General features: G+C 66.5%; 98 protein-coding genes and 1 pseudogene (1 of these 99 only partly in view). 52 read left to right on the forward strand and 47 right to left on the reverse strand.

All coding sequences use genetic code 11. The features are described from left to right. The 6 genes from BM345_RS21145 to BM345_RS21170 form a co-directional block, all read right to left on the reverse strand. A protein-coding gene (locus BM345_RS21145) for an acetyl-CoA C-acyltransferase (protein WP_093383236.1) crosses the window boundary here: on the reverse strand, positions 1–39 show its 5' end (the start). The gene continues 1,161 nt to the left of window position 1, outside the view; 39 of the gene's 1,200 nt are visible here — the first part of the coding sequence; its start codon is at positions 37–39; its stop codon lies off the left edge, out of view. A 27-nt stretch (positions 40–66) separates the two neighbouring features. Continuing rightward, the gene (locus tag BM345_RS21150; protein ID WP_093383239.1) at positions 67–2,466 is read right to left on the reverse strand and encodes a 3-hydroxyacyl-CoA dehydrogenase/enoyl-CoA hydratase family protein; all 2,400 of its coding nucleotides are present in this window, start codon (positions 2,464–2,466) and stop codon (positions 67–69) included. 21 nt (positions 2,467–2,487) lie between these two features. After that, positions 2,488–2,922, reverse strand: a complete 435-nt coding sequence (locus BM345_RS21155) for a DUF2147 domain-containing protein (RefSeq protein WP_093383242.1) — start codon at positions 2,920–2,922, stop codon at positions 2,488–2,490. 49 nt (positions 2,923–2,971) lie between these two features. After that, a complete protein-coding gene (locus BM345_RS21160) occupies positions 2,972–4,768 on the reverse strand; it encodes an acyl-CoA dehydrogenase C-terminal domain-containing protein (protein WP_093383244.1) in 1,797 nt (598 codons plus the stop codon). Positions 4,769–4,843: 75 nt separating this feature from the next. Next, positions 4,844–5,545: a TetR/AcrR family transcriptional regulator gene (locus BM345_RS21165; RefSeq protein ID WP_093383247.1), complete on the reverse strand. Its 702-nt coding sequence runs from the start codon at positions 5,543–5,545 to the stop codon at positions 4,844–4,846. 216 nt (positions 5,546–5,761) lie between these two features. After that, positions 5,762–6,520: an SDR family oxidoreductase gene (locus BM345_RS21170; protein WP_093383249.1), complete on the reverse strand. Its 759-nt coding sequence runs from the start codon at positions 6,518–6,520 to the stop codon at positions 5,762–5,764. Positions 6,521–6,630: 110 nt separating this feature from the next. On the opposite strand from BM345_RS21170, the gene BM345_RS21175 reads away from it, so the two are divergent. Then, positions 6,631–7,518, forward strand: coding sequence for a LysR family transcriptional regulator (locus tag BM345_RS21175; RefSeq protein WP_093383252.1), 888 nt, complete (start codon positions 6,631–6,633; stop codon positions 7,516–7,518). A gap of 34 nt (positions 7,519–7,552) precedes the next feature. On the opposite strand, the gene BM345_RS21180 is transcribed toward BM345_RS21175, so the two are convergent. The 3 genes from BM345_RS21180 to BM345_RS21190 are packed head-to-tail and all read right to left on the reverse strand — an operon-like array spanning position 7,553 to position 9,920. Then, on the reverse strand, positions 7,553–8,401 hold the full coding sequence (locus BM345_RS21180; protein WP_093383255.1) for a fumarylacetoacetate hydrolase family protein: 849 nt from the start codon (positions 8,399–8,401) through the stop codon (positions 7,553–7,555). A gap of 41 nt (positions 8,402–8,442) precedes the next feature. Beyond that, positions 8,443–9,189: an SDR family NAD(P)-dependent oxidoreductase gene (locus BM345_RS21185; protein ID WP_093383258.1), complete on the reverse strand. Its 747-nt coding sequence runs from the start codon at positions 9,187–9,189 to the stop codon at positions 8,443–8,445. Then, positions 9,186–9,920, reverse strand: a complete 735-nt coding sequence (locus tag BM345_RS21190; protein ID WP_093383261.1) for an SDR family oxidoreductase — start codon at positions 9,918–9,920, stop codon at positions 9,186–9,188. Before BM345_RS21190 ends, BM345_RS21185 begins: the two co-directional genes overlap by 4 nt. Before the next feature lie 128 nt (positions 9,921–10,048). On the opposite strand from BM345_RS21190, the gene BM345_RS21195 reads away from it, so the two are divergent. From BM345_RS21195 to BM345_RS21220, 6 genes are all read left to right on the forward strand, one after another. Continuing rightward, on the forward strand, positions 10,049–10,768 hold the full coding sequence (locus BM345_RS21195; RefSeq protein ID WP_093383264.1) for a FadR/GntR family transcriptional regulator: 720 nt from the start codon (positions 10,049–10,051) through the stop codon (positions 10,766–10,768). Positions 10,769–10,828: 60 nt separating this feature from the next. Next, positions 10,829–11,821 carry a sialic acid TRAP transporter substrate-binding protein SiaP gene (locus BM345_RS21200; RefSeq protein WP_093383267.1) on the forward strand — a complete coding sequence of 331 codons (993 nt, stop codon included), beginning with the start codon at positions 10,829–10,831 and terminating at the stop codon, positions 11,819–11,821. 118 nt (positions 11,822–11,939) lie between these two features. Next, positions 11,940–12,497, forward strand: coding sequence for a TRAP transporter small permease (locus BM345_RS21205; RefSeq protein ID WP_093383270.1), 558 nt, complete (start codon positions 11,940–11,942; stop codon positions 12,495–12,497). Positions 12,498–12,528: 31 nt separating this feature from the next. Beyond that, the gene (locus BM345_RS21210; RefSeq protein ID WP_093383273.1) at positions 12,529–13,923 is read left to right on the forward strand and encodes a TRAP transporter large permease; all 1,395 of its coding nucleotides are present in this window, start codon (positions 12,529–12,531) and stop codon (positions 13,921–13,923) included. A 23-nt stretch (positions 13,924–13,946) separates the two neighbouring features. Next, on the forward strand, positions 13,947–15,473 hold the full coding sequence (locus BM345_RS21215) for a UxaA family hydrolase (RefSeq protein ID WP_093383276.1): 1,527 nt from the start codon (positions 13,947–13,949) through the stop codon (positions 15,471–15,473). Between the two features lie 41 nt (positions 15,474–15,514). After that, positions 15,515–16,582 carry a malate/lactate/ureidoglycolate dehydrogenase gene (locus BM345_RS21220; protein WP_093383280.1) on the forward strand — a complete coding sequence of 356 codons (1,068 nt, stop codon included), beginning with the start codon at positions 15,515–15,517 and terminating at the stop codon, positions 16,580–16,582. 17 nt (positions 16,583–16,599) lie between these two features. Here the strand turns inward: BM345_RS21220 and BM345_RS21225 are convergent, their stop codons facing one another. Next, entirely contained in the window at positions 16,600–17,589 is a 990-nt protein-coding gene (locus BM345_RS21225; protein ID WP_093383283.1) for a 4-hydroxythreonine-4-phosphate dehydrogenase PdxA, read from the reverse strand. Between the two features lie 37 nt (positions 17,590–17,626). Next, complete coding sequence (locus BM345_RS21230; protein ID WP_254789875.1) at positions 17,627–18,637, reverse strand: Bug family tripartite tricarboxylate transporter substrate binding protein; 1,011 nt, start codon at positions 18,635–18,637, stop codon at positions 17,627–17,629. An 87-nt stretch (positions 18,638–18,724) separates the two neighbouring features. On the opposite strand from BM345_RS21230, the gene BM345_RS21235 reads away from it, so the two are divergent. Both BM345_RS21235 and BM345_RS21240 read left to right on the forward strand, forming a co-directional pair. Next, entirely contained in the window at positions 18,725–19,666 is a 942-nt protein-coding gene (locus BM345_RS21235) for a LysR family transcriptional regulator (RefSeq protein ID WP_175545100.1), read from the forward strand. 119 nt (positions 19,667–19,785) lie between these two features. Further along, positions 19,786–20,253, forward strand: coding sequence for a DUF2501 domain-containing protein (locus BM345_RS21240; RefSeq protein ID WP_093383289.1), 468 nt, complete (start codon positions 19,786–19,788; stop codon positions 20,251–20,253). 88 nt (positions 20,254–20,341) lie between these two features. Here BM345_RS21240 and katG read toward each other — a convergent pair whose 3' ends face one another. Together katG and slmA are read right to left on the reverse strand one after the other, a co-directional pair. Further along, positions 20,342–22,585, reverse strand: a complete 2,244-nt coding sequence (katG, locus tag BM345_RS21245) for a catalase/peroxidase HPI (RefSeq protein ID WP_093383292.1) — start codon at positions 22,583–22,585, stop codon at positions 20,342–20,344. Positions 22,586–22,729: 144 nt separating this feature from the next. Further along, positions 22,730–23,386: a nucleoid occlusion factor SlmA gene (gene slmA, locus BM345_RS21250; protein WP_093383295.1), complete on the reverse strand. Its 657-nt coding sequence runs from the start codon at positions 23,384–23,386 to the stop codon at positions 22,730–22,732. 123 nt (positions 23,387–23,509) lie between these two features. Between slmA and galE the strand changes: the two genes are divergently transcribed. Beyond that, a complete protein-coding gene (gene galE / locus BM345_RS21255; protein WP_093383298.1) occupies positions 23,510–24,526 on the forward strand; it encodes a UDP-glucose 4-epimerase GalE in 1,017 nt (338 codons plus the stop codon). Between the two features lie 33 nt (positions 24,527–24,559). On the opposite strand, the gene argB is transcribed toward galE, so the two are convergent. Then, positions 24,560–25,453, reverse strand: coding sequence for an acetylglutamate kinase (gene argB / locus BM345_RS21260; RefSeq protein WP_093383301.1), 894 nt, complete (start codon positions 25,451–25,453; stop codon positions 24,560–24,562). Between the two features lie 49 nt (positions 25,454–25,502). Then, positions 25,503–26,603 (reverse strand): MraY family glycosyltransferase, encoded by a 1,101-nt coding sequence (locus tag BM345_RS21265; protein ID WP_093383304.1) that lies wholly within the window; start codon positions 26,601–26,603, stop codon positions 25,503–25,505. A gap of 49 nt (positions 26,604–26,652) precedes the next feature. On the opposite strand from BM345_RS21265, the gene BM345_RS21270 reads away from it, so the two are divergent. Next, entirely contained in the window at positions 26,653–27,426 is a 774-nt protein-coding gene (locus tag BM345_RS21270; protein WP_093383307.1) for a glycosyltransferase, read from the forward strand. A gap of 12 nt (positions 27,427–27,438) precedes the next feature. Here the strand turns inward: BM345_RS21270 and BM345_RS21275 are convergent, their stop codons facing one another. Then, complete coding sequence (locus tag BM345_RS21275) at positions 27,439–28,461, reverse strand: glycosyltransferase family 2 protein (RefSeq protein WP_175545101.1); 1,023 nt, start codon at positions 28,459–28,461, stop codon at positions 27,439–27,441. Then, entirely contained in the window at positions 28,458–30,590 is a 2,133-nt protein-coding gene (locus BM345_RS21280; protein ID WP_254789877.1) for a glycosyltransferase family 4 protein, read from the reverse strand. The genes BM345_RS21275 and BM345_RS21280 overlap by 4 nt, the downstream gene beginning before the upstream one ends. A gap of 112 nt (positions 30,591–30,702) precedes the next feature. On the opposite strand from BM345_RS21280, the gene BM345_RS21285 reads away from it, so the two are divergent. From BM345_RS21285 to BM345_RS21315, 7 genes are all read left to right on the forward strand, one after another. Next, the gene (locus BM345_RS21285; protein WP_093383310.1) at positions 30,703–31,047 is read left to right on the forward strand and encodes a hypothetical protein; all 345 of its coding nucleotides are present in this window, start codon (positions 30,703–30,705) and stop codon (positions 31,045–31,047) included. Position 31,048: 1 nt separating this feature from the next. Further along, a complete protein-coding gene (locus BM345_RS21290) occupies positions 31,049–34,750 on the forward strand; it encodes a glycosyltransferase (protein WP_093383312.1) in 3,702 nt (1,233 codons plus the stop codon). Positions 34,751–34,835: 85 nt separating this feature from the next. After that, a complete protein-coding gene (locus tag BM345_RS21295) occupies positions 34,836–36,254 on the forward strand; it encodes a mannose-1-phosphate guanylyltransferase/mannose-6-phosphate isomerase (protein ID WP_093383314.1) in 1,419 nt (472 codons plus the stop codon). Then, complete coding sequence (locus tag BM345_RS21300) at positions 36,251–37,057, forward strand: ABC transporter permease (RefSeq protein ID WP_093383316.1); 807 nt, start codon at positions 36,251–36,253, stop codon at positions 37,055–37,057. Before BM345_RS21295 ends, BM345_RS21300 begins: the two co-directional genes overlap by 4 nt. Positions 37,058–37,064: 7 nt before the next feature. Next, positions 37,065–37,769 carry an ABC transporter ATP-binding protein gene (locus BM345_RS21305; protein WP_093383319.1) on the forward strand — a complete coding sequence of 235 codons (705 nt, stop codon included), beginning with the start codon at positions 37,065–37,067 and terminating at the stop codon, positions 37,767–37,769. A gap of 147 nt (positions 37,770–37,916) precedes the next feature. Continuing rightward, positions 37,917–38,957, forward strand: coding sequence for a GDP-mannose 4,6-dehydratase (gene gmd, locus BM345_RS21310; RefSeq protein WP_093383322.1), 1,041 nt, complete (start codon positions 37,917–37,919; stop codon positions 38,955–38,957). Then, on the forward strand, positions 38,954–39,835 hold the full coding sequence (locus BM345_RS21315; protein ID WP_093383325.1) for an NAD-dependent epimerase/dehydratase family protein: 882 nt from the start codon (positions 38,954–38,956) through the stop codon (positions 39,833–39,835). The genes gmd and BM345_RS21315 overlap by 4 nt, the downstream gene beginning before the upstream one ends. A gap of 2 nt (positions 39,836–39,837) precedes the next feature. Here the strand turns inward: BM345_RS21315 and BM345_RS21320 are convergent. Beyond that, positions 39,838–40,332, reverse strand: a pseudogene (locus BM345_RS21320) (methyltransferase domain-containing protein); the annotation flags it as partial. A gap of 350 nt (positions 40,333–40,682) precedes the next feature. Between BM345_RS21320 and BM345_RS21325 the strand changes: the two are divergent. Continuing rightward, a complete protein-coding gene (locus BM345_RS21325) occupies positions 40,683–41,417 on the forward strand; it encodes a glycosyltransferase family 2 protein (protein WP_175545102.1) in 735 nt (244 codons plus the stop codon). Here BM345_RS21325 and BM345_RS21330 read toward each other — a convergent pair. The 11 genes from BM345_RS21330 to rfbB all read right to left on the reverse strand — a co-directional run bounded on the left by BM345_RS21330 (position 41,406) and on the right by rfbB (position 52,296). Then, complete coding sequence (locus BM345_RS21330; protein WP_093383334.1) at positions 41,406–42,461, reverse strand: class I SAM-dependent methyltransferase; 1,056 nt, start codon at positions 42,459–42,461, stop codon at positions 41,406–41,408. The two genes, BM345_RS21325 and BM345_RS21330, sit on opposite strands and share 12 nt — an antisense overlap. A gap of 155 nt (positions 42,462–42,616) precedes the next feature. Then, positions 42,617–43,219 (reverse strand): class I SAM-dependent methyltransferase, encoded by a 603-nt coding sequence (locus BM345_RS21335; RefSeq protein ID WP_175545103.1) that lies wholly within the window; start codon positions 43,217–43,219, stop codon positions 42,617–42,619. Positions 43,220–43,287: 68 nt separating this feature from the next. Beyond that, a complete protein-coding gene (locus BM345_RS29785) occupies positions 43,288–43,626 on the reverse strand; it encodes a hypothetical protein (RefSeq protein ID WP_139237575.1) in 339 nt (112 codons plus the stop codon). A 142-nt stretch (positions 43,627–43,768) separates the two neighbouring features. After that, positions 43,769–44,386 (reverse strand): hypothetical protein, encoded by a 618-nt coding sequence (locus tag BM345_RS21340; protein WP_139237576.1) that lies wholly within the window; start codon positions 44,384–44,386, stop codon positions 43,769–43,771. Positions 44,387–44,424: 38 nt separating this feature from the next. Next, positions 44,425–45,465, reverse strand: coding sequence for a class I SAM-dependent methyltransferase (locus BM345_RS21345; protein WP_093383340.1), 1,041 nt, complete (start codon positions 45,463–45,465; stop codon positions 44,425–44,427). 55 nt (positions 45,466–45,520) lie between these two features. Beyond that, a complete protein-coding gene (locus BM345_RS21350) occupies positions 45,521–47,740 on the reverse strand; it encodes a glycosyltransferase (protein WP_093383343.1) in 2,220 nt (739 codons plus the stop codon). Positions 47,741–47,762: 22 nt separating this feature from the next. Then, positions 47,763–48,809, reverse strand: coding sequence for a class I SAM-dependent methyltransferase (locus BM345_RS29790; RefSeq protein WP_139237577.1), 1,047 nt, complete (start codon positions 48,807–48,809; stop codon positions 47,763–47,765). 53 nt (positions 48,810–48,862) lie between these two features. Further along, positions 48,863–49,411, reverse strand: a complete 549-nt coding sequence (rfbC, locus tag BM345_RS21360) for a dTDP-4-dehydrorhamnose 3,5-epimerase (protein ID WP_093383348.1) — start codon at positions 49,409–49,411, stop codon at positions 48,863–48,865. After that, complete coding sequence (gene rfbA / locus BM345_RS21365; protein ID WP_093383351.1) at positions 49,408–50,301, reverse strand: glucose-1-phosphate thymidylyltransferase RfbA; 894 nt, start codon at positions 50,299–50,301, stop codon at positions 49,408–49,410. The genes rfbC and rfbA overlap by 4 nt, the downstream gene beginning before the upstream one ends. A 31-nt stretch (positions 50,302–50,332) precedes the next feature. Beyond that, positions 50,333–51,220, reverse strand: a complete 888-nt coding sequence (gene rfbD / locus BM345_RS21370) for a dTDP-4-dehydrorhamnose reductase (RefSeq protein ID WP_093383354.1) — start codon at positions 51,218–51,220, stop codon at positions 50,333–50,335. Further along, positions 51,217–52,296, reverse strand: a complete 1,080-nt coding sequence (rfbB, locus tag BM345_RS21375; protein ID WP_093383357.1) for a dTDP-glucose 4,6-dehydratase — start codon at positions 52,294–52,296, stop codon at positions 51,217–51,219. The genes rfbD and rfbB overlap by 4 nt, the downstream gene beginning before the upstream one ends. A 145-nt stretch (positions 52,297–52,441) precedes the next feature. Here rfbB and BM345_RS21380 point away from each other — a divergent pair, with 145 nt between their 5' ends. From BM345_RS21380 to BM345_RS21395, 4 genes are all read left to right on the forward strand, one after another. Then, positions 52,442–52,993, forward strand: coding sequence for a phasin family protein (locus BM345_RS21380; RefSeq protein ID WP_093383360.1), 552 nt, complete (start codon positions 52,442–52,444; stop codon positions 52,991–52,993). Positions 52,994–53,129: 136 nt separating this feature from the next. Further along, entirely contained in the window at positions 53,130–53,867 is a 738-nt protein-coding gene (locus tag BM345_RS21385) for a TetR/AcrR family transcriptional regulator (protein WP_093383363.1), read from the forward strand. Positions 53,868–54,005: 138 nt separating this feature from the next. Beyond that, positions 54,006–54,767, forward strand: a complete 762-nt coding sequence (locus BM345_RS21390; RefSeq protein WP_093383365.1) for a tetratricopeptide repeat protein — start codon at positions 54,006–54,008, stop codon at positions 54,765–54,767. Positions 54,768–54,827: 60 nt separating this feature from the next. After that, positions 54,828–55,085: an acyl-CoA-binding protein gene (locus tag BM345_RS21395; protein ID WP_093383369.1), complete on the forward strand. Its 258-nt coding sequence runs from the start codon at positions 54,828–54,830 to the stop codon at positions 55,083–55,085. A 4-nt stretch (positions 55,086–55,089) separates the two neighbouring features. On the opposite strand, the gene BM345_RS21400 is transcribed toward BM345_RS21395, so the two are convergent. Genes BM345_RS21400 through BM345_RS21410 form a run of 3 tightly spaced genes read right to left on the reverse strand, consistent with a single transcriptional unit; the run spans position 55,090 to position 59,597 of the window. After that, positions 55,090–56,319, reverse strand: coding sequence for a CaiB/BaiF CoA transferase family protein (locus BM345_RS21400; protein ID WP_093383371.1), 1,230 nt, complete (start codon positions 56,317–56,319; stop codon positions 55,090–55,092). A gap of 27 nt (positions 56,320–56,346) precedes the next feature. Beyond that, entirely contained in the window at positions 56,347–57,510 is a 1,164-nt protein-coding gene (locus tag BM345_RS21405; RefSeq protein ID WP_093383374.1) for an aminopeptidase, read from the reverse strand. Continuing rightward, positions 57,507–59,597: a molybdopterin-containing oxidoreductase family protein gene (locus BM345_RS21410; protein WP_093383376.1), complete on the reverse strand. Its 2,091-nt coding sequence runs from the start codon at positions 59,595–59,597 to the stop codon at positions 57,507–57,509. Before BM345_RS21410 ends, BM345_RS21405 begins: the two co-directional genes overlap by 4 nt. 54 nt (positions 59,598–59,651) lie before the next feature. Between BM345_RS21410 and BM345_RS21415 the strand changes: the two genes are divergently transcribed. Then, on the forward strand, positions 59,652–60,779 hold the full coding sequence (locus BM345_RS21415) for an ABC transporter substrate-binding protein (protein WP_093383379.1): 1,128 nt from the start codon (positions 59,652–59,654) through the stop codon (positions 60,777–60,779). Positions 60,780–62,693: 1,914 nt separating this feature from the next. Further along, entirely contained in the window at positions 62,694–64,121 is a 1,428-nt protein-coding gene (locus BM345_RS30630; protein WP_254789879.1) for a hypothetical protein, read from the forward strand. Positions 64,122–64,317: 196 nt separating this feature from the next. On the opposite strand, the gene BM345_RS30230 is transcribed toward BM345_RS30630, so the two are convergent. The 3 genes from BM345_RS30230 to argE all read right to left on the reverse strand — a co-directional run bounded on the left by BM345_RS30230 (position 64,318) and on the right by argE (position 67,097). After that, on the reverse strand, positions 64,318–64,494 hold the full coding sequence (locus BM345_RS30230; protein WP_175545104.1) for a hypothetical protein: 177 nt from the start codon (positions 64,492–64,494) through the stop codon (positions 64,318–64,320). 102 nt (positions 64,495–64,596) lie between these two features. After that, positions 64,597–65,868 (reverse strand): DUF445 domain-containing protein, encoded by a 1,272-nt coding sequence (locus tag BM345_RS21420; protein ID WP_254789881.1) that lies wholly within the window; start codon positions 65,866–65,868, stop codon positions 64,597–64,599. 17 nt (positions 65,869–65,885) lie between these two features. Continuing rightward, entirely contained in the window at positions 65,886–67,097 is a 1,212-nt protein-coding gene (gene argE / locus BM345_RS21425) for an acetylornithine deacetylase (RefSeq protein WP_093383381.1), read from the reverse strand. 106 nt (positions 67,098–67,203) lie between these two features. Here argE and BM345_RS21430 point away from each other — a divergent pair, with 106 nt between their 5' ends. Continuing rightward, complete coding sequence (locus BM345_RS21430) at positions 67,204–68,397, forward strand: M20 aminoacylase family protein (RefSeq protein ID WP_093383384.1); 1,194 nt, start codon at positions 67,204–67,206, stop codon at positions 68,395–68,397. Between the two features lie 7 nt (positions 68,398–68,404). Beyond that, complete coding sequence (locus tag BM345_RS21435) at positions 68,405–69,502, forward strand: M14 family metallopeptidase (protein ID WP_093383387.1); 1,098 nt, start codon at positions 68,405–68,407, stop codon at positions 69,500–69,502. A 6-nt stretch (positions 69,503–69,508) separates the two neighbouring features. Here the strand turns inward: BM345_RS21435 and BM345_RS21440 are convergent, their stop codons facing one another. Further along, positions 69,509–70,282, reverse strand: a complete 774-nt coding sequence (locus BM345_RS21440) for a type III pantothenate kinase (RefSeq protein ID WP_093383497.1) — start codon at positions 70,280–70,282, stop codon at positions 69,509–69,511. A 159-nt stretch (positions 70,283–70,441) separates the two neighbouring features. On the opposite strand from BM345_RS21440, the gene lysM reads away from it, so the two are divergent. Next, on the forward strand, positions 70,442–70,921 hold the full coding sequence (lysM, locus tag BM345_RS21445; RefSeq protein ID WP_093383389.1) for a peptidoglycan-binding protein LysM: 480 nt from the start codon (positions 70,442–70,444) through the stop codon (positions 70,919–70,921). A gap of 179 nt (positions 70,922–71,100) precedes the next feature. On the opposite strand, the gene BM345_RS21450 is transcribed toward lysM, so the two are convergent. Beyond that, positions 71,101–71,544 (reverse strand): rhodanese-like domain-containing protein, encoded by a 444-nt coding sequence (locus BM345_RS21450; RefSeq protein WP_093383392.1) that lies wholly within the window; start codon positions 71,542–71,544, stop codon positions 71,101–71,103. 200 nt (positions 71,545–71,744) lie between these two features. On the opposite strand from BM345_RS21450, the gene BM345_RS21455 reads away from it, so the two are divergent. From BM345_RS21455 to BM345_RS21485, 6 genes are all read left to right on the forward strand, one after another. Next, positions 71,745–72,854: a TRAP transporter substrate-binding protein gene (locus tag BM345_RS21455; protein ID WP_093383395.1), complete on the forward strand. Its 1,110-nt coding sequence runs from the start codon at positions 71,745–71,747 to the stop codon at positions 72,852–72,854. 100 nt (positions 72,855–72,954) lie between these two features. After that, positions 72,955–73,611, forward strand: coding sequence for a TRAP transporter small permease subunit (locus BM345_RS21460; RefSeq protein ID WP_093383398.1), 657 nt, complete (start codon positions 72,955–72,957; stop codon positions 73,609–73,611). Beyond that, the gene (locus tag BM345_RS21465; RefSeq protein ID WP_093383401.1) at positions 73,608–75,512 is read left to right on the forward strand and encodes a TRAP transporter large permease subunit; all 1,905 of its coding nucleotides are present in this window, start codon (positions 73,608–73,610) and stop codon (positions 75,510–75,512) included. The genes BM345_RS21460 and BM345_RS21465 overlap by 4 nt, the downstream gene beginning before the upstream one ends. Before the next feature lie 70 nt (positions 75,513–75,582). After that, a complete protein-coding gene (locus BM345_RS30235; RefSeq protein ID WP_175545105.1) occupies positions 75,583–78,138 on the forward strand; it encodes a DUF6600 domain-containing protein in 2,556 nt (851 codons plus the stop codon). Between the two features lie 78 nt (positions 78,139–78,216). Beyond that, positions 78,217–79,626 carry a glutathione-disulfide reductase gene (gorA, locus tag BM345_RS21480; protein WP_093383403.1) on the forward strand — a complete coding sequence of 470 codons (1,410 nt, stop codon included), beginning with the start codon at positions 78,217–78,219 and terminating at the stop codon, positions 79,624–79,626. Between the two features lie 65 nt (positions 79,627–79,691). Continuing rightward, positions 79,692–81,206, forward strand: a complete 1,515-nt coding sequence (locus BM345_RS21485; RefSeq protein WP_093383406.1) for an AMP nucleosidase — start codon at positions 79,692–79,694, stop codon at positions 81,204–81,206. Positions 81,207–81,209: 3 nt separating this feature from the next. Here BM345_RS21485 and BM345_RS21490 read toward each other — a convergent pair whose 3' ends face one another. Further along, the gene (locus BM345_RS21490) at positions 81,210–81,521 is read right to left on the reverse strand and encodes a hypothetical protein (RefSeq protein ID WP_093383408.1); all 312 of its coding nucleotides are present in this window, start codon (positions 81,519–81,521) and stop codon (positions 81,210–81,212) included. A 61-nt stretch (positions 81,522–81,582) separates the two neighbouring features. Further along, on the reverse strand, positions 81,583–82,320 hold the full coding sequence (locus BM345_RS21495) for an ArsR/SmtB family transcription factor (protein WP_093383411.1): 738 nt from the start codon (positions 82,318–82,320) through the stop codon (positions 81,583–81,585). A gap of 51 nt (positions 82,321–82,371) precedes the next feature. On the opposite strand from BM345_RS21495, the gene BM345_RS21500 reads away from it, so the two are divergent. The 6 genes from BM345_RS21500 to BM345_RS21525 all read left to right on the forward strand — a co-directional run bounded on the left by BM345_RS21500 (position 82,372) and on the right by BM345_RS21525 (position 87,401). Next, complete coding sequence (locus BM345_RS21500; RefSeq protein ID WP_093383413.1) at positions 82,372–83,526, forward strand: cytochrome P450; 1,155 nt, start codon at positions 82,372–82,374, stop codon at positions 83,524–83,526. A 32-nt stretch (positions 83,527–83,558) separates the two neighbouring features. After that, positions 83,559–83,903 carry an antibiotic biosynthesis monooxygenase family protein gene (locus tag BM345_RS21505; protein ID WP_093383416.1) on the forward strand — a complete coding sequence of 115 codons (345 nt, stop codon included), beginning with the start codon at positions 83,559–83,561 and terminating at the stop codon, positions 83,901–83,903. A 122-nt stretch (positions 83,904–84,025) separates the two neighbouring features. Continuing rightward, entirely contained in the window at positions 84,026–84,949 is a 924-nt protein-coding gene (locus tag BM345_RS21510; RefSeq protein ID WP_093383418.1) for an ATP-binding cassette domain-containing protein, read from the forward strand. Positions 84,950–84,956: 7 nt separating this feature from the next. Next, complete coding sequence (locus tag BM345_RS21515) at positions 84,957–85,796, forward strand: ABC transporter permease (RefSeq protein WP_093383421.1); 840 nt, start codon at positions 84,957–84,959, stop codon at positions 85,794–85,796. A gap of 27 nt (positions 85,797–85,823) precedes the next feature. Continuing rightward, positions 85,824–86,225, forward strand: coding sequence for a phage holin family protein (locus tag BM345_RS21520; RefSeq protein ID WP_093383423.1), 402 nt, complete (start codon positions 85,824–85,826; stop codon positions 86,223–86,225). A gap of 30 nt (positions 86,226–86,255) precedes the next feature. Beyond that, entirely contained in the window at positions 86,256–87,401 is a 1,146-nt protein-coding gene (locus tag BM345_RS21525) for a zinc-binding dehydrogenase (protein ID WP_093383426.1), read from the forward strand. 33 nt (positions 87,402–87,434) lie between these two features. Here BM345_RS21525 and BM345_RS21530 read toward each other — a convergent pair whose 3' ends face one another. From BM345_RS21530 to BM345_RS21555, 6 genes are all read right to left on the reverse strand, one after another. Then, on the reverse strand, positions 87,435–88,793 hold the full coding sequence (locus BM345_RS21530) for a glycosyltransferase family 87 protein (protein WP_093383428.1): 1,359 nt from the start codon (positions 88,791–88,793) through the stop codon (positions 87,435–87,437). After that, positions 88,790–89,890, reverse strand: coding sequence for a glycosyltransferase family 2 protein (locus tag BM345_RS21535; RefSeq protein WP_093383430.1), 1,101 nt, complete (start codon positions 89,888–89,890; stop codon positions 88,790–88,792). Before BM345_RS21535 ends, BM345_RS21530 begins: the two co-directional genes overlap by 4 nt. Next, positions 89,887–90,294 carry a GtrA family protein gene (locus tag BM345_RS21540; protein WP_093383432.1) on the reverse strand — a complete coding sequence of 136 codons (408 nt, stop codon included), beginning with the start codon at positions 90,292–90,294 and terminating at the stop codon, positions 89,887–89,889. The genes BM345_RS21535 and BM345_RS21540 overlap by 4 nt, the downstream gene beginning before the upstream one ends. Positions 90,295–90,343: 49 nt before the next feature. Beyond that, positions 90,344–91,468 (reverse strand): acyltransferase family protein, encoded by a 1,125-nt coding sequence (locus BM345_RS21545; protein WP_175545106.1) that lies wholly within the window; start codon positions 91,466–91,468, stop codon positions 90,344–90,346. Between the two features lie 19 nt (positions 91,469–91,487). Then, on the reverse strand, positions 91,488–93,053 hold the full coding sequence (locus BM345_RS21550) for a YncE family protein (protein WP_139237580.1): 1,566 nt from the start codon (positions 93,051–93,053) through the stop codon (positions 91,488–91,490). Positions 93,054–93,391: 338 nt separating this feature from the next. Then, positions 93,392–94,345: an alpha/beta hydrolase gene (locus tag BM345_RS21555; protein ID WP_093383440.1), complete on the reverse strand. Its 954-nt coding sequence runs from the start codon at positions 94,343–94,345 to the stop codon at positions 93,392–93,394. A 145-nt stretch (positions 94,346–94,490) separates the two neighbouring features. On the opposite strand from BM345_RS21555, the gene BM345_RS21560 reads away from it, so the two are divergent. The 8 genes from BM345_RS21560 (at position 94,491) to BM345_RS21595 (ending at position 104,276) form a co-directional block, all read left to right on the forward strand. Then, complete coding sequence (locus BM345_RS21560) at positions 94,491–94,964, forward strand: DUF4149 domain-containing protein (protein WP_093383442.1); 474 nt, start codon at positions 94,491–94,493, stop codon at positions 94,962–94,964. Next, positions 94,961–96,262, forward strand: coding sequence for an RNA polymerase sigma factor (locus tag BM345_RS21565; RefSeq protein WP_254789883.1), 1,302 nt, complete (start codon positions 94,961–94,963; stop codon positions 96,260–96,262). Before BM345_RS21560 ends, BM345_RS21565 begins: the two co-directional genes overlap by 4 nt. A 66-nt stretch (positions 96,263–96,328) precedes the next feature. After that, complete coding sequence (locus BM345_RS21570) at positions 96,329–97,276, forward strand: DedA family protein/thiosulfate sulfurtransferase GlpE (protein WP_093383445.1); 948 nt, start codon at positions 96,329–96,331, stop codon at positions 97,274–97,276. A 144-nt stretch (positions 97,277–97,420) separates the two neighbouring features. Continuing rightward, positions 97,421–99,046: an acyl-CoA carboxylase subunit beta gene (locus tag BM345_RS21575; RefSeq protein WP_093383447.1), complete on the forward strand. Its 1,626-nt coding sequence runs from the start codon at positions 97,421–97,423 to the stop codon at positions 99,044–99,046. Beyond that, entirely contained in the window at positions 99,043–101,007 is a 1,965-nt protein-coding gene (locus BM345_RS21580; RefSeq protein WP_093383450.1) for an acetyl/propionyl/methylcrotonyl-CoA carboxylase subunit alpha, read from the forward strand. Before BM345_RS21575 ends, BM345_RS21580 begins: the two co-directional genes overlap by 4 nt. Before the next feature lie 28 nt (positions 101,008–101,035). Continuing rightward, positions 101,036–101,932, forward strand: coding sequence for an SDR family oxidoreductase (locus tag BM345_RS21585; RefSeq protein ID WP_093383452.1), 897 nt, complete (start codon positions 101,036–101,038; stop codon positions 101,930–101,932). 13 nt (positions 101,933–101,945) lie between these two features. Next, positions 101,946–103,103: an acyl-CoA dehydrogenase family protein gene (locus tag BM345_RS21590; protein WP_093383455.1), complete on the forward strand. Its 1,158-nt coding sequence runs from the start codon at positions 101,946–101,948 to the stop codon at positions 103,101–103,103. Positions 103,104–103,109: 6 nt separating this feature from the next. After that, positions 103,110–104,276 (forward strand): acyl-CoA dehydrogenase family protein, encoded by a 1,167-nt coding sequence (locus BM345_RS21595; protein WP_093383458.1) that lies wholly within the window; start codon positions 103,110–103,112, stop codon positions 104,274–104,276. Between the two features lie 18 nt (positions 104,277–104,294). Here BM345_RS21595 and BM345_RS21600 read toward each other — a convergent pair whose 3' ends face one another. Further along, entirely contained in the window at positions 104,295–104,894 is a 600-nt protein-coding gene (locus tag BM345_RS21600) for a DUF4124 domain-containing protein (RefSeq protein ID WP_093383460.1), read from the reverse strand. 83 nt (positions 104,895–104,977) lie between these two features. On the opposite strand from BM345_RS21600, the gene BM345_RS21605 reads away from it, so the two are divergent. Further along, positions 104,978–106,189 carry an MFS transporter gene (locus BM345_RS21605; protein ID WP_093383463.1) on the forward strand — a complete coding sequence of 404 codons (1,212 nt, stop codon included), beginning with the start codon at positions 104,978–104,980 and terminating at the stop codon, positions 106,187–106,189. Here BM345_RS21605 and BM345_RS21610 read toward each other — a convergent pair. Then, complete coding sequence (locus BM345_RS21610; RefSeq protein WP_093383465.1) at positions 106,179–106,610, reverse strand: SRPBCC family protein; 432 nt, start codon at positions 106,608–106,610, stop codon at positions 106,179–106,181. The two genes, BM345_RS21605 and BM345_RS21610, sit on opposite strands and share 11 nt — an antisense overlap. Positions 106,611–106,795: 185 nt before the next feature. On the opposite strand from BM345_RS21610, the gene BM345_RS21615 reads away from it, so the two are divergent. The 3 genes from BM345_RS21615 to BM345_RS21625 all read left to right on the forward strand — a co-directional run bounded on the left by BM345_RS21615 (position 106,796) and on the right by BM345_RS21625 (position 108,167). After that, positions 106,796–107,374, forward strand: coding sequence for a DJ-1/PfpI family protein (locus BM345_RS21615; protein ID WP_093383468.1), 579 nt, complete (start codon positions 106,796–106,798; stop codon positions 107,372–107,374). Positions 107,375–107,435: 61 nt separating this feature from the next. Beyond that, entirely contained in the window at positions 107,436–107,819 is a 384-nt protein-coding gene (locus BM345_RS21620; RefSeq protein ID WP_093383470.1) for a ribbon-helix-helix domain-containing protein, read from the forward strand. Positions 107,820–107,930: 111 nt separating this feature from the next. Then, entirely contained in the window at positions 107,931–108,167 is a 237-nt protein-coding gene (locus tag BM345_RS21625; protein WP_093383473.1) for a DUF3820 family protein, read from the forward strand. Positions 108,168–108,363 lie beyond the last annotated feature (196 nt).

A 108,363-nucleotide genomic window follows, 5' to 3' on the forward strand; every position in this document is an offset into this window, starting at 1 on the left:
GGCGGCGACGATGTAGGCGTCTTGAACTTGCTTGCTCATTTGATGTTCCTTGGCGTGCGGCGCGCTTCAGTTGCGAACCGGCTTGCCGGTGCTCAACATGCCCATGATCCGTTCCTGCGTCTTGGGATGCAGGATCAGCGAGCAGAAGGCCTTGCGTTCCAGCGTCATCAGGTATTCCTCGGTGACGAGCGTGCCGGCATCGACGTCGCCGCCGGTCAGCACGCCGGCGATCAGGCCGGCGATATGGAAGTCGTGCGCGCTGATGAAGCCGCCGTCGCGCATGTTGACCAGCTGGCCCTTGATGGTGGCGGCGCCGGAGCGGCCGGCCACCTTGAACTTGCGCTTCATGGGCGCGCGCCAGCCGGCCTCGCTCATGGCCTTGACCTGTTGCAGGGCCACGTAGAGCAGCTCGTCCTTGTTAGGCACGACCACGTCGCTGTCCAGCAGGTAGCCCAGCTGGCGCGATTCCAGCGCGCTGGTGCCCACCTTGGCCATGGCGGCCGCGGTGAAGCCTTCGGTGAGGAAGGGCAGCAGGTCGGTACCGGTCGAGGCTTCGGCGCGCTCGGCTGCGCGGCGGGCGATGTAGGTCAGGCCGCCGGCGCCGGGCACCAGGCCCACGCCCACTTCCACCAGGCCGATGTAGCTTTCCATCGCGACGACACGCGCCGACGAGTGGATGGCCAGTTCGCAGCCGCCGCCCAGGGCCAGGCCGCGCACGGCCGAGACCACCGGAACGCCGGCATAGCGGATGCGCAGCATCACTTCCTGCAGTGCCTGCTCGGCGCCTTCGACCGCGCCGATGCCGGCCACCACGAAGGCGGGCAGCATGGCCTGCAGGTCGGCGCCGACGGAGAACTTGTCGTCCGGCGACCAGATCACCAGGCCCTTGAATTCCTTCTCGGCCAGTTCCACTGCACCGGCCAGCGCCTCGGCCACGTCGGGGCTGATGGCGTTCATCTTGGAGTGGATACTGGCGATCAGCACTTCCTCGTCCAGCGTCCAGACGCGCACGTCGCCTTCGTCGCTGATGGTGCGGCCCGAGTCCTCGGCCTTGGGCGCATTGGCGCCGCGCACGCTCTCGGGAAAGAGCTGGCGCGCATGCACCGGCAGGCGGCGCTGTGGCACGAAGCGGCTTTCAGCGGCGCTCCACGAACCTTCGGGCGTGTGCACGCCACCGGCGCTGGCCACGGGGCCTTCGAACACCCAGGCGGGCAGTGGTGCGCTCGACAGCGCCTTGCCTGCGTCGATGTCTTCCTTGATCCACTGCGCCACCTGCGTCCAGCCGGCTTCCTGCCACAGCTCGAAGGGGCCCTGCTGCATGCCGAAGCCCCAGCGCATGGCGAAGTCCACGTCGCGCGCGCTCTCGGCAATGGTCGCCAGGTGCACCGCGGCGTAGTGGAAGCTGTCGCGCAGGATGGCCCACAGGAACTGGCCCTGCGCGCCTTCGCTTTCGCGCAGCAGCTGCAGGCGCTGCGCGGCCGGCTTCTTGAGCATGCGGCCGTAGACCTCGTCGGCCTTGGCGCCGCCGGGCACGTAGTCGCCCTCGGCCAGGTCGAAGCGCAGGATGTCGCGGCCCACCTTCTTGTAGAAGCCCGCCTTGGTCTTCTGGCCCAGGTTGCCCTTCTCGATCAGCGCGGCCAGCACTGGCGGCGTGGCGAAGTTGGGATAGAAGGGGTCGCTCTTCTCGTCGAGGTTGTCCTGCAGCGTCTTGACGACGTGGGCCATGGTGTCCAGGCCCACCACGTCGGCGGTGCGGAAGGTGCCCGAGCTGGCGCGACTCAGCTTCTTGCCCGTCAGGTCGTCGACCACGTCGGAGGTCAGGCCGAACTTCTCCACTTCCTTCAGCGTGGCCAGCATGCCGGCGATGCCGACGCGGTTGGCGATGAAGTTGGGCGTGTCCTTGGCGCGCACCACGCCCTTGCCCAGCACGCTGGTGACGAAGGCCTCGAGGTCGTCGAGCACCTGCGGCTGCGTGGTCGGCGTGTTGATCAGCTCGACCAGGAACATGTAGCGCGGCGGGTTGAAGAAGTGGATGCCGCAAAAGCGCGGCTTCAGCTGCTCCGGCAGCGCCTCGCTCAGCTTGGTGATCGACAGGCCCGAGGTGTTGGAGGCCAGGATCGCGTGCCTGGCCACGTGGGGCGCGATCTTCTTGTAGAGGTCGAGCTTCCAGTCCATGCGCTCGGCGATGGCCTCGATGACCAGGTCGCACTCACCCAGCTTGGCGATGTCGTCCTCGTAGTTGGCCTGCTCGATCAGCTCGGCGTCCTGGGCCACACCCAGGGGCGAGGGCTTGAGCTTCTTCAGGTTCTCGACGGCGCGGGTGACGATGCCGTTCTTCGGGCCCTCCTTAGCCGGCAGGTCGAACAGCACGACCGGCACGCGGACGTTGACCAGGTGGGCCGCGATCTGCGCACCCATCACGCCGGCGCCGAGCACGGCGACTTTCTTCACTTGGAATCTGGACATGGTGTGAATTTCTTGAATGGGTTACTGGACACGGTTCCAGGTCTGGGTCCGCCAGAAGGGGCCGAGGTAGCCGCGCACTTCCAGCTTCTTGCCGCCCTCGATGGGCGTGAAGCTGGCGCGGTATTCCTTGCCGTTCTCGGGGTCGAGGATCTTTCCGCCTTCCCAGACGTCCCTGCCTTCAGCCTTGGCGCCGCCGCGGATGATCTCCAGGCCCGCGATGGGCTTGGCCTTGCGGTCGTCGGTGCACTCGTCGCACACGGCGTCGGGCTTGGCGTCCTTGCGCAGGGTCTTCTCGATGCGGCCGTTGAGCGCGCCGGCCTTGTCGACGATGCGGATCTCGGCCTTCGATTCACCGGTCTTGTCGTCGACGCTGCGCCAGACGCCCACCGGGCTCATCTGGGCGAGGGCCGCGCTGGTGCCGGCCAGGAAGAGAACTGCTGCGAGACAACGCTTCATGTATCGGCCTCCGGGCTCGGCGTTCAGGGTTGGAACCGCGTGCAAGCGATCAGGCGAGGGCCGCCTCGGTATCCATCAGCGGCTTGGCGCCGGCGCGGGCCGTCAGCATCAGCGTCGCGGTCTCGGGGAAGAGCTTGGCGAAGTAGAAGCGCGCGGTCTGCAGCTTGGCGACGTAGAAGGGGTCCTGGTTGCCGGCGGCGATCTCGCGCAGGGCCACCTGGGCCATGCGGGCGAAGAGGTAGCCGAACACGAAGTGGCCGGCCACGCGCAGGTAGTCCACCGCGGCGGCGCCCACCTCGTCGGGGTCTTGGAAGCCCTTGAAGCCGATCTCGGTCGTGAACTTGGTGAGCTTGTCGCCCAGCACCGCGATGGGGGTGATGAATTCGGACATCTTCTCGTTGACGCCCTCTTCTTCCACCAGGCGGCCCACCAGCTTGCCGAACTTCTTCAGCGAGGCGCCGTTGTTGCCCAGGATCTTGCGGCCCAGCAGGTCCAGCGACTGGATGGTGTTGGTGCCTTCATAGATCATGTTGATGCGGTTGTCGCGCACGAACTGCTCCATGCCCCATTCCTTGATGAAGCCGTGGCCGCCGAAGACCTGCATGCAATGGTTGGTCGCGATGTGGCCGTTGTCGGTGATGAAGGCCTTGACGATGGGGGTCAGCAGCGCGACCAGTTCGTCGTTGTCCTTGCGCACCTTCTCATCGGGGTGGTTGTGGGCCTTGTCCAGCAGCAGCGTGCAGAAGATCTGCAGCGCGCGGCCGCCTTCGGCATAGGCCTTGGCCGTCATCAGCATCTTGCGCACGTCGGGGTGCACGATGATGGGGTCGGCTTCCTTGTCCTTGGCCTTCACGCCCGACAGGGAGCGCATCTGCACGCGGTCCTTGGCATAGGCCAGCGCGTTCTGGAAGGCCACCTCGGTCAGGCCCAGCGACTGGTTGCCCACGCCCAGGCGGGCGGCGTTCATCATCACGAACATCGCGGCCAGGCCCTTGTTGGGCTCGCCGACCAACGTGCCGGTGGCGCCTTCGATCACGATCTGCGCGGTGGCGTTGCCGTGGATGCCCATCTTGTGCTCCAGGCCGGCGCAGAAGATCGGGTTGCGATCGCCCAGCGAGCCGTCGGCCTTCACGTGGTACTTGGGCACGGCGAACAGGCTGATGCCCTTGCTGCCCTTGGGCGCGTCGGGCAGGCGGGCCAGCACCAGGTGGATGATGTTCTCGGCCATGTCGTGCTCGCCGGCCGAGATGAAGATCTTGTTGCCGGTGATGCGGTAGCTGCCGTCGGCCTGCGGTTCGGCCTTGGTGCGCAGCAGGCCCAGGTCGGTGCCGCAGTGGGGCTCGGTCAGGCACATGGTGCCGGTCCATTCACCGCTGGTGAGCTTGGGCAGGTAGGTCTTCTTCTGCTCGGCCGTGCCGTGCGCGTGCAGGGCCTCGTAGGCGCCGTGCGAGAGGCCGGGGTACATGGTCCAGGCCTGGTTGGCGCTGTTGAGCATCTCGTACAGGCACTGGTTCACCACGAAGGGCAGGCCCTGGCCGCCGTACTCGGGGTCGCAGGACAGCGCCGCCCAGCCGCCTTCGACGAACTTGCCATAGGCTTCCTTGAAGCCCTTGGGCGTTGTGACTTCGTGCGTGAGCTTGTCCAGCTTGCAGCCTTCCTCGTCACCCGAGATGTTCAGCGGGAAGGTCACCTCGGCGGCGAACTTGCCGGCTTCCTCGATCACCGCGTTGATGGTGTCGACGTCGACGTCGGCATGCGCCGGCAGCGCCTTCAGCTCCTCGGTCACGTTGAGCACCTCGTGCATGACGAACTGCATGTCGCGGAGGGGCGGGGTGTAGGCTGGCATGCGAATCTCCTGGAAAGATCAGAGGAAAGATAAAGGGACGGAAAGAAAGAAAGCGATGGATCCGGCGCGGGCGGCTCAGGCCACCTTGGCGCGCGCGGCGCGCGGCGCGGATTCGGTCCGGGCTGGCTCGGCATCGGCGGCCGGCGCACCGGGCGCGCTGCTGCGCGCGATGATGTTGGCGAAGCCCGCGTTGGCGCGCCTCATCGATTGGGGGTTGCGCAGGAAGCGCGCCTCGTAGTGCAGCGCCAGGATCAGCGCGTGGATCTCGAAGGCGATCTGCTGTGCGTCGGCATCGGCGCGCAGGTGGCCTTCTTCGGCCGCCTGCTCCACCGAGCGCAGCATGGCGGCCAGCCAGATGTTCACCGACTCGGCCAGCGCGTCGCGCACCGGGCCCGGACGGTCGTCGAACTCCACCGCGCCGCTGATGTAGATGCAGCCCGAGTCGATCTCGGTGGAGGTGCGCTTCATCCAGTTGGCGAACAGGGCGCGCAGGCGCGGCAGGCCGCGCGGGGCGGTCAGGGCCGGGTAGAACACTTCCTGCTCGAAGCGTGCGTGGTACTCGCGCACCACGGAGATCTGCAGTTCCTCGCGCGAGCCGAAATGGGCGAAGACGCCCGACTTGCTCATCTGCGTGACCTCGGCGATGGCGCCGATGGACAGGCCCTCCAGGCCGATCTGTGCCGCCAGGTTCAGGGCCGCGTCGATGATGACGGCCTTGGTCTGCTGGCCCTTTTGCGGGGCGCGGACGGCCTTGGCGGGAGCAGCGGTGGCGGGCATGGTCACGGTTCCGGAATAAAACGAACGGTCGTTCTATTTTGCAAAACTTTGTGGCCAAAAGGAAGTGCAAAGACCCGCACTCATGGCGGGTCTTTGGTGGTGACGCGAGGGGTGGCGCCTGCCGCAGGCACGTGTTCAGAGGTGCCAGTCCCCTGGGCGAACGGCGGGTGCGTCGGCCGCTCGCCGGCCCTGGGCCAAGGCAGGGCCGGGCGCCGGTCAGAAGTCCTGCGACACCGGCCGCAGCACGACCTCGTTGATGTCCACCTCGGCCGGCTGCTCCACCGCGTAGACGACGGCACGCGCCACCGAGTCGGCCGGGATCTGGCTGGCCTCGTAGAAGGCCTTCACACCGGCCGCCGTCTCCGCGTCGCTGGTGCCGAACTTGAGCTCGGACTCCACCGCGCCGGGCGAGACGATGGTCACGCGCACCCCGCTGTTGCCCACCTCCACCCGCAGGCCCTCGGAGATGGCGCGCACGGCGTACTTGGTGGCGCTGTAGACGGTGCCGATGGGCGTGAACACCTTCAGCCCGGCGATGGAGGCGATGTTGACGATGTGCCCGCTGCCCTGCGCCTTCATGCGCGGCAGCACCGCGGCGATGCCGTAAAGCACGCCCTTGATGTTGACGTCGATGGTGCGGTCCCACTCGTCGACCTTGAGCTTCTCGATGGGCGACAGGGGCATCACGCCGGCGTTGTTCACCAGCACGTCGATACGACCGAAGGCCTCGACCGTGGCGGCGGCGAGCTTCTCCAGGTCGGCGCGCTTCGCCACGTCGGTGGCGACGGCGATCGCCTCGCCGCCGGCCTCGCGGATCTCGGCGACCACCTTCTCCAGGCGGTCGGTGCGGCGCGCTGCCAGCACCACCTTGGCGCCGCGAGCGGCCAGGTGGCGGGCCGTCGATTCGCCCAGGCCGCTGCTGGCACCGGTGACGATGGCGACCTTGCCGCGGATGTTGTCTTGAACGGTTGTCATGGTGATTTCCTTTGCTGCTGCGTTGAAGGGATGGCTGCAGTGTGGAAAATGCGCGCATTCCCGTAAATGAAACTCTCGCGAGTTCAGAATTCCCCTTCAAGGAACACCGCATGTCCAACCGCCTCGATGCCCTGCGCGTCTTCTGCTCCGCCGCAGACGCCGCCAACTTCCGCGATGCCGCCGTGCGGCTGTCGGTGTCGCCCCAGGTCGTGACCCGTGCAGTACGCGAACTCGAGGAGGAGCTGGGCGAGCCGCTGTTCCACCGAAGCACGCGCGGCGTGCAGCTCACCGACTTCGGCCGCCAGCTCGTCGGGCGCGCGCGCGAGGCGGTGGGCGGCGTGGATTCGCTCTTTCATCGCACCGACCGACGCGCCCTGTCGCAGCACGCCGGCACGGTGCGCGTGACGGCACCCAACGTGTTCGGCCGGCGCCTCATCCCCCAGGCGCTGGCGAAGATGCTGGCCGAGCACCCGGGCCTGGTGCTGGACCTGCGGCTGTCGGAAGAGCATGCCGACGTGGTCGACCAGCAGATCGACATTGGCGTGCGCGCCGGCCCGGTGCGGGATGCCCGCTTCGTGGCGCGCACGGTGGGGAAGATGGCGCTGCACGTGGTCGGTGCGCCGTCGCTGATCGCGCGCGTCGGAGCGCCCACGTCGCTGGCGGAACTGGCGACCCTGCCGCAGACGGCCCTGATGGACCGGGGCTCGGGCCGGCCCTGGCCATGGTTCTTCGGCAAGGGGCGTCAGGTGGCACCGAGCGCGCCGGCCTTCGTCACCGACGACGTCGATGCGGAATGCGCGGCGGTCGTGGCCGGCCTGGGGTTCGGGCAGCTGGTGGGCCCGCTGGCCGAGCCGCTGCTGCGCTCGGGCGAGCTGGTGGCGGTGTTGGAGGCCGAGGCGCCGGAGCCCTGGCCCATCACCGTCTACCGCTCGCAGCGCTCGCCGGTGCCGGCGCGCGTGCGGCTGGTGTACGACGAGCTGGTGCGCGCGCTTCGCTGAATCAACAGGCGAAGCGCGCTGCCCTGCTTGTTCTTCAGAGCTTGAAGGGCACCACTTCCTGGCGCTGCTCGCCCAGGCCCTCGATGCCCAGGGTCATGACGTCGCCCTTCTTGAGGTACAGCGGCGGCTTCATGCCCAGGCCCACGCCGGGCGGGGTGCCGGTGGTGACCACGTCGCCGGGCTCCAGCGTCATGAACTGGCTGAGGTAGCTCACCAGCTTGGCCACGTTGAAGATCATGGTCTTGGTGGAGCCGGTCTGCATGCGCTTGCCGTTCACGTCCAGCCACATCGCGAGCTTCTGCGGATTGGCGATTTCATCGCGCGTGACCAGCCAGGGGCCGATGGGGCCGAAGGTGTCGCAGCCCTTGCCCTTGTCCCAGGTGCCGCCGCGCTCGATCTGGTACTCGCGCTCGCTCACGTCGTTGATGGTGCAGTAGCCGGCCACGTAGTTCAGCGCGTCCTTCTGCGAGACGTAGCGCGCCTGCTTGCCGATGACGAAGCCCAGCTCGACTTCCCAGTCGGTCTTCTTCGAGCCCTTGGGCAGCATCACCGGGTCGTTGGGGCCCTGGATGCAGGAGATGGCCTTCATGAACACCACCGGCTCGGCGGGAATCGGCAGGCCCGATTCGGCGGCGTGGTCGGCATAGTTCAGGCCGATGGCGATGAACTTGCCGACCTTGGCGACGGGGCAGCCGTAGCGGGGCTTGCCCCTGACCAGCGGCAGCTTGTCCGTCTTGACCTTGGCCAGCTTGGCCAGGGTGGCGTCGCCGAGCTGCTCGGGGCCGATGTCCTTGACCACGCTGCTCAAATCGCGCAGTTGGCCGTTGGCGTCGATGAGGCCGGGCTTTTCCTTGCCGGGGTTGCCGTAGCGGACCAGTTTCATGTCTTGTTCTTCCTTGGGTTGTGGTTTGTTCGTGCCGGATGCTAGTACGTGCTGCGGCCGCCGGAGAGGTCGAAGGTGGCGCCGGTGGAGAAGGAGCAGTCTTCGGTGCAGAGCCACGCAACCATCGCCGCGATCTCCTCCACCTGGCCGAAGCGGCCCATGGGGATCTTGGAGAGCATGAAGGCGATGTGCTGTTCTGTCATCTGGTCGAAGATGGCCGTCTTGACCGCGGCCGGTGTCACGCAGTTCACGCGGATGTCGGTGCCGGCCAGCTCCTTGCCCAGCGACTTGGTGAGCGCGATGACGCCCGCCTTGCTCGCGCTGTAGGCGCTGGCGTTGGGGTTGCCTTCCTTGCCGGCCACCGAGGCGATGTTGACGATGCGCCCCCAACCCTGGCTGCGCATCTGCGGCACCACCTCGCGGCAGCAGATGAACAGGCCGGTGAGGTTCACGTCCATCACCTGGCGCCAGGCGTCGACCGGGTAGTCCCACACCGTGGTGTTGGGGCCGGTGATGCCGGCGCTGTTGACCAGCGCGTCGATGCGCCCGGCCTGTGCCAGCGTGCCCGCCACCGCCTTGGCCACCGAGGGCTGCTGCGACACGTCCACCGCCAGTGCGGAGGCCTTGTCGCCCAGCGATGCAGCGGCCTTCGCGGCGGCGTCGCCATCGCGGTCCCAGAGGGTGACGCTGCCGCCCGAATCGATCAGGCGCTTGGCAATGCCGAAGCCCAGCCCGGTCGCACCGCCGGTGACCACCGCATGGCGGCCGGCGAAATCGAGCTGGTTCATATGGTCATGCCCCCGTCGGCCGCGTAGGCCTGGCCGGTGACGAACTGCGATTCGTCGCTGGCCAGGAAGACGATGACCGGCGCGATTTCCTCGGGCAGCGCCAGCCGGCCCATGGGCTGGCGGGCGACGAAGGCCTTGCGCGCTTCCACCGGGTCGTCGTTGGCGTTGATGCGGTCGGCCAGCGAGGGCGTGTCCACCGTGCCGGGGCACACCGCATTGCAGCGCACGCCGCGCGTCACGTAGTCGGCGGCCACGCTCTTGGTCAGGCCGATGACGGCCGCCTTGGTGGTGCCGTAGACGCAGCGGTTGGGCAGGCCGCGGATGCTGGAGCACACGCTGGCCATGTTGATGATGCTGCCGCCGCCCTGCGCCAGCATGCCGGGCAGCACCGCCTGGATGGCCCAGAACTGAGCGCGCACGTTCAGGTAGAAGGCGAACTCCAGCTGGTCGTCGGTGGCCTGGTCGATGGCGCCGTTGTGCACCACGCCCGCGCAGTTGAAGAGCACGTCCACCTTGGGCATGCGCGACACCAACGACTGGATGGCGGACTTGTCGAGCACGTCCAGGCGCGCGGCCGTGATGTTGGCCACGCCGGCGAAGCGCTCGAGCAGCTTCTCGTTCACGTCGGTGGCCCAGACCTGGGCGCCCTCTGCGGCCAGCGCCAGCGCGCTCGCATGGCCGATGCCCTGGCCGGCCGCGGTGACCAGCGCCGTCTTTCCCTTGAGTCTCATGTGATGGCTTCTCCTGATGGGGCCCTCCGGGTTAGGCCCGATGGGTGGGTGGCAAGACGCAGCGTATTCTGAATTGGCCTGACCACTTGTCCAATTCAGGACAACCCCTAACCCATCCAGATCCACGCGTGCCCCTGCAACTCGTCGAGCCCCAGCGCCTGTACCGCCAGATTGCCGAGCAGCTTCGCGCGCTGATCGCCAAGGGCGAGTTCAGCGTGGGCGCCCGGCTGCCGGCCGAGCGCGACCTGGCACGCCAGCTGGGCGTGAGCCGCCCCTCGGTGCGCGAGGCGCTGATCGCGCTGGAGGTGGAAGGCTGGGTGGAGGTGCGCACCGGCTCGGGCGTGTACGTGCTCGAGCGCTCGCAGCCCGCCGCGGCAGGCAAGCTGCCCGATGTGCGGCAGGCCGAGTGGGGGCCGCTGGAACTCATCCGCGCCCGCCGCGTGGTCGAGGGCGAGACGGCCGCCATCGCTGCCCTGCAGCGCAAGGCCCGCCACGTCGACGCAATGACGCAGGCCATCGAGGTCATGCGCGCCAAGGCCGACGGCGGCGTGATGCCGCTGGACGGCGACCGGGCCTTCCACCTGGCCATTGTCGACGCCTGCGACAACGCGGTGCTCACCGAGACGGTGCTGGGCTTCTGGGACTCGCGCAAGGGCCCCATCTTCACGCGACTGGGCGGCTACTTCGAGACGGTGAAGTCCTGGCGCAGCGCCATCGCCGAGCACGAGGCGATCCGCGACGCCATCGCCGCGCGCGACGCCGATGCGGCGCGCAGCGCCATGCACACCCACATGGACAAGTCCCACACGCGCTTCTCGGCCAGCTGGCGCCGGGCCAGGCCGGGCTGATCTCTTTCCGTTTCCCGCTCGCACACTTCATTCGACAAATCAACCACGGAGACAAGAAGCATGAAGAAACGCCTTGCCATCAAGACCCTGGCCGCCTGCGCGCTGGCCGCCGGTGCCCTGGGCACGCTGGGCAGCGCCCAGGCGCAGACCAAGCTCAAGTGGGCCCACGTGTACGAGACCTCCGAGCCCTTCCACAAGTACTCCGTGTGGGCTGCCGAGGAGATCAAGAAGCGCACCAACGGCCGCTACGACATCCAGGTCTTTCCGGCCTCCAGCCTGGGCAAGGAGGCCGACATCAACCAGGGCCTGACGCTGGGCACGGTGGACATCGTTCTCACAGGCGCCAGCTTCGCAGGCCGCAGCTACGCGCCGCTGGCGGTGTCCTACTTCCCCTTCATCTTCCGCGACGCCGAGCACCAGCTGAAGTACGCCAAGAGCGACGTGTTCAAGGAACTGGCGAAGGGCTACGACGACAAGACCGGCAACCACATCACCGCGCTGAACTACTACGGCGCGCGCCATGTCACCAGCAGCGCCGCCAAGCCGGTGGCCAAGCCCGAGGACATGAAGGGCCTGAAGATCCGCGTGCCCGACGCGCCGGCCTACCTGGCCTTCCCCAAGTCGCTGGGCGCCAACGCCACGCCCATCGCCTTTGCCGAGGTCTACCTCGCGCTGCAGAACGGCACGGTGGACGCGCAGGAGAACCCGCTGCCCACCATCGAGGCCAAGAAGTTCTTCGAAGTGCAGAAGAACATCTCGCTGACGGGCCACATCGTCGATTCGCTGCTGACAATCGTCTCGGGCCAGCTGTGGGGCAAGCTCTCGGCGGAGGACAAGAAGATCTTCAGCGACGTGATGCAGGAAGCCGCCGAGAAGACCGGCCGCGAGATCATCGCCTCCGAAGCCCGCCTGGTGGAAGAGTTCAAGAAGAAGGGCAACAACGTCATCACGGTGGACAAGAACGCCTTCCGCGAGGCGGTGCTCAAGAACACCAAGCCGACCGACCACGGCTACCGCCAGCAGGACTACGACCGGATCATCGCGATCCAGTGACTGCCCCGACTCTCGTTCGCTTCGCGTAGCCAGGGGGCAGCACCCGCGGACCGGCATCGCCGGTTCCGCGGTGTTTCCCGGACTGGCATCGCTTCGCTCGCTCTTCAAGTACTCAAGAATGACCGATCAGAAAATCATCGACGACGAAGGCCACTTCCATGCCGAGGACGAGGTGGTCGACCTCTCGGACACCATCTTCGAAGGCTGGCTGGCCCTGGCCCTGTTCTGGCTGCTCGGCCTCACGGTCTTCTACCAGTTCGTCACGCGCTACGTGCTCAACGACTCGGCCGCCTGGACCGAGGAGGTCGCCCGCTACATGCTGATCGGCGTGGTGTTCATCGGCGCGGCCATCGGCGTGTCCAAGAACACGCAGATCCAGGTCGACTTCTTCTACCGCTACATGCCTGGCGGCGTGGGCCGCTGGATGTCGCGCCTGGTCGACCTGATGCGCATCGCCTTCTTCGTGGCCGCGGTGGTCATGACGGTGCAGATGATGCTGAAGATCGGCAACCAGACCCGCATGACCATCGTCGACCTGCCGATGAACATCGTCTACGGCATGTGCCTGCTGGGCTTCGCGGCGATGGCCTGGCGCTCGCTGCAGGTGGCGCGGCTGCACTGGCGGCGGGGCTACAGCGTGCTGGAGCGGCCCGAGTCCGCGCTGGCCGACAGCTGACCCGACCCAAACCGACGAGAAAAAGAAAAGCATGCTCAAGATCTTCTTCCTGATCTTCATGGCCGGCGGCCTCCCGGTGGCCATCGCCATGGCCGGCGCCTCGCTGGTCTACATCCTGCTGTCGGACAACCTGCCGCCCTTCGTGGTGATCCACCGCATGGTCAGCGGCATCGACAGTTTTCCGCTGCTGGCGGTGCCCTTCTTCATCCTGGCCGGCAACCTGATGAACAACGCCGGCATCACCACCCGCATCTACAACTTCGCGCTGGCGCTGGTGGGCTGGCTCAAGGGCGGCCTGGGCCATGTGAACGTGCTGGGCTCGGTGATCTTCGCGGGCATGAGCGGCACGGCCATTGCCGACGCCGCCGGCCTGGGCACCATCGAGATCAAGGCCATGAAGGAGCACGGCTATGACACCGAGTTCGCCGTGGGCGTGACCGCGGCCTCGGCCACGCTGGGGCCGATCATTCCGCCCAGCCTGCCTTTCGTGATCTACGGAATGATGGCCAACGTATCGGTGGGCGCCCTCTTCCTGGCGGGCATCCTGCCGGGCGCGCTGATGGCCATCCTGATGATGCTGACGGTGGCCTACTACGCGCACCGCAACAAGTGGGGCGGCGACGTCAAGTTCTCCAGCACCCGCCTGTTCAAGGCGCTGAGCGAGCTGGCCGTGGTCATCGGCTGGCCGCTGATTCTGTGGGTGGTGGTGGACAAGCTGGGCGCGCCGGCGCAGATCACCGTGTTCATCGGCCTGGCGCTGCTTTTCGTGCTGGACAAGATCTTCAAGTTCGAGGCGCTGCTGCCCATCATGACGCCGGTGCTGCTCATCGGCGGCATGAGCACCGGCCTCTTCACGCCCACCGAGGGCGCGATCGCGGCCTGCGTGTGGGCCATGATCCTGGGCTTTGCCTGGTACGGCACGCTGAGCTGGAAGATGTTCGTGAAGGTGTGCCTGGACACCATCGAGACCACCTCCACGGTGCTCTTCATCGTGGCGGCCGCGTCCATCTTCGGCTGGATGCTCACCGCCACGGGCGTGACCACCGCCATTGCCAGCTGGGTGCTGGGCTTCACCAAGGAGGCCTGGGTGTTCCTGCTGCTGGCCAACCTGCTGATGCTTTTTGTCGGCTGCTTCCTGGAGCCCACCGCTGCCATCACGATCCTGGTGCCCATCCTGCTGCCCATCGCCACGCAGCTGGGCGTGGACCCGATCCACTTCGGCCTGGTGATGGTGCTCAACCTGATGATCGGCCTGCTGCACCCACCCATGGGCATGGTGCTCTTCGTGCTGGCGCGGGTGGCCAACCTGAGCTTCGAGCGGACCACCATCGCGATCCTGCCGTGGCTGGTGCCGCTGCTGCTGAGCCTGGCGGTGATCACCTACATCCCGTCGCTGGTTCTCTGGTTGCCGAAAATGTTCTTCTGACCCTTCCCAAGACGAATTCCACGATGAACCCCTTCATTCGCCTCCATCCCGCCGATGACGTGCTCATCGCGCGCAGCCAGCTGGTGGGCGGCACCCAGGTCGAGGGCGTCGCCGTCCGCGGCCTGATCCCGCCCGGGCACAAGGTCGCCGTGCACGCCATCGCGCAGGGCGCGCCGGTGCGCCGCTACAACCAGATCATCGGCTTCGCCAGCCGCCCCATCGAGCCCGGCGAGCACGTGCACACGCACAACCTCGACATGGGCCCGGACAAGGGCGACTTCGCACGCGACTACGCCTTCGGCGCCGACGTGAAGCCGGTGCCGGCGCGCCGCGAAGCCACCTTCATGGGCATCAAGCGCGCCGACGGGCGCGTGGCAACGCGCAATTACATCGGCGTGCTGACCAGCGTGAACTGCTCGGCCACCGCGGCGCGCGCCATCGCCGACCACTTCTCGCGCAAGACCAACCCGGGCGCCCTGGCGAACTACCCCAACGTCGACGGCGTGGTCGCCCTCACCCACGGCACCGGCTGCGGCATGGACACGCAGGGCATGGGCATGCAGATCCTGGAGCGCACGCTCACCGGCTACGCGACGCATGCCAACTTCGCCGGCGTGCTGGTGGTGGGGCTGGGCTGCGAGGCCAACCAGATCAACGCCTGGCTGGCCACCGGCCAGCTGGCGGAGGGAGAGAACTTCCGCACCTTCAACATCCAGGACACGGGCGGCACCGCCAAGACGGTCGACAAGGGCATCGCCCTCATCAACGAGATGCTGCCGCGTGCCAATGCGGTGAAGCGCGAGCCCTGCAGCGCCAGCCACATCACCATCGGCCTGCAGTGCGGCGGCTCGGACGGCTACTCGGGCATCAGCGCCAATCCGGCGCTGGGCGCGGCGGTGGACCTGCTGGTGGCGCACGGCGGCACGGCCATCCTGTCGGAGACGCCGGAGATCTACGGCGCAGAGCACCTGCTGACCCGCCGCGCGGTGCGGCGCGAGGTGGGCGAGAAGCTGGTGCAGCGCATCAAGTGGTGGGAGCACTACACCGAGATCAACGAGGGCGAGATGAACAACAACCCCTCGCCGGGCAACAAGGCCGGCGGGCTCACCACCATCCTGGAGAAGTCGCTGGGTGCGGTGGCCAAGGGCGGCACCAGCAACCTGGAGGCGGTGTACGAATACGCCGAGCCGGTGGACGCGCACGGCTTCGTCTACATGGACACGCCCGGCTACGACCCGGTCAGCGCCACCGGCCAGGTGGCGGGCGGTGCCAACATGATCTGCTTCACCACAGGCCGCGGCTCGGCCTACGGCTGCGCGCCCTCGCCTTCGCTCAAGCTGGCGACCAACTCCACGCTGTGGAAGCGGCAGGAGGAGGACATGGACATCAACTGCGGCGAGATCGTGGACGGCAGTGCGTCGATCCAGGAGATGGGGCAGCGCATCTTCGAGCTGGTGCTGGCGACCGCCTCGGGCGCGCACAGCAAGAGCGAACGGCATGGCTACGGCCAAAATGAATTTGTGCCGTGGCAAGTTGGCGCGGTCATGTAGCCCCGGACCCGCAACCACGATTCCCTTGATTCACTGAAGACATGTCACTCACCCTTCCCGCATCCCGACTCCGCACCCAGGTCGCGTCCATCATCGAAGGCACCGGCAGCTCGCCCGCCGAAGCCCGGCAGGTGGCCGACAACCTGGTGCTGGCCAACCTGAGCGGCCACGACTCGCACGGCATCGGCATGGTGCCGCGCTACGTGGACGCGGCGGCCGAGGGCGGCCTGAAGCCCAACTCGGGCGTCAAGGTCGTGCTGGACACCGGCGCGCTGCTCACGCTCGACGGCCAGCGCGGCTACGGCCAGATCGTGGGCGTGCAGGCCATGGAACTGGGCATCGCGCGCGCCAAGGCGCATGGCAGCTGCATCATGACGCTGGGCCAGGCGCATCACCTGGGCCGCATCGGCCACTTCGCCGAGATGGCGACGGCGCAGGGCCTGGTGTCCATGCACTTCGTCAACGTGCTCTCGCGGCCCGTCGTGGCGGCCTGGGGCGGCGGCGATGGGCGCTTCGGCACCAACCCCTGCTGCATCGGCATTCCGCTGCCCGGCGCCGAGCCCTTCCTGCTGGACTTCGCCACCAGCCGCGTGGCGCAGGGCAAGATGCGCGTGGCCTACAACAAGGGCGAGAAGGTGGCGCCCGGCCACCTGATCGACGAGAACGGTGCGCCCACAGACGACCCCGGCGTGGTGGTGGTGCCGCAGTCCAACGGCCTGTTCGGCGCGCTGATGACCTTCGGCGAGCACAAGGGCTACGGCATGGCGGTGGCCTGCGAGCTGCTGGGCGGCGCGCTCACCGGTGGTGGCACCTGGCACCGGCCGGCGGACACGGCGCGCACGGTGCTCAACGGCATGCTCACGGTGCTGATCGACCCAGCCAAGCTGGGCACGCAGGCGGCGTTCGAGACCGAGGCCCGCGCCTTCGTCGACTGGTTGCGCCAGAGCCCGCCCGGCGCCGGCTTCGACGAAGTGCAGATCGCCGGCGAGCCCGAGCGCAAGGCCCGCGCGGCGCGCGAGCGTGACGGCATCTGGGTGGACGACGCGACCTGGAGCGAGATCATGGCGGCCGGCGCCAAGGTGGGCGTGCGCATCACCTCGGCGGACTGACGCCGCTGGCGGGGCCCTCAGGCTTGGGCCATCCGCACGCAGATCTCGAAGGCGCGCTGCAGGCCTTCGACGTTCGCCACGCCCTTGCCCGCGATGTCAAAGGCACTGCCGCTGGCGCAGGTGGCCACCGGCACCGGTAGCCCGCCGTGCAGCGTGACGCCCTCCTCGAAGCCCATGAGCTTCATCGCGATCTGGCCCTGGTCGTGGTACATCGAGACCACCGCATCGAAGTCGCCGCGGCGCGCGCCGATGAAGACCGTGTCGGGTGAATAGGGGCCGCGCGCGTCCACCCCCTGCTGCTGCAAGGCACGCACCGCCGGCTCGATGATCTCAATCTCCTCGCGGCCGATGGAGCCGCCGTCGCCCGCGTGCGGGTTCAGCCCCGACACCGCGATGCGCGGCGATGCCACGCCGGCGCTGCGCAGTGCGTCGTGGATGATGCACACCGCGTCATGGATGGCCGGACCCGTGATGAGGCTTGCCACGTCCTTGAGCGGCACGTGCGAGGTCACGCGAGAAGTCCACAGCTTGCCGGTGATGTTGAATTCGCAGACGAAGCCGTGCACGTCCAGCCGCTCCTGCATGTAGCGCAGCTCGTCTTCCTGCGTGAGCCCGCCCAGGCGCAGCGAATGCTTGTTGAAGGGCGCAAAGACGATGCCGCCCAGCTTCTTGCCCCGCACCGCATCGGTGGCCAACTGCAGGGCCTCGAAGGCAGCGCGGCCCGAGTGCTCGTTCGATTCGCCCAGCACGGGCGCACGGCCCTGCAGCGTGTGCTGCGCCAAAAGGCTCGGCCGGCCGGGCTCGAAGCGCAGCGCATCGATGCTTTGCACCGGCAGCGCATCGAGCCGGTGGCCGGCGATGCGCTCGCCGCTTTCCAGGGCGAGCGGGTCGGCGATCAGCAGCAGTTGCGCCGCATCGAGGTTCTGCGGGCGGGCCAGCAGCTTCACGGCCAGTTCGGGACCAATGCCGCTGGCATCGCCCAGCAGCACCGCAATCGTGGGTTTCATCTTGTTTCTTCCTGATGGGATGGGTGCCTGCGTGCGTTCACTCGGCCCGCATGCCGGTGTCGCGCACCAGCTTGCCGTAGCGCGCGAACTCGGCGCGGTTCATGTCGGCGAAGGGGGTCACGCCCATCACCGTGATTTCGCCGCCCAGGCTCTTGATGCGCTCCTGCACATCGGGCATGGCCAGGGCCTGCGTGAGGGTGGCGGCCAGCCGGTCGACCGCCGGCCGAGGTGTGCCGGCGGTGACGAACAGGCCATACCAGGTGTTGACGTCCGCGCCGCTGACGCCGGATTCGGCCAGCGTGGGCACGTCGGGCATCTCGGCCGCGCGCTTGGGCGCGGCCACCGCCAGCGCGCGGAACTTGCCGGCGCGGATCTGGCCCATGGCCGAGGAGGTGCTGTCGAACATCATCTCGACCTGGCCGCCGATGATGTCCAGGTGGGCCTGCGAACTTCCGCGATAAGGCACGTGCACGGCCTTCGTGCCGGTGACCAGGGCAAAGGCCTCGCCCGCCACATGCTGCGTGCTGCCGATGCCCGAGGAGGCGTAGCGGAAGGTGCCGGGGCTGGCGCGCATGGCGGTGATCAGCTCCTGCACGTTGCGCCAGGGCGCGTTCGCCGGCACCACCAGCACGTTGGGCATCACCGCCACGAGGCCGATGGGCTGAAGGTCCTTGAGCGGGTCGTACTTGAGCTTGAGCAGGTGGGGCGCCACCGCCTGCCCGGTGTTCGTGGCCAGCAGCAGCGTGCTGCCGTCGGGCGGCGCATGGGCCGTCAGGTCCGCCGCAATGGTGTTGGACGCGCCGGGCCGGTTCTCCACGACCACCGGCTGCCCCAGCGCGGGACTGAACTTGTCGGCCAGCAGGCGCGCCAGGATGTCGGTGCCGCCGCCCGGGGAGGCGCCCACCATGATGCGCAGGGCCTTGTCGGGATAGGCGGTCTCCGCCGCGAGCGCGAGCAGCGGCGCCGGCGTGAGCAGGATGGCAGCAAGGCCGCGCAAGGCGGCCCGGCGTGGCGGGCACTGGATGGTCATGGGGCTTGTCTCCGTCATGTTCTTTTCTGGATCGCCAGTCCAGCTTAGGGATGTCCGCCATTCCCATCCAATCAATTGTTCTGAAGGATCCATATCCAACGGTATATGAGCGAAAACCTGCCCGGCCTCTCGTCCCTTCGCCTGCTGCTGCGCCTGCGCACGCGGCAATGGGTGCTGCTGGCGCTGCTGGACCAGCACCGCAACCTGGGCCGGGCCGCTGCCGCCATGAACATCAGCCAGCCGGCGGCCACCAAGCTGCTGCAGCAGCTGGAAGAGACTTTCGCCGTGCCGCTGTTCACCCGCGTGGCCCGCGGCATGACGCCCACACCCTATGGCGAGGCGCTGGTGCGCCATGCACGCTGGGTGCTGACCGATTTCGGCGTGGTGTGCGAGGAAATCGAGGCCCTGCGATCGGGCCTGAGCGGCTCGCTGCGCATCGGCAGTGTGCCCGGCGCGGTGCCCGAGTTGCTGGCGCCGGCGCTGGTGGACTTCCAGCGCCAGCACGAGCGCGTGGCGGTGAGCGTGGTGGTGGACACCAGCGACGTGATGCTGCGCCAGCTGGCCCGCGGCGAGGTGGACCTGATGCTGGGCCGGCTCACCGAGGACCACAGCGCCGAGGACTTCGACTGCGTGCCGATGCTGGGCGAGGCGCAGGTGGTGGTGGTGCGGAAGGGGCATCCGCTGCTGCGGCGCAAATCGGTGATCAGCCTGCACGACCTGGTGGCCTGGCCCTGGCTGCTGCAGCCGCCAGGCTCGCCCCAGCGCAGCCGTTTCGAGGCGGCGCTTCGCGAGGCGGGCATCCAGGAGCGGCTGCGCGTCACCGAGACCGCATCGCCCATCGCCATGACGGCGCTGCTGGAGCATTCGGACATGGCGGCCGTGATGCCTGCATCCCAGGCGGCGCACTACACGCGCCTGGGCCTTTTGCGCGTGCTGCCAGCCGAGGTGCCGATGCGCGTGCCGCCGATCTACCTGATCACGCGGCGTGCGCGCAGCGTCTCGCCGGCGGCGGTGGCCTTCATTTCGGCCCTTCGCCCGCGCAGTTGAAGCCCTCCACGAACTGTTTCAAATGCCGCCGGCGCGCTGCCTTTGCGCTGCGCTAAGGTGGGCCCACGGCTCGCGCGCACAGTGCGTGCGGCCGTTCATCTGTACCAAAAGAGGTCTCCATGAACAAGATCCATTGGCAGCGTTTTGCACATCCCGCCCTGCTGGCCGCCGTCGCCAGCACCGCCATGGCCTTCGCGCAGGCACAGAGCCTGGATACGCTCAAGGGCATGGCCGGTGGCGCCACGGGCGGCAGCAGCAGCGGCGGCGGCCTGGGCGCACTGGGCGGTGCGCTCGGTGGCGGCTCCCTGTCGTCGGGCAGCATGGGCAATGCGGCCGGCATCATCGAGTACTGCCTGAAGAACAAGTACCTCAGCGGCGGCGGCGTCAGCCAGGTCCAGGACGGCCTCCTGGGCAAGATGCCCGGCGGCCAGGCGGCTGCCAAGCAGGACAGCGGCTACCTCGACGGCGCCAAGGGCCTGCTCACCGGCAGCGACGGCAAGAAGACCGACCTGACGAGCGGGCTGACCGATCCGATCAAGAAGCAGGCCTGCGAAATCGTGCTCAAGCAGGCGCAGTCGATGCTCTGATCAGAAAAAAAGCCGATCAGGCTTGCGCTGGATGCGCGGCCCGATCGGCGTTTCGAACGAGGCCCCGCAGGGCCCCAGGAGCAAAGGATCAGAAGCGGCCCAGGTTCATCACCTTGGCCCAGGCGGCGACGAAGTCCTTCACGAACCTGTCCTGCCCATCCGCGCTTGCATAGACCTCGGCCAGCGCACGCAACTGCGAGTTGGAGCCGAAGATCAGGTCCACCCGCGTGGCCGTGCCCTTGGCGGCGCCGGACTTGCGGTCCTTGCCTTCGAACAGGTTGCCGTCGCCGGCCACTGGCTTCCACTCGGTCCCCATGTCCAGCAGGTTGACGAAGAAGTCGTTGGTGAGCGCGTTCTCCTTCGTGCCGAACACGCCGTGCCTGGCACCGCCGACGTTCGTGCCCAATGCGCGCATGCCGCCGACAAGCACCGTCATCTCGGGCGCCGTGAGCGTCAGCAGCTGGGCCTTGTCCACCAGCAGGGCTTCTGCCGGGACGCTGTAGCGGGCCTTCAGGTAGTTGCGGAAACCGTCGGCCACCGGCTCGAGCACCTTCTGCATCTCGACGTCGGTCTGGGCCTGCGTGGCATCGCCGCGTCCCGGCGTGAAGGGCACGCTGACGGTGACGCCGGCGTTCTTGGCCGCCTGCTCCACGCCGGCATTGCCGGCCAGCACGATCAGGTCGGCGATCGACACCTTCTTGCCGCCCGCGCCACTGAACTCGGCCTGGATGCCTTCCAGCTTCTTGAGCACCTTGGCCAGTTGCTCCGGCTGGTTGGCCGGCCAGTCCTTCTGCGGCGACAGGCGTACGCGGGCACCGTCGGTGCCGCCGCGCATGTCCGAGCCGCGATAGGTGGAGGCCGAGGCCCAGGCAGTGGAGACCAGCTCGGGCACGGTCAGGCCGCTGCTCAGCACCTTGTCCTTGAGCGTGGCGGCGTCCTTCTCGTCGATGAGCGGGTGGTCGACCTTGGGGATCGGGTCCTGCCACAGCAGCTCTTCCTTGGGCACCTCAGGGCCGAGGTAGCGGGACACCGGGCCCATGTCGCGGTGCGTGAGCTTGAACCAGGCGCGCGCGAAGGCATCGGCGAACTGGTCGGGGTTCTCCATGAAGCGGCGCGAGATCTTCTCGTAGGCCGGGTCCATGCGCAGCGACAGGTCGGTGGTGAGCATGGTGGGCACCAGCTTCTTGGACGGGTCGTGCGCGTGCGGAATGGTCGGGCCGGCGCCCTTGGCCACCCACTGCTGCGCGCCGGCCGGGCTCTTGCTAAGCTCGTACTCGTAGCCGAACAGGTTCCAGAAGAAGTTGTTGCTCCACTTGGTGGGCGTGGTGGTCCAGGTCACTTCCAGGCCGCTGGTGATGGTGTCGGCGCCCTTGCCGCTGCCGAACTTGTTGCGCCAGCCCAGGCCCTGCAGCTCGATCTCGGCGCCCTCCGGCTCGGGCCCCACGTTGTCGGCAGGCGCCGCGCCGTGGGTCTTGCCGAAGGTGTGGCCGCCGGCGATGAGGGCCACGGTTTCCTCGTCGTTCATGGCCATGCGGCCGAAGGTGTCGCGGATGTCCTTGGCCGCGGCGATGGGGTCGGGCTTGCCGTCCGGTCCCTCGGGGTTGACGTAGATCAGGCCCATCTGCACGGCGGCCAGCGGGTTCTCCAGGTCGCGCGTGTGGGGCTTCTGGCTGTTGTCGTCGGTGACCAGCACGCCTTCGTCCTCTGGCTTCTCGACGCCTTCGGAGCCGACGGAATAGCGCGCGTCGCCACCCAGCCAGGTGGTCTCGCGGCCCCAGTACACGTCATGGTCGGGCTCCCAGGTGTCGGGGCGTCCGCCGCCGAAGCCGAAGGTCTTGAAGCCCATGGATTCCAGCGCCACGTTGCCCGTGAGGATCATCAGGTCGGCCCAGGAGATCTTGCTGCCGTACTTCTGCTTGATGGGCCACAGGAGGCGCCGCGCCTTGTCCAGGCTCACGTTGTCGGGCCAGCTGTTGAGCGGCGCGAAGCGCTGCTGGCCGCGGCCACCGCCCCCACGCCCGTCACCGGTGCGATAGGTGCCCGCGCTGTGCCAGGCCATGCGGATGAACAGAGGACCATAGTGGCCGAAGTCGGCCGGCCACCAATCCTGCGAGTCGGTCATCAGCGCATGCAGGTCCTTCTTGAGGCCCGCGTAGTCCAGGCTCTTGAATTCCTTGGCGTAGTCGAAATCCGTCCCCATCGGATTGGACTTGGCCGAGTGCGTGTGAAGCAGGTCCAGGCGCAGCTGGTTGGGCCACCAGTCCAGGTTGGTCGTTCCGCGGCCGGTGGTGTGATGGAAGGGGCACTTGGCTTCTGTCTTCTCATTGCTCATGACACGGCTCCTATCGTGGTTGGGGGCTGCCATTTTGTGGGCCCCTCCGCGAAACGGGAATGACGTTTGGCTATGCCCTGCATAGCCTGTCTCTGTGTCCAGAAAGCCGCCGGGGAAGCCGCCCCGGCGCCGCGCCGCCAGGCGCTAGAGCATCAGCTCGACGGAGGCCTCGAGGTACTCCGAGGGCAGACGCTTGAAGCCCGAGCGAGCGAAGCGCTGCAGGCGACCCACCGCGAATGCGGTGAGCGCGGAGGCGCGCACCTGCGCGTCCACCGTCGGGGTGGCCGAGCCGTCGGCAGCCGCCACCTCGCGCAGCGACTGGCGCAGGGTGGACTCGATCTTGTCGAAGAACTGGTTCATGCGCTGCTGCAGGCGCTCGTTCTCGAACACCAGCGCATCTCCCACCATCACACGGGTCATGCCGGGGTTCTTCTCGGCGAACTGCAGCAGCATGGCGATGATGCGCGCGGCCTTGCTGCTGCCTGCAGCGCCGGACTCGGGCGCGGGCTGATCCAGGATCTGGTTCACGAGGCTGAAGACGCTCTGCTCGATGAAATCGATCAGGCCTTCGAACATCTGCGCCTTGCTGGCGAAGTGCCGATACAGCGCCGCCTCGCTCACCTCCAGGCGCGCAGCCAGCGCGGCCGTGGTGACGCGTTCGGCGCCGGGCTGCTCCAGCATGGCCGCCAAGGCCTGCAGGATCTGCACGCGGCGCTCGCCGGGCTTGGGCCGCTTGCGCGTGACTGGAGCGGCTTCCTCGGCGCCGGAGGACGGGGCGGAGGCACTGGTCTGATCGTTCATGGGCGACCACAAAAATGTAATTAAATGATTCTCGCACGGCGCAGTGAGTGCGTGCGTTCCGGGTCAACCCCGTGACTTCGCGCAGAATCTTCTTCTTTTAGCCTGAGCCTACGGGCGGATGCCATGAAGATTAGCGTTTTGGTGACAGGGGGCGCCGGCTACATCGGCAGCCATACGTGCATCGCGCTGGCCGAGGCCGGCTTCACGCCGATCATCCTCGACAACTACGGCAACAGCAGCCCCAAGGTGATGGAGCGGCTGGCGCGCATCACGGGGCAGGCGGCACCGCTGGCGATCGAAGGCGACGTGCGCGATCGCGCCCTCCTCGACCGGCTCTTTGCGGAGCACGAAATCGGCGCCGTGATCCACTTTGCAGGCCTCAAGGCGGTCGGTGATTCGGTGGCCGATCCGTTGTCTTATTACGACAACAATGTCTATGGCAGCCTGGTTTTGGCGGCTGCCATGCGCTCGGCGGGCGTGCGGACGCTGATTTTCTCGTCCTCGGCCACGGTGTACGGCGAGCCGGACGAGTCCCCCATTCCCGAGGATGCGCCCACCCGCCCGGCCAACCCCTACGGACGCTCCAAGCTGATGGTGGAGGAGGCCTATGGCGACCTCGGCCGCTCGGAGCCGGGCTGGCGCATCGCCCTGCTGCGCTACTTCAACCCCGTGGGCGCCCACGAGAGCGGCCTGATCGGCGAGCACCCCCAGGGCAAGCCGAACAACCTGATGCCCTTCGTGAGCCAGGTGGCGGTGGGCCAGCGCCCGCACCTGACGGTGCACGGCGGCGACTACCCCACGCCGGACGGCACCGGCGTGCGCGACTACGTGCACGTCATGGACCTGGCCGAGGGACACGTCGCGGCCCTGCGCCATGCGCTGGCGCACGAGGGCCTTTTGACCCTCAACCTGGGCACCGGACGCGGCGGGTCGGTGCTGGACGTGGTGGCGGCCTTCGAGCGCGCCTGCGGCAAGTCGGTGCCACGGGTGATCGGCCCGCGCCGGCCCGGCGACGTGCCCGCCTACTGGGCTGACCCCTCGGCCGCCAAGGCGGTGCTGGGTTGGGAGGCCCGCCGCAGCCTGGACCAGATGTGTGCGGACAGCTGGCGCTGGCAGAGCGGGAACCCGAACGGGTATTGAGACCGTCGCAGGTCGAGCAGCGCCGGGGCTGGGCTACCTTGCCCGGATCATGGTTCCGTAGGCCTGCTCGGTCAGGATTTCCAGCAGCATCGCGTGCGGCACCCGCCCGTCGATGATGTGCACCGCGTTCACGCCGCTCTTGGCAGCATCGAGCGCCCCTTCGATCTTGGGCAGCATGCCGCCCGAGATGGTGCCGTCGGCGAACAGGTCGTCGATCTCGCGGGCCGACAGGTTGGTCAGCAAGTTGCCGTTCTTGTCCAGCACGCCCGGGGTGTTGGTCAGCAGCATCAGCTTCTCGGCCTTGAGCACGGTGGCCAGCTTGCCGGCCACCACGTCGGCGTTGATGTTGTAGCTCTCGTTCTCCTCGCCGAAGCCGATCGGGCTGACCACGGGGATGAATGCGTCGTCCTGCAGGGCCTTCACCACGCCCGGGTCGATGGAGACGATGTCGCCCACCTGGCCGACGTCATGGTGCAGGTTGGGGTCGTTGCGGTCGGCCATCTTGAGCTTCTGGGCGCGGATGAGGCCGCCGTCACGGCCGGTGAGGCCCACCGCCTTGCCACCGGCCTGGTTGATCAGGCCGACGATGTCCTGCTGCACCTCGCCGGCCAGCACCCACTCGACCACCTCCATGGTCTCGGCGTCGGTCACGCGCATGCCCTGGATGAAACTGCCCTTCTTGCCCAGCTTGTTGAGCGCCGCCTCGATCTGCGGGCCGCCGCCGTGCACCACCACCGGGTTCATGCCCACCAGCTTGAGCAGCACCACGTCCTCGGCGAAGTCGGCCTGCAGAGCCGGGTCGGTCATGGCATTGCCGCCGTACTTGATGACGATGGTCTTGCCGTGGAACTTGCGGATGTAGGGCAGCGCCTGCGCCAGGATCTCGGCCTTGTCGCGCGGCGGGATGTTGAGGACGGGATCGGTCATGGGAAGCGGTCCAGGTTGAAAGGGGGTTGGGCGGATTGTCGGTGCTTGCTCAGCCGGCGATGTCGCGCAGCCAGCGCGGCACCTTGAAGCGCACGATCATGAGGTAGGCCGACACGTAGGTGGCGATGAACAAGACCGTGAAGAGCATCAGCCAGTAGGTCCGATTCCAGAACAGCACCGCCGGCACCACGGACAGGCCCGACAGCACCCAAAGATAGGGCGAAGTGCGGTTGTTGCGTGACAGCAATTGCCGCGCCTCGTCGTCATGCACCGCCACACGGACGATGCGCCTGAAGATCAGCTGGTGAAAGTGCAGCGCATCGGCCATGCCGGGCGACTGGCCGCGCGCCACCTTGCGGTAGATGGAGAAGAAGGTCTCCCACACCGGGTAGATGAGCAGCAGCATCGGGAACCAGGGCGACACGGTACCGTGGCGCCGCACCAGCGTGACGCAGGCCAGCGCGATGACCATGCCCCAGACGTAGGCGCCGCCGTCGCCGGCGAAGATCTTCCCGCGCGGGTAGTTCCACACCAGGAAGCCGCCGGTGGCGCCCAGGAGGCACAGGACCATGGCAGCCAGTTGGCGGTCGCCCAGTTGCAGGGAGACGTGAGAGATGGCCAGGCAGACGATGACCGCCACCGTGCCGGCCAGGCCGTTGTAGCCGTCGATGATGTTGAAGGCGTGCGGCAGGCCGCCGATGGCCAGCGCGGCGAAGAGCATGCCCGCGTACGGGATGGCCCGCAGCCAGCCATCGACGATGGGCAGGCCGGTGCGCTCCAGGCTCAGGTCGAGCACGTAGCAGAGCAGCACCGCCGAGCCGATGGTCAGGCCCAGGCGCCAGCGCACCGCCACGCGCTGCGTGACGTCTTCCACCACGCCGCTCAGTACGGCGGGCGCCAGGCACAGCAGGGTCAGGGCCGAGATCTTGAGCGGCCAGTAGACGTTGACCACGTCGATCACCCCGGCCGCCAGCCAGGCCGCCCCCATCCCGATGAAGATGCCGGCACCCCCCAGCCGAGGCACGTGGCCGGCATGAAAGCGCTGCGGCATGTCCTTGCCGTAGCGGCGCGCATGGCGGCGGGCCCGCCGCATGATGCCGAGCACGGCCAGGGCGGCGACGAGGAAGCTGATGACGATCAGTGCAAGCATGAAGAAGGCGCGGCGGGGATTTCCCTAGAATTTCGGGCGAAATTAGACCATGCCAAGCACCACATCAGCCCGCACCGCCAAGCCCGTCACCGTGTCGATCGTCAGCCATGGGCAGCTGGAGATGATCCTGCCCCTGCTGGAGCAGCTGGACCGGTTCAGCGCCGGCCTGCTGGACAAGGTGGTGCTGACGCACAACCTGCCGGAGCCGGACCTGCTGGCGGGGCGGCATTTCGGCTTCGAGGTGCAGCGGATCCACAACTCGGTACCCCTGGGCTTTGGGGCCAACAACAACCAGGCGTTCAAGCACTGTGCGTCCGACTGGTTCCTGGTGCTGAATCCGGACATCCGCTTCGACGGCGAGGTGCTGGCGCCGCTGATCGGGCAGGCCGGGCCTCGCGCGGGACTGATGGCGCCGCGGATCCTGGAGCCGGGGCGTACGGAGCCGGAACAGCACCGGCGGATCATCACGCCGCTGGAGATCCTGACGCGGCGGCGGCCGGGGTATCCGATTCCGGACGCGCCGGATTGGATTCCGGGGCTGTTCATGCTGTTTCGCAGCGAGGCGTTCCGGGAGATCGGGGGGTTCGATGACCGGCGGTACTTCATGTACGGCGAGGACTTCGATGTGTGCGCGCGGCTGCGGCTGGCGGGGTGGCAACTGCAGATCGGGGAGGCGCTGCGGGTTCGGCACGAGGCGCAGCGGGCGAGCCGGACGAGCTGGCGGCACCTTTGGTGGCATGTGACTAGCTTGCTGAAGCTTTGGGGGTCGGGGGTGTTTTGGCGGTTGTGGTCGATGGCCGCCAAGACCTCTCGCGCAGGCTAGCGGCGGCGAGCCTCACGGTGCCGCGAGCAGGTCGCGGATGGCCCCTTCGATGCCGTAGTCGTACCTGGCGTAACGGCCCGACGCCAACTCCAGGGCGATCGGGAAGGCGCGCGCCAGCCTGAGGCGCGGCAGGGCCGCACGATGGCGTTGATGCGCGAGCTTCTTGCGAGCGCTTTCCAGGGCACCCGGCGCGATCTTGTCGCCAAGCACCTCGAGTCGCGCAACCAGCGCCTGGGCGCGAGCGCTTCGCCTGGCCGCGTCGTCGCCGCGCGGCGCCAGGGCCTTGTCGATCTTGGACTTGAGGCCCAGCCGCCGGGCACCCACCTGGTTGGCGCCATGCTGGCGGTAGTCGATGGAGCTCCACTCCAGCACCTCGACGCCTCCCGTCGCGGCCGCCAACACGCCCAGCCATTCGTCGTGAAGCCATTCGGGCGGGAAAGGCAGTGCATGGTCGAGCAGCGAGCGCCGGAATGCGGCGGTGGCGCCGGTCACCAGATTGCGTCGGAGCAGCACATCGAAGCCCTTGCCACCATGGATGCCCGCCAGTTCGTCTCGCGTCACGGAAAGCGACTCGAAGAGCGTCACGCCCAACGGATGGCCTTGCGAATCGACGAGCCGGGCATCGGTGTGGACCAGGCTGGGCAGGCGCCCCGCATGCATGGCGTCCATCAGGCGGCGCGCCTTTTCCGGGTGCCAGATGTCGTCCTGATCGCACAAGGCGATGAACTCGCCCTCGCAGGCTTCAATCGCCTGCTCGAAGTTACGAGTGATACCCAGGGACTTTTCGTTATGCAGCACGCGCAAGCGAGGCACCGCGTGGGGGTCGGACGCCCAAGCCTCGTGCGCCTGGCGAGCGATGGCCACGCAGTCGTCACGCGACGCGTCGTCCGACAAGACGATCTCGTCGGGAAGCAGCGTCTGTTCGCAAATGCTCCGAATCTGCTGCGCGATATAGCGGGCGCCGTTGTAGGTACATAGCGCCACAGACAGCAGCGGCGTGCTTGGCGGCTTGCTGCTGCGGACAGGAGTGGTCAATTCTTTCGTTCCTTGCGGAGCGCCTCGATCTCTGCCAGGCGCGCGGCGAAGCGTTGCCCAGCGGCTTGCAGCGACAGGCTTGCTTCCGCACTCGCCTTGCCGCGCAGCCCCAGCTCACGCGCACCTGGCTGGTCGTCATAGAGGCGGCGCATGTGGGCGGCCGCGTGGTCTTCGGAGGGCTCGGCCCACTGCAGGTGCGCGTCGTAAGGCGGAATCGGCCATCCCAGCCGTTTGAGCTTGTAGTCGACGAGCAGGCTGTTGCTCTGATTCATGAAGTCGACGTTGCCAGAGAAGTTCGTGGCGATCACCGGCTTGCCCAGCAGCATGGCCTCGGCCATGGTCAGCCCGAGGCCTTCGCTGCGGTGCAGGGAGACGTAGGCATCGCAGGCCTCGATCAGGGCCAGCACGGCATCCGGGCTGTACACCTCGTCGATGATGCGGATGTTGGCGCCCTTGGCCGCCTCGCGCAGCTCGCGGATCTGCTCGGGGTAGCGCTCGCCGTAGGAGGTCTTGAGCACCAGACAGGCGTTGTCCGCCGCGGTGAATGCCTTCCTGAAGGCGCGGATGAGCCCCAGCGGGTTCTTGCGCTCCATCACGCTCATCATGTGGAAGGTGAAAAGGAAGGTGTAGGGCGCCTCGTCCAGGCCGAAGGATGACTTGCTCCGCTTCTCGAATGGCGCCAGCTTCACCCCCGGGAACAGGGTGCGGACCGGCACCTTGAGGCGCTCGCGCAGGCCCTGGGCGACGAATTCGGTAGCGGCCCAGACCTCGTCGACCTGCCTGGCCTTGGCGACCCACAGGTCGGGGATCTGCGCGAACTCCCAGTACCAATAGGCGACCCGATAGGTGCGCTGCTTACGCGGCGCGAGTTGCGCCCGCTCGAAGGCCGAAGTGAAATACGGGTCGGGCTGCACGTGGATGACGGTCGTGTCGTAGACCTCGGTGCCGCCGAAGCGGGCATGGTGCGGATCATCCTTGACGTCGGTCACCATGTCGCGCTCGGAGATTGGCGTGCCCGCGCTGCGCATTGAATCGGCCATCGACTCGATCGAAATGCGAAGGCCCGATGGATAGCAGAAGTGCCCCAACAGATTGAAGCCGGCTTGCGTCAGCTCGCCCGACACGACGCTGGCGTCGAGTTCGCGGCACCAACCGCGGTTGGCTTCGGGCAAACCTGCTTCGGGCGAAGCCAACCATGCCAGTAATGCTGCAGCGGCGGCGGGCTCGTCCAACGCCTGCGGATGGGTAGTGCGCCAGTGCGCGCGCGACTCGTAGGCAATGCGGATCTGCACCGCAGGCGATTCGACTATGGGCCACCGCACCGGATCCGTCCACGGCCCGTCGACGCCATACTCCGTGCGGAACCAGGCCGCGAACTCCCAGCAGCCGAAAACGGTGGTGCCGTCGGGATGGCGGGACTGCCACGCCGGCGCGAAGGACCAGGAGGCGAGCAACTCGCGCTCGGGGTGGGCGGCTGCGTCGAGGAAAAGCCACCAGACCTCCTCCATGCTCAGTCTGGCCTGCTGGCGCCCCACAAGGACGAACCACTTGAAGATGGCCGCCGATCCGGCCGGTGTCAGGCCATGCGGAAAGATGGAGGCCAGATGAAGGTTCGCCAGAAAGGCCTGGCGCGGCTTGTCAGCCAGCCGCGCATCCAGCGCCGCGACCAAGCGCGGGAGAACCGGCGCCGCGATTCCCAACTCGACGGCGCCATCAGCTTGCAGCCATTGGCCGAACGCGCCTGCGCTTCCCTCGGATAGCGCATCGGGGAAGCGCTCGCGCAGGTCTGTGCGACGGCGCCAGAGATCGACGAGGTAGCGCGCGCCCGAGGCGGTATCCGTCACGTCGCACGGCTGAAGCGCCGGCCAAAAAAGATCGGGTGGTGTCGAGCCGACAGCGCTGCAGACGGACGCGTCGTCGAACCAATCGATGCTCGCGGGCGCCGGGATTACTTCCCCGCGAGCCCGGGCGGCGACGCGAACACGCTCGATCTCGGTCCACGGAACGAGGCTGGCGAGCGACGCGGCCTGCGCGCCTCGAATGCGCCTGGCCTGCACGCGCTCGCGCAGCCACCAGGGCGTGATCATCCAGTACAGGCCCTTGACGAACCCAATCAGGCGCATATTCATCTGTATTCAACTATCGAGTGCTTCCCGAGCGCCACGCCTGGGCGGTCGGTCGGACGATCTGTGTTCGAGTCATCGGGGCGTGCTTCGCCCCGCCCCGGGCCGCACCCATAGAATGAGCGCGAGCAAACAGGCCCTGCGTTCGTGCGGGGCCGACGACGACAAAATGATACAGACCCCCACCTTCCGCGATGCGCTGGCAAGCCTGAAGTCAGCGGCAAAGAACAAGACGAAGGCCGCGATCCGCATCGGCGCCCGGATCGCCGTCAAGATTCCGGCACTCAAGAAAATCCTAGTCGACAGCGTCAAGCGGTTTCCCGGCCTGGACCGCCGCATGCGCGCGGCGGTGAACCCGTTCGACGCGGCGAACGTGCGTCGAGCTTCTGGCCCCAGCGATCTCTCGCCAGCTGCCCAGGCCGTTCTGCGACGCCTGCATCCTAAAGCGCCCAGGAACCCCTGAAATGCGCATCGTCATTGATCTGCAAGGCGCGCAGTCCAGCGGCAGCCGGAATCGCGGCATCGGCCGCTACACCAATGCCCTTTCGCTTGGCATCGCCGAACTGGCACGATCCAGGCACGAATTGATCTTCGCGCTCAACGGCCAATTCGACGAAGCCATCGAGGAAATCAGGCAGCGATTCGCGGGACTGGTTGAGCCGCACAACTTCCGCGTCTGGAATCCACCCGCCTACGGCCAGCTCGCCAGCGCCGGCGGCAGGCGCGCCAACGAGAAGCTCTATGAGGGCTTCCTGGCCAGCCTCGAGCCGGACGTGGTCCTCATTGCCAGCCTGTTCGAAGGTTTGAGCGATGCGGCCGTCACGAGCATCGGCGCCTTCGCGCGGCTTCGAACCGCCACTGTGCTGTACGACCTCATTCCGCTGATCAACGCCAAGCCCTACCTCGACAATGCCCCGGTACGCGAGTGGTATCTGCGCAAGGTAGCCGCGCTGCGGCGCGCGGACATGTGGTTTGCCATCTCCGAATCCTCTCGCCAGGAGGGCATCCGGTATCTGGGCCTGGATCCGCTGCGCTGTATCAACGTGTCGACGGCGGCAGATCCACAGTTCCGGATCGAAGACGTTCCGGCGCAGAGAGCGCAGGACCTTCGCCAGCAATATGGCCTCCAGCGCCCCTTCGTCATGTACACGGGCGGGATCGACCTGCGCAAGAACATCGAAGGGCTGATCCGTGCCTTTGCCCTGCTGCCTGCGACGTTGCGCGAGAACTACCAACTGGCCATCGTCTGCTCAGCGCGCAGCCAGGACAAGCAGACCCTGCTGGATCTCGCGCGTGCCGAGGGCCTCGCCGACGGCGATGTGGTCGTCACCGGATTCGTCCCCGACGACGATCTCGTGACGCTCTACAACCTGTGCCACCTCTTTGTCTTCCCGTCCTGGCACGAAGGATTCGGCCTGCCCGCGCTGGAAGCGATGAACTGTGGCGCCGTGGTTTTGGGCGCGAACACCTCGAGCGTCCCAGAAGTGATCGGCCGCAGCGACGCCCTGTTCGATCCGCACGATCCGAAGGCCATGGCCATCAAGATCGGGCAGGGGCTGACGGACGAGGCATTTCGCAATGACCTGTGCAAGCACGCGCTGACGCAAGCCAGGAAATTCAGCTGGCGCCAATCGGCGCAGAAGGCACTAGACGGACTCGAGCGCCTGAAGGACCTGGAAATCGAGGCGCCACAGCTCAGCCTGCAGGGCGTGCGGCCGCGCCTGGCCTATGTCTCGCCGCTCCCGCCGGAGCGCAGCGGCATCGCCAACTACAGCGCGGAACTGGTCCCCTACCTGGCCAAGTACTACGACATCGAATTGATCAGTGACTTGCCCGCGGTGGACGACGGCATGCTGTCGGCGAACTTCCCGGTACGTTCCACCGCATGGTTTCGCGAGAACCCGCGTCAATTCGATCGCGTGCTCTATCACTTCGGAAACTCGGAATTCCACCAGCACATGTTCGAACTGCTGGCGGAAGTCCCCGGCGTGGTGGTGCAGCACGACTTCTTTCTCAGCGGACTGCAGTCGTACCTCGAGGACAAGCGCAAGAATCCTCTGGCATGGGTGCAGTCCCTGTACGCATCGCACGGCTATGCACCGCTCGCGGAGCGATTTGCATCCCAGGACGGCGCTGCCAAAGTCCTTTTCAAGTACCCGGCCAGCTTCGACGTCCTCGCTCTGGCACAGGGCGTGGTAGTCCATTCCCTCCACGCCATCGACCTCGCCCGCAAGTGGTTTGCCCCTGACGTATCCCGACATTGGGCCATGGTCCCCCTCCCGCGCACGCTCAAACAAGTGGACGCGCATGCCCGTGTTCGCCTTCGCGCGGAGTTGGGCCTGGCGGACGACGACTTCATGGTGTGCACGTTCGGCATCATCGGCGCCACCAAGCTGAGCCTGCGGCTGATCGAGGCATGGCAAGCCTCCCCGCTATCGAGATCGGCGAAGTGCCATCTGGTGTTCGTCGGCAACAACGACGCCGGCCCCTACGGTAAGGAAGTGGCGCAAGCCCTTGCATCGGCCGCCGAGGGCAGCATTCGGATCACGGGATGGGCGAGCAACGAGATGTTCGAGAAGTACCTCGCGGCCTCCGACCTGGCGGTGCAATTGCGAACCCAGTCCCGTGGCGAGACCTCGGCGACCGTGCTAGACACGCTGAGCCATGGCGTGGCGACGATCGTGAATGCCAGCGGCTCGATGGCCGACTTGCCCGACAGCGCTGTGTGGAAGTTGCCGGAGGAGTTCTCGAAAGAGCAACTGACGCAGGCGCTGATCACCCTCTGGTCGGAACCGCTGGCGCGGTCCGAGCTCGCGGCCCGTGGGCGGCAACTCATCGAGTTCAATCACACCCCTGCCGAGTGCGCGCGCAGGTACTTCGAAGCCATCGAGATGTCGGCGGCACGCGCCGCCGGTGGCCGCGATGGGCTGGTGTCCGCGATCCGGGCCGACTGGGAATCGAGTCCCGATACCGCCACCGCCGGTGACGCGCCAGTGGTCGCACAGGCGATTGCCGACAGCCTGCCGCTGCCGGCTCCGGCCAGGCAGCTGCTCGTCGACGTCTCTGAACTGGTCCAGCGTGATGCATCGACCGGAATCCAGAGCGTGGTCAAGGGACTTCTGCGCGAGTTGCTCGAATCTCCGCCCGCGGGATTTCGCGTCGAGCCGGTCTATGCCGTTCGGGGCGAGCTCGGTTACCGGTATGCGCGGCAGTTCACGCTCGAGTTCCTCGGCTGCCCCCGCACCATCCTGGTCGACCTACCGATTGATGCCCGCGCGGGCGACCTCTTTGTCGGCCTGGACCTGGAGCCGCGAATCGTCCTGGCGCAGCGTGCGTTCTACCGGCGGATGCGCCAGCGCGGCGTCCGAGTCGAATTCGTGGTGTACGACCTGCTGCCGATCCTGCTGCCCGACCGTTTCATGAATGGCGCCGAAGAACTGCATGCGAAGTGGCTCGGCGTGGTGGCCGAGAACGACGGCGCCTTGTGCATTTCGCGCTCGGTTGCCGATGAGTTGCGCCACTGGGTGGCGACGGACGAGCGCGCCGGTCGGCCCCGTCCCGGCTTCGCCATCGGGGCATTTCATCTGGGCGTGGACGACCTGCCCAAGCGGGAAAAGCAGGAGTCGGACTGGGACGCCAAGCTGCAGGCCGCGGTAGCCAGCCGGCCGACCTTCCTGATGGTCGGGACCATCGAGCCTCGGAAGGGCTATGCCCTCGTTCTCGACGCCTTCGACCGCCTGTGGGCCCGCGGCCTTGACGTCAACCTTGTCCTTGTCGGCCGGGAAGGCTGGATGGTCGATGCGCTGGTCAAGACGCTGAAGGCGCATCCCCGGCTTGGCAAGCAACTGTTCTGGATCGAGCGCGCCGACGATGCGATGCTCGACCGACTCTATGCGGCGGCGTCCTGCCTGATCGCGGCGTCGGAGGGCGAAGGGTTCGGCCTTCCGATCATTGAGGCTGCGCAGCGCGGCCTTCCCGTGCTTGCGCGGGACATTCCGGTGTTCCGCGAGGTGGGCGGCGACGGCGCAACCTATTTCGGGGGCGATCCAGACAGCCTGGCGCACGTGGCCGCCAATTGGCTCGCGGACCGCCGGCCAGCTTCCACCCGCTACTTGTCCTGGCGGGAGAGCGCCGAACAGTTCAAGCAGGCGCTGCGGATCACATAGGTCGCGGACTCACCCGGGCTGGGGACATCTCGTTACGGATGAGCCCCGTAAAATCCGGCGTAGTACTTGAAAAAAGAGGATCTGCATGCGTTTGCTTTCGGTAGTGCTTTCGGGTGGGTCCGGGACCCGGCTGTGGCCAGCGTCGCGACAGACGTTCCCCAAGCCGTTCATGAAGATCGGCGACTCCACCCTGCTACAGCAAGCCGTCGAGCGCGGGCAAGCCTGCGGAAGCGGTGACCTGATGGTGGTGACCAACAAGGATCACCTGTTCCTGACGCGGGACGTTATCGACCAGATGCCAGATCCGCCGGCCTGCTCCTTCCTGCTGGAGCCCAAGGGTCGCAACACAGCGCCTGCGATCGCACTGGCGGCCCTCGAATGCGCCAAGCGTTTCGGAGAGGACACGGTGATGCTGGTCCTGCCGGCCGACCAATTGATTCCTGACGTCGAGGCCTTCGTGGCCAGCGCAAGCGAAGCGTTCCGCCTCGCGGAAAAGGGTTCGCTGGTGCTCTTCGGGATCAGCCCCACCGGCCCCGAGACCGGATTCGGCTACGTCGAAGTGGAGCAGGTTGCGCGCGAGAGCCAGCCGGTCAAGCGCTTCGTCGAGAAGCCCGACCTGCGCACGGCCCAATCCTTCTTGGCCACCGGACGCTACTACTGGAACAGTGGCATGTTCGCGTTCACCGCCAAGGCCATCCTTGCGGCCTTGGAGCGCTTTGCCCCCGACGTGCTCAAGACCGCGCGACACACCATAGGCAACGCCAAGAGCCAGGGCGACAACGTCAGCTTCGACGCACACAGCTTTGGTTTGCAGCCTGACATCAGCATCGACTACGCCGTACTGGAGCGGGCCGACAACGTGCTCGTCGTGCCGGCCAAGTTCGGCTGGAGCGACGTCGGATCGTGGCCCGCCGTGGCCGATGCCCAGGTGGCCGACTCGAGCGGCAACACCTTCGACCGCGACGTGATCGCGATCAACACCACCGGTACGCACGTTCAGGTGGAAAGCCACGGGCCCAAGACCGTGGCGACCGTCGGCGTCCGCGACCTCGTCATCGTGGATACGCCCGATGCGCTGCTCGTGTGCAACAAATCCTCTTCGCAGGACATCAAGCGGGTGGTGAGCGCCCTGAAGGCACGCCACGCCGAGGTCACCGAGCTTCCTGCCACCGTCCATCGCCCCTGGGGCACCTATGCCTCGCTGAAGGAGGAGGATGGCTACAAGGTCAAGCGCATCACGGTCAAGCCGGGCCAGTCGCTGTCCCTGCAATACCACCACCAGCGCGCCGAGCACTGGGTGGTCGTCCAGGGCAAGGGGCTGGTGCAGATCGGGGAGCAGGAGCACGAAACCTTGCCGGGCCAGTACCGCTATATCCCCTTGAAGGAAAAGCATCGTCTCACCAACATCGGCCATGAAACCCTCGTCCTGATCGAGGTCCAGTGCGGCAACTACCTGGGCGAGGACGACATCGTCCGATTGGCAGACACCTACGGACGCGCATGACCGAGATCGCTCACTCCAACCTTCACCGCACAGCATGGGGCGACTGGTGGGAAGGCACCCGCCGCACGGACATCTGGTGGACCCTGGCCTGGTTCGACATCGTCTTGCGCTATCGGCGCTCCATGCTGGGGCCGCTGTGGCTCACCCTGAGCATGGGCGCCATGGTCGGCGGCATGGGACCGTTGTACAGCGCGCTTTTCGGCACCGAGCTGTCCAAATTCTTCCCGCACCTGGCGCTCGGGATCATCTTTTGGACCTTCTTCAGCAGCATCGTGATGGACTCGTGCAATGCGTTCATCAACTCGGGCAACTATCTGAAGCAAGGCTACTTTCCTATCAGCCTGTTCGTGTGGCGCGCGATGGCGCGCAACCTGATCCAGTTCGCGCACCACATCGTCCTCTACATCCCGGTGGCTATCTGGGCCGGCATCTCGCTGAAGATGCATGCGCTACTGTTCCTCCCGGCGTTCGCATTGTTTCTGATCAATGCGCACATGCTCGGCCTGGTGCTGGGCCTTGTCTGCACCCGCTATCGAGATGTCGCACAGATCGTGACCAGCATCATGCAGATGCTGATGTTCCTGACCCCGGTTTTCTGGCTGCCCGAGAGCCTGCCGGGCCGCGGAAGGTACATCCTGTGGAATCCGCTCGCGCAGATGCTTGATCTGCTGCGCGCGCCACTAATGGGCAACCTTCCCGATATCCACAACTGGACGGGCATCCTGATCTGGACCGTCGTCAACCTGGCTGCAGCAAGCTGGTTGTTCTCGAAATACCGCCGCCGGGTGGTCTACTGGCTCTGATTCCACCATGGCCTACATTTCTCTGAAGAACGTCGGAGTCAACTTTCCCATCTATGGTGCGGGCGCCAACTCGCTGAAGAAGACGCTGGCCGCCTCGGTCACCGGCGGGCGCTTCGGCAGGGAGACCGGCGTCAACGTCGTGCAGGCGCTGTCCGACATCAACCTGGAACTCAAGGCCGGCGACCGGCTCGGCCTGATCGGCCACAACGGAGCCGGCAAGTCGACGCTGCTGCGCACGCTCGCTGGCGTATACGAGCCCTCGGTCGGCAACTTCGCGCGCAGCGGCAGTGTGTCCAGCCTGATCGATCCATCGCTGGGCATCGAAGGCGATGCCAACGGCGTCGAGAACATCATGTTGCGCGGCCTCGTGATGGGCCTGAGCAAGAAGCAGATCGATGAACTCACCCCGGGCATCATCGAATTCAGCGGCCTGGGCGACTACATCAACATGCCGGTCCGCACCTACTCCACCGGCATGATGATGCGCCTGGCCTTCTCGATCTCTACGAGCGTGCAGGCGGACATCCTGCTGATGGACGAGTGGCTCTCGGTGGGCGATGCGGAATTCACCGAGAAGGCCGAGCAGCGCATGAAGGACGTGGTGTCCAGTGCGGGCATCTTGGTGCTGGCATCGCATTCGCCGGAACTCATCGCCAAGGAATGCAACAGGGTGATTCACCTCGAACACGGTCGGATCGTGTCGGCGGGTTGACGGCATGTCCTTAGCAGCGACCGGGATTCTGCGGCGTGCAGCGACATTTTCGGATGCAACTGGTCAGTCAGGCAAAATTCGTCGTTTCGCCCGCAGGCAGCCAGCGAAATTGCAGCATTAAACCCACCAATGAATAGCGAGGATTAAATGACATCGAAGCGCGCAGTCGTGACTGGCATCACAGGTCAGGACGGGGCTTACTTGGCCGAACTTCTCTTGAACAAGGGGTACGTGGTTTACGGCACCTACCGCCGGACCAGTTCGGTCAACTTCTGGCGCATTGAAGAGTTGGGCATCCAGAACCATCCTGACCTGCATCTGATTGAATATGATTTGACAGACCTCGGGAGCTCGATCGGCCTGATCAAGGAAGCGGCGCCCGACGAGGTCTACAACCTTGCGGCACAAAGCTTTGTTGGCGTCAGCTTCGATCAGCCCTCGACCACTGCGCAGATCACTGCCATCGGAGCGCTGCATCTGCTCGAGGCAATCCGTCTGATCAATCCGCAGATTCGCTTCTATCAGGCCAGCACCTCCGAGATGTTTGGCAAAGTGCAAGCCGTGCCCCAGGTGGAAGACACACCGTTCTACCCTCGAAGCCCCTATGGTGTTGCCAAGCTCTACGCCCACTGGATCACCGTCAACTACCGCGAGAGCTATCAAATCTTCGGATCGAGCGGCATTCTGTTCAATCACGAGAGCCCGCTGCGCGGCCGGGAGTTCGTGACCCGCAAGATCACCGACAGCGTGGCGAAGATCAAGCTGGGCAAACTGGACGTACTGGAGCTCGGCAACCTGGACGCGAAGCGGGACTGGGGCTTTGCGAAGGAGTACGTGGAAGGCATGTGGCGCATGCTGCAGGCCGATGAACCCGACACGTTCGTGCTGGCCACCAATCGCACCGAGACCGTTCGCGATTTCGTGCGCATGGCCTTCAAGGCAGCCGGCATTGATCTGCAATTCCAAGGTCGCGAAGAGGCTGAATCGGCTGTGGATACCGCCAGCGGCAAGACCGTAATGCGCATCAACCCGAAGTTCTATCGGCCGGCCGAAGTCGAACTGCTGATCGGAAATCCTGAGAAGGCCAGAGCCAAGCTTGGTTGGGAACCCAAGACCACACTTGAGGAACTCTGCCAGATGATGGTGGAGGCAGACATGCGCCGCAACACGCAAGGGTTTTCGTTTTGAAGATTCTCTTGACCGGGGCGGACGGCTTTACCGGACGCCCATTCGCAGACCTGGCCAAGAACGCTGGCCACGAGGTGGTGGCGCTACGCTCGGATCTTACCGACCCCAAGGCGCTGGTTGCTGACGTTCTGCAGGTCCAGCCGGAAGCAGTTGTTCATCTCGCTGCCATCGCCTTCGTTGGCCATGAACACAACGAAGCGTTCTACGCGGTGAACGTTGTCGGAACGACCAACCTTCTGGATGCACTGAAACGGCTGCCCCGGAAGCCGAGGAAAGTGCTGCTGGCGAGCAGCGCCAACATCTACGGAAACTGCGAGCAGTCGCCCATTGTCGAGACGGAGGCCCCTTCTCCGGTCAACCACTATGCGATGAGCAAGCTGGCAATGGAACAACTAGCGCGCACTTACATGGGACAGTTGGACATCGTCATCATGCGCCCGTTCAACTACACCGGGCCGGGGCAGAGCGAGGACTTCCTCATCCCAAAGTTGGCAAAGCACTTCGCTCAGCGTTCGGCATCGATTTCCTTGGGCAACCTAGATGTCAAAAGAGAGTTCAACGACGTTCGCATGGTGTGCGAGGCGTACCTGAAGCTTCTGTCGCTGGGCCAAGCCGGAGAGATATACAACGTGTGCTCCGGACGTCCTCACGACCTTCGCACTGTCATCGATACCTTCGCGCGCCTGACGGGACATTCCCTTCAACTCGTCGTGGATCCGGCCTTCGTTCGGGCAAATGAAGTGCACAGTCTGTACGGCAGTTCCGACAAGTTGCGACTCTTGCTCGACGAGGCCGGCGAGGACTTGAAGACCTTTACCCTCGAGGAGACGTTGATTGAAGTGCTCCAATCCTTCGAGCAGCGCCCAAATAGGGTCTAAGGTCAATGCTTCACCGCGTCGACCCAATTCACTGACGCGACATACTTGAGACGTTCCCTTGGCAAAAGGCTATCAAACTTGCGCATCAACGCGCAGAAGTTTTGCCAGTCTTCTGGATTGGCCCGAGCCTCAATCCCAGCTGCCTGCGCAATCCAGCTGACGGTCCCTTCAAAATCGCCGCCTGACCAGATGAGCTTGTCGGGGAACAACTCGAACAGCTTTTCCATCCCGAAGCAAGAAGCATTGAAGAAGTGCTGCGGCTCGTTGTGCAGGGGTTGTAGGAACGGAACACAGGCCAGGACTCGCCCGCCTTTCTTCAGGACGCGATGGATTTCCCGCGCCGCGCACATGGGATCCGGAACATGTTCGAGCACACCAGTGCAATAGACGAGGTCCACGCTGCACGACCTGAATGGCAGCGCCTGGCCGTCGCTCCAAATATCCGCCTCGTCGCAGTTGGCGTACTCGAGATTCACGTAGCGCGGGTCTTCAGTTGCCGACGCCCTCCGCCTATGTCCAGGACCAAGGCATCGGCCGGCAGCCTGCTCATGTGATCTAGAGTTGAGTGAACAGAGCTAACTTGTTGATTCATTGATCGGGGCGGCGGGATTCGAACTCGCGACCCGCTGCTCCCTACAGTGGCAGATGGTTTCGGGGCGATTCAAAACCCTCCCCCCGAAAGAAATTGTCCGATTCCACGGATGAGAAGTCAGATCGAGTGGGGTTACCACCCAACCAGTTTTCCTCCCATTGAAATCCTCTTGGATGCCTTATGGGTTTTACAGGATGCCGTCATCAACGAGAATGGCTCAAGTAACCCGAGCGTCGGGCGATCAGAAGGCACTACTTGAAGCACTACACGATTGTTGTTCCGACTCGCGACAGCGCCAAGTGGATCGGTGCATTTTGTGCGCACTACCAAGCCATGGGGCTACGACCGCTGTACTTGGTAGACAGCCGAAGCCGCGACTCCACCGTCCAGACCTTGAAGCAGATGGGCGCAGATATTCGTCAAGTGACGCCACAGGCTGATCGCGTGGAAAGCATGCTGGCGTTCGCTCAGCAAGAGGCATCCTCTGAGTGGATCATCCGATTCGATGACGACGAACTGCCAAGCATGGCTCTAGTCAGATGGTTGGACGAGAGCATTCGTGGCGTCCGTGAGCCCTCGATCGCATTCTCGCGGCGCGACGTGATGATGAGGGACGGCAGGCTGTGCTACTCGCGCGGGGAGCACTATTACTTCCACCAGAATGATCCCACCTACCTTAATCCCCAATGGCGGGGCTTCAAGCCTTCGCAGGTGGAGTGGACCGACGCAATCCACACGCCTGGGTTCGCCGTCAAGGCCTTTGCGGATGCACCTTCGAGTGCATATTTCGTGCACTTCGACTGGATGCTTCGATCGACGGAAGAGCGCATCGAAAAGATGAAGCGCTATGAACGTCAAGCAGCCGGGGCCGGCTGGAGCTTTGCGCAGTTCTATTTGCCCGAGCGCCACCATCCGGACGCATGTCGTTGGACTCGCATGGATACGCAGGAGTTCGATAGATTGGCTGCCGAAATTACGTCATGGCGTTGAAGACTTGCTGGCGGACCTTAGGCTCCGAGCCAGCCATCGCATCGGCTTGGTGATTCGCCAGGACGTTGATGCCAGAACTGCTGCGAGGCGGTTCTGCAGTTCAGCCTTGGATGCTATCACCGCCGCTGTTTCAGCCTGTGAGGCTGCCAACTGCCCATTGAGGATGTTGACCTCATTCTGCCTTTCCAGCGCCAATTGGCGCATGGTGTCCGTGCGAGCCTCCAAAGCGCGAATGGCCTCGTCTCTTCCGAACGGCTGGTAGTGCGCAAGCTTCTCAAGTTGGCTGATCTGCTCTTGCAAGTAGAACCGCGTGTGGGTCAGCATACGAGGATGGACGAGCGATTGTGGGACGGCGGTCGGCTGCTCAACACCGACGAGCCGTCGGTGTGCATCACTACCTCGTCTTGAGAACATCATCGAGTTCTGCACATACCACCACTCGCAGCGGCTTTCCCCCCAGATTGTCTTGCGCAGCACGTCGAAGCAATCGAAGCCATGAGTCGCGAAATGACTCGCCCAGTAGGTAGGCCATTGCTCGTTGATGTGATTGGCCCCACCCTGCTCAGGAATCGCAGCCGAGAAAAGGACGAGATCACCCAGCGCGCAAAGCTCCGCAATAAAGCCGGGTGCGCGCCCGTCGGAGAGATGCTCGGCAACTTCGACACAGATCACGAGGTCGAATTTCTTTGGGTCAGAGATTGCATCGAGAAGGTTGTTCTCTTCAAGATTGCAGGCCTGAAAGAGTGCCGGATCGACGAGTAGGCGGGCAGGGTCCACATAGTTCCCATCGACGCCAAGTCCGCGCGTCGCTCCCAATCCGAGGGCCGTGAGGAGCCACGGCGCGACGCCGCAACCCACGTCGATGACCGACTCAGCGGGCAGTAGGTCGAAGACCTTCCTCAGAATGATCTCGGCTGATGCCAAGCTCCCTTGGCTTTGCCGGTCGTAGAACTCGTCGTCGTAGACAGTGCTCATCTGTTCGCCCTTTGCATCAGGTGAGTCGAAGTAGGTGCCAAGAAAAAGAAAAAAGGCCTTGATAGTCAAGGCCTCTTACATAGAGCCAGGCATTTGCGAGCCGCCATTCGCGGTTGCGTCCGCTCCGCACTTTTATACCATGCGGTCCCTGTGCTTCCTTTGGCCCGTGGGGTCCTGCAAGTGCAGGGCGGCGGTGCTGGCCAAGCCGCCCGAGCACTGAGCCTCTAAGCCCGGCGCAGCGCAATGTCGCAGAACATCGAGTCCTGCAGCGCGAACCCTATGACCTTCCAGCCGCCGGCGCACACCATCTCGTTGACGGCATCGACCACGCCATAGGGCACGTTGGCCAGGTGGTCGTAGCAGGTGTAGTCGTTGAACACAATGACACCATTGGCCTTGAGCTTGCGGTTTGCCACCTCGGCGTCCTTGCGCACCGCCTCGTAGTCGTGGCCCGCGTCCACATAGATGAAGTCGAAGGCGTCATCTGGCAGGCGGGGCAGGGCCTCATGGCTCCAGCCGGCCTCCACCAGGATGTTCCTGGCCTGAAAGCGGTGGCGGTAGAACTGCTCGTGGGTCATGCCCTTGAGCAGCTGCTCGGTTGGGATGCCCCAGTGCTGGGGAAACTCGTGCATGTGGAACAGGTCCACGGCGTAGAATTTCTCGGGCATGAGCTGATGCATCAGGAACTCCGAAAAGTCGCCATGGGCCACGCCGATCTCGGCGATGGTGCCACCGCGCTCGATGCCCAGGTGCGGGATCATGTCCTGCCGGTCTGCATACAGGCGCGCGTTGTCAATGTGATGCGGTTGCAGGATCCACTTGCTCATCAGGTCAGCCTCCGATGACCTAACCATGGTAACCACAGGCTGTGCACCGGCCTCTGCGGGCTTTCCCCTCATCCTTTTTGATGAGATCCCGGGTCAGGAGACGGCGATCGCGGCGTACTTCTCGACCAGTTGATCGATCTGCCCGCGCAGCTCGTCCACCTGCTCCTGGTGCTCCGAGATGATTCTGTAACCTGCATCGCGAAGGTGCCGTCAGCCTGGCGTTCGTATTGCGGCACGGCCTTGGCCAGGATGCTCGAGATCTGCCGGTTCAACGGCTGGTGCTCCATGAAGAAATCATGGTGGATCAGCTGCATCCGCAGGGCTTCGACCGCGTGCTCGGGGTGATTTTCAGCTGTGCAGATCTCGCGGGCCCTGCGACGGTACTCGTCGTCTTCTAACTGAGACATGCAGTGCCGATTTCAAATTTACGCCTCATTCTAGGCTCGCGCTGTCGGATGTCTCCTACAGCAGTTACGCCTCAAGTTACCCCTGCTTTACCCCGCGCAGCAATCTTTAGGAGGCCTGCATCGAAGACCGAGGCTCCTCGGTTCAAGCCCCTGCTTTGGCGTATGTCGGTAGTTGCTTCTCGACGAGGTGCTCCATCATTCCCTCGACGATCAACTGACAGTCGTTGGACCTCGTGTTCCGGGTGCCCAATGGGACCACGAGTATTGACATCGCACGGCCGGCAACCGGATTGTCTATTCGAACAAGCCTTCGTGAAGCGCCCTCGTCGGAAATAAGGTCCACCTCGATCGATGGCCCATCCTTCACCGACAAACGGCCAAGCCCGGACCATTGATGCGAATGGAAGTGCAAATCGACTCGCGCGGCGTCCGACGCTATCGAGACCCGTTGATCTTCGGATCTAGCGGACGCTACCCTCAGGAAGCCATCGACCGTGCTCCACTCTCCCTGGTAGAGAAATCGTCGATCGAGCGCGTTTGTGAACCGCCTCTTTGGCCGAAACTCCGCCTCAACGGGGGGGCCCATCGGGAGGTCCGACGGCGGCTCGAAGTGCGCGAAGTCGGGCTTGAATTCGCTGACACGACCCACGACTTTTCGCGACTTGTTGACAAGCCATCCCTCGAAGGGCTCGCCCATCGAGGTCTTGGCCCCCAGCAAGTCAAGAGGCTCGCCCGTCCCAGGCTCGCCTACGAATTTCAAGAGACAACTGGGTCGCATCACTCCCTTCTCAGTGGGCGCTACTTGAACATGTATCCCAGCAAGACCCCTTCGGTCGACTTCGACGCATCGTTACGACCAACGGGCACAACAGTGCAGTCACCTTGCATCAGCTGAAGTCCATCGTGAATGCACGGTTGAACATAGTGGAACCAGGAAAACAGGTCATGAAACGAGCGGACCCCTTCACTCTCGAGCAGGACCTTCGCTGACCATTGATGATTGACGAAGACCGGGAGCATGTACCTCCACGGCTTCTTCGGGGAGATCTCGATGCGCCAATCAGCGCCTCGCAGGTGCATTCCGCTCTCGCCAGCAGCTGGCTGCGCACTCCCCGTGTATTTGATGGACGGGTCGTCGAATCGCACAAACTCGTACGACTGCTTGGTGTGGACTGCCGTATCGAGCCTGAACTGAGGTGCGCATTCCCCAACCTTTCTCGCAGCCAGGAAAAGGTCGCAACCCTGCTCAGGGTACTCCCGGCCTGTCTGCGCGACTCGGATCTCGAATCCGGCGTCTTCCAGCAACGAGATCCACTGATCCGGCGTGAAGAAATAAGGATGCTCGGGATTTTCTTCCCACCCTAGAGGAATCGCGACCAGCAACTGTCCCCCGGGAACCAGCATTCGATTGAACTCCGAAAGCGTGGAATGGAGGTCGAAGGAATGCTCGACACAATGGCTCGAGAAAATGCAGTCGAACGAGTTCGACTCAAACTCGAAGCGATCATTGAATCCTTCAGAGAGCTTTTCAGGATTGAAGCCGAACTCTTCAGCCAGTCGCTTGGACCCGGCGACTGCCGAAGGGTCGACGTCACGATAGTGATAGTCGAAATCAAGGCTCTTCAAGAGCGTCAGAAGGCGAGGAAAAAGATTCCCGCCGCCCACGTCGAGAACGCGGGCTCCCGTTGGCATGAATCGGATCGCCTCCTTCCAGCGATCGAGGTAAGCGTCATGTCGCCGCTCGATGTATGAGTTGACATCGCCCTCACGCGCCCTGACGCCCTCGTACCATTGCGAAGTCATCTTCGCTTGCCGTATCGCGAAAGTTTCTCGATCCATCCAATACTCCTTGATCTGCCACCTTACCGGCGCGACTTCCTGAGTCGCACGCTTGCTATCCAGCCACGGTCGCGCCGAGCGTTCGGGTCACCTCGAGAGCGAATTCATTGGCGAATTTTTCGGTGGTGAACCGCTCGCCATAGCGTTGACGCCCAGCTTCACCGAGTCTTGCTCTCAGTTCCGCGTCCTCGACCAGTCGTGCAATCGCTGCATAGAGTGCGTCGCGATCTCCAGGCGGTACAAGCAATCCAGTCTTGCCGCTTTCGACTACTTCAGGAATCCCGCCAACGTCGCACCCGATGCACGCCTTGCCAAAGCGCATCGCCTCAAGATAAATCAGGCCGAAACTCTCATAGCGACTGGGAGCAACAAAGATATCGCACTCTGCATAAGCCTGCTCGAGCGTTCCGTTGTCCACATGCCCGAGGAAGGTGATTCGGTCGAACCATTGGCTGTCGTGATATCGATTCTGGAAGATCTCGAAGTAGGTGAGGCCACCTTCCGCCGGAATCGTGTTGTCTCCGATGCAAGTGATTCGAATCTCTTTGAACTTCTCGAACAGTTCAGGCAGGCAATCAAGGAACAGGTCCGCACCTTTTCTTCGCTCGAACCTGCCGACGAAGAGAATGTTGACGAACCCGTCCTTCAGCGATGCTTCCGCAATCAACGGCGAAGGCTCCTGTACGCCAAAAGGAAGCACGCTCAGGCGGTCGGCGTCTACCTCGATCCCATAGGCCTGCTCAGTGTCTCGCAAGATTGCCTGCGTGCTCGCGAAGATGCGAGTCGAATGCCCCAGCGCCCAGGCTTCGGCGCGAATCATCTTCTTGACGTGCGCCTCATAGAACTCCTTGTTTGCCTTCCACTCTGGCTTCGAATCTTCCATGAGCTTGTAGCTCGTTACCAGGTACACGCCGGTCGCGTAGCGCTTCGAGGCGATGACGGCGGCCATGTCGAGATCCCAGATCGCGCCAATGACAAACTGGATCTTTCTGCGCGCATTGACTCTGTCGATCTCCGCCAGAATCCGCCCAGATGCAAGCTTGAGGCTCCCGGGCATGTCGGGCATCGAATCCGGGCATGTGCTGGGGAGAGACGGATCGGTGTCAGGGAGGCGGTGAACCCAAACCCCTGACTCGAAGTCGACCGTATGGTGTCGGCCTGGCTCTGCCTGGGTGATGACGGTCACCTCATGGCCGAAGCTTGCAAGGCGCTCAGCCAAGCTATTCATGAACACCGCAACTCCACCACAAGGACGTGGAGGGTATAGCGGCGTGACCAGAGCGATTCGGAGCCGCTCCCGGGCAGGCAGCAAGCCTGCAAACGGCTGCCAGGGCACGTGGTCGTGCGGGCCGATCAAGCGGCGGCACGGGTATTCGAACGCTTCAAGCACCCCCTTCTGGAATCCCGCCTCGATCTCCGCGAGAAGCTCGGCGTGCCGCGCGGTATCAATCATCTTTTCAGACAGATACCAATCCGTATGCCTCATCAGATTCTTTTTCTGCGACGCAATCTTCTCCATGCTGTGCAGGAGCTTGGTGGTCGGAGCAGCATTGCGCACGATGTAGTACGAAGTGCTGGCGATGATCTGGAGCCACGACTTCACATTGCCGCTCTGCGTTCGGATGTGACTTGACGCATACTTGTGATGCACTTCCGCATCCGGGATCATCGCGACTCGGTAGCCTGCATCGACCATGCGAGCAAGCACGTCGGTTTCATCCAGGAAATACGCGTAGGCCTCGTCAAACCCCCCAACATCGATCAATGCGCTTCGGCGAAAGGACGAGTTCACGCCGATCAGTCCCGGGAATTTATCGCCAGCCGGTCTGGAGTCGGGAACGTCGTCCGCGCATTCGATCAAGACCTCCGACGTGGAATCCCGGCTGCTGACGATGTACTTGGTCTGGTAGTCCACACCGGTATGGTTTCTCACCCAGCCGCCAGCAGCCCCTACCCGCGGGTCTTCATAGGCGGTGACAAGGCGGTCCAGCCAATCGGGCTCCGGGACGCCATCGTCATCCGTAAAACATACGATGTCGCCCACGGCATTCTTGATGCCGACATTTCTGGACTTGCTGAGGTTTGCCTCCTCACACTTGCAGATCTTCACTTTCCCCTTCCAGTTTTCCAGAAGGTACTCCATCGTCCCATCCGTACTGGGGCCGTCCACCACAACCACCTCCAGCTCAGGGTAGCGCAGAAATTTCAGCGCCTCCATAGTTGTTGGCAGCGTGTGCATTCGATTCAAGGTATTGATGACCAGAGAAATTCTCATTTTTTCCCCCTATGGATCCGGATTATTTTTTTGCGTAGAGTTCAAATTCATAGCAATCCCCATTCCGCCGGGACGACGCCATGATCTCAACGTGCTGAAAGCCGACTTCTCGCAAAAGATTGGAAGCTGCCTCGGGCGTAAGCATCGTGAAATGGAAATCTCCCTCGTACTCCTGCCCACCAAACGTGACCTCCCTGAGCTCCTTAAAAGTGAATTCACCCCCCATGTAACCTTCGATCATGGCTTGAGAATTCGGTGCAATGAGAGTGAGGCTACCGCCAGCCTCCAGGAGACTAATCCAATGCGGAAGTACCGAATCCTTGAGCGACTGCAATGTGAAGTGTTCGACCAGGTGGGCGGCATAGATGGCGCTCACAGACGACGCGTCAAAAGGCAGCGCCGCAACGTCCGAAACCAGGTCGACACCAGGCAGTTCTCGGTAGTCGACATTCACGTGGTCCGGTTTGGTAATGTGGCCGCATCCCAGATTAAGCTTGAGAGGATGCAGAGCGGCAATCCGCTCCTTATTCAGGAACCTTGGGCCGTCGAACGTGCTCTTTGTCTCGCCTGTACTTCGAAGTTGCCTTCTCAACTCGAACATCATTTCTTTTCTGATGAATTCAAGCCGAGATCGAAGATTGTCGTTGTCGGCACTCAGCCATTTGAGCCTTTCGTTCGCTTTGCTATTTTCCGAAACGAGCTCATCTGAGCGGTGTGCGAATTCGACGAGCTTTTCCTGTAGCGGCTGAATGTCGGCACGAACATGGCCAAGAATTTCGCCATTCAGCGAGCCTCGAATGGTGCCAAAAGCGATCTCGTGGCGCCTCAGCGACATTTCCATTCCACGGATCGCCGCGCCATAGCCATCCACGACCTCGCGAAGGTGTTCGCGAGCATTTAGGCCTTCAATTCTGCGGGAAATCTCATTCAATGCTCCCCGCATTTCGGCCAACTCGACTCTCGTCTGCGGCCCTCGCCACGCCGCCCCCAGGATCCGGACAAAACGCCCCACGAAAGGCAGTCCGGCGAGGAAACGAATATACTTTTTTGCAGCTTCGCGAAGATTCATTTGATTGTGCTACGTGATTATTTTTGAATGCGGGTGTAAAGATTAAAGAGCTACTACGGAAACAACTGGACATCCTTCAGCATTACCCCATCCGAATCCTTGTCAGACAAACGATACGGCGTACCCAGGTCTGGCCAATCGATCGAGAGAGCCGGGTCGTTCCATGCGAGAACGCGCTCCAGGGAAGGCGCATAGAACCGCGTGGTCTTGTACTGAAAATCGGCAAACTCGCTAAGGACTAAGAACCCATGGGCAAAGCCCTCGGGAATCCACAATTGGCGATGAGTCGACGCCGCCAGCTCCACCGCGACCCATTTCCCGAATGTCGGCGAAGACTTCCGAAGATCAACGGCGACATCGATGACTGACCCGAGCGATACCCGTACGAGTTTTCCTTGAGGCTCCTCGATCTGATAGTGCAGTCCGCGAAGAACCCCCTTTGCTGAGCGCGAATGGTTGTCCTGCACGAACTCGACGCGCTGACCTACCGCCTCGTCGAACGCCTTCTTGTTGTAGCTCTCCATGAAGAAACCGCGCTCGTCGCCGAAGACTTTCGGCTCGAGGATCAGCACCTCCGGGATCGACGTGGGCGTGACTTTCACGAGTGCAGTTCCTCCCCCAGGATTCGCATCAGGTACCGGCCGTACTCGTTCTTCAACAATGGCTGCGCCAACTTACCCAGCTGTTCGTCGTCAATGTAGCCATTGCGCCAAGCGATCTCCTCCGGGCAGGCGATCTTCAACCCCTGCCGGTGCTCCAGCGTGGCAATGAACTGCCCCGCTTCCAGCAGGCTCTCATGCGTGCCGGTGTCCAGCCAGGCAAAGCCGCGCTTCATGATCTGCACTTTCAGCTGTCGCTTGTCCAGATAGGCTTGGTTCACCGCGGTGATCTCGAGCTCTCCGCGCGCGCTGGGCTTGACCGCCTTGGCGATGTCGACCACCTGGTTGTCGTAGAAGTACAGCCCCGTCACGGCGTAGCTGCTCTTGGGCTTGGCCGGCTTCTCCTCGATGCTCCTGGCCTGGCCCCGGACGTCGAACTCCACCACGCCGTAGCGCTCCGGGTCCTGCACGTGGTAGGCGAACACAGTGGCGCCCCCCGCCTCGCCGTCCGCGGCCTTGAGGAGCGGCGACAGGTCATGGCCATAAAAGATGTTGTCGCCGAGCACCAGCGCGCTCGGGCTGCTTCCGATGAAGCTGTCGCCGATGATGAAGGCCTGCGCCAGCCCATCAGGGCTGGGCTGGACCGCGTACTGCAAGTGGATCCCCCACCGGCTGCCATCGCCCAACAACTGCTGGAAGCGAGGCGTGTCCTGCGGCGTGCTGATGATCAGGATGTCGCGCATTCCCGCGAGCATCAGAGTGCTCAGCGGGTAGTAGATCATCGGCTTGTCGTACACCGGCAGCAACTGCTTGCTGATCGCCAGCGTGGCCGGGTGAAGCCGGGTGCCGGTGCCGCCGGCCAGGATGATGCCCCTGCGTTGTGGATTGCTCATGACGTTGTCTTCGTTCTAGATGGAGTCGCCGTCATCCAAGCGTTTCGCTCAGCATGCGTGCCACGCCTGTCTGCCAATGCGGCAGGGTCAGGCCAAAGGTTTGCCGCAGTTTCTCGGTGGAGAGGCGAGAGTTGTGCGGTCTGCGGGCCAGGGTCGGGAAAGCGCTAGTGGGCACGGCATCCACCGCAGTGGCCTTGAGCTCCACCCCGACAGCACGCGCCTGCGCCAGGACGAATCGCGCATAGCCGTTCCAGGTGGTCTCTCCCGCCGCGGCCAGGTGGTACATGCCGGCCTTTGCCGGGTCTCGCAGTGCCTCTCGAATCGCGTGCGCTGTGACATCCGCCAAAAGTTCGGCGCCAGTGGGCGCCCCGAACTGGTCGTCAATCACCAGCAGGCGATTGCGCTCCTTGGCCAAGCGCAGCATGGTCTTGGCGAAGTTGCCGCCTCGCGCCGCGTAGACCCAGCTGGTGCGAAAGATCAGGTGGCGCTCGCAGTGCAGCGCAACAAGCTGCTCGCCTTCGAGCTTGGTCTGCCCATACACGCTCAACGGGCCGGTCGCATCGTCTTCGCGCCAAGGCATGCTGCCGCTGCCGTCGAAGACATAGTCGGTCGAGAAGTGGACCATCCAGGCACCCACCTCCTGCGCTGCCGCCGCAAGCACGCCGGGTGCAGTGGCATTGAGCTTGCGCGCGAGCTCCGGCTCGCTCTCCGCCTTGTCAACTGCAGTGTGCGCTGCCGCATTCACGATCACCTGAGGCCGGACCTCGCGCACGGTTTCCGCAAGCGCCTCAGGCGTGCTGAAGTCCGCGTGTTTCTCGGTGCTGTCGTGGTCCAGCGCGACCAGTTCACCCAGCGGCGCTAGGCTGCGCTGCAGTTCCCAACCCACCTGCCCGCCCTTGCCCAGCAGCAGAAGCTTCATGCCGCACCCGCTCCAGCCGTCGTCGCGTACTGCTTGTGGACCCACTCGAGGTATGCCCCGCTCTGCACATTGCGTACCCATTCGCCATTGGCCAAGTACCACTGCACCGTCTTACGGATGCCGGTATCGAAAGTCTCGGCCGGCTTCCACCCCAACTCACGTTCCAGCTTGCGAGCGTCGATGGCGTAGCGCCGGTCGTGGCCAGGCCGGTCGGTCACGTAGGTGATCTGCTGCGCGTAGGGCTTGCCGTCAGCTCGCGGCTCCAACTCGTCGAGCAGCGCACACACGGTCTTCACGATCTCGATGTTCGGCTTCTCGTTCCAGCCACCCACGTTGTAGGTCTCGCCTAGTTGCCCCCGTTCGAGCACGCGGCGAATCGCGCTGCAATGATCCTTCACGTAAAGCCAGTCCCTCACCTGCATGCCGTCGCCATACACGGGCAACGGCTTGCCGGCCAGGGCGTTCACGATCATCAGCGGGATAAGCTTCTCGGGAAAATGGAAAGGCCCGTAGTTGTTGGAGCAATTGGTGGTGACCACCGGCAGGCCATAGGTGTGGTGCCACGCGCGCACCAGATGGTCACTGGCCGCCTTGCTGGCGGAGTAGGGGCTGTTGGGCTCGTACTTGCTCTCTTCGGTGAAGGCCGGATCGGAAGGCTTGAGCGAACCGTAGACCTCGTCGGTCGACACGTGCAGGATCCGGAAGGCGGCCTTGCGGTCGGCCGACAGGGCGTTCCAATAGCCGCGCACGCTTTCCAGCAGGCGGAAGGTGCCCACTACGTTGGTCTGCACGAAGTCCTCGGGGCCGTGAATGGACCGGTCCACATGCGACTCGGCCGCGAAGTTCACGACCGCACGCGGCTGGTGCTCGGCCAGTAGCCGGTCGACCAGCGCGCTGTCGCCGATGTCACCCTGCACGAAAACGTGCGCCGCGTTGTCCTTCAGGGAGGCCAGCGTCTCGAGGTTGCCGGCGTAGGTCAGCTTGTCGAGATTGACCACGCCCTCCTGCTGTTCAGCTACCCAGTCCAGCACGAAGTTGGCGCCGATGAAGCCTGCACCGCCAGTCACCAGAATCATGTGAGTTTTCTCGTCCTTCTCGATTGAGCCTGCCGTCAAGAAGACAGGGAGCCAGGAATTATCACATCGAGGAAAACGTACCAAGATGTAGTCTTGGCGCACGACTAAAGTAGCAGTCATAGTTCGTTCACTGGAGGACCCTGCCATGGCCACCGACAAGGAAAATGACAACCCCACCGACCGCATCAAGGACTCCGCCCAGCAAATCTGGCTGGCCGGCCTCGGCGCCTTCGCCAAGATGCAGGAAGAAGGCAGCAAGGCCTTCGAAGCCCTCGTGAAAGACGGCGCCGGCGTCCAGAAGAAAACCCAGCAGGCCGCCGGCGAAACGATGGCCCAGGCGCAGGCGCGCATGGCCAGTTTCGCCAGCGACTTCAACGCAAAAGCGGCCGGCGGCTGGGGCAAGCTGGAGAACATCTTCGAGGAGCGGGTGGCCCGCGCCCTCGAGAAGTTGGGCGTCCCCACCGCCAAGGACGTAGCCGCCCTGGAGGCGCGCATCGCTGCCCTCGAAGCGCAGTTGCAGCAGAAAGCCACCGAGGCGCCGCGACGCGCCAGCAGCGGCGGCGCCAGTGCCCGCAAATCCGCCACCCACAAGACCACCGCCGCCGCCGAAAGCGCAGCCGTAGTCGTCAAGCCATCGCGCCGCAACGCCGCATCGTCGTCGTCCTCCTCCGCCACCACCAGCAGCCGCAAGAAGTAGGCACCCGCCTCGCGGACATGCCGAGCGCCCGGCTGCGACATATTCACCCCGCAGCCCATTTGGGCGCCCTTTGCGCTAGAGTGCCCCGCAGGAGACAAACAAGAGACGATCGCACCGCCACACGTGCCCACAAGACATGGCCACCAAGAAAGCGCCACGCCGCACTGCGCAACGCATCCTTGAAGCCTCGCTGGACCTGTTCAACCGGTTCGGGGAACCGAACGTTCCCACCACCCTCATCGCGGCCGAGCTGGGCATCAGCCCCGGCAACCTCTACTACCACTACCCGGCCAAGGACGAGCTGGTCAACCGGCTCTATGCCGACTACGAGCAGGAGCTCAAGCAACTGCTGGCCGCCGCCGGCAGCGTGCAGGACGTGGAAGACGCCTGGTTCTTCATGCACAGCCTGTTCGAGCTCATCTGGCGCTACCGCTTCCTGTACCGCGACCTGAACGATCTGCTGACCAAGAACCGGTACATCGAGACACAACTGCAACAGGTCCTTGCCGAAAAGTCGCAGGCGCTCGACGCCATGGTCGAAGGCATGTGCGAAGCCGGCAGCCTGGCGATCGATCCGCGCGAAGCCGAGCCGCTGGCGCAGAGCATGGTGGTCGTGCTGACCTACTGGCTCAGCTTCGAATACGTCCGCAACCCGCGCGAGGCGCTGGAGCCTGCCCATGCGCAAGGTGCGCTGCTGCGCGGCGCCTGGCACACCCTGCGCCTGCTGGCGCCCTACCTCGCACCCGACCAGCGGCAGCACCTGCTGGCCCTGAGCGACGCGTACAACATGGGCGGGGCGAGCGGCCGCGACGCGCAGGCGCCTTCGCCGGAGCCCGCAACATCCTCGTCACCCAAGGCGCTGGCGCCCACCTGATCGGAGACCACCGCGTACATGACCGACCCCAAGCCCGGCCCCCAATCGCTCTTCCAGTCATCCGCCAATGCGGGCGCCGCCGCTGCAGCCACCACCGCCGCGGCGGCAGTAGCAGTGCCAAGCGCGGTCTGGGCCCGAATGCGATGTACCGACCTGCCCCGCTTCGACGCCGCGTCGGTGCGGAGCCAATGGCGCCGCCTGCATGCCGGCCAGGGCGACTTCGATCCGCCGGCCGACGGCAATCTGCTCGAAGGCTGGGCGCTCTATCACGCGGGGGATTTCGAGCGCGCCGCCGCCATCGGTCTGCAGCACGGGGGCCGCGACGGCCTGGCCCTGGCCAACCGGGCCACCGCGATCTATGCCAACTACCTGGAGCCGCGCGAGTCCACCCGCCTGAACCTGTTCCGCCAGGTGGCGGAATGCGCCGCTGGCCAGGCGGAAAAGGAGCCGGACGACTGCCAGGCCCACTACTGGCACGCCTATGCCCTGGGCCGCTACAGCCAGGGCGTGAACGTGGCCAAGGCCATGGCGCTGGGCCTGGGCGGCAAGGTCAAGGGCGCGCTGGAGCGCGTGGTCGAATTGCAACCCCTGCATGCCGACGCCCACCTGGCCCTGGGCGTGTTCCATGCGGAGGTGATCGACAAGGTGGGCCAACTGGTGGGCCGCATGACCTACGGCGTTCGATCGGAGATCGCCATCGAGTGCTTCGAGCGCGGGCTGGCGTTGAACCCGAATTCGGCCAGCGGCCTCATGGAATACGCCCACGGCCTGCAGATGCTGCACGGCGAGTCGCACCACGCGCAGGCCACGCGGCTGTTCGAGCAGGCCGCCGCCTGCACGCCGGCCGACGCGCGCGAGCGGCTGGACGTTGAGATGGCCAAAGCCAGCCTGGCCGACTGAAGGACAATCGGCGCCTTTCATTCATCCACCGACCCACACCTCCCGGAAAGAGAACGCGCCGTGTCCGACCTGCAGAGCCAATTCGAAGCCGCCGAAGCCAACTCCAAGCTGCTGAGCGAGAAGCCCGACAACCCCACCCTGCTGAAGATCTACGGCCTGTACAAGCAGGCCACGCTCGGCGACAACGCCGAGAAGAAGCCCAGCTTCAGCGACTTCGTGGCCCGCGCCAAGTGGGACGCCTGGACGGCCAACAAGGGCCAGAGCCAGGACGAGGCCAAGCAGGGCTACATCGACCTGATCGAGTCGCTTCGGGGCTGACCGGTCAGCCCACGACGCCGCGCGCCCTCAGCGCGGCGATCTGTTCCTCGCTGATGCCCACCTCGCGCAGCACCGCCTCGCTGTCCTGCCCCAGCTTGGGCGCATCGCGCCGGTGGCTGGCGGGCGTGGCCGACATCTTGGGCACGAAGCCGGGCAGCAGCAGCCGGCTGCCATCGGGCCGCTCCACCTCCTGGAGCATGCCCCGCGCCGCGTAGTGCGGGTCGGCCGCGATGTCGGCCACGGTGTAGATACGGCCGGCCGGCACGTGCGCAGCCGCCAGGGCCTCCAGCACATCCGCCACGGTGCGGCTGGCGGTCCAGTGGCCGATGGCCGCATCGATCATCTCCACCTGCGCCACGCGGCCGGTGTTGTCTGCCAGTTGCGGGTCGGCCGCCAGGTCGGGCCGGCCGATGCAGTTCATCAAGCGCTTGAAGATGCTGTCGCCGTTGCCCGCCACCAGCGCATAGCCGTCGGCGCAGCGGTAGGCGTTGCTCGGCGCGATGCCCGGCAGCGCGCTGCCAGCCGCCGCGCGCACCGCACCGAAGGCGCTGTACTCGGGCAGCAGGCTTTCCATGCAGTTGAACACCGCCTCGTACAGCGCGACGTCGATCACTTGCCCGACACCCTTGGGCGCCTGCTCGCTCACCGTGGCGTGGCGATGGTGCAGCGCCATCAGGATGCCGATGACCCCGTGCAGCGAGGCCAGCGTGTCGCCGATGGACACGCCCACCCGCACCGGCACCCTGCCCGGCTCGGCCGTGAGGTGCCGCAGGCCGCCCATGGCCTCGGCCACCACGCCGAAGCCTGGCCGGTCGCGGTAGGGGCCGCTTTGCCCATAGCCGCTGATGCGCAGCATGATCAGCCCCGGGTTGGCCGCCTGCAGCACCTCGGGGCCCAGGCCCCAGCCTTCCAGCGCGCCGGGGCGGAAGTTCTCGACGATCACGTCGGCCTCCAGGGCGAGGCGGCGCACGATCTCCTGCGCCTCGGGCTCTCGCAGGTCCAGCGCCAGCGAGCGCTTGTTGCGCGACTGCGCCTGCCACCACACCGAGGTGCCCTCGGCATCGAGCAGCCGCCACTTGCGCAGCGGGTCGCCGCTGCCCGGCGGCTCGATCTTGATCACTTCGGCGCCGAAGTCCGCCAACGTGCGGGCGGCAAAGGGGCCGGCGATGAGCTGGCCCATCTCGATCACGCGCAGCCCCGCCAGCGGGCCGCTCCTGGCTTGCTTGTCGTCCATCGGTTTTTCTTTTTTCGAGTGCCTGGTTCAGTCGCCAGTGTCGCCGGGCTTCTTCGCCTTGGGCGCATCAGCGGGCGCGCCGCCCTCGGCTCGCGGCAGCTCGCCGCCCAGCGCTTCGTCGCGCTCGGGCTTGGGCAACTGCGCCAGCTTCTTGACCTGCGCAAAGAAGCGCGGCCAAGGGTCGCCACCGGCGGCAGCCTGGGCGTTGAACAGGGCCTCGAACCCCGGCACCTGCGCGTCGTAGGCTGCCTGCGCGCCAAACATGGCGTTGTTGGCACGGGCCACCCAGGCGTCGTATGCGGCCTGGCGCGGGCCGCTCCAGCCGGCGCGCAGTTGCGCATAGCGCTCGCGGAACTCGGCCATCACCGCCTTTTTCTGCTGCTCCACCACCGGCCAATCCTGCGCCGCAGCCTCCGGCGAGCTGTACACCGCCTGCAGCTTGGCGCGCGTGTCCAGCGCCAGCGCGCGGAAACCGCGGCGCTGGGCATCGAAGCGCAGGTATTCGTCGCGCGCACCCGGCGGAGCCTGCGTGGCCAGCCAGCGCTCGCCGCCCAGCCGCTCCACCGCGGTGGCGAAGGATTCGTTGAAGGTGGTGTCGTCCGGCACGTACACCACCTGGTGCGCCAGTTCGTGGAAGAGCAGGCGCGCCAGCTCGCCCTCCGGGTAGCCGATGAAGGAGGACAGCAGCGGATCGCCGCCCGCCCAGTTCAGCCAGCCCAGCGTCGAATAGGCGGGCACCGGGTACACCGACACCTCCAGGCCCTGGGCCTTCAGCCGCTCGGCCTCGGACTGGGCGTCGGCCAGCACGTAGTAGCCGCGGTAGCCCACGCAGCCGGCCACCGGGAAGCACCAGGTGTAGAGCTGCAGCGAATAGGGCGGCGCCGCCACCACGTTCCACAGCGCCGCCGGGCGCTTGAGGTCGGCATACGCGGTGTAGCTCTTGTTGTCGGGCAGGCCCAGTTCGCTGCTCGCATAGTTGCGGATGCGCTGGGCCAGCAGCAGCCGGTCCTTCAGGGGCTGCGAGGTCTGCGGATCATCCAGCCACTCGGGCACCGGCTTGGCGGCGCGCATCAGGTCCACGTGGCCGGTCGCGGCCTGCCAGTAGTAGCCGAGGTTGCTGCAGCCGGTGCAGCCCACCAGGACGGCGGCCAGCGCCGCCACGGCAAGCAGGCGTGGCCAGCCCCGGCTCATGCGCGGCCTTCGCCCGCCCCTTCCGCCACCGCCTCCACCTGCACAAGGCAGTCGTAGAAGGTGGGGCCGCGGCCGATGTCGGTCAGACGCTGGCTGGTGAGCTGGTTGACGTTGCTGCCGTCCAGCCCCAGCTTGCGCCACCAGATGCCCAGGCCATTGACCACGCCCGGGCGCGCCCGGCGCGAGACCTCGACGCGGCAGCGATGCTCACCGCGCTCGTTGAAGACGCGCACCACCTGGCCGCTGAGGATGCCGCGCACTGCTGCGTCCTCCTCGTGGATCTCCAGCAGCGGCTCGCCCTCGATGTCGCGCAGGCTGGTCACGTTCACGAAGCTGGAGTTCAGGAAGTTGCGCGCTGGCGGCGAGATCATCGCCAGCGGGTAGGCCACCGAGCTGCCGGCCGGCTCGTGGTTGGGCACGTGGTCGGGCAGGCCGTCCTGCCCCATGGCCGCCAGGCGCTGGCTGTAGAACTCGCACTTGCCCGAGGGCGTGGGGAAGTTGCCTTGCGCAAAGGGCGCGTCGGGCAGGTTCAGGCGGGTGAAGCCGTTCGCGCGAAGGTCTTCGTAGTCGATGCTGCCGGCCTGGAAGGCGTCGGCCACCAGGGTCTCGTCATTGTCCGAGAAGCAGGGCTCGGTGAAGCCCATGCGCCGCGCCAGCTCGCGGAAGACCCAGGTGTTGCTGCGCGCCAGGCTGCGCGGGGCAATTGCGGGCGTGTTGAGCATCACGTCGGTGTGGCCGTAGCTGTAGTGGATGTCCCAGTGCTCCAGCTGCGTGGTGGCCGGCAGCAGGTAGTCGGCGTAGTCGGCGGTGTCGGTCTGGAACTGCTCCAGCACCACGGTGAACAGGTCCTCGCGCGCAAAGCCCTGCACCACCTTGCCCGAATCCGGCGCCACCGCCACCGGGTTGCTGTTGTAGACCACCACCGCCTTGATGGGGTTGGCGGTGTCCAGCAGCGCGTCGCCGATGGTGACCATGTTGATGGTGCGCGGCGTGCGGCCGGCCAGCAGGTCGGGCCGCTGCAGGGCTGCGCGGTCCACCGGATACAGGCCGGACGTGCTCAGCAGCACGCCGCCCGCCCGGTGCCGCCAGGCACCGGTGAGCGCCGGCAGGCAGGCCACCGCCCGCGCCGCGTTCCCGCCGCCGTGCACCCGCTGCATGCCGTAGTTCAGGCGGATGGCGGCCGGCTTGGTGGTGCCGTATGCACGGGCCAACTCGACGATCTGCGACTCCGGAATGCCGCACACTTGCGCCGCGCGCGAGGGCGGCCACTGCATGGCGCGCTCGCGCAGCTGCTCCCAGCCCACCGTCTGCTGCGCGATGTAGTCGTGGTCCAGCCAGTCGTGCACGATCAGCTCGTGCATCAGCGCCAGGGCCAGGGCCGCATCGGTGCCCGGCAGCAGGGCCACGTGCTCGTCGCACTTGTCGGCCGTCTCGGTTTTTCGGGGGTCGATGCACACCAGCCGGGCGCCCGCGCGCTTGGCCGCCTGGGCGTGGCGCCAGAAGTGCAGGTTGCTCGCGATCGAGTTGCTGCCCCAGATCAGGATCAACTTCGCTTCGCCGAAGAATTCGACCCGCATCCCCACTTTTCCGCCCAAAGTAAAACCGAAGGCCTCACCCCCGGCAGTGGAGCAGATGGTGCGGTCCAGCAGGGAGGCCCCGAGCTTGTGGAAAAAGCGACGGTCCATCGATTCGCCCTGCACCAAACCCATGGTCCCCGCGTAGCTGTACGGCACAATCGTTTCAGGATTGATACAAGCCAGGGCCTTCAAGCGCGCAGCGATGTCGTCCAGTGCCTCGTCCCAGCTCACCGGCTCGAATTGGCCGCTGCCCTTGGGACCGCTGCGCCGCATGGGCTGCAGCAGCCGGCCGGCATGGTTGTTGCGCTCGATGTAGCGCGAAACCTTGGTGCACAGCACGCCTGCGGTGTGCGGGTGCTCCGGATTTCCCTGCAACTTGATGGCGACACCGTCCTTCACGGTGGTGACCAGGGCGCAGGTGTCGGGACAGTCGTGCGGGCAGGCGCCGCGCACCGTGCGGACGTCGTCGGAGGGCGTCGTCGTCGCGGGTGAGGCCACAGCGGTATCCATGGGGTGTTTTTTTGTTCGGGTCGTGCGCCGGGGAGGCGCAAAGGGGTTTTTACGATGACGCTGAGTCGCAGGCAATTTTCCATCGCGGCGGGCGCCGCTGCACTGGGAGGGTTTCAGGGCGTGGTGAGCGCGCAGGACGGCCCGGTCGTGCTGGGCCAGTCCGCGCCCTTCACCGGGCCAGCCGGCCAGCTGGGCATCCAGTTCTACCAGGGGGCCAAGCTGATGTTCGACCAGAACAACGCCCAGCCGGGCGCGCGCAAGGTCGAGATCAAGTTCCTGGACGACGGCTACGAGCCCGACCGCTGCGCGGCCAACACGAAGAAGCTGATCGACGAGGACGTGTTCGCGCTGTTCGGCTACATCGGCACGCCCACCAGCCTTGCCGCGCTGCCGCTGGCGGTGAAGGACAAGGTGCCCTTCATCGCACCCTTCACCGGCGCCATGTCGCTGCGAGAGCCCTTCCAGCGCAACGTGTTCCACCTGCGCGCCTCCTACAACGACGAGACGGCGCTGATCGTGCGGCAGCTCACCCACCTGGGCCTGTCCAAGATTGCCGTCTTCCACCAGAACGATGCCTATGGCAAGGCGGGCCTGGACGGCGTGACGCTGGCATTGGCCCAGCAGAATCTCAAGCCGGCGGCGCAGGCCACCGTGGAGCGCAATTCGGTGGACGTGGCCTCGGCGGTGAAGTCGCTGGTGGCCGCGCGGCCGGATGCGGTGGTGCAGATCGGGGCGTACAAGGCCTGCGCCGCCTTCATCCGCGAGGCGCGCAAGGCGGGCTACGGCGGCACCTTCTACAACGTGTCTTTCGTGGGCACGCAGGCGCTGGCCGACGAGTTGGGCAAGGAAGGCGCTGGCGTGGTGGTGTCGCAGGTGGTGCCCTCGCCCTACAACTCGGCCAACGGCATCACGCGCGAGTTCGCCGAGGCAGTGCGCAAGGCCGGCGCCGGCAACATCAACTATTCGAGCCTGGAAGGCTACCTAGCGGCCAAGCTGGTGGTGGAAGGCCTGCGGCGCGCGCCCGGCCGCGGCGCCTCGCGCGACGGGCTGGTCGCGGGGCTGGAAGGCATCGAGCGCCAGCAGTTCGGCGGCTTCGACGTGTCCTTCTCCTCGAAGAACCATGTGGCCTCGAAATTCGTGGAGCTGTCGATGATCACGGGGGACGGCCGCGTAAGGGTATGAGCCTCCACAGCACTGTGGCCTCACGGCCACGTTGACGCTAAAAGAGGCTATGCGGGATCAAACCCGGTCGAAATGTGCCGCCCACCCAGACGGGTCGCATGAGCCGTGGGTGCGCCGAGTTACAACGTCGCGCCTCGAGCGGCGCCAGCGTTACAACAGGCGAGGGGACCTGCCCTGAGCCAAGCTGCGGTTCGGCGGCCTACAATTTAGGTCGGCTGTGGACCGCGTTGACAATAGGCGCATCGAAGGCCAACCAAGGCGCCGGCAAAGTACAGCCATCGGGGCGATGTCCCCGAGCCATCCTTGCTGACTACAAGCTAGTCGCGCTACCAGCCGGGACTATCGCACGCGTTTCGCGCACGAGCCGTCCGAGCGGCATCGAGCGTCAGGACCTCGCGCTGGGCTTAACTGCTAGGCACCTACATCTAGTCCATCCGCTCGTCTCACACGATCAGGTGAAAACCGTCCGCCGCGATGCCTTGACACTGGCACGCCTCGCGGGCGGAAGATCGGAAGATCAACGCAGGCGCGCGCCCGAAACTGCGGGTGACGCGCTGCTCGATGCGGTGTGAACGCGCCAGCGGTGCGCGAGCAACGCAACGCGCATTGAGTAAAAGCAATGCATTTGCCCATCACAGTATTGTGTGCGAGTGCAGAAGCGGCCGGACGCAGCGGTACGCTCGCGCGCTTGTGCTCAGCTTGCAATTCCGGCTCGGCGTGCAGCGATCGCATTCGAAAGATTTGCACGCCGTCACTAACTTGCGGCGCACATCTTGCTGGATTCCGCGGCGCGACGCCATGGAAAGTTGGTCGCCGGAAAGGTGACGGCCGCAATCACAGGCGGCGCGCGATGGAAGCTTGCCGCCGCAATTACGCTGGGGAAATGGACTCTGAATTTCCACAGCAGATCCAGATTTATGTTCTTCTCCGCCAACAGCCCCTTATTGGAGCCGGTTAAATGTATAGGCTGTTGGTAACTGGCCACTTACATCAGCGTAGTTCATCGTTTCTCGGGCCCTGCGGCGACTCCCTGTTTTCCGTGCATCAACGGACCTCCCTGCAAAGCGGGCGCCAGAAGATTACCCGCAGCGCCTGCAGATTCCAGGCATTCGGTTCAGACTAAATTTCCTTACGTATGCCATTCGTCTACTGATACGCAAGCCAGAATTGGCGTCTCTTAGACGCGTATGACTGACGCCCGACGTAGATGGCACAGTAACGAGCCCCGACGTCGCATGAGACGAACTTTTCGCACGTAACCTCCGTCATCACTCTGAATAAAAATAACAGATAAGTGCCGAGTTGCTTGCACCTAAGCTCTTATCCTTAGTGTCAAAGAACGATGGCAGTCAGGCTCAAATGATTTGGAGAACCGGGCCTCATCGAAATGCGTGCCGCCTGTAATTGCAGCGGTAGATCTCCACGGCGCACGACCGCCTTCATCGCTACTTACGCCTTTATGCAATCTCGCATTGCCGCGTGCGCCTCCCTTTGACCACTCCTTTTTATTAGAACTTCCCTCACAGCAAATCGCTGTCGGCGCCCCATTGGCCCAAATGTCTTCCGGTTTGTCTCTACTACACAAGGTCGACGCAGTCATCCAGGTCATCGCCACAACTGTTCCCCGGCGCCGTGCCGAGCGGCGGACATATTTTTCCAAAGCATTGTTCCAAGCGCCTCACTTATCCCCCAGTAATCTCCGTTTCGCGATACCCAAGCGAACTTAGGTTCTAGTGCAGGTGCAGTCTTCGAGTGATCGAGCGACCACACCGCTCGCATTTTCGATTTACCCATTGAGATTGCTCAAAAAAATTCGCGCTTTGAAAATTTGATCGAATAATAGAAAAGCACGCCCACCGTCACTCGGGCATCCGTTCACCTGCACAGTTTCAAGAGAGAGGTCCCAGCATAGATATGAATGAACGATTCCTCGTTACTATTACTTCGGAGGACCTCTCTTCCTTCATGGATGACATAGACAATTGGAGTAGCGGCTATACCCACAATCGCGAGGAGCCAGTCTTCGGCGGCCTCATAGAATGGCTACAGCAAACTTCGAGCTCGATTAAATCAGAGACATGCGAATACTATTTTCGGATAGTTAACGGACTAATCAAACAAGTCACGAACCATTCGGGCGATTTTCGCTGTAATCTGGAAGAAAGCGAAATCGAACAATTGGACATCGGTAAAATTGCAGCAGACGTGATCTGCTCAAAAAAAGCGCCAGCTACCAAAGCTGCATACGTTTCGGCCTTGACTTGGGCTCTCAAAGATACGGGAACTCTTTCCCAGGTCCGTGACCAACACGCCGTCCTAGGGGAACTTGAAAAATTCACTAGGTCTTCTCAACGGAATACTCGGATTGCACGATCGCGCAAGTCGGGCAGACACATAGCCGAAGCGGACCTGCCGGCAATTCTAAACGCACTAATCCCGGAACGAACAACCCGCCAAAGCTGGAAAGTCAAGACCTCAAATTGGTTAATCGCCGGAATTGCCAGCGGAGCTCGACCCGGCGAGTGGCAAGAAGCATGTTGGGTCGACCGCGATCGGGGGGTTTTGCGTTTGCCAAATGCCAAATTGAAGACACGCGCGCCTTTTGGTTGGAAGCATATTCCACCTCGACTTCTGAACGCGGCGAAACTCTCACTATTCCAAAAGGCCCAGAAAGAAGGCGACGAGGAAGCCGCTGCACTCTTCCAAGCGATTGACGAAACAGGATATAAAGATCTCGAGGAGTGCTTTTACGGGAACACAGCGATGATCCAAAACAACGACGGCTCTATTGCCAGACTTGTACAACTGCGGGCCTGGGAGCTACTCAAAGAGCAACTTGCGTGGCGCGAAGTAGAGATAAACGCAAACCGTCGCGACGCGGTCGACAGGCACTTAGAAAGCGTCCGAAGTTTCCTCTCGAGTGGAGGAAAGTTCCGCACGTATTTTGAGAATTGCCGTAGCGCGATGCGAGACGCATGTGAAAAGGCCTTTCCCGACGGACGCCTTTACAGTCTCTATGACACTAGGTCGACGGCCGCGGCGAACATGCAGGCGGACTTAGGCGAACGCGAGGCGGCAAATGCGATGGGCCATTACTCAATGGAATCCAGGACCATTCGTCACAACTATGCTGGCGCCGATCGCGCGTACAGCAGAGGCGCCAGATGCTCGGCACGCGCCGCGGACACCGCTACGCAGAAGGGCTTCGAGGCTGTGCGCAGCGAGGCTCAAAGCCTACGCGAAGCACTATCGATCCAGCCCGAGACTGATCGGTCTCACTTAGCCGATCAAGAGTACCCTCTGGACGATGACGGATGGAGCGCTCCGTCCATCTCAGGCTAGAGCGGTAACTTCAGGCTGCTGACGCCCGTCGGAGTGGAGCCCCTCTCCCAGACCCTAGATGCCAGCGCAACGAAACCGAGAGTTCTTGAAGCCCGTCGGTTCTGGTCTAGAAATCGGAACTCAGCGCCCTGAATCGAACCTAGCGGTCTAGATTAGGCGACACTCCGCCGGCATCTTCTGTGTTGTGAGACAAGACTCAGGCTGCCTTCGCAGCAGGCTTGGCGCTCTTGGCGTGCTTGCTGGTGGACTTCTTCGCGTGCTTGGTCGACGAGCTGGACTTGTGCGCAGACGTGCCGTGGGTGGTGGCGGCGGAGGCTTGCACGCAGGCGGCTGCAGCGAACATGGCGATGACGATGGCGACGAGCTTCTTCATGGAATTTCCTGTTTGGAGTGGATCTTGGAAAACCTCGCGGCACGGAGGCCGAAGGCCTTCGTACAACGGCGCAGATTCAGCCGCCGTTGACCGGCTTGTTCCTCACGCGCGCAGCCATTGCGTGACCGCATGGATCGACAGGCCCACCAGTCCGCCCACCAGCGTGCCGTTGATGCGGATGAACTGCAGGTCGCGGCCCACGTTGCGCTCCAGCTCGGCGGTCATCTCGTCGGTGTTCCAGGCGTCCACCCGCTCGACGATATAGCGGCGGATGTCCTCGCGGTAGCGCTCGATGGCCAGCGGCGCGGCCGAGGTGACCTGCTCGTTGATCCAGCGGCGCATCGACGCATCGGATTGCAGGCGCTCGCCCAGTTCCTGCGCCAGCCCCGAGATGCGCGCGCCGATGGAGGACTCGGGCCGTTGAAGGTCCGCATGCAGCCAGCCCAGCAGCTCGTCCCACAGGCCGTGCAGGTACTGGCCCAGCGCGGGGTGCGCCAGCAGGTCGGCGCGCAGCTTCTCGCCGCGCGCCTGGAAGTCCGGATCGTGCTGCAGCCGCTCGACGAACTCGCGGGTGAAGACGTCGAAGCGCTGGCGCAGCGGATGCTCGGGCTGCGCCGCCAGGTCGCCGATGGTGGTCGCCACCACCGACACCACCTTGCGCGTGGCCAGGCGGGCCGCCACCTGGTCCAGGCCCACGTAGCGCAGCGCCTTGACCTCGCGGGCGATGGCGTCGGTGATGTGCTCCTGCACCGACTCGCCCTCCACCAGCGTGGCCACCTGGCGCAGCACGTCGTCCAGCAGCGCCTGGTGGCGGCCGCCTTCGGTCAGCGCCTCCAGCGCCCGGCCCGCCAGGCGTGACAGATCCAGCTTCGCCAGCCCCGCCGCCGCCGCATGCCCCAGGAAGGCGCGCACCCGGTCGTCGTCGAAGGCCGAAAGCCCGTAGCGCGCCGCCGCCACGCCCACCCGCCCCAGTTGCCGGCCGTTGTCCGGCTGCGCCATCCACTGCGCCAGCCGGCCGGCCGGGTCGAACTGCTCCAGCTTGGCCAGCACCTGCTGGGTGGACAGGAAGTTGTTGCAGATGAAGCCGGCCAGGTTGGCGCCGATGCGCGACTTGTTCTCCGGAATGATGGCCGTGTGCGGAATGGGCAGCCCCAGGGGATGCCGGAACAGCGCCACCACGGCGAACCAGTCGGCGATGGCGCCCACCATGGCCGCCTCGGCGAAGGCGGCGACATAGCCCCAGGCCAGGTGCCGGCTCTCCATGGCCGTGGCCAGCGCGTAGACGCAGGCGGCCACGCCCAACAGGCCCAGCGCGATGCGCTTCATGCGCACCAGGCGCTGCGACTGGAGGTCCTGCTGCTGCGCCGTCGCCATCCGTTAGACGAGGCGGCTCAGCCCACTTCGCGCGCCAGCGCCAGGCCGCGCATGAAGACTTCGCAGCGGGCCAGCTGGTCGAGCGTGACGTATTCGTCCGGCTGGTGCGCCTGCGTGATGCTGCCGGGGCCGCACACCACGGTGGGAATGCCGGCGTTCTTGAACAGGCCCGCCTCGGTGCCGAAGGCCACCAGGGTGGTGCTCGCATTGCCCGACAGGCGCTGCGCCAGCCGCGTGACCGGGTCGCGCGCCGAAGTCAGGAAGCTGGGAATCTCGCAGATGGTCTCGAAGCTGATGCCGGTGTCGGGCCCCACCTTCTTCATGCCGGTCTCCAGTTGCCTCGCATAGGCCAGCACGTCCTTCTGCATGGCCAGTGCGTCGGCCGTGGGCAGGTTGCGGAATTCATAGCGGAACTCGGCGTCGCGCGGCACCACGTTGTCGGCGATGCCGCCATGGAACTGGCCCACGCTGGCCGTGCTGAAGGGCACGTCGAAGCCCTCGTAGCGCGCCTCGCTCCTCTCGAAACCCTCGGCCATGTCGCGCACCTTGCCCACCAGGCGGGCCGCCATCTCGATGGCGTTGACCGACTGCGGCGTGAGGGAGGAATGCGCCTCCTTGCCGCGCACGCAGCAGCGCCAGCGGTACACACCCTTGTGGGCGATGGCCGGCACCATGTTGGTCGGCTCGCCCACGATGCAGGCCACCGGCTTGACGCCAGCCTCCTTCATGTCGGCGATGAGCTCGCGCACCCCGAAGCAGCCCACTTCCTCGTCGTAGCTGAAGGCGAAGTGCACCGCAAAGGGCGATTCGCTTTCCAGGAAGCGCTCGGCATTGGCCAGGGCGATGGCGATGAAGGCCTTCATGTCGGCGCTGCCGCGGCCGTACAGGCGCGGGCCGATCTGCTCCACGTGGCCGTCGGCGAATTCCTCCCCGGGCCAGTCCTGCACGCTGCCCGAGAGCGGGTCCACCGTCCAGTCCTGCCCGTCCCAGGGCACGGTGTCGGTGTGGCCCGAGAGAATGATGCCGCTGGGCTTGCCCGCGCCCAGGGTGGCGAAGAGGTTGGCCTTGGTCTTGTCGGCGTTCCAGGTCAGGCGGCTGCGCACGCCCAGCGCGTTGAGGTGGTCGCGCACGTACTCGATCAGTTCGAGGTTGCTGTTGGCACTGACGGTGTTCATGCGCACCAGGGTCTGGGCCATTTCCAGGGCGCGGTTCGAAAGGACATGGGACATGCGACCCATTGTGGTCCAAGTCGGCGCGCGCCGCCCTACCCACAAGGGGGCACATTCGGCGCGTGGACAACGCCTCATTCGAGGCGCTGGTCTAGACTGTCTCCCCATGAAACTGATCGATTCGCTCGTCGAGCAGGCGCCGGGCATCGCCACGCTGCGACGTGAAATCCATGCCCATCCGGAACTCTGCTACGAGGAAGTGCGCACTTCGGACCTGGTGGCCGCCAAGCTCACCGAATGGGGCATTCCCGTGCACCGCGGCATGGGCACCACCGGCGTGGTGGGCATCGTCAAGAACGGCACCAGCCCCCGCGCCGTCGGCCTGCGCGCCGACATGGACGCGCTGCCCGTGACCGAGCTCAACACCTTCGACCATGCCAGCAAGGTCCACGGCAAGATGCACGCCTGCGGCCACGACGGCCACACCGCCATGCTGCTGGCGGCGGCGCAGCACCTGTCGAAGCACCGCAACTTCGACGGCACCGTCTACCTGATCTTCCAGCCCGCCGAAGAAGGCGGCGGCGGCGCCCGCGAGATGATCAAGGACGGCCTGTTCGACAAGTTCCCCATGGACGCCGTGTTCGGCATGCACAACTGGCCGGGCATGAAGGCCGGCGAGTTCGCCGTCAGCCCCGGGCCGGTGATGGCGTCGAGCAACCAGTTCCACATCACCATCCGCGGCAAGGGCGGCCACGCGGCGCTGCCGCACACCAGCATCGACCCGGTGCCCATCGGCGCGGAAATGGTGCTGGCCTTCCAGACCATCCTCACGCGCAACATGAAGCCCACCGAGGCGGGCGTGATCTCGGTCACCATGTTCCATGCCGGCGAGGCGCCCACGGTGACGCCCGACAACGTCGAGCTGCGCGGCACGGTGCGCACCTTCACGCTGGAAGTGCTCGACCTGATCGAGCGGCGCATGAAGGAAGTGGCCGAGGGCATCTGCGCGGCGCACGGCGCGCAGCTGGACTTCGAGTTCATCCGCACCTACCCGCCCACCATCAACACCGAGGCCGAGGCCAACTTCGCCCGCCGCGTCATGGCCGGCATCGTTGGCGAGGACAACGTGCTGCCGCAGATCGGCGCCATGACCGCCGAGGACTTTTCCTTCATGCTGCAGGCCAAGCCCGGCGCCTACGCCTGGATCGGCAACGGCGACGGCGCCCACCGCGACCTGCACCACGGCGCCGGCCCCTGCACGCTGCACAACGCCAGCTACGACTTCAACGACAAGCTCATCCCGCTGGGCGCCACGATGTGGGTGCAGTTGGCCGAACAGTTCCTCAACGAGAAGAAATAGGACGCCCATGATCGGTGTGGTGGAAGCGTTTTCGCCCAGCTATGCGCTGGCGCGCCAGAGATTCCTCTCGGGCTGCATGGCCGCCGGCCTGCGGGCGCAGGCCCATGTGCACCCGCTGAAGGGCCGCGAAGGCGAGGCCCTGGCGATGGACGTGGCGCTGGACGGCGCGCCCGACGCGAAGCACCTGCTCATCCTCAGCAGCGCCTGCCACGGCGTGGAGGGCCACTGCGGCAGCGGCGTGCAGGTGTTCGCGCTGCACGACCACGAATGGCGCGACAAGGCACGCGCCGCCGGCGTGGCCGTGCTCTATGTGCATGCGCTCAATCCGCACGGCTTCTCTCACGGACGCCGGGTGACGCAGGAGAACGTCGACCTCAACCGCAATTTCTTCGACTTCGACAAGCCGCTGCCGGTGAACGCGGCCTATGCGCAGCTGGCCGAGTTGCTGCTGCCCGCGACCTGGCCGCCGACGGCGGAGAACCAGGCCGCCATCGACGCCTGGATCGCCGCCCACGGCATCAAGGCCTACCAGGCCGCGGTGACCGCCGGGCAGTACCAGTTTCCGGACGGCATGTTCTTCGGCGGCCAGGCGCCCACCTGGAGCAATTCCACCTTCCGCAAGGTGCTGCGCGAGCACGGCAAGGCGGCGCAGGCCGTGGCCTGGATCGACCTGCACACGGGCCTGGGCCCCAACGGGCACGGCGAGCGCATCTTGGCCTGCCGGGACGACAAGGCCGCCTATGCCCGGGCCAACGCCTGGTGGGGCGGCGAGCACGCGGTCACCTCGACCTACGACGGCTCCTCCACCTCGGCGCTGCTCAACGGCCTCATGTGGAACTCGATCTACGAGGAATGTCCCAAGGCCGAGTTCACCGCCATCGCGCTTGAATACGGCACGCTGCCCATGCTGGAAGTGACCGGTGCATTGCGCGCCGACCACTGGATGCACAAGCACGCGGGCCAGGCCTCGCCGGAACTGGCGGCCTCGATCCGCCAGCAGATGCGCGAGGCCTTCTACGCCGACACCGACGCGTGGAAGGGGCAGATCATCAGCCAGGCGCGGCAGGCCATGTTCCAGGCCGTGGACGGGCTGGCGAAAACCTGAAGACGCTCAGGCCTGGCGGCCGCGGTCTTCCGCGATGACCAGCAGGCCGTCCATGATCAGGCTCTCGACCAGCTGGAACTGGGTGGACATGGACGGCGCCATCTTCCAGCCCGCGCCGCCGGTCATGTAGCGCGCAGGCTCCTGGCCGGTGTGCTCGCGCAGGTGGGCCACCATGCGCTCCACCGCGCCGGCGATGGCGTAGGTGCCGCCGCTGGTGAGCGCATCGCTGGTGTTGGTCGGGAAATGCACCACCTCGCCGGTCGGCACGTGCAGGCCGGCGGTGCCGGATTCGAGAGCGCGCAGCATGATGCCGTGGCCGGGCAGGATCAGGCCGCCCAGGAACTTGCCGTCGGAATCCACGGCCTCCACCGTGACGGCGGTGCCGATCAGCACCACCACCATGGGCCGCGCGGGGCCTTCGCTCAGCATGCGGTGACGCGCGCCGATCATGGCCACCCAGCGGTCCGCGCCCAGGCGGGTCGGGTGGTCGTAGCCGTTGGTGATGCCCGCCTCGGATGTCGTGGGCACCACCCAGCGGGCGGCGCAGTCGAAACGCTCGTTGACCTGCTCCTCGGCGCGTCGGCGCACCGCGTCGCCGGCCACCACGCAGCCCAGCATGGAAGTGGCCGCCGGCAGTTCGGCCCACGGGCCTTCGGCCAGGCGCTCGATGTGGTCCAGGAACTCCGCGCCATGGGCCAGCAGCGGCGCGCCAGGGCGCGCCTGCTCGAACATGGACCATTTGAGACGGGTGTTCCCGATATCGATCGCGAGAAATGCCATGCGCGGCATTATGCAAATGCCAGCAGCGTTTGGCATTCCGCGTCGGCTTTCAGCGCGCTTGCATTTGCTTGCTTTCCAGTGCACGGGCGGCGCGCAGCCGGTCATGTTTCGCCGCTACAGTGCCTTTTCCAAACGACCCTCAAGCAAAGGAGAAATGGCATGGGATTGCTCAGTTTCATCAAGGAAGCCGGCGAGAAGCTCTTCGGCGGTTCGTCGGCGCATGCCGCCGCGCCTGCCGCCAACCCGGCGGACGCGAACGACGCCGCATCGGCTGCCATCAAGATCTACATCGACAAGCAGAACCTGGGCATTCCCAACCTGATGGTGCTGTTCGACGGCGCCTCGGGCAAGGTCACGCTGCAGGGCGACGCGCCCAGCCAGGAAGCCAGCGAGAAAGCCTCGCTCGCCGCGGGCAACGTGAGCGGCGTGGTGTCGGTGGAAAACCTGCTGGTGGCCGCCAAGCCGGCCGACGAGGCCCAGTACCACGACGTGGTCAAGGGCGACACCCTGTCGGCCATCTCGAAGAAGTATTACGGCGACGCCAACAAGTACAACGCGATCTTCGAGGCGAACAAGCCGATGCTGACGCACCCCGACAAGATCTACCCCGGCCAGAAACTGCGTATCCCCAAGCTGTGAGCCCCCCGGCTTTTCACTTCGCTTCGCTGCGTGTAATTCGCCACCCCCCGAGGGGGAGGCCCCGCCTGTGGCCTGGCAAAGCCAGTTCCGCGGCTCCGACTGGTGCCTTGCGGCTTCTCCAGTCGCTTCGCGCCTGAGGTCGCTTTGCCTGGCTGGGGCGACGGCCCGCCGCTGCGAAACTAGTTCTGCTTCCAGGGGAGGCCTCGCAGGCGCCAGCCGCCTTTGCGGCCGCGATGGCCTTCCTCGTCGTTGTCGCCCTCGAAGCCTTCGAGGATGTTGTAGGCGGCCAGGCCCAGTTCCGTCGCGCGGCGCGCCGCCGCGATGGACCGCACGCCGCTGCGGCACAACAGCACCACCTTCTGCCCGTCCGGCACCGCAGCCTGAATTCCGGCGTCGAAGTTCGGGTTGAGCGCCATGCCGGGCCATTGCTTCCACGCCACGCCGACCGCGCCGGGCACATAGCCGACCCATTCGCGCTCGGCGTCGCTGCGCACGTCCACCATCACCGCCTCGCCCTGGGCCACCCAGGCGGCCGCCTGCTCCGGCGTCACGTCGCCGGCATAGCCCTGCGCGGGCCGCACGCCCAGGCGCTCGGGACCGATCTTGGATTCCGGATTGCTCATCGCTTCACTACCTCTGGTCTCTAGGGTTTCCGCCAAGCTTGGATTGCATTGGTTCGGCACATTCACATTGAATTCTCGATCCTTCGTGAAAACCCTCTTTGTCACGAATCGTCACCGTCCAAAGATGGCGGCCCGGGCTTTCGTTTTCCTTTCATTCTTGTGTGTGCATGCCCCTGCCCGCTTCTATGGAGACAAGCGCAATGACAGAGAACAAGTCGACCCGACGCCGCAGCCTGCTCAAGGGCGCAGCCGTGGCAGCCGGCGCCATGTCCGCACCGATGGTGAGCATGGCCCAGACCACCAGCTTCCGCTTCCAGAGCACCTGGCCGGCCAAGGACATCTTCCACGAGTTTGCCAACGACTTCGCCAAGAAGGTCAATGACATGGCGGGCGGCCGCTTGAAGATCGAGGTGCTGCCGGCCGGCGCCGTGGTGCCGGCCTTCCAGCTGCTGGAGGCGGTGAACAAGGGCACGCTGGACGGCGGCCATGGCGTGGTGGCCTACCACTACGGCAAGAACTCCGCGCTGGCCCTGTGGGGCTCAGGCCCGGCCTTCGGCATGGACCCGAACATGGTGCTGTCGTGGCACTACTACGGCGGCGGCAAGGCGCTGCTGGAAGAGATCTACAAGTCCATCAACATGGACGTGGTGTCGTACCTTTATGGCCCCATGCCCACGCAACCGCTGGGCTGGTTCAAGAAGCCCATCGCGCGCACCGAGGACATCAAGGGCCTGAAGTACCGCACCGTGGGCCTGGCAGTGGACATCTTCACCGAGCTGGGCGCGGCGGTGAACCCGCTGCCCGGCGGCGAGATCGTACCCGCGCTGGACCGTGGCCTGATCGACGCGGCCGAGTTCAACAACGCGTCGAGCGACCGCGTGCTGGGCTTTCCGGACGTGGCCAAGAACTGCATGCTGCAAAGCTTCCACCAGAGCGGCGAGCAGTTCGAGATCCTGTTCAACCGCAGCAAGTACAACGCCCTGCCGCAGGAACTGAAGTCCATCATCGACTACGCAGTGCAGGCCTCGAGTGCCGACATGAGCTGGAAGGCGATCGACCGCAACACCAAGGACTACGACGAGATGAAGAAGGCGGGCATCAAGTTCTACAAGACGCCCGACGCCATCCTGCGCGCCCAGCTTGCGGCATGGGACAAGACCATTGCCAAGAAGTCGGCGGAGAACGCGTTGTTCAAGAAGGTGCTCGATTCGCAGAAGGCCTTCGCGCAGCCGGCGGGCCAATGGCAGAGCGACTACATGGTCGACTTCAAGATGGCCTACAACCACTACTTCAACGCGAAGAAATCCTGAAAGCCTGCAGCTTGCCTCGATGAACGAACAGCCTTCCGGCGCGAGCCGGAAGGCTTCTTTTGTATCCGCCGCAGGCGCCCCGCGCGCCGGCCCTTCCCGCATGAACACTCAGCGCATCCTTCACTTCGCCGATCACCTGAGCACCTGGGTCGGCAAGGCGTTCGCCTGGCTCATCGTGGCGCTCATGGTGGTGGTGTGCGCCGAGGTTTTCAAGCGCTACGCGCTGAACGCGCCCACCGCCTGGATCTACGACGCCAACAACATGATGTACGGCACGCTTTTCATGATGTGCGGCGCCTACACGCTGGCGCAGGCCGGGCATGTGCGCGGCGACTTCCTCTACGGCAGCATGAAGCCGCGCACCCAGGCCTCGCTGGACCTGGCGCTCTACGTCCTGTTCTTCCTGCCGGGCATCGGCGCCCTCACCTGGGCCGGCTGGGACTACTTCCAGGACTCCTACGCAATGCGCGAGCAGACCTTCAACGCGACACCGCTGCCGGTCTACCCCTTCAAGTTCGTGATCCCCGTGGCCGGCACCATCGTGATGCTGCAGGGCCTGGCCGAGATCCTGCGCTGCATCGTGTGCCTGCGCACCGGCGAATGGCCCGAGCGGCTCAAGGACGCCGAGGAGATGGACGTGGTGGAGCAGCAACTGGCCAGCAGTACCTACGTCGACGAAGGCGCCAAGCGCGACGTGATCGAGCATGCGAAAGCGGTCGATGAAGCTGCACGGCAACGCGGGCGGGCCAGCACATGAGCAATGCGGCACTTGGCCTCACGATGCTGGCGCTCATCGTGGTCGTGATCATGATGGGCTTCCCGACGGCGTTCACGCTGATGGGCCTGGGCATGGTCTTCGGCTTCTACGCCTTCTACGACCCGGGCAAGCCCTGGTTCGACAACCACGTCTTCGACCTGATGGTGCAGCGCACCTACGGGGCGATGACCAACGAGACACTGCTGTCCATACCGCTGTTCGTACTCATGGGCTACGTGATGGAGCGCGGCGCGCTGGTGGACAAGATGTTCCACAGCGTGCAGCTGGCATTCCGCCGCGTGCCCGGCTCGCTGGCGGTGGCCACGCTGATCATCTGCACCTTCTGGGGCATCGCCAGCGGCCTGGTGGGTGCGGTGGTGGTGCTGATGGGCGTGATCGCGATGCGGCCCATGCTCAACGCCGGCTACGACACCCGGCTGGCGGCCGGCGTGATCACCGCCGGCGGCACGCTGGGCATCCTGATCCCGCCCTCGGTGATGATCATCGTGTATGCCGCGGTGGCCGGTCAGTCGGTGGTGAAGCTCTACGCCGCGGCGATGTTCCCCGGCTTCTTCCTGGCCTTCCTGTACCTGCTCTACGTGATCGGCTGGGCGCTGCTCAGGCCCGAGGTGGCCCCGCGCCTGCCCATCGACCAGCAGCGCGCGCCCATCTCGCCGCGGGTGGCGCACATCGCGGCGCAGGTCTCGCCGCGCATGCTGCCGGCCCTGCTCGTCTCGGTGCTCGCGCCGGGCCGCGTGCTGCGCACCGCCGCGAAGGATCTGCGGCTGGGCTGGACCACGCTGGTGGGCTACCTCCTGAGTGCGCTCGCCCCCTTGATGCTGGCAGCCGTCATGCTGGGCGCGGTGTGGTGGTACGTGACCATCTATTCGCAGCAGGACAGCAATGCCGCGCCGCCGCCGGCCGCCATGGCGCAGGCCGAGGCGCCGGCTTCCACGCTGGCCGAGCCGCCGTCCAGCAGCGGCGGCCTGCAGAAGCCGCCCGGGGCCGAGACGCAATCCGCTTCCTCCGGCGACCTGCAGGAACCACCGGGCGCCGAAGCCGACCAGCCGTCCGCGGGCAGCGGTGGCGGGCTGCAGCAGCTGAACGAGCCGGTGGCCGCTCCGCATGCCGAGCCGGTGCCGCAGAACTTCTACATCGGCTTCTGGATCACCGTCGCCTTCGTGCTTGGGCTGCTGGCCTGGTACTACTGGAAGATGGACGCCGAGCAACTCGAGATCCTGCGCATGCTGGTGTCCTCGGTGATGCCGCTGGGCATCCTGACATTGGTGGTTCTGGGGGTGATCCTGTTCGGCATCACCACCGCCACCGAGTCGGCCGCGGTAGGGGCGGCGGGCGCCTTCCTCATGGCCCTGCAGGCCCGCACGCTGAACTGGCAGCGGGTGAAGGAGGCGGTTTTCCTCACCGCCAAGACCACCGCCATGGTGTGCTGGCTCTTCGTGGGCTCGGCGCTGTTCTCGGCAGTGTTCGCGCTGCTGGGCGGCCAGAGCATCATCGAGCAGTGGGTGATGGGCATGAACCTCTCGCCGCTGCAGTTCCTGCTGTTGTCGCAGGCGATCATCTTCGTGCTGGGCTGGCCACTGGAGTGGACCGAGATCATCGTGATCTTCATCCCCATCTTCCTGCCGCTGCTGGCGCACTTCCAGATCGACCCGTTGCTCTTCGGCGTGCTGGTGTTCGTGAACCTGCAGGCTGCCTTCCTGTCGCCGCCGGTGGCCATGTCGGCCTTCTACCTGAAGGGCGTGTCGCCGCCCCACGTGACCATCAACCAGATCTTCGCGGGCATGATGCCCTACATGCTGATCGTGATCCTGTGCATGGTGTTCATGTACGTCTGGCCCGGGCTCACGCTGTGGCTTCCGAAGTATCTTTACGGAGGTTGACACAAGATTTACAGCGGTCGTAGGCGGCCGCTGACAGCCAATTGAAGGGCTTGTGCGTTGTGCTTGCAGCATGACCCATCTAGCCCTTCATTCTTTCCCTGTCCGCACCGCCGCGCGCTGGCTGGGCGCGGCGCTGCTGGCCTGCCTCGCACTGGCCGCCTTCGCGCAGGACAGCGACCCGCCTGGCCGCGTGGCCTACCTCAACTACAAGCAGGGCACGGTGAGCGTGTCGCCATCTGGCGACGACAGCTGGTACGAGTCGGTGCCCAACCGCCCCTTCACCCAGGGCGACCGCATCTGGACCGACCGAAACGGCCGCGCCGAGCTGTACGTGGGCGACACCGCGATCCGCATGGACGAGGAAACCCAGCTGGAGCTCACCGAGCTGGACGACCAGCACCTGCGGCTGACCCTGCAGCAGGGCCGCGCCCAGCTGCGCCTGCGTGGCGACGGCGGCGAGCAGCAGCGCGTGGAACTGGGTACCGGCAACCTTGCGGTGGTGATGCGAGGCCCGGGCGACTACCGGGTGCTGGCTGATCCGCAAGCCGACAGCACGCAGGTGATGGTGGCCCAGGGCAGCGTCCTGGTGTATGGCGAGAACGGCCGGCAGCAGGAACTGGGCAGCCGTCAGCAGGCCACCTACACCGGCCGCGAGCTGGCCGCCGGCGGCGCACCGCAGCCCCTGCCGGCCGAGTTCGACCATTGGCTGGCCCAGCGCGGCCAGCTGGAAGAGCAGTCGGAGTCGGCCCGCTACCTGTCGCGCGAAATCCCCGGCTACCAGCAGCTGGACCAGCACGGCCAGTGGCAGAACGACCCCACCTACGGCGCGGTCTGGTACCCGAACAACGTGGCCAGCGACTGGGCGCCCTACAGCGACGGCTACTGGGCGGTGGTCGCACCCTACGGCTACACCTGGATCGACAGCGCCCCCTGGGGCTTCGCGCCCTCCCACTATGGCCGCTGGACCCGGGTCGGCCCGCGCTGGTGCTGGGTGCCGGGCCCGCGCACCGCGCGGCCTGTCTACTCGCCCGCGCTGGTCGCCTTCGTCGGCGGCTCGGGCGCTCAACTGGCGGTGCACGGCGGCCGGCCGGCGGTCGGCTGGTTCCCGCTGGCACCCGGCGAGCGCTGGCGCCCGCCCTATCGAGCGAGTGAGCGCTATGTGGACCGGGCAAACCGCATGATGCCTGCCGGCCCGCCGGGCATGGTTTCCCGCCCGGCGCCCGCCTATGCCAACCGCGAACTGCCCCATGCGGTGACGGCCGTGGCGGTGGACCGCTTCGGCCAGGGCGGCCCCATCGGTCGCCGCGACTTCGTGCGGCCACCCGCGACGGCACTGGCCAGCGCGCCGGTGTCGCAGCAGCCGCCCCTGCCCTGGGCCGGGGCGCAGGGCCGCGGCCCCGGCGGCCAGGACCGCCGCCCCGACGCCGGCTTCCCCGGGCGACGCACCCAGGCCGTGCCGCCACCCGCGGTCGCCGCGATCACGCCACCGCAGCCGGGCCGTCCGCAGGGAGACCGCGACGACTGGCGCCAGCGGCAACAACAACAACAACAACAACAACAACAACAGCAGCAACAGCAACAGCAACAGCAGGCCGAGGGTCAGCGACGTGGCCAGCCGTTCGGCCAGCAACAGCAGGTGGATGATGCTCAGCGCCGCGGCCAGCAGGATCAGATGAACCGGCAGCGCGATGCGATGCAGCAGCAACGCCAGCAGGCCGACCGTGCCGATCGCGACCAGCAGCAGTTGGCACAGCAGCAGGACAATCAGCGCCGCATCCAGCAGGCACAGCAGGACCAGGCCCGCCAGCAGCAGGAGAACGCCCTGCAGCACCAGCAGCAGCAACAACAGCAACAGTCGATGCGTCGCCAGCAGATGGACCGCGACCAGCGCGATGCCCAGGTGCGCTCGCTGCAGCAGCAGCAAGCCCAGCAGCAGGCGATCCAGCAGGGCCAGCAGCAGCAACTACAACAGCAGCAGGCCGCCATGCGCCAGCAGATGGAGCAACAACGCCAGCAAGGGGACGCGCAACGGCTGCAGCGGCAACAGCAAGTCGAGGAGCAGCAGCGCCAGCAACAGCTCCAGCAGCAGCAACTCCAACAACAGCAGTTGCAGCAGCAGCAGATGCAGCGACAGCAACAGGAAGCGCAGATGCGCGCCCAGCAGCGGACCCAGCAGGACGCACAACAACAACAACAACAACAACAACAGCAGCAGATGCAGCGTCAGCAGCAGGAAATGCAGGTGCGCGCCCAGCAGGCGCAGCAGCAGGCCCAGCAGCAGCAACAGATGCAGCGCCAGCAGCAGGAGATGCAGATGCGTGCCCAGCAGCAACAGCAGGAGGCCCAGCGTCAGCAGCAGATGCAGCATCAGCAACACGAGATGCAGATGCGCGCCCAGCAGCAAGCCCAGCAACAGCAGGCTCAGCAACAGCAACAGCAGATGCACCGCCAACAGCAGGAGACGCAGATGCGTGCGCAGCACGCGCAACAACAGGCGCAGCAGCAACAACAGCAAGCTCAGCAACAAGCCCAGCAGCAGGCACAGCGCGAGCGCCAGCAAGGCGGCAACCGAAACAACCGCGGCGGGCCCAACGGCAACAACAACAACGACCCGCAGCAGCGCTGACCGGCGCCGGCCGGCGCTATTTCCATCGGCCCCAACGGACATCCCCCAGCGGCTAAAGTGCCGCCGGAGGAGTTCCTGATGGCCGATACCACTTCATCATCCAAGCACCCGCACGACTTCGACCTGTTCGTCATCGGAGGCGGCAGCGGCGGCGTGCGCGCCGCGCGCATGGCGGCGGCCCGCGGCGCTCGCGTGGCGCTGGCCGAATCCGGCGCGCTGGGCGGCACCTGTGTCAACGTGGGCTGCATTCCCAAGAAGCTCTACAGCTACGCGGCCGGCTATGCCGAGGCCTTCGAGGAAGCCCAGGGCTACGGCTGGAAACTGCCGGCCGCGCCGCAGTTCGACTGGCAGCACCTGAAGACGCAGCGCGCCAAGGAAATCGCCCGGCTCAACGCGGTCTATCTCAACCTGCTCGACGGCCCGGGCGTACGCGTGCTGCAGGGCCGCGCACGCTTCGCGGGCGACGCACACACCCTGGAGGTCAATGGCGAGCGGTACACGGCACAGCAGGTGATCGTCGCCACCGGCGGGCGGCCCTACACGCCAGAGTTCCCGGGGCGCGAGCTCGCCACGGTGTCCGACGCGATGTTCGACCTGGAGCCTTTCCCCAAGCGCCTGGTGGTGGTGGGCGGCGGCTACATCGCCTGCGAGTTCGCCTCCATCTTCAAGGGCCTGGGCTCGCAGGTGACGCAACTGCTGCGCCGCGCGCATGTGCTCACGGGCTTCGACGAGGACCTGCGCCATTTCATCGCCGACGAGATGGGCAAGACAGGCATCGACATCCGCTGCAACGTGCAGGTGAGTTCCATCCACCGGAAGGACGGCGAGCTGGTCGTCATGCTGGACCGCGGCCAGGAACTGCGCGCCGACGCGGTTCTATTCGCCACCGGCCGCGTGCCCAACACCGAGGACCTGGGCCTGGCCGAGGCCGGCATCGAGCTGGACGAACGTGGCGGCATCCGCGTCGACGAGCGCTACCGCAGCTCCGTGCCCACCGTGCACGCGCTGGGCGATGTGTCCACCCGCATCCAGCTCACGCCCGTGGCACTGGCCGAGGCCATGGTGGTGGTGGACGAACTTTTTCCCGACCCGAAGCGGCGCGGCAACCCGCGCCAGCCGCCCGACTATGACTTCGTGCCCACGGCGGTGTTCACGCACCCGAACATCGCCACCTGCGGCTACACCGAGGCGCAGGCGCGCAAGCGTTTCGGCGAGGACAAGGTCACCGTGTACTGCACCGAGTTCAAGACCCTGCGCCACACCCTCTCGGGTCGCAGCGAGCGCACGTTCATGAAGCTGCTGGTCGACGACGCCACCGACCGCGTGGTGGGCCTGCACATGGTGGGCGCCGACGCCGGCGAGATCGTGCAGGGCTTCGCCGTGGCCATGCAGGCGGGCGCCACCAAGGCGCACTTCGACCGCACCGTGGGCATCCACCCCACCTCGGCCGAGGAATTCGTGACCATGCGCGAGCCCAGCGTGGGCTGAACGCCCCATCCGTCGCGGCAGTCTGCCGCCGCGACGACACGCGGGCGTTGCACAATGGAATCGATATGTCACACATGCCCGAATTCATCGCGCCCCAGCGCTTCACCGACGCCGCGGCCGCCTTCGACCAGGTGGAGCTCATCTACCGAAGCGGCCTGAAGCACCTGCGCGAGGCGATGCTGGGCTTCGTAGCCGGCCAGAGCATGCCCGGCCGCGTGCGGGCCTGCTACCCCTTCGTGCGGGTGCACACGCACACCAGCGCGCGCGGCGTGGCGGTCAACGGCCTGTCCTACGGCTTCGTCGCCGGCCCGGGCCGCTTCGAGACCACGCTGACCCGCCCGGACCTGTTCCGCCGCTACTACAAGGAGCAGTTCCGCCTGCTGCTGGAGAACCACGGCATGGAACTGGAGGTGGGCACCAGCACGCAGCCCATCCCCATCCACTTCTCCTTCGCCGAGAACGACCACATCGAGGGCTCGATGAGCCCCGAGCGGCGCGCCCTGATGCGCGACGTGTTCGACCTGCCCGACCTGGGCGCGATGGACGACGGCATCGCCAACGGCACCTACGAGGCCCGGCCGGGCGAGGCACAGCCGCTGTCGCTGTTCACGGCCGCGCGGGTGGACTATTCGCTGCACCGCCTGCGCCACTACACCGGCACCGCGCCCGACTGGTTCCAGAACTTCGTGCTGTTCACCAACTACCAGTTCTACATCGACGAGTTCGTGCGCCTGGGCCGCGAGGCCATGACCGACGAGAAGAGCGAGTACATCGCCTTCATCGAGCCGGGCAACGTGGTCACGCGCCGGCGCGGCATGGCGCCGGGCGCCTGCGCGCCCGATTTCGCCGCGCTGCTGGACGGCACCCAGGGGACGCCGCCCCCGCGGCTGCCGCAGATGCCCGGCTACCACCTGGTGCGCGAAGACCACAGCGGCATCAGCATGGTGAACATCGGCGTGGGCCCGGCCAACGCCAAGACCATCACCGACCACATCGCGGTGCTGCGCCCGCATGCCTGGATGATGCTGGGCCACTGTGCCGGCCTGCGGCCCAGCCAGCAACTGGGCGACTACGTGCTCGCCCACGCCTACGTGCGCGAGGACCACGTGCTGGACGAAGAGCTGCCGCTGTGGGTGCCCATTCCGGCGCTGTCGGAGATCCAGCTGGCGCTGGAGCAGGCGGTGGAGCAGATCACGCAGGTGAGCGGCCCCGACCTGAAGAAGATCATGCGCACCGGCACGGTGGCCAGCACCGACAACCGCAACTGGGAGCTGCTGCCGGGCAACCAGCCGCAGCGCCGCTTCAGCCAGAGCCGCGCGGTGGCGCTGGACATGGAGAGCGCCACCATCGCGGCCAACGGCTTCCGCTTCCGCGTGCCCTACGGCACCCTGCTGTGCGTGAGCGACAAACCGCTGCACGGCGAGATCAAGCTGCCCGGCATGGCCAACCACTTCTACCGCGAGCGGGTGGAGCAGCACCTGCGCATCGGCATGGCGGCCATCGACATCCTGCGGCGCGAAGGCAGCAGCCGGCTGCACAGCCGCAAGCTGCGCAGCTTTGCGGAAGTGGCCTTCCAATAGGTCTCAGCCGGCCCCGATGCCAAAATGCTGGCGAAAGGCCTCGCAGAAGCTGGCCGAGCCGGCCAGCGTCAGGCTGAAGCAGCGGCGGGGTGGGCTGCCGGGCTCGTCGCTCAACTGCAGCTCCGCATCCCAGTCGCCGCCCTCTTCCATCGGGCCGCGCCGGCCGGCGAACTGCGCCTCGGCCCAGGCCAATACGCCGTCGACCTCGGCCTGCACCTGCGCCGCATCGGCCTCGGTGACCGAGGCCATGGCGTCGAACACGCCGGTGCCGTCGTCGCCCTCGCTGTAGTCGAAGTCCAGCCAGCGCAGGCTCATCGGAGTTCCTTCGTGCTTCGCACCGCGCTGCGAGTTGGCTTGCGGCGGCCCGGCGCGGCGCTCATGCCACCGCTTCCGCGGCCACGAGGAAGGGCATCTCGCGCCGCCCTTTCGGCGTGAGGGCGAGCGCCCGCGAATCCAGGTCGGGGCGGACCCAGCCGCGCCGCACCGCCAGTTCGAGCCAGGCCGCTGCCAGCGCGCCGCCCAGGTGCGGCCGTCGCTCGCTCCAGTCGACGCAGGCGCAGGCGAAGCGGCGGCGCCTGGCGCGCGCGGCCTCCACGTCCACGCCCCAGTCCTGCAGCGCGCGTTCGCCGGCGGACGTGAGCTCGTAGCCGCCTTCCTCGCCGGCCTTGTCGCCCAGCCAGCCCTGGGACTGCAGGTGGTCGTGCAGCGCCACGCCGGCGGCACCGGCCATGTGGTCGTAGCAGGTGCGCGCCAGGCGCAGCCGGCTGGGCGTGCTGGGCTTGAAGCGCTGGCGCGGCGTGCCGGCCACCACCTGCAAGGCTTCCAAGGCTGCCGCCACTTCGCGGCTGGACAGGCGGAAGTACCGGTGCTTGCCCTGTGCCAGGGTCTCCACCAGGCCCTGCTCGCGCAGCTTGGCCAGGTGCGCGCTGGCGGTGGAAGGCGCCACCTCGGCCAGCACGGCCAGCTCGGTGGCGGTGCGGGCATGCCGGTCCAGCAACGAGCACAGCATGCGGGCGCGCGCGGGCTCGGCGATGGCCGAGGCGAGGCGGGCCAGGCGCAGGTCGGCGTCGTCTTCCTCGGGCTGCGTTCGTTGTCCGGCGTTTCGTGCATTCATATTTCGATGCTAGACGAAGTGTGGTTTCGCGGCAAAGGCAGACTGCAGCCCATGACGCACGAAGCCCCATCCGATGCCATCGCCGCCGCCACCCACGCGGACCCCTACCCTTTCTACGCCCAGTTGCGCGCCGGCCCACCCCTGCTGCGCGACGACCGGCTGGGCCTGTGGATCGCCAGCCGCGCCGAGGTGGTGATGCAGGTGCTGGCGCATCCGCAGCTGCGCGTGCGCCCCGTCGCCGAGCCGGTGCCGCGCGCCATCGTCGGCCTGCCGGCGGGCGAGCTGTTCTCGCAACTGATCCGCATGAACGACGGCCCGCTTCACGCCATGCACCGTCCGGTGCTGCAGCGCGGACTGGCAGGCCTGGACCTGCGCGCCGTCCATTCGCTGGCGCGCGAAGTGGCGGACGAGCTGAAGGCGGACTCGCTGGACGACTGGTGCCTGGCGATGCCGGTGAGCGCGGTCGCTGCCCTGCTCGGCTTTCATTCGGCGCAATGGCCCGCCCTGGCCCGGTGGACCCGCGACTTCGTCGCCTGCCTGTCGCCCCTGTCCAGCGCCGAGCAGCTGCAGGGCGCCAGCCAGGCCGCGCACGAACTGCTGGTGCGCTTCGAGCCGCTGATGGCATCGGCCCAGCCCGGCAGCCTGCTGGCCGGCATTCAAGAGCAGGCGGCGCGCTCGCCCGAGGTGCAGCGCCGCGTGCTGCTGTGCAACCTGGTCGGCCTGCTGTCTCAGACCTGCGAGGGCACCGCCGGCCTGCTGGGCAATGCCATCGTCGCGCTGCGGCGCGAGCCGGGGCTGCACGATGCCTTCACGCAGGGCCGGGTGATGGCGCAAGACATCGTGGCCGAGGTCGCGCGGCATGACTCGTCCGTGCAGAACACGCGGCGCTTCGTCGCCGAACCCGCCGTCGTGGCCGGCACCGCGCTGGCGGCGGGCGATGCCATCCTGGTGCTTCTCGCCTCCGCGCAGCGCGACGAAGCCCTGCACCCGGACCCCGACCGCTTCGATGTCTCACGCAGCGAACGCCACCTGCTGGGCTTCGGCCACGGCCCGCATGCCTGCCCGGGCATGGCGCTGGCGCTGGCCATCGCGGCCGCCGGGCTGGAATCGCTTGGCAGGCGGCGCCTGGCCGATGCAGCATCGCTGCCTGCGCGGTGGCACTACCGGCGCTCGGTCAACGGCCGGCTGCCGCAGTTCTCCGCCTGATGAACCCGAACAACGACAAGGAACGACCCACGATGCATGCCGTGATCTTCGAAGTCTGGCCCGCCCCCGGCGAGCGCGACACCTACCTGCAGATGGCCGCCGCGCTGCGGGAACAGCTCGTGCAGATGGATGGCTTCATCTCCATCGAGCGCTTCGAGAGCCTGAGCGAGCCCGGCAAGATGCTCAGCCTGAGCTTCTGGCGCGACGAAGCCTCATTGGCGGCCTGGCGCAACATCGAAGCGCACCGCCGCGCCCAGGCCGCGGGCCGCGGCCAGGTGTTTGCCGACTACCGCCTGCGCATCGCCGAGGTGGCGCGCGACTACGGCATGACGGAGCGCGAGGAGGCGCCCAGGGACAGCCGGCAGGCGCACGGCTGATTCCCGTGCCGGCACGCCGTGAAATGGAGGCTCGCATATAGTCGGCCGGACCCCGCGCACCGCGCGAGGCGCAGCAACCGCTCGGGATGGCCCGGCGCCGGTTGGCGATCCGCAGGAGCCGAATGTCCCAGCCGCTTTTCCAAGCCACCGCGCTGCGCAAGCACTACGGCGACCAGGTCGTGGTGAACGACCTGTCCTTCCACATCGCGCCGGGCGAATGCCTGGGCGTGATCGGGCCCAACGGCGCGGGCAAGACCACCACCATCCGCATGTGCCTGGGGCTGACCAACCCCGACGCGGGCCGCATCGAGGCGCTGGGCCACGTGATGCCGCAGGACGCGCGCATCATCAAGGCGCAACTGGGCGTGGTGAGCCAGTTCGACACGCTGGACCCGGACTTCAGCTGCGCGGAGAACCTGGTGGTTTATGCGCGCTACTTCGGCATCGGCAAGAAGACGATGGCCGCGCGCGTTCCGAAGCTGCTGGAATTCGCCGCCCTCTCGCACAAGGCCGACGCCAAGCCGGGGGACCTCTCGGGCGGCATGCGCAGGCGGCTGTCGCTGGCACGCTCGCTGGTGAACGACCCCAAGCTGCTGATGCTGGACGAGCCCACCACCGGCCTGGACCCGCAGGCGCGCCACCTGATGTGGGAGCGGCTGCAGCTGCTGCTGCAGCAGGGCAAGTCCATCCTGCTCACCACCCACTTCATGGACGAGGCCGAGCGCCTGTGCTCGCGCCTGATCGTGCTGGACCACGGCCGCAAGATCGCCGAGGGCCGGCCGCGCGAACTCATCGCCCAGCACCTGGAGCCCGATGTGGTGGAGGTGTATGGCAACGGCGCGGTCTCGCTGGCCCAGTCGCCGCTCAAGGAACTGGCGGCGCGGGTGGAGGTAAGCGGCGAGACGGTCTTCTTCTACACGCAGGACGCACGGCGCCTGCTCGATGCACTGGGCCAGCACGGCGGCCTGCGCACCTTCCATCGCCCGGCCAACCTGGAGGACCTGTTCCTCAAGCTCACCGGCCGGCAGATCCGAGAGGACGGCTGACACCATCATGAGCAGCAGCAGCAACGACACCCAAGTCCTGAACGGCCCCGTCCTGCCCTCCCCCTGGCGCCCGCCACAGCTCACCCTGCGCTGGTGGCCGGTGTTCCTGCGCAACCTGCTGGTGTGGCGCAAGCTGGCCATTCCCAGCCTGATCGGCAACATCGCCGAGCCGCTGATCTGGCTGGTGGCCTTCGGCTACGGCATGGGTTCGCTGGTGGGCACCGTGGCGGTCAACGGCACGCAGGTGCCCTACATCCTGTTCCTGGCCAGCGGCTCGATCTGCATGAGCGCGATGAACGCGGCTTCCTTCGAGGCGCTGTACTCGGCCTTCTCACGCATGCATGTGCAGAAGACCTGGGACGGCATCATGAACGCGCCGGTGGGGCTGGACGACATCGTGCTGGCCGAGATGCTGTGGGCCGGCTTCAAGGCCATCTTCACCACCACCGCGATCCTGTTCGTGATGCTGGCGCTCGACATCAGCCACAGCCCCAAGCTCGTCGTCGCCTGGTTCGTGCTGGTGGGCGTGGGCATCACCTTCTCGTGCATCGCGCTCATCTTCAACGCGCTGGCCAAGGGCTACGACTTCTTCACCTACTACTTCACGCTGTTCATGACGCCCATGATGTTTCTCTCGGGCGTGTTCTTCCCGCTGGAGCAGCTGCCCGAGGTGGTGCGCGCCATCGCCAACTGGCTGCCGCTGGCCAATGCGGTGGCGCTGGTGCGACCGCTCTTCATGGACCAGTGGCCGGCCAACTGGCTGCAGCATGCGCTGGTGCTGGTCGTCTACACCGTGGCCGCCTTCTGGATCTCGCTGGCGCTGACGCGCCGGCGTTTCGCAAAATAAAGCCATTGACCCAAGGCAACAACGAACATGCTGCAGAACCTCACCGCCTTCTTCCTCCACTGGGCCATCACCGGCCTGTGCCTCTGGATCGCCAGTCTGGTCTTCCGGGGCATCCGCTTCGACAGCACCGGCGCGCTCATCGGATCGGCGCTGCTGCTGGGCCTGGCCAATGCGCTGGTGAAGCCGCTCCTGATCGTGCTGACGCTGCCGCTCACGCTGATCACCTTCGGCCTGTTCCTGCTGGTGATCAACGCGCTGGTGCTGCTGCTGGTGGCCTGGCTGGTGAAGGGCTTCAAGGTGTCGGGCTTCTGGACGGCCGTGTTCGCCAGCCTGTTCATCTCGGTCCTGAGCCTCATCATCGGCGGCTTCTTCGTGGGCGGCACGCCCGACACCCAGATCCGGATGCCCAGCGGCGGCACCTGGCTCTGATTCCTTTTTTCCCGCACCAGGAGAACATCCATGAGCACTTCGCAACAACGCACCAACCTGCAACTGCGCTCGCTCGTCAAGAAGAGCGGCGAGCTGGAGTTGTCGCTGGTCGACACGCCCCTGCCCACGCCCGGCCCCGACGAGGTGCTGGTGCGGATCGAGGGCGCGCCGATCAATCCCTCGGACCTGGGCCTGCTGTTCGGCGCCGCCGACATGCGCGGCGCGCAGGCCTCGGTGGACGGCCACGGCCGCCCGGTGATCACGGCGCGCGTGCCCGAAGGCGCCGCCCTGCGGGCCATGGCGGCGCGGCTGGACCAGTCCATGCCGGTGGGCAACGAGGGCGCGGGCACGGTGGTGGAGGCCGGCTCGTCGCCGGCCGCCCAGGCCCTGGTCGGCAAGAAGGTGGCGGCCCTGGGCGGCGCCATGTATTCGCAATGGCGCGTGGTGCCGCTGGCGCAGTGCCTGCCGCTGCCCGAGGGCGCCACCGCGGCGCAGGGCGCCTCGTCCTTCGTCAACCCGCTCACCGCGCTGGGCATGGTCGAGACCATGCGGCGCGAGGGCCACAAGGCTCTGGTGCACACGGCGGCGGCCTCCAACCTGGGGCAGATGCTCAACCGCATCTGCCAGAAGGACGGCGTGCCGCTGGTGAACATCGTGCGCAAGCCCGAGCAGGCGGAACTGCTCAAGGGCATGGGCGCGCAGTACGTGTGCGACAGCAGCTCGCCCGGCTTCCTGCAGGAGCTGACCGATGCGCTCGCCGCCACCGGCGCCACCATCGCCTTCGACGCCACCGGCGGCGGGCCGCTGGCGGGGCAGATCCTGGGCTGCATGGAAGCTGCGATCAACCGCAACGCGAAGGAATACAGCCGCTACGGCTCGACCACGCACAAGCAGGTCTACATCTACGGCGGCCTGGACATGCGGCCCACCGAGTTCAACCGCAACTTCGGCATGACCTGGGGCATGGGCGGCTGGCTGCTCTTTCCCTTCCTGCAGAAGGCCGGGCCGGCCACGGTGCAGGCGCTCAAGGACCGGGTGGCGGCCGAGCTCACCACCACCTTCGCCAGCCACTACTCCAAGGAGATCTCGCTGGCCGAGATGCTCGACCTGGAGGTGATCGGCGTCTACAACCAGCGCGCCACCGGGACCAAGTACCTGGTCAATCCAGGCAAGTAGGCCGGCGCGGCCTGGCGCGCCCGGCCCTTACGCCTAGCCAGCGCCGAGCACGGCGCTGCCGCGTCCATCACGTCCGGCCGATGAAGCCAGGCGTGCACCGACCTCGCGCAGGTTGATCGCCAGCCAGCCCATCCACGACAGCGCAGCGAACAGCAGCAGCGAAGCGGCGGTAGCGGCGTAGACCTCCGCAACGGCGGTCGAAGTCCAGCGGATGGTGATCACCGCCATCGAGCCCAGCACCAGAGCGGTCCAGGCCAGCCAGCTGGCCGATGCCAGGCCCGTGGCATGGAGCGTGCGCAGGAAGGCCGCGACGGGAATCAGCAGCCAGATGTAGTAGTGCGACCAGGACACCGGGCTGGTCACGCAGGCCAGCAGCATGACCAGCATGAATTGCGCATCGCCAGGATGCAGCGCCGCGCCGGAAGCCGGCGTGGCCTCGGCCCGGCGTGTGCGCCAGAGCACCAGCACCACCGCGCCGTAGAGCAGCGCCACCAGCGCGCCCGACAGCCTGGCGCCCCAGGCGGAGAGCGGCACGACGTCCCACTGGAAGAGCCCCTGCGCCCCCACCTGCAGCCGCAGCACGAAAGCCTGGATGGACTGCACGTTGAAGGCCGGCATCGGGTCGTTCGCGTAAGGCCGCACGCAATGCTCGTACCAGCGCAGGTGCATGTCCCAGCCGAAGATGGCCAGCGAGGCCAGCGAAGCAACGGCGCACACCGCGAAGCCACCGAACGCGATGCGCCAGCGGCCGCGCAGCAGGTAATACACGCCAAAGAGCAGGAAAGGCAGCTTGATCAGCGCGATCGCACCCAGCAGCAGGCCACAGCGGAAGTCCTGGCCGCGCCGCGCCATCACCATCGCTGCCACCAGCGGCCACAGCAGGAAGTGCGAGATGTTGCCTTCCTTGATGCTGTAGGCCAGCGGGCCCGAGGCGGCAAACAGGAAGAGCAGCACCCAGGCGGCTCGGCGGTCGAGTTCGAAGGCGCTCACCAGCGACTTCCAGGCGCCCAGGGTGAACAACAGGCCGGTCAGCGCAAAGGCGATCATGGCCGGATGGAGCGGCAGCAGCGCGAAGGGCCAGAAGAGGTAGGCCACGATGGGCAGGTTGACGAAGCCGTTGATCCCGCGCTCCAGCATGGGTGCCAGGGCGCCAGGCGATTCGCGCACCGCCAGGCCCGCACCCAGGTAGGCGTCGCGGAAGTCCTCGAACAGGCCGCCCGGATCGGAGATGGCGAACAGGCCCAGGGCCATGGCGCCCGCCAGGCCCAGGCCCAGCAGCGGGGAGATGCCGGCGTCCTTCCCGCCTGTCGCGGCACGCCCGCGCATCAGCAGCAGCAGGCCTGCGAGCAGGCCGGCCAGGTGCAGCGCGTGGGCGAGCAAGGGGTCGATCATCGTGCGCGCTCGTTCAAGGCGCTCGTCGCCCTCGCGTCGACGGTCTGCCGTTCCCCGGGCCTGCGGCCCAGGTGCTCGAGGAGATCGGGCGCGAGATCTTCGTCGGCGCTCTCGGCCGGCCACACGTCCTTGAGCAGGTACAGCGGCCGGCCCTTGGTCTCGTCGAACATGCGGCCCACGTACTCGCCCAGGATGCCGATAGTCACCAATTGGATGCCGCCAAGGAACAGCACGACGGCCATCAGCGATGGATAGCCGCGCACCGGGTCACCGTGGAGCAGCGTCTTGCCCACGATCCACACCAGGAAGAAGAAGGCCACGGCAGCCGTCATGAAGCCGACGTAGGTGGCCACCTTCAAGGGCCCCGTGGTGAAGGAAGTGATGCCTTCCAGCGCGAAATTCCACAGCTTCCAGTAGTTGAACTTGGTGGTGCCGGCCACGCGCGACTCGCGGTGGTAGCGCACCGCACATTGCCGGTAGCCCACCCAGGCGAACAGGCCCTTCATGAAGCGGTGCTGTTCGCGGCAGCTCTTGAGCGCATCCACCACGCGCCGGCTCATCAGGCGGAAGTCGCCCGTGTCTTCCGGAAGGTTGACGCGGGTGAGCTTGCGCATCACGCGGTAGAACAGGAAGGCGGTCATCTTCTTGAGCGCCGTCTCGCCGTCGCGCACGATGCGCTGGCCGTACACCACGTCGTAGCCGGCCTCCCACTTGGCGATGAATTCCTTGATGATCTCGGGCGGGTCCTGCAGGTCCACGTCGATCACCACCACCGCGTCGCCGGACGCATGGTCCAGGCCGGCCGACAGGGCGATCTCCTTGCCGAAGTTGCGGCTCAGCCCCAGCACCGCGATGCGCGGGTCGGACTCGCGCAGGGCGTGCAGCGCCTGCAGCGTGCCGTCCGTGCTGCCGTCGTCGACGAAGACGATCTCCGCCGGGTAGTCGATCTCGGCAAGCAGCCGGCTCATGCGCTCGTGGAAGTGCCCCACCACCTCTTCTTCGTTGAAGACCGGCACCACCACCGAGATCAGCGGCGGCCTGCGTCCCTGGCCGGTGCCCAGCAGGGCCGAGTGCTCGATGTCCACGTGGCCGTTCATCGCTTGCTCCCAAATGTCCAGCGGGCGTTGAGCACGAAGCCCACCACCAGCACCAGGGCCGTGGCCAGCAACTGCGCCACCAGGTAGTGAAGGCCCAGCGTCACCGTGAGCAGGTACATGGCCGCCGCGTTGATGGCCAGGCCGACGCCTGCCACTGCCATGAAGCGCGGAAAGGCGTGGCCATGGCCGGGCCGGCTGTCGAAGACCCAGAAGTAGTTGATCGTATAGTTGACCAGCGCGCCCACGACGGAGCCGGCCACCGAGGCCATCCACCCGGTCGCGCCCAGGCCGGACACCAGCGCCACCAGCAGGGCGTAGTGCGCCGCCGTGCCGACAGCGCCGGCACCGGCAAAGCGCATGAACAGGGCCGCAAGGCCCCGGCCATCCTGTCGTGGGGTGTTCATGGAACCGCTGGAAGTGGATGGCATGGCTGGGCGCACGGGAGTCGGTGCCTCACTTGAATCGGACCTTGAGCTTGAGGAACTGGCTTTCCAGAAGGTGCCAGCTGCCCATCACGAACACCAGCAGCATCGCCACCGCGACGGCCACCGAAGCCAGCATCTGCTCCACGCCGCTGCCCCCGCGCAACGAGCGCGCCCAGTCGGAATGGAAGATGATCACCCACAGGATCGGGTGCCACACGTAGAGCCCGTAGCTGTACTTGCCGAACCAGCGCAGCACTCCGTGCTCGAAGACGTGGCGCAGCGGCGTGGCCAGTGCCAGCACGATGGTGGACACGCCCAGCAGTGCAACCGCCGACAGGCCCACCGTCTCCATCGGCAGCGAATGCGGCGTGACGTCGCGCGTGTACCAGAGGATGAGCACCAGCAACGGCCCCGCCACCGCGATGGCCGCCAGCGCGGGTCGCACCAGGCGCCGCACGTCGACCGGATCGGGCCCGCGGATGGCCAGGGCCAGCAGCGCACCCATGGCCAGCGAATCCATGCGCATCGGACTCAGCACGTAGCTCGCGGCCGAGTTGTCGCCGCTGGCCAGCGCCAGCGCGATGCGCATGGCCGGTGCCACCAGGCACATGCAGAAGGCCACCTTCATCGCGGTGCCGCGGCTGAGGCTGAACACCACGAAGGGCCAGACCAGGTAGAACTGCTCCTCGATCGCCAGCGACCAGAAGTGGTCCATCAGGCCGAAGGCACCGAAGCCCTGGACGGCGATGACGAAGTTGCTCAGGTACACCCACAGCCAGAGGTCGCTGGACTTGCCGTACAGCCCCAGGTGCGGCCATGCGGTGCGCAGCAGCAGCAGGAAGAGCAGCGCGCTGAAGTACAGCGGGAAGATGCGCAGCGCGCGCCGTGCGTAGAAGTTCTTGAAGAAGTGCGCATTGCGCTTGCTGTCGTACAGGATGCCGGTGATCAGGAAGCCCGACAGCACGAAGAACAGGTCCACCCCCATCCAGCCCAGGCCGGCCACCGCCTGCAGCTTGCTGCTGTAGTTGAACTCCCCGCCCACGCTGTTGCCCAGGTGGTAGAAGAGCACCAGCAGGATCGCCGTGCCGCGGATGCCGTCCAGCGCACGGATGTGCGACTGCGCATGCACCGTCACCGCGGCGGGCAGTGGCATGACCAGGGAAGCCGGGCCGCTAGTCGCCTGCACCATAGGGAACCTTGTAGAGCGCGCCGTTCGCGGACACGTAGGCCGTGCCGCTGGCGGTGTCGAGTTCGATGGTCCGCAGCCACGGGCCCAGGTAGATCCGCTTGATCACCCTGTTGCTGGCCAGGTCCTGGATTTCCAGTTGTCCCGTCACCAGGCTGGCGGTGAGCATCCAGCCGCGCGCCTGGTCGATGGCGATCACGCGCACGCCGAACACGCTGGGAATCTCGCCACGCTTGGCCAGCGTCTGCGCGTCGAAGCGCAGCACGCGCGAGCGCAGCGGCGAGGCCAGCAGCAATTCGGAGTGCGTGGGGTCGAAGGCCATGCGGTCGACCCGTTCGTCGGTCTGCACCGTGGCGGAGAACTCCTTGCGCTGCAGGTCGTAGAGCATCAGCCGGCTGGAATTGCGGAAGAAACTCAGGTAGAGCTTGCCGCCCTGCGGATGGAGGTAGAGGTTGCCCGCGTCCACGTCGCGGCGGTCCAGGATCTGGCCGCTCTGGCGATCGAGCACGATGAAAGGAGACCCGCTGCGGTCGTCGGCCTCCGAGGCCACGACCAGGGTGCCGCTGACCGGGTCTGCCGCGATCCACGGATCGCCCGGCGAGAGGTCGCGCAGGGGCACCTCCCGGCGCAGCGCCAGCGTGGCGGCGTCGAAGTATTGCAGCGCGCGCGTCCGGGTGTTGAATACGTAGAGCTCGCCCGCCTTGGGGTCGAAAGCCACGCCCTGGGCGCCGCCGGTCGACACGGTGGATACCAGGGGCGGCTGGCCGGGCGCCTGCGTGTCGATGCGTTGCAGGTGCTCCAGCCCGTGCCCCGTCACATACAGATGGCGCCCGTCTGGATCGAGCGCCAGTCCGTTGATGTCTTCCCGCATCAGGATGCCCACCTTCGAGGGCATGCGCAGTTCCCGCTCCACCGAGATGATGCCGGGGCCACCAACGAACACGGCCATCACGAGGCCCGTGATGACCAGCCCAGGCAGATCGGCGAAACGGCCCCCCACGGACGCCGGTGGCGCATGGGCCGGGTCGATGCGGCGCCGCGAGGCGGCCACCCAGGCCACGTAGCGACGGAAGAAGAAGACCTCGGCCAGGCCCACGCCGAACAGCATCAGCCTCGACCAGGCCTTGCGGGCCTGCTGCGCGGGCGACACCGGCAGCAGGTTGAGCGCGAGGCAGGCCAGCGGCAAGCTCGCCTTCCACAGGCTGGTGCCGGTGAGGGCGAAGAGCGCGCCGGTAATCAGGGCCCCGAAGGCGACGGTCAGCGCGTAGGCCCGCCAGGCCGAAAAACGGGACGCCGACCAGCGGCTCACCGCCCACAGCATCAGCACCGCCAGCGCCAGCACGCCGACGCGCGCCACGGGCGTGCTCAGCAGGGCGATGGCGAAATAGGTCACCCGCTCGATGCCGAGATATTCCTCCACCAGGTCCAGCAACGGCCGGCGCAGCAGGAACAGCAGCACCAGCAGCAATGGAATGCGCAAGAACGCCCACGCGCCGGCCCACGCAAAGCCCGGTCGCGCACCCGGCGCATGCGGCTGCAAGCTAGCCGACATGGGCCACCACCGTCGAAGAAGACTGGCTCAGGCGCATCGCAACAAAATGGGAGGAAGGTGTTGAAAGGTAAGAAATTCAGCTTACGCGATGCAGTATATCGAGACGCAAAAAAACGAAAAACCCTACGCAGCGCCTAGGCTGACCGGACTAGTTGACAGTCGATTTCGTTTACATATTTGCGCAAATCTCGTTGCCAACGGGCAACGCACACTGCAGCAAAAAGCGTTTGCACACTTCGTGGCCGAAGCTGGTGGCAGCACGGAATGTCGGCCCGGCCCGCGCGGGCCAGCCTCGCGAAGCAGTCCGGCCTATCGAAAAAGTGGGGGACGCCCGGCGCTCAGAGCGCCTTGCGAAGTTCGAGGGCGCACAGGCTGACGGCCACGTTCGCCTCGTCCAGCACGCGGCCCATCAGGATGAAGCCGTGGATCATCCGCTCGAAGTTGACCAGCGTGGTGCGGCTGCCCGATTCGGTCATGCGCTGCGCCAGTTGCAGGCCTTCGTCGCGCAGCGGGTCGTAGCCGGCCGTCAGTACCAGCGCCGGCGGCAGGCCTGCCAGGCTCTTGTGCAGCAGCGGCGAGGCGCGCCAGTCCATGTCCTGCTCGGTGCCGGCGCCCATGTAGTGGTCGTGGAAGTAGCCGATGGTGTCGCGGGTGAGCACGTAGCCGTCGCCGTTGCTGCTGTGCGAGGCGGCGCAGCGGCGCATGTCGGTGGCCGGGTAGATGAGCAGCTGGAAGCGGAGCGGATGCGGCAGGCCCTCGGGCCCACCATCGCGCTCGTGCAGCGCCACCACGGCCGCGAGGTTGCCGCCGGCGCTGTCGCCACCGACCGCCATGCGCGCGGCGTCCAGGCCGAGAGCTTCGGCCTCGCGCGCGATCCAGCGCGTGGCGGCGACGCAGTCGTCCACCGCGGCCGGAAAGACATGTTCCGGCGCCAGCCGGTAGCCCACCGACACCACGGCGCAGCCCGCTTCGTTGGCCAGTTGGCGGCACAGGGTGTCGTGGGTGTCCAGATCGCCGATCACCCAGCCGCCGCCGTGGTAGTACACCAGCACCGGCAGCAATCCCTTTTGCTCGCCGCGTGCCACCGGCGAATACAGGCGCAGGGGGATGGCGCCTGCGGGGCCTTGCGCATTCAGCGCCTCGATGCGTGCGACGGATGGCGGCTCGGGCTGCGTGAAGCTGCGGCGATCCAGGTAGGCACGACGCGCTTCCTCGGGCGCCAGCGTGTGCGTCGGCGCAACGCCGCGCGTGGCCAGCAGGTCGATGAAGGCGCGGGCCTGGGGATGCAGCATGTCGGGTCTCCTGTCGTTCGGCGAGAGTTCGTTCGAAGGGCGCGATAAGCGCACGGGTGCGCGCCAAGCTTACTTGACATGGCACGCACGGCGCCGATGATCGCCGCCTCGCTGCTTTTGCCGCGCTCTCGTCAACCGATCCGTCATGCCTGTCCACGCCTTCACCACGCCCCTCCTGCTCTGCCTTCACCTGCTGGCCGCCGCGCTGTGGGTGGGCGGCATGGCCACCTTTCACTTCGCGGTGCGGCCCGCCGCCGTCGAGACGCTGGAACCACCGCAGCGGCTGCGCATGCTGTGCCAGGCATTGGGTCGCTTCTTCCGCTGGGTGGCCGCGGCCATCGTGCTGCTGCTGGCCACGGGTTTCAGCATGGTGCAGATGGCCGGCGGCATGGGCGCGATGCGCTGGCATGTGCACGCCATGCTGGGCATCGCGTTGCTGATGATGGTGATCTTCGGCGTGGTGTACCGGCGCCGCTACCCGCAACTGCAGGAGAAGGTTGCTGCCAGCGACTGGAAGGCCGCCGCGGCGGCACTGGCGGGCATTCGCCAGCTGGTGTTCATCAACCTGCTGCTGGGCGTGGCGGTGTTCGTCATCGCGGTGGTGGGGCGCGCCTGGTGAGCGGAGGCGCCAACGACAAGGCAGAAGAAGCGGCGCGCCGCGCGATCGCCGGCGTGTGGCCGATCGAGTCGGCCCGCATCACCGCGGTGGTGGCGCGCATGGTGCGCGACGTGGGCGTGGCCGAGGAACTGGCGCAGGACGCCCTGGTGTCCGCCCTGCAGCAATGGCCGCACGAGGGCCTGCCGGACAACCCCGCGGCCTGGCTCACCGCCGCGGCCAAGCACCGCGCGCTCGACTGGCTGCGGCGCAGCCAGATGATGGAACGCAAGCACGAGGAGATCGCCCACACCATCGAGGCCCTGGGCGGCGAGCCGCTGGCGCCGGCGCCCGACGAAGGCGCGGACGAGGACATCGAGGACGACCTGCTGCGCCTGATCTTCACCGCCTGCCACCCGGTGCTGGCGCGCGAGGCGCGCGTGGCCCTGGCCCTGCGCGTGCTGTGCGGCCTGGCCACGGACGAGATCGCCCGCGCCTTCCTGGTCCCCGAGCCCACGATTGCGCAGCGCATCGTGCGCGCCAAGCGCAGCCTGCGGGACGCGAAGGTGCCCTTCGAGGTGCCGCGCGCCGAGGCGCTGGCGCCGCGCCTGGCTTCGGTGCTGGAAGTGGTCTACCTGGTCTTCAACGAGGGCTACTCGGCCACCGCCGGCGAGCACTGGATGCGCACCGACCTTTGCGCGCAGGCGCTGCGCCTGGGCCGCGTGCTGGCCGAACTCGTGCCGCAGGCGCCCGAGGTGCATGGCCTGGTGGCGCTGATGGAAATCCAGGCCTCGCGCTCGGCCGCACGCACCGACCGGCAGGGCGCGCCGATTCTGCTGATGGACCAGGACCGCTCGCGCTGGGACCAGTTGCTGATACGCCGCGGCCTGGCTGCCCTCGAGCGCGCCGATGGCCTGGGCGGTGCGCGGGGCCCCTATGCGCTGCAGGCCGCCATCGCCGCCTGCCATGCGCGCGCGCTGCGGGCGGGCGACACCGACTGGGCACGCATCGCTTCCCTGTATGCCGCTCTGGCGGTCGTGGAGCCCTCGCCGGTGGTCGACCTGAACCGCGCCGTCGCGGTGTCGCGCGCCGAAGGCGCCGCGGCCGCCCTGCCGCTGGTGGACGCGCTGGTGGCGGAAGGCGCGCTGAAGAGCTACCACCTGTTGCCTGCAGTGCGCGGCGACCTGCTGCAAAGCCTGGGCCGGCTGGACGAGGCGCGCCTGGCATTCGAGCAGGCGGCCGCCTTGACGCGAAACGAACGCGAGCGCGCACTGCTGCGGGCGCGGGCCCAAGCCTGCATCGGCCCGCAGGGTGAAGGCTGAATCCGCCTTCAGACTTATCTCCAGACCTCGCGGGGCCTTACACGATCACGGAGAATCCACGTCGAGATGCAGCAACTCCTTGATCTGGCGATGCGCCATGGCGTGACGGTGGTCTTCCTGGCCACGCTGGCGGCACGCCTGGGCGCGCCGGTGCCGGCATCGGCGGTGCTGGTGGTGGCCGGCGGCCTGATCGCGGCGGGCCAGCTGTCGCTGCCGGCGGTGCTGGCGGTGGGGGTGCTGGCCAATGTGCTGGGCGACGGCGCCTGGTACTACGCGGGCCGGCGCTTCGGCTATCGGGTGATGCGCCTGCTGTGCAAGGTGTCGATGTCGCCCGACTCCTGCGTGCGCCGCAGCGAGACGCTGATCACCGACTGGGGCGGCACCTCGCTGCTGGCCGCGAAGTTCGTGCCGGGGGTGTCGGTGGTGGCGCCGCCGATGGCGGGGGCCTTGAAGATGCCATTGGCGCGCTTCACCGCCTTTGACGCGCTGGCGGGGTTGATCTGGACCGGCGTGTTCGTGGGCCTGGGCTGGGTGTTCTCTCAGCAGATCCAGGAAGTGCTGGACGCGATGGCCAATGCGGGCAGCGTGGGCGTTGCGCTGCTGGTGGTGCTGATCCTGATCGGCATCGGCACCCGCTGGTGGCGCCGCCGCGCGGCGCTGCGTGACCTGAACGTGGAGCGCATCGGCGTGCACGAGTTGCGCGAGTTGCTGGACAGCGAGGGCGCGCCGGTGGTGATCGACGTGCGCTCCGAGGCGGCCGCGGCCATCGACCCGCGCCGCATTCCAGGCGCGGTGCTGATCCATCCGAACGGCATCGAGCACCAGATCGCCCAGTTGCCGCGCGACCGCGAGATCGTGCTCTATTGCGATTGCCCGAACGAGGTGTCGGCGGCGAAGGCGGCTGCCGTGCTGTCGCGCCATGGCTTCGTGCGCGTGCGGCCCTTGCGCGGGGGCTTGCAGGCATGGGTGGAGTCGGAGACGGCTGGCGCTGTTCCGGCTGCTGCGGTGCCCTGACCCTTCGGTTTCCAGGCGCTCTGGGCTCTGCGTGCTTTGAGGGCGTTCCGTGTGCGGGGTGCTTTGTGTTCGGGTAGCCAGTTGTCGCAAGCCCTCACACCGCCCCCCGCATAGAGTGCAGAACAGCGACAGCCCCAGCGCGCCATGCCCGCCCTCTTCGAATCCCGCCTGAACACCCACACCAGCGAGTCCTACCAGGCCCAGCGCGCGCACATGCGGGCCCTGCTCGAACAGGTTCGCACGCACGAGGCACGTGCCGTCAGCGCATCGCAGGCTTCGGCGGAACGCTTTGCAAAGAGAGGCCAACTGCTGCCGCGCGAACGGCTTGCGCTGCTGCTGGACCCCGGCGCCCCGTACATCCCGCTGTGCACCCTCGCCGGCCTGGGCCGCGACAACCCCGACCTGGACAAGAGCGTGCCTGGCAGCGGCGTGATTGCCGGCATCGGCTTCGTCTCGGGCATCCGCTGCATGGTCGTCGCCTCCGACTCGGGTATTGATGCCGGCGCACTGCAACCCATGGGGCTGGACAAGCAGCTTCGCATGCAGGAGATCGCGCTGGAGAACAAGCTGCCCTTCGTGCAGCTGGTGGAAAGCGCCGGCGCCAACCTCATGGCCTACCGCGTAGAGGAATTCGTGCGCGGCGGACAGATCTTCCGCAACCTCGCGCGGCTCTCGGCCGCAGGCCTGCCGGTGGTCACCGTCACCCACGGCTCCTCCACCGCGGGCGGCGCCTACCAGACGGGCCTGTCGGATTACATCGTCATGGTGCGCGGGCGCTCGCGAGCCTTCCTGGCCGGGCCGCCGCTGCTGAAGGCCGCCACGGGCGAGACGGCCACCGAGGAAGAGCTGGGCGGCGCCCTGATGCACACCCACGTGTCGGGCCTGGGCGACTACCTGGCCGAGGACGACCGCGACGCCATCCGCATCGCGAGAGACATCCTCGACAGCATCGACTGGGAGCGCCGCGGCGATGAGGCCACGCGGCCGTTCGAGCCGCCCCGGCACCCGGCCGAGGAGTTGCTGGGCATCATGCCCACCGACGCCAAGCGGCCGGTGGACATGCGCGAAGTCATCGCGCGCATCGCCGACAACTCCGACTTCCTGCCCTTCAGCGAGAACTACGGCAGCGCCACCGTGTGCGGCCACATCCGGCTCGAAGGCCATGCGCTGGGCGTGATCACCAACAACGGCCCCATCGACTCCGACGGTGCGGTGAAGGCCACGCACTTCATCCAGGCCTGCTGCCAGAGCCGCACGCCCCTCTTGTACCTGCAGAACATCACCGGCTACATGGTGGGCGTGGCGCACGAGGAGGCCGGCATCATCAAGCACGGCGCGAAGATGATCCAGGCCGTGAGCAACGCCACGGTGCCGCAGATCACCCTGCATTGTGGCGCCTCCTACGGCGCGGGCAACTACGGCATGTGCGGGCGCGGCTTCGCGCCGCGCTTCGCGCTTTCGTGGCCCAACGCGCGCACGGCGGTGATGGGCGGCGAGCAGGCCGCGAAGACCATGGCCATCGTCATGGAGGCCGGCATGGCCCGCAAGGGCGGCACGGCCGATCCGCAGAAGCTGGCAGCCCTGCAGCAGCAGATCATCGAGCGCTTCGACCGGCAAATGAGCGTGTTCGCCACCAGCGCCCTGCTGCTGGACGACGGCGTGATCGATCCGCGCGACACGCGCGCCGTGCTGGCCGAGCTCTTCGCCATCTGCCGCAGCAGCGAGCGGCGCGCGCCACAGGCCATGCAGTTCTCGGTGGCGCGGCCATGAACAGGACGCCCTTCACGACGCTGCTCGTCGCCAACCGCGGCGAGATCGCGATGCGCGTCCTGCGCAGCGCCCGCGCCGCAGGGCTGCGCACCGTGGCCGTGTACTCCGACGCCGATGCCCAGTCGCCCCATGTCGCAAAGGCGGACCTCGCGGTGTGCATCGGCCCGGCCGCGCCGGCGCACAGCTACCTGAACATCGATGCCATCCTCGCGGCGGCCCGGGCCAGCGGGGCCGATGCGGTGCATCCGGGCTACGGCTTCCTGGCCGAGAACGCCGGCTTCGCGCAGCGCTGCCGCGATGCGGGACTGGTCTTCGTCGGCCCCTCGCCGGACAGCATCCGCGCCATGGGCGACAAGGCGGCCGCCAAGCGGCTGATGCAGGCCGCGGGCGTGCCCTGCATTCCGGGCTACCAGGGCGAGGACCAGGACGCGGCCACGCTGCTGTGCGAGGCGCAGGCCATCGGCTGGCCGGTGATGATCAAGGCGACTGCCGGCGGCGGCGGGCGCGGCATGCGGCTGGTGGAAAGCGCGGAACAGTTCCCTGCTCTGCTGCAGAGCGCGCAGTCCGAGGCGCTGCACGCCTTCGGCGATGCCACCGTGATCCTGGAGCGCGCCATCCGCGCGCCGCGCCACATCGAGATCCAGGTGATGGCCGACCGCCACGGCAATGCGATCCACCTGGGCGAGCGCGACTGCTCGGTGCAGCGGCGGCACCAGAAGATCATCGAGGAAGCGCCCTCGCCCGCCGTCTCGCCCGCCTTGCGCGAACGCATGGGCCAGGCCGCGCTGGCGGCGGTGCGGGCCATCGGCTACGAAGGCGCCGGCACGCTGGAATTCCTGCTGGATGCGAGCGGCGAGTTCTGGTTCATGGAGATGAACACGCGCCTGCAGGTGGAGCACCCGGTGACCGAGGCACTGACCGGTCTGGACCTGGTGGCGCTGCAGTTGCGGGTCGCCGCGGGCGAGCCGCTGGGGCTGGTGCAGGAGGGCGTCCGCTTCGAAGGCCACGCGATCGAGGTGCGCCTGTGCGCCGAGAACCCGTCGCAGGACTTCCTGCCCCAGAGCGGCACCCTCGCGCTGTGGCAACCGGCCGAGCCACCACTGCTGCGGGTGGAGCATGCGCTGCGCTCGGGCTGCGAGGTGCCGCCGCACTACGACTCGATGATCGCCAAGCTGATCGCCCATGGCCGCGACCGCGAGGAGGCGCGGCAGAAGCTGCTCGCCGGCCTCGCCGAAACGGTGGCGCTGGGCGTGGCGACCAACCAGCACTTCCTCGAGCGCTGCCTGGCCCACTCCGTCTTCGCGGCAGGCGAGGCGAACACTGGCTTCATCGCTGCGCATCAAGGCGAACTGCTCGCGCCGCAACCGCAGGTCCAGGCCGATGCCGCCACGCTGGCCGCCGCGCTGCTGCAGGCCGGCACCGAGGCGGCGCCTTCGTCACTGGCGCACACGCTGGTGGCGCCGCTGCGCTTCGAGCTCGACGGGCAGGCGCACCACGCGCAGGTCCAGCGGCAGCCGGACGGTCGCCATGCCGTCGCGCTGGACGGCGCCGCGCCGGTCCTCATCGGGCTGCAGCACCTGGGCCAGGGCCGCCTGCGCATGCTGCGCGAGGGCGTGCACGCCAACGTGCATGTCGCGCGCAGCCAGGCCCGCCTGCTGATGCACCTGGACGGCCGCGCCCACGAGGTGATCGACACCTCCCTGGCTCCGCCCACAGGCAGCGCCGGCGCAGGCGGCGGCGACGGCCTGCTGCGCGCCGCCATGAGCGGCCGAATCACGGCCCTGCTGGCCAGCGAGGGCGACACGGTCGCGGCCGGGCAACCCCTGCTGACGCTGGAGGCCATGAAGATGGAACATCTGCACTGCGCGCCGCGGGCCGGCCGCCTGTCGGCGCTGCATGTGGCGGTGGGCGAGCAGGTCGCCATGCGCCAGCTGGTGGCCGAGGTGGCCACGCCGCCATGAAGGCGCGCAAGCAACGAGGAATGCCGTCATGAACTACCGCTCCGTCTTCGCCCCCGGCCTGTTCGCCGGGCAGGTCCACATCGTCACCGGGGGCGGCTCGGGCATCGGACGCTGCTGCGCGCACGAACTGGCCTCGCTGGGCGCGCACGTGGTGCTGGTGGGCCGCAAGGCCGAGAAGCTGCAGGCGGTGCAGGCCGAGATCGACCAGGACGGCGGCCGCGCCAGCCACGCGGTGTGCGACATCCGCAGCGAAGAGGCGGTGCGCGCCACGGTGGCCGGCGTGCTGGCCGCGCAGGGCCGCATCGACGGCCTGGTGAACAACGCGGGCGGCCAGTACATCGCGCCGCTGTCGGGCATCTCGGCCAAGGGCTGGGGCGCGGTGCTGGACACCAACCTCACCGGCGGCTTCCTGATGGCGCGCGAATGCTTCAACCAGGCCATGCAGGGCACTGGCGGCGCCATCGTCAACATCGTCGCCGACATGTGGGGCTCCATGCCCAACATGGGCCACAGCGGCGCGGCGCGCGCGGGCATGGTGAGCTTCACCGAGACGGCCGCGCTGGAGTGGGCCGCGCACGGCGTGCGGGTGAACGCGGTGGCGCCGGGCTACATCGCCTCCAGCGGCATGGACCACTACCCGCCCGAGGCCGGCGAAATGCTGCGCGCCATGCCGCGCACGGTGCCCGCCGGCCGCTTCGGCACCGAGGCCGAGACCTCGGCGGCGGTGGTCTTCCTGCTCGGCCCCGCGGCCGCCTTCATCAGCGGCGAGGTGCTGCGGGTGGATGGCGCACGGCCGCAGGTGCGCATGGGCTGGCCCATGGCCACGCCCGACGCGCAGGTGCGCCAGCGCGCGTCGGTGCGGCCCTTCGACGGCTTCCATCGCGCGGTGGTGCCGCGCATCTTCTCGAACGACGACAAGAACTGACGAAGGACCCGCCATGCACTACACGCACGAGCACCTCGAGATCCAGAAGACGATGCGCCGCTTCATCGACGAGGAGATCAACCCGCACGTGGACGAATGGGAAGAGGCGCAGATGTTCCCCGCCCACCAGGTGTTCAGGAAGCTCGGGGGGCTGGGCCTGCTGGGCCTGAACAAGCCCGAGGAATACGGCGGGGCGGGCCTGGACTATTCCTACGCCATGGCGCTGGCCGAGGCCCTGGGCCACGTGAGCTGCGGCGGCGTGCCCATGGCCGTGGGCGTGCAGACTGACATGTGCACGCCGGCGCTGGCACGCTTCGGCAGCGACGAACTGCGCCGCGAGTTCCTGGTGCCGGCCATTGCCGGCGAGACGGTGGGCTGCATCGGCGTGAGCGAGCCCGGCGCCGGCAGCGACGTCGCGGGCCTCAAGAGCTTTGCGAAGAAGGACGGCGACGACTACCTCATCACCGGCCAGAAGATGTGGATCACCAACAGCCTGCAGGCCGACTGGATGTGCATGCTGGTCAACACCAGCGACGGGCCGGCGCACCGCAACAAGTCGCTGGTCATCGTGCCCATGGATTCGCCCGGCATCGAGAAGGCCAAGAAGATCCGAAAGATCGGCATGCATTCCAGCGACACCGGCCTGATCTACTTCGACAAGGTGCGCGTGCCGCAGCGCAACCGCATCGGCGAGGAAGGGCAGGGCTTCGTCTACCAGATGCAGCAGTTCCAGGAAGAGCGGCTGTGGTGCGCTGCCAGCTCGCTGGAGCCGCTGGACCAGTGCATCGCCGAGACCATCGAGTGGGCGCAGCAGCGCAAGATGTTCGGCGCCACGCTGGCGGACCAGCAGTGGGTGCAGTTCAAGCTGGCCGAGCTCAAGACCGAGGTGGAGGCGCTGCGCGCCCTCACCTACCGCGCCTGCGACCTGCATGTGCAGGGCGAGGACGTGACGCAGCTGGCCTCCATGGCCAAGCTCAAGACCGGGCGGCTTACGCGCGAGGTGGCCGACACCTGCCTGCAGTTCTGGGGCGGCATGGGCTTCACCTGGGAGAACCGCGTGTCGCGCCTGTTCCGCGATGGGCGGCTGGGCTCCATCGGCGGCGGCGCGGACGAGGTGATGCTGGGCATCCTGGCCAAGACCATGGGCATCGCCAAGCGCCCGCCGCGCTGACACGCCATGGACGAAGAGTTGCGCGCCACCCGCGAGGCGCTGGCCGATGCGATCACGCGCTTTGCCAAGAGCGAGATCGCGCCCCATGCCACCGCGTGGGACGAGGCCGGCGAGTTTCCGTGCGAGCTGTACCGGCGCGCCGGCGCGCTGGGCTTCCTGGGCATCGGCTATCCGGAGTCGCTGGGCGGCACGCCTGCCTCTTTGGCATTGAAGCTGCCGGTGTGGGTGGCGCTGGCGCGCCACGGTGCGAGCGGCGGCGTGCTGGCCAGCCTGTTCTCGCACAACATCGGCCTGCCGCCGGTCATCGCGCACGGCACGCCCGAGATCCAGCAGGAGGTGGTGCCGCCGGTGCTGCGCGGCGAGAAGATCGCGGCCCTGGCCATCACCGAGCCGGGCGGCGGCTCCGACGTGGCGCAACTGCGCACCACCGCGCGGCGCGAGGGCGATCACTTCGTCGTCGACGGCGAGAAGACCTTCATCACCTCGGGCATGCGCGCCGACTGGTTCACGGTGGCGGTGCGCACCGATACCGCATCGAAGGGCGCGGGCGGCATCTCGATGCTGCTGGTGCCGGGCGACACGCCGGGCATCCGCCGCACGCGGCTGTCGAAGATGGGCTGGCACTGCTCCGACACCGCACAGCTTCACTTCGACGGGGCGCGGGTGCCGGCGCCCTATCTGCTGGGCGGCGAGGGCGGGGGCTTCCGCATCATCATGGGCAACTTCAACGGCGAGCGCTTCGGCCTGGCCGCCGCGGCGCTGGGCTTCTCGCAGGCCTGCCTGGACGAGGCTCTGGCCTGGGCGCGGCAGCGCAAGACCTTCGGCGCCGCGCTCATCGAGCACCAGGCGCTGCGCCACAAGCTGGTTGACATGCAGATGCGCATTTCCTCCACCGAAGCCTGGCTGGAGACCGTGGCCGCGCAGGGCGACGCGCTCGCGGCCCAGGGCCGCGCCGATGCGCCGGAGTGGGTGGCGCAGGTCTGCCTCTTGAAGAACCACGCCACGCAGACGATGCAGTTCTGCGCCGATGCCGCGGTGCAGGTCCTGGGCGGCATGGGCTACATGCGCGGCACCGTCAGCGAGCGCATCTACCGCGAGGTGAAGGTGATGATGATCGGCGGCGGCGCCGAGGAGATCATGAAGGAGCTGGCGGCCAAGCAGCTGGGCTGGTAGCGGCGAGACGCCGCCCGCTCAGCGGCACACGACCGTGGTGCCCACCGGCGAGCAGGTCTTGCCGTCGATGCTCTGGTAGCGCTGCAGCTTGCCGGTGTTCTGGTTGTAGTTGTTGCCCAGGCGGTCGGTGCAGCCGGTGGCCGGGTCGCACTTGCGGATGGGCGGTCGCTGGTCGCGCGGCGGTGGCGGGCGCACGCCGCCCGCGTACGGATAGGGATAGGCCGGCGGGTAGTAGCCATCGGCGGCCACCTGCGGGTCATTGCCCAGGTCGCCGTCCCAGCGCTGCGCGTCGCTGCGCTCCTGCGGCTGGCCGCCGCGGCCGTCGATGATCACGGCACCGCTGGGTGCCGCAGGCTGCTGCACGGCGGGCGGGCGCTGGCCTGCCGTGTCGCGCGCGTTGCGCGCGGCACGGTCCTCGCCCTGCGGGTCTGGCAGCACGCTGATGGGTGCCTGCGTGGACACGCGCCGCTGGGGCTTGGTGCCGGCCGGGCAGCTGCCGTCGGTGTAGCTCACCTTGCCCGCGGAATCCTCGCAGCGCAGCACTTCCGCACCGGCGCTGGCGGCCAGCGCGGCAAGGATGGCGGGAAAGAGGAAAAGCGGCGGGCGCATCTTCTGCATTTTGCAACGCGAGCGCGTGTTAGCGCGCGCTCCCGGGCTAGATTCGGAAGACCCCTACAGCCTCTACAGCTTCCCGCCTTCGCATGCAGCTTCTCCGCCCGTCCGCCGTCATCGTCGCCATGGGCGTCAACCAGATCCTGGCCTTCGCCTCCTCCTACTACCTGGCAGCCGTGCTGGCCGCACCCATGGCCCACGACCTGGGCGTGGCGACCTCGACGATCTACGCGGCCTTCTCGGTGGCCCTGCTGGTGTCGGCCCTGGCGGGCCCGCACATCGGCCGTGCCTTCGACCGCTTCGGCGGCCGGCCGGTGCTGATGGCCACCAGCGTGCTGTTCGCGCTGGCGCTGGTGCTTGTCGCCACCGCGCAGGGTGCCGCCTGGATGTTCGCCGGCTGGGCGCTGCTGGGCCTGGCCATGTGCAGCGGTTTGTACGAAGGCGCCTTCGCCACGCTGGTGCGCATGTACGGCGAGGGCGCACGCAACCCCATCACCGGCGTCACCCTCTTCGGCGGCTTCGCCAGCACCGTGGGCTGGCCGCTCAGTGCCTGGATGGCGGCGCACTTCGGCTGGCGCGGTGCCTGCGTGGGCTGGGCGCTGCTGCACCTGGTGGTGGCGCTGCCGCTGTATGCGCTGCTGCCGCGCGCGGCCGCGGCGCCTGCGCACGGCGACGTACCCGATGCGGGCGCCGACGACGCGGGAACGAGGAAGGCCTCGACCCTGCGCGCCTCGCTGCTGCTGGCGCTGGTTTTCGCCGTGGCCTGGTTCAACAGCACCGCGATGGCATCGCACCTGCCTGCGCTTCTGGTGATCGCCGGGGCCTCGGCCGCGGCGGCGGTCGCCATCGCGTCGCTGGTGGGACCAGCGCAGGTAGGCGGCCGCATCCTGGAATTCGGCCTGCTGAGGCGGCTGCACCCGCTGCTCTCCACGCGGGTGGCGACGCTGTCGCATCCGGCCGGCGCCGCGCTGCTGGCCTTTGCCGGGGCGCCGGCGGCCGCGGCCTTCGTGGTGCTTCACGGCGCGGGCAACGGCATCCTCACCATCGCCAAGGGCACGCTGCCGCTGGCGATTTTCGGCGCCGCCGGCTATGGCGAGCGGCAGGGGCTGCTGATGATGCCGGCCCGCGTGGCGCAGGCCGCGGCGCCGTGGTTGTTCGGGCTGGCCATCGAGCGCTGGGGGCTGGGCGCGCTGTGGCTGTCCAGCGCGCTCGCGCTGCTGGCCTTCGCGGCGCTCATGCTGCTGCGCGCCCCGGTGCGGCCTTTTCGCACCCGCCTAGGTGGCGAAGGCGTCAGGGATTGAGCGCAGCGCCGGAGCGTTCTGCCGCACGCTTGAGCCCCGCCAGGGTCCGAGGCAAGCCCTTGCGGATCTGCCCACCGATGACGCGCCCGAACAAGGGCGCCAGCAAGCCGAGGAACGAGACCCGGTGCATGACGGTCGTTCCGCGGCTTGTCGCAGACAGCTCATGCTCGAAGCGCATGACGCACAGCGGAAGCCGGCTTTCCACGGTGAAGGACTTGTCGGCCACCACCTCCGTGAAGGTGATCTTCGATTCCGGGCCCTTGGCCGGCTTCAGTCTTCCGGTCGCCCCCGAAGCAAAGCGCCCTGCAATGGCGGACGAGCGCACGTCGGGGTCCCACGACGCCCACGCCGCAACATCGGCGTAGAGCGCAAAGACGGTTTTCGGGGACGCTTGAACTTCGATGCTTTCTTCGAATTGCATGATTCCTCCCTGGTCGGACCCTCGATTATTCGAATGACCTGCGGTGATGGCATTCCCGGGCTTCCCTGGAAATTTCCGCACGATTCCATCGTCACAGCCGGTTGCTACCACCCATCGGGCATCCCTCCCAACAATGGCCAGGCGGTCGAATCCGCCCCGTTGTGCCGTTGAACAAGGAGACTCCCATGCCCCGCAAGATCCTCATGCTGTGCGGCGACTACGCCGAAGACTACGAAACCATGGTGCCCTTCCAGGCCCTGCAGGCCGTGGGCCACACCGTGCATGCGGTGGCGCCGGACAAGAAGGCCGGCGACTGGATCTACACGGCGGTACATGACTTCGAGGGCGCCCAGACCTACAGCGAGAAGCCCGGCCACCGCTTCACGCTCAATGCCAGCTTCGCCGAGGTGAAGCCCGAGAGCTACGACGCGCTGGTCATTCCCGGCGGCCGCGCGCCCGAGTACCTGCGAATGCATGCCCGCGCCGTGGAGATCACGCAGCACTTCCTGGCGGCCGACAAGCCGGTGGCCGCGGTGTGCCACGGCGCGCAGCTGCTGGCCGCCACCGGCCTCATCAAGGGCCGCAAGGTATCGGCCTACCCGGCCTGCCAGGTCGAGGTGGAACTGGCCGGTGCCGAGTACATGGGCATCGCGGTCGACCAGGCGGTGACCGACCGCAACCTGGTCACCGCGCCCGCCTGGCCGGCGCACCCGGCCTGGATCGGCCAGTTCCTGAAGGTGCTGGGCACGCGCATCGAGGGCTGAGGGCCCGGGGGAAAAGGTTTGCGCGCTACAGTGCGCGCAAGTCCCCCCAAGGAGCGCCGCCATGTGCGAAGTCTTCATCAGTGCCGACCCGCAGAGCTACGAGAGCCGCACCCGCTCGGTGCGGCTGCACGGCGTGGTGACCAGCATCCGCCTGGAGAACCTGTTCTGGCAAGTGCTGGAGGAGATCGCCCGGCGCGACGACATGGGCGTGGTGCAGCTCATCGAGAGGCTGTACGACGAGCTGGTGGCGGCGCGCGGCGAGGTGCCGGGCAACTTCTCCTCCTTCCTGCGGGTATGTGCGCTGCGCTACGAGGCCTTGCTGGCCCAGGGCCGCATCCCCGGCGACACCCGGGTGGCCATCGGCTCGCTGGACGCTCAGGCGGTGCTGCGCGCCCTGCCGCCCGGCTGGGGCCGCCCCCTGCACGACGCCGCCGCGCCCGCCTGAGCGCCGGGGGCTTCCGGCCCCGCCGGCCACGGGCTTGCCCCGCCCGCCTATGATGGCGGGCAGAGATCGCCTTTTCCCTCCCCTTTCGCGCACCCCAATCCCCCTGGTCGAATGAAGCCGGAAGACCTCGAACGTCTGGTCAGCCTGGAGATGCCTTTTGGCAAGCACAAGGGCTGCCTGATCGCCGACCTGCCTGGCAACTACCTCACCTGGTTCGCGCGCGAGGGATTTCCCAAGGGCGAGATCGGCCGGCTCCTGCAGCTGATGCACGAGATCGACCACAACGGACTCAAGCCCCTGCTGGCACCCCTGCGCGACAAGGCGCGTGGCCGCCACGCCGGAACCTGAACCTCTTTCTGGATCAACTTGGAGACCACCGCATGACGACGGCAACCGCCACGCCCGCCAACGACAAGACCGCGACCGCCAGCTACCCGGACACGCGCCTTCTGATCAACAACGAATGGTGCGACGCGGCCAGCGGCAAGACGCTGGACGTGTACAACCCCGCCACCGGCAAGGTGATCGGCAAGGTCGCCCATGC

The sequence above is a fragment of the Variovorax sp. OV329 genome, from assembly GCF_900114785.1.
Classification (GTDB): Bacteria; Pseudomonadota; Gammaproteobacteria; order Burkholderiales; family Burkholderiaceae_C; genus Variovorax.

Excerpts from the sequence above, each read along its gene's own strand:
- katG (WP_093383292.1), bottom strand. The coding sequence starts at position 22,585 with ATGAGCAATGAGAAGACAGAAGCCAAGTGCCCCTTCCATCACACCACC.
- BM345_RS21465 (WP_093383401.1), top strand. The coding sequence starts at position 73,608 with ATGAGCAATGCGGCACTTGGCCTCACGATGCTGGCGCTCATCGTGGTC.
- BM345_RS21150 (WP_093383239.1), bottom strand. The coding sequence starts at position 2,466 with ATGTCCAGATTCCAAGTGAAGAAAGTCGCCGTGCTCGGCGCCGGCGTG.
- BM345_RS21270 (WP_093383307.1), top strand. The coding sequence starts at position 26,653 with ATGCCAAGCACCACATCAGCCCGCACCGCCAAGCCCGTCACCGTGTCG.
- BM345_RS21380 (WP_093383360.1), top strand. The coding sequence starts at position 52,442 with ATGGCCACCGACAAGGAAAATGACAACCCCACCGACCGCATCAAGGAC.
- BM345_RS29790 (WP_139237577.1), bottom strand. The coding sequence starts at position 48,809 with ATGAATCTTCGCGAAGCTGCAAAAAAGTATATTCGTTTCCTCGCCGGA.
- BM345_RS21240 (WP_093383289.1), top strand. The coding sequence starts at position 19,786 with ATGAACAAGATCCATTGGCAGCGTTTTGCACATCCCGCCCTGCTGGCC.
- BM345_RS21490 (WP_093383408.1), bottom strand. The coding sequence starts at position 81,521 with ATGAGCCTGCGCTGGCTGGACTTCGACTACAGCGAGGGCGACGACGGC.
- BM345_RS21220 (WP_093383280.1), top strand. The coding sequence starts at position 15,515 with ATGTCACTCACCCTTCCCGCATCCCGACTCCGCACCCAGGTCGCGTCC.
- BM345_RS21410 (WP_093383376.1), bottom strand. The coding sequence starts at position 59,597 with ATGGATACCGCTGTGGCCTCACCCGCGACGACGACGCCCTCCGACGAC.
- argE (WP_093383381.1), bottom strand. The coding sequence starts at position 67,097 with ATGTCCCATGTCCTTTCGAACCGCGCCCTGGAAATGGCCCAGACCCTG.
- rfbD (WP_093383354.1), bottom strand. The coding sequence starts at position 51,220 with ATGAAGCTTCTGCTGCTGGGCAAGGGCGGGCAGGTGGGTTGGGAACTG.
- rfbB (WP_093383357.1), bottom strand. The coding sequence starts at position 52,296 with ATGATTCTGGTGACTGGCGGTGCAGGCTTCATCGGCGCCAACTTCGTG.
- BM345_RS21175 (WP_093383252.1), top strand. The coding sequence starts at position 6,631 with ATGTCCAACCGCCTCGATGCCCTGCGCGTCTTCTGCTCCGCCGCAGAC.
- BM345_RS21295 (WP_093383314.1), top strand. The coding sequence starts at position 34,836 with ATGCGTTTGCTTTCGGTAGTGCTTTCGGGTGGGTCCGGGACCCGGCTG.
- BM345_RS21350 (WP_093383343.1), bottom strand. The coding sequence starts at position 47,740 with ATGAGAATTTCTCTGGTCATCAATACCTTGAATCGAATGCACACGCTG.
- BM345_RS21460 (WP_093383398.1), top strand. The coding sequence starts at position 72,955 with ATGAACACTCAGCGCATCCTTCACTTCGCCGATCACCTGAGCACCTGG.
- BM345_RS21430 (WP_093383384.1), top strand. The coding sequence starts at position 67,204 with ATGAAACTGATCGATTCGCTCGTCGAGCAGGCGCCGGGCATCGCCACG.
- BM345_RS21595 (WP_093383458.1), top strand. The coding sequence starts at position 103,110 with ATGGACGAAGAGTTGCGCGCCACCCGCGAGGCGCTGGCCGATGCGATC.
- BM345_RS21405 (WP_093383374.1), bottom strand. The coding sequence starts at position 57,510 with ATGAGCCGGGGCTGGCCACGCCTGCTTGCCGTGGCGGCGCTGGCCGCC.
- BM345_RS21570 (WP_093383445.1), top strand. The coding sequence starts at position 96,329 with ATGCAGCAACTCCTTGATCTGGCGATGCGCCATGGCGTGACGGTGGTC.
- BM345_RS21515 (WP_093383421.1), top strand. The coding sequence starts at position 84,957 with ATGAGCAGCAGCAGCAACGACACCCAAGTCCTGAACGGCCCCGTCCTG.
- BM345_RS21450 (WP_093383392.1), bottom strand. The coding sequence starts at position 71,544 with ATGAGCAATCCGGAATCCAAGATCGGTCCCGAGCGCCTGGGCGTGCGG.
- BM345_RS21265 (WP_093383304.1), bottom strand. The coding sequence starts at position 26,603 with ATGCTTGCACTGATCGTCATCAGCTTCCTCGTCGCCGCCCTGGCCGTG.
- BM345_RS21155 (WP_093383242.1), bottom strand. The coding sequence starts at position 2,922 with ATGAAGCGTTGTCTCGCAGCAGTTCTCTTCCTGGCCGGCACCAGCGCG.
- BM345_RS21440 (WP_093383497.1), bottom strand. The coding sequence starts at position 70,282 with ATGGCATTTCTCGCGATCGATATCGGGAACACCCGTCTCAAATGGTCC.
- BM345_RS21535 (WP_093383430.1), bottom strand. The coding sequence starts at position 89,890 with ATGAACGGCCACGTGGACATCGAGCACTCGGCCCTGCTGGGCACCGGC.
- BM345_RS21215 (WP_093383276.1), top strand. The coding sequence starts at position 13,947 with ATGAACCCCTTCATTCGCCTCCATCCCGCCGATGACGTGCTCATCGCG.
- BM345_RS21540 (WP_093383432.1), bottom strand. The coding sequence starts at position 90,294 with ATGAACACCCCACGACAGGATGGCCGGGGCCTTGCGGCCCTGTTCATG.
- BM345_RS21525 (WP_093383426.1), top strand. The coding sequence starts at position 86,256 with ATGAGCACTTCGCAACAACGCACCAACCTGCAACTGCGCTCGCTCGTC.
- BM345_RS21415 (WP_093383379.1), top strand. The coding sequence starts at position 59,652 with ATGACGCTGAGTCGCAGGCAATTTTCCATCGCGGCGGGCGCCGCTGCA.
- BM345_RS30235 (WP_175545105.1), top strand. The coding sequence starts at position 75,583 with ATGACCCATCTAGCCCTTCATTCTTTCCCTGTCCGCACCGCCGCGCGC.
- BM345_RS21205 (WP_093383270.1), top strand. The coding sequence starts at position 11,940 with ATGACCGATCAGAAAATCATCGACGACGAAGGCCACTTCCATGCCGAG.
- BM345_RS21485 (WP_093383406.1), top strand. The coding sequence starts at position 79,692 with ATGTCACACATGCCCGAATTCATCGCGCCCCAGCGCTTCACCGACGCC.
- BM345_RS21280 (WP_254789877.1), bottom strand. The coding sequence starts at position 30,590 with ATGAATATGCGCCTGATTGGGTTCGTCAAGGGCCTGTACTGGATGATC.
- BM345_RS21500 (WP_093383413.1), top strand. The coding sequence starts at position 82,372 with ATGACGCACGAAGCCCCATCCGATGCCATCGCCGCCGCCACCCACGCG.
- BM345_RS21305 (WP_093383319.1), top strand. The coding sequence starts at position 37,065 with ATGGCCTACATTTCTCTGAAGAACGTCGGAGTCAACTTTCCCATCTAT.
- BM345_RS21575 (WP_093383447.1), top strand. The coding sequence starts at position 97,421 with ATGCCCGCCCTCTTCGAATCCCGCCTGAACACCCACACCAGCGAGTCC.
- slmA (WP_093383295.1), bottom strand. The coding sequence starts at position 23,386 with ATGAACGATCAGACCAGTGCCTCCGCCCCGTCCTCCGGCGCCGAGGAA.
- argB (WP_093383301.1), bottom strand. The coding sequence starts at position 25,453 with ATGACCGATCCCGTCCTCAACATCCCGCCGCGCGACAAGGCCGAGATC.
- BM345_RS21180 (WP_093383255.1), bottom strand. The coding sequence starts at position 8,401 with ATGAAACTGGTCCGCTACGGCAACCCCGGCAAGGAAAAGCCCGGCCTC.
- BM345_RS21390 (WP_093383365.1), top strand. The coding sequence starts at position 54,006 with ATGCGATGTACCGACCTGCCCCGCTTCGACGCCGCGTCGGTGCGGAGC.
- BM345_RS21555 (WP_093383440.1), bottom strand. The coding sequence starts at position 94,345 with ATGCTGCATCCCCAGGCCCGCGCCTTCATCGACCTGCTGGCCACGCGC.
- rfbA (WP_093383351.1), bottom strand. The coding sequence starts at position 50,301 with ATGAGCAATCCACAACGCAGGGGCATCATCCTGGCCGGCGGCACCGGC.
- gmd (WP_093383322.1), top strand. The coding sequence starts at position 37,917 with ATGACATCGAAGCGCGCAGTCGTGACTGGCATCACAGGTCAGGACGGG.
- BM345_RS21165 (WP_093383247.1), bottom strand. The coding sequence starts at position 5,545 with ATGCCCGCCACCGCTGCTCCCGCCAAGGCCGTCCGCGCCCCGCAAAAG.
- BM345_RS21400 (WP_093383371.1), bottom strand. The coding sequence starts at position 56,319 with ATGGACGACAAGCAAGCCAGGAGCGGCCCGCTGGCGGGGCTGCGCGTG.
- BM345_RS21235 (WP_175545100.1), top strand. The coding sequence starts at position 18,725 with ATGAGCGAAAACCTGCCCGGCCTCTCGTCCCTTCGCCTGCTGCTGCGC.
- BM345_RS21225 (WP_093383283.1), bottom strand. The coding sequence starts at position 17,589 with ATGAAACCCACGATTGCGGTGCTGCTGGGCGATGCCAGCGGCATTGGT.
- BM345_RS21230 (WP_254789875.1), bottom strand. The coding sequence starts at position 18,637 with ATGACGGAGACAAGCCCCATGACCATCCAGTGCCCGCCACGCCGGGCC.
- BM345_RS21300 (WP_093383316.1), top strand. The coding sequence starts at position 36,251 with ATGACCGAGATCGCTCACTCCAACCTTCACCGCACAGCATGGGGCGAC.
- BM345_RS21505 (WP_093383416.1), top strand. The coding sequence starts at position 83,559 with ATGCATGCCGTGATCTTCGAAGTCTGGCCCGCCCCCGGCGAGCGCGAC.
- BM345_RS21520 (WP_093383423.1), top strand. The coding sequence starts at position 85,824 with ATGCTGCAGAACCTCACCGCCTTCTTCCTCCACTGGGCCATCACCGGC.
- BM345_RS21210 (WP_093383273.1), top strand. The coding sequence starts at position 12,529 with ATGCTCAAGATCTTCTTCCTGATCTTCATGGCCGGCGGCCTCCCGGTG.
- BM345_RS21455 (WP_093383395.1), top strand. The coding sequence starts at position 71,745 with ATGACAGAGAACAAGTCGACCCGACGCCGCAGCCTGCTCAAGGGCGCA.
- BM345_RS21385 (WP_093383363.1), top strand. The coding sequence starts at position 53,130 with ATGGCCACCAAGAAAGCGCCACGCCGCACTGCGCAACGCATCCTTGAA.
- BM345_RS21590 (WP_093383455.1), top strand. The coding sequence starts at position 101,946 with ATGCACTACACGCACGAGCACCTCGAGATCCAGAAGACGATGCGCCGC.
- BM345_RS21160 (WP_093383244.1), bottom strand. The coding sequence starts at position 4,768 with ATGCCAGCCTACACCCCGCCCCTCCGCGACATGCAGTTCGTCATGCAC.
- gorA (WP_093383403.1), top strand. The coding sequence starts at position 78,217 with ATGGCCGATACCACTTCATCATCCAAGCACCCGCACGACTTCGACCTG.
- BM345_RS21545 (WP_175545106.1), bottom strand. The coding sequence starts at position 91,468 with ATGCCACTGCCCGCCGCGGTGACGGTGCATGCGCAGTCGCACATCCGT.
- BM345_RS21600 (WP_093383460.1), bottom strand. The coding sequence starts at position 104,894 with ATGCAGAAGATGCGCCCGCCGCTTTTCCTCTTTCCCGCCATCCTTGCC.
- BM345_RS30230 (WP_175545104.1), bottom strand. The coding sequence starts at position 64,494 with ATGAAGAAGCTCGTCGCCATCGTCATCGCCATGTTCGCTGCAGCCGCC.
- BM345_RS21190 (WP_093383261.1), bottom strand. The coding sequence starts at position 9,920 with ATGAGACTCAAGGGAAAGACGGCGCTGGTCACCGCGGCCGGCCAGGGC.
- BM345_RS21170 (WP_093383249.1), bottom strand. The coding sequence starts at position 6,520 with ATGACAACCGTTCAAGACAACATCCGCGGCAAGGTCGCCATCGTCACC.
- BM345_RS21625 (WP_093383473.1), top strand. The coding sequence starts at position 107,931 with ATGAAGCCGGAAGACCTCGAACGTCTGGTCAGCCTGGAGATGCCTTTT.
- BM345_RS21345 (WP_093383340.1), bottom strand. The coding sequence starts at position 45,465 with ATGGATCGAGAAACTTTCGCGATACGGCAAGCGAAGATGACTTCGCAA.
- BM345_RS21420 (WP_254789881.1), bottom strand. The coding sequence starts at position 65,868 with ATGGCGACGGCGCAGCAGCAGGACCTCCAGTCGCAGCGCCTGGTGCGC.
- BM345_RS21435 (WP_093383387.1), top strand. The coding sequence starts at position 68,405 with ATGATCGGTGTGGTGGAAGCGTTTTCGCCCAGCTATGCGCTGGCGCGC.
- BM345_RS21200 (WP_093383267.1), top strand. The coding sequence starts at position 10,829 with ATGAAGAAACGCCTTGCCATCAAGACCCTGGCCGCCTGCGCGCTGGCC.
- BM345_RS21290 (WP_093383312.1), top strand. The coding sequence starts at position 31,049 with ATGCGCATCGTCATTGATCTGCAAGGCGCGCAGTCCAGCGGCAGCCGG.
- BM345_RS21550 (WP_139237580.1), bottom strand. The coding sequence starts at position 93,053 with ATGTCGGCTAGCTTGCAGCCGCATGCGCCGGGTGCGCGACCGGGCTTT.
- BM345_RS21530 (WP_093383428.1), bottom strand. The coding sequence starts at position 88,793 with ATGATCGACCCCTTGCTCGCCCACGCGCTGCACCTGGCCGGCCTGCTC.
- BM345_RS21510 (WP_093383418.1), top strand. The coding sequence starts at position 84,026 with ATGTCCCAGCCGCTTTTCCAAGCCACCGCGCTGCGCAAGCACTACGGC.
- BM345_RS21605 (WP_093383463.1), top strand. The coding sequence starts at position 104,978 with ATGCAGCTTCTCCGCCCGTCCGCCGTCATCGTCGCCATGGGCGTCAAC.
- lysM (WP_093383389.1), top strand. The coding sequence starts at position 70,442 with ATGGGATTGCTCAGTTTCATCAAGGAAGCCGGCGAGAAGCTCTTCGGC.
- BM345_RS21615 (WP_093383468.1), top strand. The coding sequence starts at position 106,796 with ATGCCCCGCAAGATCCTCATGCTGTGCGGCGACTACGCCGAAGACTAC.
- BM345_RS21580 (WP_093383450.1), top strand. The coding sequence starts at position 99,043 with ATGAACAGGACGCCCTTCACGACGCTGCTCGTCGCCAACCGCGGCGAG.
- BM345_RS21620 (WP_093383470.1), top strand. The coding sequence starts at position 107,436 with ATGTGCGAAGTCTTCATCAGTGCCGACCCGCAGAGCTACGAGAGCCGC.
- BM345_RS21335 (WP_175545103.1), bottom strand. The coding sequence starts at position 43,219 with ATGAGCAAGTGGATCCTGCAACCGCATCACATTGACAACGCGCGCCTG.
- galE (WP_093383298.1), top strand. The coding sequence starts at position 23,510 with ATGAAGATTAGCGTTTTGGTGACAGGGGGCGCCGGCTACATCGGCAGC.
- BM345_RS21610 (WP_093383465.1), bottom strand. The coding sequence starts at position 106,610 with ATGCAATTCGAAGAAAGCATCGAAGTTCAAGCGTCCCCGAAAACCGTC.
- BM345_RS29785 (WP_139237575.1), bottom strand. The coding sequence starts at position 43,626 with ATGTCTCAGTTAGAAGACGACGAGTACCGTCGCAGGGCCCGCGAGATC.
- BM345_RS30630 (WP_254789879.1), top strand. The coding sequence starts at position 62,694 with ATGAATGAACGATTCCTCGTTACTATTACTTCGGAGGACCTCTCTTCC.
- BM345_RS21285 (WP_093383310.1), top strand. The coding sequence starts at position 30,703 with ATGAGCGCGAGCAAACAGGCCCTGCGTTCGTGCGGGGCCGACGACGAC.
- BM345_RS21585 (WP_093383452.1), top strand. The coding sequence starts at position 101,036 with ATGAACTACCGCTCCGTCTTCGCCCCCGGCCTGTTCGCCGGGCAGGTC.
- BM345_RS21185 (WP_093383258.1), bottom strand. The coding sequence starts at position 9,189 with ATGAACCAGCTCGATTTCGCCGGCCGCCATGCGGTGGTCACCGGCGGT.
- BM345_RS21560 (WP_093383442.1), top strand. The coding sequence starts at position 94,491 with ATGCCTGTCCACGCCTTCACCACGCCCCTCCTGCTCTGCCTTCACCTG.
- BM345_RS21495 (WP_093383411.1), bottom strand. The coding sequence starts at position 82,320 with ATGAATGCACGAAACGCCGGACAACGAACGCAGCCCGAGGAAGACGAC.